This window comes from Micromonospora sp. WMMD882 (genome assembly GCF_027497255.1).
In the GTDB taxonomy this organism is placed as follows: Bacteria; Actinomycetota; Actinomycetes; order Mycobacteriales; family Micromonosporaceae; genus Micromonospora.
The window spans coordinates 4,546,641-4,661,983 of record NZ_CP114903.1; the positions used below are offsets into that span (position 1 = coordinate 4,546,641).

Genomic DNA, 115,343 nt, shown 5'->3' on the forward strand with positions numbered 1-115,343 from the left:
GGGCGGTGGCCCCGGTGGCGAGGCCGTCGTCGACGATGACGGTGGTGCGTCCGGCCAGGTCCAGCGGCGGCCGGCCGGCCCGGTAGAGCCGTTCCCGACGGTCGAGTTCGGCCTGTTCGCGTCGGGTGACCTCGGTGATGTCGGCGGGGTCGAGTCGGTCGGCGACCGGGTCGTTGCGCACCTGGACGCCGCCGGGGCCGAGCGCGCCGAAGGCGACCTCGGGCGCCCAGGGCATGCCGAGTTTGCGGACGACCAGCACGTCGAGGGGGGCGTCGAGGCGTCGGGCGATCACCTCGGCGACCGGCACGCCGCCCCGGACGAGGCCGAGCACCACCACGTCGGTGCGGTCGGTGAGCCCGGTCAGCCGGTCGGCGAGCATCGCGCCGGCCTCGGCGCGGTCACGGTAGGTGGTGGTCATGCCTCAGGTCTACGCCTTCCCGGCCGGTTCCGCCGGGTACTTGCGGTGAAGAGGCGAGCCGGAGGGCGGGCGCCCAGACCAGCAGGGCGAGCGGGTAGAGGAGGTACCCGAAGCGGGTGGCGGGCATCAGGGCGATCGCGGCGAGCAGTCCGTACCCGCAGATCACGGCGCTGGTGGCGGCGGTGCGGGGTGGGCGGCGCAGGAGCCGGACGGTGATGGCGAGCCCGGCGACGACCAGCAGGGCGGCGGCGACGGCGCGGCCGGCGGGCAGGCCGGTGGCGATCAGGTGGCCCGGCAGCGGGGACTGTGCCGGGCTGGTGACGAGGCCCTGGCCGAGCGGGAAACGCAGCACGTTCTCGACCAGGGCGTCCCGGTCGACCAGCAGGGCGGGGAGCAGGGCGGCGGCGGGCAGGCCGAACGCGCCGACCGCGTACCGGCCGGTGGCGTGGCGGGCGCCCGCCCAGAAGAGCAGGACCAGGGCGACCGGCCAGGCGAGGAGCTTGAGCGCCCCGGCCAGGCCGACGGCGAGTCCGGCCCGACCGGGTCGGCCGGTGGCGGCGAGGGCGAGGGCGAGCAGGCAGAGCGCGAGTACGGGGAGGTCGTCGCCGCCGGTGGCGAGGGTGAGCGCGCAGACGGGCAGGACGGTGGCGGCCTGGACGGCGCGGACCAGGGCGGCGTCGAGGGGGCGGCGGTGCTCGCCGGCGGGCGTGGACCCGGCCGCGTCGGCGCGACCGGCAACGGCGTCGGCGTGGGCGGGCGTGGCGTGGGCGGGCGTGGCGTGCGCGGGCGTGGCGTGGGCGGGCGTGGCGCGCAGCACGTGTACGGCGAGGGCCAGGGTGATCGCGGTGGCCAGGGCGAAGGCCAGGCGGGCGTCGGTCCACCAGGTGTCGAGGGCGGCCCGGGGCAGGCCGAACACCGCCATGCCCGGCTGGTACGGGGTGTAGCCGAGCAGTTGTTCGCCCGGCGGGAGGGCGGCGATCGCGTCCGGCCCGAGGTATGGGGTGCCGTCGTGGACGAGCCGGTCGCCGGAGCGCTCGACGACGAGCACCTCTTCCTGGGCCCGGTCGGCGTGCCCGGCGGCACGTTGCACGGCCTGCCAGCCGAGCGGGAGCAGGGCGGTGGTGGCCCAGGTCAGGCCGGTGACCGTCGCGCGGGCGGCGGTGCCGGCGAGCGGGGCGGCCGGGCGGCTGCGGCGGGCGAGGAGCTGCCCGGCGGCGAGCAGGGCGGCGACCAGGTAGCCGACGGCGGCGACCGCGCCCCAGGCCCGGTGGGACGGCAGGGTGGAGGTGACGGCGGTGAGCGCGGCGAACGCGGCGGAGGTGGCGTAGAGGCCGAGGTCCAGGGGCAGGCCGCCGCCTCTGGTGTCGACGGCCCGCCAGACGCGCCGGGCCGGACCGGTGACCCGGGGCCGGGTCGGTGCGGCCGGCTCGGCGGGTGTGGGTGTCGGCGGGTGGTCCGGGTCGTCGGCTGCGGTCACGCCGGAAAGTGTGGCAGACGGTCCGTCCGGTTCCGGTGGTGCTGGCGGCGGCCGGGCGCGAGCCGGATGACCGCGCCGGCGTCGTGCAGGGGTGGGGCGAGGTGGCCGGGGCGACCGCCGGTCCCGCGACGCAGGGTGGCGAGGAACAGGTCGGCGGGCATCGGACGGGCGAAGAGGTGCCCCTGCCCGGCGAGGCAGCCGAGCTCCCAGAGGGCACGGCGTTGCGGCTCGCTCTCCACGCCTTCGGCGACCACGTCGAGGTCGAGGCTGCGGCCGAGGTCGAGGGTGGACCGGATCACGGCGGCGGCCTCGGCCGAGGACTCCATGTCGGTGACGAAGGTCCGGTCGATCTTGATTTCGTGCACCGGGATGCGGGAGAGCAGCGACAGCGAGGAGTAGCCGGTGCCGAAGTCGTCCAGCGCCAGCCGTACGCCCGCGTCGCGCAGGCGGCCGAGCACCCGGTCGACGACGTCGAGTTGGCTGAGGGTGAGGTTTTCGGTGAGCTCCAGCATCAGCCGGTCGGGTGGCAGGTCGTGGGCGCGCAGCCGGGCCAGCACCGAGCCGGGGAAGCGGGCGTCGAGCAGGCTGCGCGGGGAGACGTTCACCGCGACGGGCAGGTCGAAGCCGGCCTCCCGCCAGCTCACCAGGGCGACGAGGGCCTGGTCGAGCACGGTGTCGGCGAACGCCGGGAGCAGGCCGGAGCGTTCCACCGTGCTGAGGAAGCGGCCCGGGTCGACGGTGCCGTTGGTGGGGTGGTGCCAGCGGGTAAGGGCCTCCGCGCTGACCACCTCGCCGGTGCCGAGGTCGACGATGGGTTGGAAGTCGACCGCGAACTCGTGGTCGGCGACGGCCCGGGGCAGGTCGCCGCCGAGGGTGAGCCGGCCGAGGTCGGCGGTGTCCCGGCCGGGGGTGTAGGAGGCGAGCCGCTGGGCGTTGCGTTTGGCCTGGTACATGGCGACGTCGGCGCGGCGCAGCAGTTCGGCCATGCCGCCGTGGGTGGGCGCGGTGGCGATGCCCCCGCTGGCTTCGACGCTGATCCGCATGCCGTCCAGGTCGAACGGCTCGTGCAGGACGGCGAGCAGGGACTCCGCGCGGTGCGCGGCCACGGCGGGGGCGGGCAGCCCGCGGAGCAGGACGGCGAACTCGTCACCGCCGAGCCGGGCGACCAGGTCGTCGGCCTGTACGGCGTCGCGCAGCCGGGCGGCGACCTGCACCAGCACCCGGTCTCCGGCGGCGTGCCCGAGGGTGTCGTTGATCTCCTTGAAGTGGTTGAGGTCGATCAGGGCCAGCGCGGTGACGCCGTCGGCGTGTCGTTGTTCGAGCTGGGCGCTGCCCTGGTCGAGCAGGTGCCGGCGGTTGGCCAGGCCGGTCAGGGCGTCGTGGGTGGCGGCGTACGCGTGGTCGGCGGCGACCCGGGCCAGCTCGGCGTACGCCTGCGCGTTGCGGACCGCGGTGCACAGGGCGGAGGCGAAGGTACGCAGGGTGTACTGCTCGCGTTCGGAGAGGCGGACCGGGCCGCGGAACCGCAGGCGCAGCACGCCGACGTCGGGGCCCCGGTCGTGCCCTTCCAGGGGGATGGGGATGACCGAGCCGTCCACGGTGGGGGGGCCGCCGGCCGGGCCGTCGTAGCTGATCGTGCCGCTGCCGCCGCGTACGCTGCGTCCGCCGTCGCGCAGCTCGATCTCGACCTCGTCGGCGGAGAAGAGCTCGGCGGCCTGGGTGACGGCGGTGGTCAGCACCTTGTCCAGGTCGACCGAGTTGAGCGCGTCGGTGGTGCGGGCCAGCCGCTGCCACGCCTGCTGTTCGGTGCGGGTCTGGATGCGGTGCGAGTACGCCAGGTGCAGGCTCACCACGAGTGGTGGCACGGCGAGCAGCAGGCGGGTGTCGGCCTGGATGATGACGAGGGTGGCCAGGGCCACCACGAACCGGACGGCGAAGCCGGTGAGCCGGAGGTCCAGGTTGCTGCGGAACTGCCGGGAGATGCGGGTGCCGGAGGCGAGCGCGATCACCGGGATGGCGAGGAGATCGTCGAGGAGAGCGGCGGCGAGGTAGGCGAGGGCGACGCCGACGACGAGCCCGGTGACCTCGGCGGGGGGCCACGACCAGCCCATGCTGACCAGGACGAGCCCGGCGGCCCCGGCGACCAGGACGTTCTTGCCGACGTTGAACGCCATCTTGATGGCGGGCAGTTTGACCGAGCCCAGGGCGACGCCGAGGCCGGTGCAGACGACCACCCAGGAAGTGGGGGCGATCGCCACTCCGATGATGATTGCCGTTTCGTTCCAACTGATGGAATGCGTGGTCGAGCGGATGCGTACCCGTGCCTTCGTGGACGTGCTGACGAAAGTCGTGAACGTGAGCATCACCAGCATTGCGACATCGTTGAGGGAGGTCGGCAGGCGGGTCGCGACCGCGATGGCGACCGCGGTCGTCTCGACCATGACGGCCAACACGACGACGAGACCGACAAGCAGTCGAAGCTGCCGATCGGTCTCATTGACGCGTCGCCTGAGAAGGGTCACAGTGCTTCCCCGGGGTTCGCTGGCTCGTGCAGCGTACCGCAGGGATTCTTCGCTTCCGCGGTCTAATTCACTCCCACTCGCTGCCACGCATGGCTCCGGCCCCTTCTTCCACCGGCACCGTCTCCGGCGCCCGCTCCGCTCGGTCTACCAGCAGCCTAGGGGACGGAATGGCAGGTTCGGTACGATAAATGTCGCTATATGCAACATTAGTTAAGAGTATGGCCTATTGTAACTATCCGTCCAACCGTCCGATGCGGAGCGGGGCGATCTGCTTTCGCTCCGCATTCGCCGTGTCGCCCGGCGCTGCCGAATGGTCTCCGCGCATCCGGCCGACGGCCCGTCGGCGTGGCGTGTCCGGCGTGGACCGGAGCGTGCTCATTCCGTTCCCCTCCGATCCCGCTCCGCGCCGATCCTCACCGAATTGGTAGACGTACGGACAGTGGCGCGGGAGTTCCCCCTCGCCCCGCCCGGGCGTCTCGTGGTCACCGGTCCGGAATACCTGTCGGGCATCTTAGGGAATCGCAACCGGGCGGGTGGGGCAATCGGCCGCCCGGACACCGGCCGTCGGCCCAGCGGGCGGCGGAGCCCCGCCCGGCGATAGGCTCGCCGGGTGACCGAACCCGCGCAGTTGACGCACCTCGACCAGGCGGGCGCGGCCCACATGGTCGACGTCTCGGCCAAGCCGGTCTCCGGTCGGCGGGCCGTGGCGGCCGGCCGGCTACGGACCACCCCCGAGGTGATCGGGCTGCTCCGCCGGGACGGGCTCCCCAAGGGCGACGCGCTCGCCGTCGGGCGGCTCGCCGGCATCATGGGCGCGAAGCGCACCCCCGAGCTGGTGCCGCTCTGCCACCCCATCGCGCTGCACAGCGTCACCGTCGACTTCGCGTTCACCGCCGACACGGTGGAGATCACCGCGACCACGAGGACCGCCGACCGGACCGGCGTCGAGATGGAGGCGCTCACCGCGGTCGCCACCGCCGGGCTCGCCCTGGTCGACATGGTCAAGGCCGTCGACCCGGCGGCGTCGATCGACGCGGTACGCGTACTCCGCAAGGAGGGCGGCCGTACCGGCGACTGGCAGCGGCCGGCGGACCGGCCGTGATCCGGGCCCGGGTGATCGTGGCGTCCAACCGGGCCGCGGCCGGGGTCTACGCCGACACCAGCGGTCCCCTGCTCGTCGCCGGCCTGCGGGAACTGGGCTGCACGGTCGACGAACCGGTGGTGGTCGCCGACGGCGAGCCGGTCGGTCGGGCGCTGCGGGAGGCCGTCGCCGACCGCGTCGACGTGGTGCTGACCAGCGGCGGCACCGGCGTGACCCCCACCGACCGGACCCCGGACGTCACCCGGGCCGTGCTCGACTACGAGATCCCCGGCATCGCCGAGGCGATCCGCGCGCACAGCCGGGCCACGGTCCCCACCGCGGCGCTGTCCCGGGGGCTGGCCGGGGTGGCGGGCCGGACGCTCGTGGTGAACCTGCCCGGCTCCACCGGCGGCGCCCGCGACGGGCTCGCGGTGCTCGAGCCGATCCTCGGCCACACCGTCGACCAGCTACGCGGCGGCGACCACTGACCCCGCCCGATAGGGTTGGCCGCGTGACTGTGCGGAGCGAGCCGACCGGGACCAGCGCCGCCGGGCAACCGGCCGCCGCGCCACCGCCGGCAGGCTGGGAGGAAGCCCGGGCCCGGGGGTACGCGGTCGGCTCGGCCGCCGCGCTCCCCGTCGTCGACCGGTCGCTGGCCGAAGCGGACGGACACACCCTCGCCGCGCCCCTGACCACCCGCACCGACCTGCCCGCCTTCCCGACCTCCAGCGTCGACGGCTGGGCGGTACGCGGCGCGGGCCCGTGGCGGGTCGTCGGCCGGGTGCTCGCCGGAGGCGCCCCGGACCCGCTGACCGGGGACGGCGTCACGGTCGAGATCGCCACCGGCGCGATGGTGCCCGAGGGGACCACCGCCATCCTGCGGGTCGAGGAGTCCGGCCGGACCGCCGACGGCCGGGTGACCGGCACGCCCCGACCCGCTCCGGAGTGGCGACTGCCCGGCGAGGAGGCCGCGGCCGGTGAGGAGCTGCTCCCGGCCGGCACCCCGGTCGACCCGGCGCTGATCGGGCTGGCCGCCTCCTGCGGTCACGACTCGCTCCCGGTCCGCCGGCCGCCCCGCGCGGCCCTGCTGGTCTTCGGCGACGAGCTGCTGACCACCGGCCCGCCGGGCGGCGGCCGGGTCCGCGACGCCCTCGGCCCGGCCGTGCCGGCCTGGCTGCGCCGGTACGGCTGCCAGGTGCGGCCGTCCGACGTGGTCGGCCCGGTCGCCGACACGCTCTCCGCGCACGTGAGCGCCCTCGGTCAGGCGTTGACCGGGGCCGACCTGGTCTGCACCACCGGCGGGACGATGCACGGGCCGGTCGACCACCTGCACCCGACGCTCCAGGCGCTCGGCGCGGACTACGTGGTCAACACGGTCGCCGTCCGGCCCGGGTTCCCGATGCTGCTGGCCCGACTCGTCGGCGCCGACGGTCGGGCCCGGTTCGTGGCCGGGCTGCCCGGCAACCCGCAGTCGGCGATCGTCGCCCTGGTCTCGCTTGTCGCCCCGCTGCTGGCCGGGCTCCAGGGCCGGCCGATGCCGACGCTGCCGCAGGTCACGCTGGCCGAGCCGATCCGTGGCCGCGGGGACCACACCCACCTCGCCCTGGTCCGGCTCGACGCGACGGACGGCGCCGCCCGACCGGTCCGGCACGTCGGCTCGGCGATGCTGCGCGGTCTGGCCGGCGCCGACGGGTTCGCGGTGATCCGGCCGGGGACGAGCGGAGAGCCCGGGGCCCGGGTGCCGATGGTGCCGCTGCCCCTGCTGCCCGGGGAACGGACATGGTGAACCCGACCGCCGCCGTCCCAGCGGCGGACGTGCCGCCGGGGGCCGCCGCGACCGCCGTGCCGTCGGGCGTCGCCGTGCCGTCGGGCGTCGCCGCGACCGCCGTGCCGCCGGGGGCCGCCGCGACCGCCGTGCGGGTGGCGCGGGCCGAGGTGACCGTCGAGCCGCTCGACCTCGCCGGGCACGAGGCGGCGGTCGCCGACCGGCGGGCCGGGGCGGTGGTCTCCTTCCAGGGCGTGGTGCGCGACCACGACCACGGCCGGTCGGTCACCGCCCTGGAGTACGAGGGCCACCCCAGCGCCACCGAGGTGCTCCGGCAGGTCGCCGCCGAGGTGGCCGCCGACCCGGACGTGTACGCGGTGGCCGTCTCGCACCGGATCGGCCCCCTGGCGATCGGTGACGTCGCCCTGGTCGCGGCGGTCAGCACGGCCCACCGTGCCGCCGCGTTCGCGGCCTGCGCCCGCCTGGTCGACGAGGTGAAGGCCCGGCTGCCGATCTGGAAACGGCAGGTCTTCGCCGACGGCGCCGAGGAGTGGGTCAACTGCCCGTGACCGGGCGGGCCCACGGTCAGCGTCGGCCGACCGCCTCCGGCCGGGCCGGACGCTCGGTGTAGAAGGCCGGCTCGGCGCCGGGCCGCCAGGGCAGCGCCGCCACCAGCACGATCAGCGCCAGGGCCAGCGAGTTCTCCATCAGCGCGCCGAACAGCCCGTCGGCGTAGTGCGACACCTCGGGAAGCTGGTGCTCGTACGGCCAGATGGGCGAGACCAGGAAGAGCAGGTAGAGCGCCACGGCGGCGGCCCCGTGCCGGAACCCGGTCATCGCCGGGTACCAGATGGGCGGCCGGAGCCCGTTGACGCCGGGCGGCCCCCCGTACGACGATGCCGGCCCGGACCGCTGGACCAGGCCCCGGCTCGCCTCGCGCCGCCGGATCGCCGCGTCGGCCAGCACCACGATCGCCGGGATGACCCAGACCAGGTGGTGCGTCCACGAGATCGGGCTGATCACGTTGGTGGTGAGCCCGACGAGGGTGAACGCGGTCAGCTCGTCACCGTCGGCGCGGGCGTTCGCGGCCCGGGAGAGGCCCAGCGCGAGCATCAGCACCGCGAACGAGAACCAGAGCAGCCCGGGCGTCTCGATCGAGTCGTAGAGCCGGGCCAGCAGACCGGCCAGCGACTGGTTCGGCGTCATGTCGGCCGCGCCGACCCGTTCGGTCTGCCAGAGCACCTGGGTGAAGTAGGCGCGGGACTCCTCCCCGGCGACGGCGAACATGCCCAGGGAGACGCCGGCGGCGGTGCCGGTGGCCGTCGCGGCGGCCCGCCACTGCCGGGTGATCAGCAGGTAGACGATGAACAGCGCCGGGGTGAGCTTGATCGAGGTGGCCAGCCCGATCCCCGCGCCGGCCCAGCCGCCGCCGTACACGAACCGGCGCAGCGGCCCGTCGTCGCGGCGGTACCGGGTGCCCCGACGGGACCGCCACCTCAGGCCGATCAGGTCCGCGGCGACCAGCGCGAAGAGCAGCAGGTTCACCTGGCCGTACCCGAGGGTCTCGCGGACCGGCTCGATGGCGACCGCGAGGGGCGCCGCGACCGCGACGACGAACCACAGGGGTTGACCGAGCCGGTCGACGATCGGTCGGAGCAGCGCGGCCAGCACCACGGTCAGCGCGGCCACGCTGCCGAGCGCGTTGAGCCAGCCGGCGGCCGGCACGGGCAGGTGCGCCATCGGCAGCATGACCAGCCCGGCGAACGGGGGGTAGGTGAACCCGAGGGTGGTCCGGGGGGCGACGAACTCGTACAGCTCGTTACCGGTGACCCACCAGACCATCGCCCCGTGGTAGATCTTCATGTCGAAGAAGTTGTACGGACGGCCGAACGCTCCGACGGCGCTCCAGGCGGCGTAGACGGCGGCGGCCACGATGCCGAGGCGGATCGCCGTCCGGCGGTCGATGCCCCGGACCACCCGGCGCACGGGGGCGAAGCGGTCCGCCCGTCTCTCGACGGTCGCCGGCATGGCGTGGCCACCCCCGTACCAACTTCGTCCTATCCGTCCAGGTCCTGCACGGAGCCTAGAACGGTGCCTCACCTTGATGCCTCCCGCGTTACGTGACCGTGTCCGATCCCACACCAGTTTTTGACATTTCCACCGCGTTAACGCTTCGCGGGTGGTTCAGGGGATTAGCGGCCTTAGCGGGGGGTGAGGCCTTGGTTCGAGGAATGTCCGACCAGGTCAGTCGGGTTGTCGGCCGAGCGACCCGGCCGGGGAGCCGACCGGCCCGGCCAGGGCGCCGACCGGATCAGCCGGGAAGTCGACGGGCCGCGGTCGCCGTCCGTACGGCGAGCCGGGTCTCCCGCCGGGCGGTCCGGACGGCACGTCGCACCGAACGTCGGGAGTGGCCGATCCGGTGCCCGGCCCGCCACCGGAGGCTGGGGCGGCCACCCGTGTCGGCGGCGGCCAGCAGCAGGCCGCCGATCAGCCCGAGATTCTTCAGGAAGTGCACCTGGTGGCCGGCCCGGGCCGCCGGGTCGTCCTGCGCCCAGAACGGGTGACCGGCCAGGGTGGTCGGCACCAGCGACCCGGCGAGCAGCAACGACACCGGCCGGGTGGCGTGCCCGGTGGCCAGGAGCAGGCCGCCCACCACCTGCGCCGCCCCGTTGGCCCGGATCAGCGTCTCGGCGTCGCTGGGCAGGGTGGGCGCGGTCTGCTCCAGCAGCGGCGTGATCCGGTCGGTGACCGGCTTGGACTGCTCGACGTACCGACCGGGATCACGGAACTGGCGGAGCCCGCCGGTCACGAAGACGCCGCTCAGCAGGACTCGGGCGAGGGAGCGCAAGGGACTCATGGGTCAGTCATACCCCGTCCCGGCAGGGATTATGGCTGCAACCGTCGATCTGCCCGCCACCTCCGCCCCGGTCCGGGGCGGTCACGGCGGCCGGCGGCGCGCGACTCGCCGACCCGTCGCGCGCGTCCCGGGTGGACCCGGCGGGGCGGGTAACGTCCCGAGGATGACCACGCTGCGGCTGCGACCCGAGGGGCCCGCCGACACCGAGCCGATCCGGCAGGTGCTCGCCGGGGCGTTCGCCCGCCCCGACCTCGCGGTCCCCCCGGAGGTCGGCCTGGTCGAGGAGTTGCGCGGCAGCGCCGCCTGGCTCCCCGAGCTGGCCATGGTCGCCGAGTACGGCGGTGAGCTGGCCGGCTACGCCCTGCTCACCCGGGTCCGGGTGAGCCCCGCGCAGTTTCCCGCGCTGGTGCTCGGGCCGGTCGCCGTGGCCCCGCACCGGCAACGGATCGGTCTGGGGACCTCCGTCGTGCAGGCCGCCCTGGAAGCCGCCACCGAGCTCGGCGAGCGGCTGGTCGTGGTGCTCGGCGACCCGGCTTTCTACCGCCGGTTCGGGTTCGGCCCGGCGGACCGGGCGGGGCTGTCCAGCCCGTGGTCCGGGCTGGGGGAGCCGTGGCAGGCGTTGGTGCTGCCGCTGGCGGTGAGCGGCGCGGCGGAGCCGCCCCCGGGCGAGGTGGTCTTCCCGCCCCCGTGGTCCCGGGTCTGACCCCCGCGACCCGTCTGACCCCCCGGGCTCAGCCGGGCTGGGTGCGCAGGTACCGGCCGAAGTGCGGGACGGTGAAGGCGACCGTGCCCCGCTCACCGGAGTAGATCAGCCCCTTCTTGATCAGCGCGTCCCGGGCCGGCGAGAGGCTCGCCGGTTTCCGGTCCAGGGACCGGGCGATCTCGGCGGTCGGCACCGCGTCCAGGTCGTCCCGCGCCGCCCCGGGGTCGCCGTCGAGGCGGGACAGCGTCGCCATCGCCCGCATGTACTCCCGCTCGGCCGGGGTGGCCCGCTCGAAGCGGGAGCCGAAGAACCCCACCGCCAGCTCCGCCTCGGCCTCCGGGGCGGCCACCCGGACGTCGTCGGCGGTGACCGGCGAGCGGGGCGCGTTGTCCCAGGTGGCCTTCCCGTACGCCTGGACGAAGTACGGGTAGCCGCCGGAGGACTCGTACAGCAGGTCGAGCGCCTTCGACTCGTACTCGACGCCCTCCCGCGCGGCCGGCGCGCAGAGCGCCTGGTCGGCGGCGATCCGGTCCAGCCGGTCGATGCGCTGGTAACGGTAGAGCCGCTCGGAGTACGACTTGGCCGCGCTGAGCACCGCCGGCAGGTGGGGCAGCCCGGCGCCCACCACGATCAACGGCGCGCCGAGCTGCGACAGCTCGTGGCAGGCGGCACAGAGCGCGGAGACGTCCTCCGGGCCGAGATCCTGCATCTCGTCGATGAACACGGCGATGCCGGTGCCCACGTCGGCGGCCACGCTCGCCGCGTCGGTGAGCAGCTCGACCAGGTCGATCTCGATGTCCCCGGAGTCGGCCCGGCCGCTGCTCGCCGGCACGTCGATGCCCGGCTGCCAGCGGTCCCGCAGGCGCGGGGCGGTCGTGCCCCGCCGCCCGTCGGCGCTCGCCGGGCCGCGCTGGGCGAACGCCCTGAGCACGCCGAGGAACGCGTCGATCCGGTCGGGCGCCCGGTGCCGGGAGGCCAGCTCGCGTACCGCCATGTGCAGGGCCGCCGCCACCGGCCGCCGCAACGACTGGTCCGGCCGGGCCTCGATCTTGCCGGTGCCCCACAGCCGGCCGATCGCCGCGGAACGCAGCGTGTTGAGCAGGACGGTCTTGCCCACCCCGCGCAGCCCGGTGAGCATCAGACTGCGCTCCGGTCGCCCCCGGGCGATCCGCTCCAGCACCACGTCGAACACGTCGAGCTCCCGCCCCCGACCGGCCAGCTCGGGTGGGCGTTGCCCCGCGCCCGGGGCGTACGGGTTGCGGACGGGATCCACGTCTCGCACCGTATCGGGCCGTCTAACGTGCCAGCTAGAAGTGGGTAGAGGAGGCTACCGGCGTGTCGTGTCGAGGCCCGTCTACGGCTTTCTAGCGTCCACCGTAGAGAGCTGTAGAAGCGGCTACCGCGTACGCCGCTCCGGCCCCGGCGGCCCGGCTCGGCGACCCGACGGCCCGGCCGGTCCGGTCGGCCCGGTCAGCGGAGCTTGAGGCAGAGCACGAAGTCGAGGGTGTCCAGCTCGCTGTTGTAGAAGTACCAGTCGGTGTACCCGTCGACCCGGGCGCACTTCGTCTCGGCGTCCTTCTCGCCGCTGGTCGCCCCGTCGAACCGCCGCAGCACCTCGTACGTCTTCGGCGCGCACCCGGTGATCAGCAGCTTCGGCCGCGCCCCGGCCGACGCCTCGTTGCGTACGCACTGCCCCACCTCGGCGAACCGGGGGTCGGCCGACGACTCGGGAGCGAGCGCGCTCGGCGAGACGTCCGCCGGCTCGTCGGGCGGCGCGGACGGCGGCGCGTCGGTCGGCGCGGGCGTCACCGACGGCAGGGCGGCGACCTCGTCCGGGGCCGTCTCGTCCGAGTTGGCCAGCCAGAACAGGCCCGCGCCACCGCCGAGCACCAGCACCACCAGCACGGCGAGCACCGCGACCGTCCGGCCCCGGCCGCGCCGACGCGGCGGGGGCGCGGCGGCCGGCTCGGGCCCGCCGAGGAACGCCGGAAGCTGACCGCCGGAAACCGGCGGACCGTATCCGTCCCGCCGCTCCGCCGGATACGGCCCACCCCGCCGGTACGGCTCCGCCGCCGGGTACGGCTCTCCGCCCCGGTACGGCTCTCCGCCCCGGTACGGGTCACCAGCCTGGTAAGGGTCGCGTTCCTGGTACGGGTGGCCGCTGCCGGCCGGCTCCGTCCAGCCACCCCGGTCGCGGGGCTGGTACGGCTGGTCCGGGCGTCGCCCGGACCACGGGTCCGGTCGGCCGGCCCCCGGCGGTCCGTGGTTCGCCATGCTCGCCTCCTGGCACGGGTCGTGAGGGCCGGGCGACCGGGGCGGACGCCGACGTGGGGTCACCGTAGCGTGAACGACTGATCAGCTCACGGCTCGTGGCCGCGCGGGTCGCGACGGCCCTCACATCAGCCGTAGCTGCCGGTTCCTCGGGCGGGCCGGCTCCGCCGCGCCGAACCGTTCGAACAGTCCCGGATCGATCGCGTCCAGGAACGGCGACGGGCGGACCTCCCGTTCCGGCCCGTGCCGGGCGCGGCGGGCGGCGTGGCTGACGTAGAGCCGGTCCTGGGCGCGGGTCAGCCCGACGAAGAACAGCCGCCGCTCCTCGGCGACGTCGTCGTCGCTGGGCGTCGAGCCCGGCCAGCGCAACGGCAGCAGCCCGTCCTCGCAGCCGACCAGGAAGACCACCGGGAACTCCAACCCCTTCGCGGCGTGCAGGGTGAGCAGGGTGACCGCCTCGGCACGCGGGTCGAGCGCGTCCACCTCCGCGCCGGTGGCGAGCTGCGACAGGAACAGCGGCAGGTCGTCGCCGCAGCGTCGGGCCAGCGGGGTGAGCAGGTCGACCGCGGCCCGGACGTCCTCCGGGCGCACCGAGCCGGTGGCATCCAGGGTGGGCGCGGCGTACCGGTCGGCGAGGAGCTGCCCGACCAGCCGTACCCGGGCCGGCAGCCCGCCGTCGAGGCCGTCGGCGTGCCGCAGCTCGCGGGCGATCGCCGCCACGCCGGGCCGGTCCCGCAGCCGGTCGTGCGACCGCTTCTGCACCGGCACGTTCGCCCGGCTCAGCGCGTCCAGGATCGGGGCGGCCTGGGCGTCGGTGCGGTACAGCACGGCGATGTCCGAGAAGGAGAGGGTGGTGCTGCGCCCGTCGATCCGTCCGGAGTCCAGCGACCGGTGGGAGAGGCCGCCGACCAGCTCGTCGACGGTGCGTACCACGAAGTCGGCCTCGTCGGCGACGGACGCCGCCGGGTACCGGCCGACCAGCGGGGCCTCCGGGTCGAGCCGGGCCGGATCCAACCGGCGGCCCCGGACCAGCGACGACGGCGCGATGGCCTGCGCCGCCGCGGCCAGGATCGGCGCCGACGAGCGGTAGTTGCGGTTCAGCCGGACGGGCCGCGCGTCGGTGAAGTCCTCGGCGAAACGCAGGAAGTACCCGACGTCCGCGCCCCGGAACGAGTAGATCGCCTGGTCCGGGTCGCCGATCGCGCAGAGGTTGCCGTCGGCCGGGCTGAGCAGCCGCAACAGCTCGTACTGGACCGCGTCGACGTCCTGGTACTCGTCCACGAAGATCCACCGCCAGCGGTCCCGGTACCGCTGGGTCAGCTTGCGGTCGGCGCGCAGCAGCCCCACCGGCAGGCTGAGCAGCTCGTCCAGGTCGACGAGCTGCTGCTTGCGCAGCAGCGCGGTGTAGGTGGCGATGTCGTCGCCGGCCTCCGCGCGGGCGGCGGCGCGCTCGACGTCGTCGGCGATCCGGAAGTCCGGCGGCAGGCCGGCCGCCTCGGCGTTCTCCCGCAGGATCGCCAACCCGAGGGAGTGGAACGTGCCGACGGTGACGTCCTCGGCGACCGGCCCGAGCAGCCCGTCGAGGCGGTGCCGCAGCTCCTCGGCGGCCCGCCGGGTGAAGGTGATCGCCAGGCAGGTCTCCGGGAAGACGTTCAGCTCGGCGCAGAGGTACGCGATCCGGTGGGTCAGCGTCCGGGTCTTGCCGGTGCCCGGCCCGGCCACGATCAGCAGCGGACCGCCCGGCGCGGAGGCGGCCACCCGCTGCATCGCGTCCAGCCGGTCCAGCAGGCCGGTGCCGACCTCCTCCATGCCGGCGAGCATCGGCTCGAACGGCTCGTGCGGCGACGGCGCGGCCGCGATCGGCGGGACGGGCGGCGGGGTCTCCCGGGTCGGCCGTCGCCTCGGCTCCGCCGCCGCCGGCTTCGTCCGGGCCGCCGGCTCCTTCCGGGTCACCCGCTGCTTCGGTACGGGCACCTCGAACAACGCGTCGGCCTGCGGTTTCCCGGACGTACGCAGCTCGTCCGGGTCGAAGAGCGTGATCACGCCGTACTCGCCGTCGAAGCCCGGCACCCGGCGCACCTCGCCCCGGCGCAGCCGGCCGATGCCCTCGGCGAGCAGCTCCCCGCCGACCCGCGCGATCTCCGGCAGCGGGGTGCTGGTCAGGATCTCCAGCTCCGGGCCGAGCCCGGCGACCAGGTCGTTCAGTTTCCCCTCGACCCGCTTCGACCGGGGGCCGACCTGGTTCAGCTCACCGAGGATCTCGGCCAGCGGCACCAGGTGGGTGACGTCGCGGGCCTGCGGCGGCCGGTGCCCCTCGGGCCGGTCGGCCAGCTCCTCGACCCGGCTGAGCACGCCCACGGTGAGCGGTTTCCCGCACTCCGGGCAGCGCCCGCCGGCTGCCCGGGTCCGCTCCGGGGACCAGCTCACCCCGCACAGCCGGTGTCCGTCGGCGTGGTACTTCCCCTCCTCCGGGAAGAACTCGATGGTGCCGGCCAGCCCGTCCCCGGTGCGCAGCGCCTCCCGGATGGCGAAGTAGTCCCGCCCGGTCGCGAAGACCGTGGCCTCCCGGGCCAGCGCCGGCGGCGAGTGGGCGTCCGAGTTGGACACGAGCTGGTACCCGTCCAGGCTGCCCACCCGCCAGTTCATCGCCGGGTCCGAGGAGAGCCCGGTCTCCACGGCGAAGATGTGCCCGGCCAGGTCGGCGTAACAGTCGGCGATCGCGTCGAAACCGGACTTCGAGCCCAGCGCCGAGAACCACGGCGTCCAGATGTGCGCCGGGACGAGGTAGCCGTCCGGGCTGGCCTCCAGGGTGATCTCCAACAGGTCCCGGGAGTCCAGGCCGAGGATCGGCCGACCGTCCGAGGCGATGTTGCCGATCCGGGCGAGCGTGGCGTTGAACCGCTCGACCGCGTCCAGATCCGGCAGGTACACCAGATGGTGCACCTTACGGGTGCGGTCGTCCCGCTTGTAGATCGTGGAGATCTCCACGCTGAGCAGGTACCGGACCGGGTCGGCCTCGGCCGCGTCGGCCAGCCGGGACGGCAGCCGCCGGGCGATGTCCCGTTCCGCCTCCGGGCTGAGCCGGTACAGGCCCGGCTCGGCCGGACGCAGCGTCTCCCGCAGGTGGTCGTACCAGGCGGGGTGGGTGAAGTCGCCGGTGCCGAGCACGCCGATGCCCTTACGCCGGGCCCACCAGCCGAGGTTCGGCAGGGTCAGGTCCCGGCTGCACGCCCGCGAGTACTTCGAGTGGATGTGCAGGTCCGCGACGAACGGCGAGGGACCGCCGGAGGAGGGTACGGCGCTGAACAGGGGCACGCCGCATCCTGTCACGCCCGCCCGGACCGCCTCCGCCCGCCACGCGCGAGCGTGACCTGCGCTATGTGGACCGGGCCGGGACGCGTCACGTCGAGCGGAGCTCGACGAGGGTGATCTGAGGCTCCGCGCCGACCCGCACCGGCGGGCCCCAGAAGCCGGCGCCGTTGGTCACGTAGACCTTCGTGCCGTCCACCTCGCCGAGCCCGGAGACCACCGGCTGCTGGAGCCGGACCGCCCAGTTGAACGGCACGATCTGCCCGCCGTGGGTGTGCCCGGACAGTTGCAGGTCCACCCCGAACTTCGCCGCCTCGACCGCGGCCACCGGCTGGTGGGCCAGCAGCACCACCGGCCGGGACGGGTCCCGGTCGGCGAGCGCCGCCGCGTAGTCCGGGCCGGCGGCCAGCCCGACGCCGCCCTCCCCGGACGGGTCGTTCACCCCGGCCAGGTCCAGCGCGCCGCCCCTCGCGGCGATCTCCAGCCGCTCGTTCTGGAGCACCCGCAGGCCGAGCCGGTCCACCTCCTGCACCCACTCCTCCACGCCGGAGTAGTACTCGTGGTTACCGGTGACGAAGAAGCTGCCGTACCGGGAACGCAGGTCCCGCAGCGGCGCGGCGGCCCCGCCCAACTCGGCGACCGTGCCGTCGACCAGGTCGCCCACCACCGCCACCAGGTCGGCGTCGAGCCGGTTGATGGCGGCCACGATCCGCTCGGTGTGCGCCCGGCCGCGCAGCGGACCCAGGTGGATGTCGGAGACGGTGGCGATGCGCAGGCCGTCCATGCCGCGGGGAAGCTTGGCGAGCGGGATCCGTACCCGGTCGAGCTGCGGCGGGCCGAGGGCGGTGCGGACGCCGTACCCGGTGAGGCCGGTGGCGGTGAGCCCGGCGAAGATGGCCGCGCCGCGGGCCAGCAGCAGCCGGCGGGCCGGGTCGTGGTCGGGCTGCCCGACCGCCTCGGCAGCCGGCGGGTCGGCGGCGCCGGCGCCCCCGACCAGGGCCGGCTCCGGCGCGGCGGCGGTCGGCTCGGCCGCGGCGACCCGGCGGCGCAGCGCCAGCCGGGCGGTCAGCATCGGCAGCTCCAGGGCGACCAGCACGACCAGCAGGTAGAACATCACCGCCAGCCAGAGGTAACCGGGCCAGGCCACCCAGTAGAGGCCGTTCTGGGTGGCCACCATGGTCGACGGAACGAGCACGGCGAGCACCCCGGCGCCGACCGCGCCGATCCGCCGCCAGCGGCCCGGCCGGGTGGTGTCCCGGACGAGCCGCTTCCACAGGTAGAAGTGGATCAGTCCGGTGATCAGCGCCAGGGTGCCCACGAAACCCAGGACCGCCAACACGTGATGTGCCTCCTTCAGCCCCCGGCGAACGGAGGCAGGACGTCGACCGTGACCCCGGCCGGCAGCAGCGCCCGACGATCATGGCAGGTCACCCCGTCGACCAGGAAACTCGCCGCCCGCAGCACCCGGGCCAGCGGGTCGCCGTGCCGCGCGGCCAGCTCGTCGAGCAGTTCGTCGAGCGTACGCCCGGCGGCGGCGCTCTCCTCGGCACGTCCGGCCGCGGCGCGGGCCCCCGCGAAGTAGCGGACGGTGAGCTCCATCTCAGCCCCCGATCGCGGACATCGGCCGGGCCGGCCGCAGGAACGTCGGATCGTCGATGCCGTGCCCGGCCCGCTTGCCCCGGGTGGCCTGCTGCCAGCGCCGGGCCAGCTCGGCGTCGTCGGCCCCGCCGCGCAACGCCCCCCGCAGGTCCGACTCCTCGGTGGCGAAGAGGCAGTTGCGGATCTGCCCGTCGGCGGTGAGCCGGGTCCGGTCGCAGTCGCCGCAGAACGGCCGGGTGACGCTGGCGATCACGCCGACCCGGGCCGGACCGCCGTCGACCAGCCAGGTCTCGGCGGGCGCGGCCCCCCGGTGGGCCGGATCGGGTACGAGCGCGAACGCGTCGCCGAGCGCGGTCAGGATCTCGTCGGCGGTGACCATGGCGGCGCGGTCCCAGCCGTGCTGGGCGTCCAGCGGCATCTGCTCGATGAACCGCAGCTCGTAGCCGTGCGCCAGGGCGAAGCGGAGCAGCGCGGGGGCCTCGTCGTCGTTGATCCCGCGCATCAGCACCGAGTTGACCTTGACGGGAGCGAGGCCGGCGGCCAGCGCCCCGGCCAGGCCGGCCAGCACGTCGGGCAGGCGCGGCCGGCGGGTCAACCGGGCGAACCGGTCGGGGTCCAGGGTGTCCAGGGACACGTTCACCCGGTCCAGACCGGCGGCGGCCAGGGCGGGGGCGACCCGGTCCAACCCGATGCCGTTGGTGGTCAGCGAGATGCGTGGCCGGGGCTCCAGCGCCGCCACGGCGGCCACGATCCGGGTCAGGCCGGGACGGATCAGCGGCTCGCCGCCGGTGAAGCGCACCTCGGTCACCCCGAGCCGCCGGACCGCCACCCCGACCAGCCGGACGATCTCGTCGTCGGTGAGCAGGTCGGGGCCGGCCAGCCAGGGCAGCCCCTCGGCCGGCATGCAGTAGGAGCAGCGCAGGTTGCACTTGTCGGTCAACGAGACACGCAGGTCCCGGGCGACGCGCCCGTACCGGTCGTCGAGGACCCCGGGGTGCGGTGGCGCTGCGCTCATCGCTCGACGTTAGCGCGACCGGACGCCGCCTCCAGCGCCTGCCGGGCCGTCCGGCCGACCGCCTCCCGCCAGCCCGCGCCGAACAGGGCGGTGTGCACCAGCATCAGATGGAGCTGGTGCACCGGGACCCGCGCCGCCCAGCCGTCGGCCAGCGGCCACGCCTCCCGGTAGGCGGCCAGCACCCGGTCCAGGTGCGGCACGCCGCCGAACAGCGCCAGTTGCGCCAGGTCGGTCTCCCGGTGGCCGCCGTGCGCCGCCGGGTCCACCAGCCAGGCCCGGCCGTCGATCCCCCACACCACGTTGCCGGGCCAGAGGTCACCGTGGACGCGGGCGGGCGGCTCGTCACCGCCGTACCCGCCGATGCCCGCGATCACCTGCTCGACCAGCGCGGTCTCCGTGGCGGTGAGCGCGCCGCCGTCGACCGAGCGGCGCAGGTACGGCGTCAGCCGACGCCGAACGAACCAGGTCGACCACGGCCCGGAGTCGGGGGTGTTGTCCTGCGGCAGCGCGCCGATGAACCCCGGCCAGTCGGCGCCGAACGCGGGCGCGCCGGCCCGGTGCAGGGCGGCCAGCTCGCGACCGAACCGCTCGGCGGCGGCGGGCGTCGGCTCGCCGGGCTCGATCCAGTCGAGCGCCAGCAGCTCCGGCAGCGCCACCAGCACCTCGGGTACGCCCACCGCGTCCGCCGCCCGCAGCCAGCGCAAGCCGGCCGCCTCGCTGGCGAAGAACCCTTCCGGCGCCGGCCGGTCCGACCCCTCCGGCCAGCTCTTGGCGAAGACCGAGTGACCGTCGTCCAGGGTCAGCCGGGCGGCGGCGCAGATGCTCCCCCCGGTGACCGGCGTCTCCCGGATCCGCTGGTGGGTCAGGAACGTCGGCAGGTGCGCCGGGTGCGCCCGCAGGTAGGCCAGATCCATGAGCGAAACGTAGCCGGTCGGCGGGGCGCGGTGGGCCCCGGCGCAGGTCCGGCGCGGGGTCCGGCGCGGTCCTGGCGCGGGCCTGGCGCGGCGGTGCGGGCCTGGCGCGGCGTTCGGGGCGGCGGTGCGGGCCTGGCGCGACGCCCGGTGTGGGCCCGATGCGGGCTGGTGTCCGCGGGTGTCTGCGGGCGCGGAGGAAAAAGGGCCGTACAGTGCGCACGGCACGCTGTCGAGCTGCCCCACCTGTGCGCCCATCCCCCTCGTGCGGCGCGCTAGATGTTTTTGCACACGGTGCAGGTTCGCGTTGACCTGCGCACGTCGTCCCGCCCCCTGTGGATGACAAGCATGTCCTCCACAGGGGCAGAAACCCGCCCCGGCCGCCGCGCACGCTGCCGACATGAACTCGACCGAACAGCCCCGGATCTCCGTCCGCTCACCGGCCGACCTCATCGCCGCCGTCCCGTACCTGCTCGGCTTCCACCCCGCCGACAGCCTGGTGGTGCTGGCCCTCCGGGGCCGACGGATCGTCTTCGCCGCCCGCGCCGACCTGCCGCCGTCGGGCGCCGACGCCGGGCCCGTCGCCCGCCACCTCACCGCCGTCATCCGCCGGCAGAGCGCCGAGGCGGCCACGATCATCGGGTACGGTCCGGCGGCCCGGGTGACGGCCGCGGTGGACGCCCTCCGGCATGCGGTGGGCGAGACCAGCATCACCGTGGTGGACGCGCTGCGGGTCGGCGACGGCCGTTACTGGTCGTACGTGTGCGCCGATCCCGGGTGCTGCCCGCCCGAGGGCACCCCGTACGACGCAGCGGCCAGCCAGGTCACCGCCACCGCTGTCTTCGCCGGGCAGGTCGCCCTGCCCGATCGCGCGGCGCTCACCGCGCGGGTGGCCCCGGTGACCGGCCCGGCCCGGGAGGCGATGCGGGCGGCGACCGCCCAGGCCCGGGCCCGCCTCGGTGAGCTGCTGCGGTCCGTCCCGCCCGAGGAGCTGAGCTCGGCGCGGGCGGTCACCCGCCCGGCCGGCGCGGCGCACCGGGCGGCGCTGGAGCAGACCCGGCGCGGGGAGCGGCTGAGCGACCAGGCCGTCGCCTGGCTGGGCGTGCTGCTGACCTTCCTGCCCGCCCGGGACGACGTGTGGGAACGCACCGAGGGCGACGACGCGCACGTCGACCTCTGGACGGACGTGTTCCGCCGCAGCGAGCCGGAGCTCGTCGCCGCGCCCGGCAGCCTGCTCGCCTTCGCCGCCTTCCGGGCGGGGCAGGGGGCGCTGGCAGCGGTGGCCCTCGAGCGCGTGCTCGCCCGGCAGCCCGACTACTCGATGGCCCTGCTCCTGGACGACCTGCTCCGTCAGGCGGTGCCGCCGTCCCGCTTCACCGACTGGCCCACCCTGAACGACAAGCGCGCCACCCTGCCCCGCCGGGCCCGCCGCCACCGCCCCCGCTGACCCGGACGGCTCAGCTCCGGGTGGGGACGTCGGCGACGAAGGAGCGCCAGGCGGCCGGAGAGAAGGCCAGCGCCGGCCCACCCGGGTCCTTGGAATCCCGTACGCCGACGACGCCGGCAAGCTTGTCGGCAACCTCGACACAGTTCCCGCCGCTGGTGCCGCTACGAGTGGCTTTCCGCCAGTGCGCGCCGCTCAGGTCCATTGATTCACCACTTCCTTGATCAGCTCCAGCGACTGCCGCCGTGACAGTGCCTCGTTACGAATGCTTTCCCACCGCTCGAAAAGCGTATCCAGGTCGGCCGTCCGGCACACGACATCGCCGCCGAGCTGGTTCTCGAGGTGGCCGACCCAACTTCCGTCCGCCAGGTGCGCCAGCGACAGCGGACCTGACAGTCCAGCGTGTACACCGACGTCGGCTGGGACGACGTGAATGCTGATGTTCGGCCGCTCTGCGCATGTTACGAGGTGAAAGAGTTGATCCACCATCAGTTTCTCGGCACCGTGACCCACTCGGCGGATGGCCCCTTCGTCGAGCACGACGATCAGTTGCGGAGGCGCTTCACGAGCCAGGATGGTCTGCCGTTCTAGTCGTCCCGTGGCCCGACGGCCCACCTCGTCCTCGGTGCGGCGGGGGTCGAGCCGGAGCACGGCACGGGCGTAGTTCTCGGTTTGCAGGATGCCGGGGACGAGGTTGGGTTCGAAATAGCGGAGCTGGGTCGCGGCGCGTTCGGCGTCCAGCCAGGGAAGGAACCACGACGGAGCGCCGAGTTTCGTCACCATGCGTTCGAAGAGGCCGCCGTTGCCGAACGCGCGGTCCGCGCCCTTGATGAAGTCCATGGTCAACGCCCGGGCGCCGCTCTCCACCGCGCTCACGTGCGACGCGCTGAACCCGGCTCCACGGCCGAACGTCTCCTGCGTCATGCCGCCCGCGCCCCTGGCCCGGCGGATCTCGCCAACGATGAAGTCGGCGAGCGGACTCGGTACGTCGCCCATGCGCGCCTCCCCGAAGTGAACATCAACTACTCACCGCGCCACAGGCCGGAGAGCTGGTCAGCCAGGCCTGCCCGGACACGTCCGGACCCTCCTCAACGTAGCCGACTCCACAGCAGAGTGTCACCATGCCTCGACATGCCAAGCCTGTTCCGTTCGCTCCCAGACACCGGCCGGTGTTGCGGCGCTGGCGGTTGGCCTGCTCCTGCGGGCTGATCTCCTGGTGGCGTTGCCCCGACCGCCGTCACCCGACCCCGCTCGGCCCACTCGCCACAACTCCGACCGACCTCCCAAGCCGTGAACCCGGGCGTCCATGGCGTCGATGGCCTCAGAGATCCGCGTCCCGGCGGACGCCCGATCACCGTGCCGACGGGTGGTCCGATCGCCGTTCCGGCGGGTGGCCCGACCACCTTGCTGGCGGGCGGCCAGGTCACCGTTCCGGGTGGCGGCCTGATCACCAGGCGGGGCGGCAGCCAGATCACCGTGTCGGATGGCGGCTCGACCGCCGTTCCGGGTGGCGGCCCGCGCATCGTGTCGGGTGGCGGCCCGAGCGTCGGGAGGCCGGGCCCGAGCAGCAGCCACCCGATCGGGAACCACGCCACCCCGACGAGACCGGACCGGAACCGTCGGGCATGCCGTACCCGACGAGCCCGATCGGGCCGTTCTCCCTGCCGTACCGTGGGGTGGCGCGCGGCCCGACGACCGACGCGACGCGGATCCTGTGGATCAACGCCGCCTGCCTGACCACCCCCGCCCAGCAACGCCGGGGCAACGGAGGCCGTTGGTGACCCGCGCCGCCGATCCAGGGCGGGAACCCGCCGGCCGGGGCCACGTGGGCAGGGAGCACGTGGGCAGGGAGCACGCCGGCCCGGAAGACGTGGGCCCGGAAGTCGTGGTCAGGGAGCCCGCAGGCCGGAGCTACCCGGGTCGGAGCTACCCGGGCCGGGAGCACGCGGCGGCCCGGCCGTCGTGGCGGTGCTCCGGTTGCGGCGCGCCCTGGCCGTGCCAGCCGGCGAAGCTGGCGCTGCTCTCCGAGTACGGCACCGACCGCCTCGGCCTGCTGCTCTACCTCGCCACCCGCATGATCGACGCTGCCGGCGAGCTGCCCACCAGCGTCAACGTGGTCGAACGGTTCCTGGCCTGGGCCCGCCGGAAGTGACAAGCAGTACAAGCAGTACCAGCCCGAACCGGACCCTGGACGCCGACCCCGAACTCCGACGCCGACCCCGGGCTCCGACCGCCGCCCCGACCCCGGCCCCGGCCCCCGACCCCGACCTCGGCCCCGACCTCGGCCCCCGGCCCCGACCGCCGCCCCCCGGCCCCGGCCCCGACCTCGGCCCCCGACCCCCGACCCCCGACCCCGCTGCCCCATATCTGGGGCAGCTCCAAAGGGAACAGGTAGGCGTACCTACACCCCCGGCGGAAGCGCCGCCGGGGCAGCGTCGGATACCCGCGCCCATCAGGTGCACGGCGAGAGATGATCAATGAATGAATGTGGCGTCGCTTCTCTCGCTCGGTGGGCTCGCGTTGATCGACAGCACCAGCATCGGCACGTTGTTCATTCCGGTCTGGCTGTTGATGACGCCGGGACGGGTGGCCGCCGGGCGGATCCTCGCGTACCTCGGGGCGATCGCCGGCTTCTACTTCGTCCTCGGGCTGGTGCTGCTCCTCGGCGGGGCTCGGCTCGTCGAGCTGTTCGGCGGGGTGTGGGACAGCCCGCCGCTGTGGTGGGCGCAACTGGTGCTCGGCGTGGGGCTGTTCCTGCTCAGCTTCCGCTACGACGGCAAGCGCAGCGCCGGCAGCGACCGGCCACTCCGCTGGCGGGACCGGGCCACCAGCGGCCAGACGTCCGTTCGCTGGTTGGTGGGGTTGGCGGTGCTGGCGGCGCTCGCCGAGGTGGCGACGATGCTGCCGTACCTCGCGGCGCTCGGTCTGCTGGGCTCGGCTGACGTGGGCGTCGCGCCCTCGGTGCTCCTGCTCGCCGCGTACTGCCTGGTCATGGTGCTGCCGGCGGTGTCGTTGCTGGTGCTACGGATGGCCGGACCCGACTGGGTCGGTGCGCTGCTCGCCCGCCTGGACAACTGGATCACCCGGAAGGCGGGCAGCATCACCGGTTGGGTGCTCGGCATCGTCGGTTTCCTGCTGGCCTGGGACGCCGCCGCCCGGCTCGGGTTCGTCGAGCAACTGCTCAACCGGTGAGCAGCCCCGACCAGCGACCCGTCAGGCCGTGACCTGGTCAGGCCGTGACCCGGTGCTCGCCGGCGTAGACGTTCATCGTGTCGCCCCGCAGGAAACCGACCAGGGTCATCCCCGCCTCGACGGCCAGGTCGACGGCGAGGCTGCTGGGCGCGGACACCGCCGCCAGCAGGGGAATCCCTGCCATCCAGGCCTTCTGGGTCAGCTCGAAACTGGCCCGACCGGAGACCAACAGGACGTGCCCGGCCAGCGGCAGGCGGCGTTCCCGCACGGCCCAGCCGACCACCTTGTCCACCGCGTTGTGCCGGCCCACGTCCTCCCGCAGCACCGCCAGCTCACCGTCGACGGTGAACAGCCCGGCGGCGTGCAGCCCGCCGGTGCGGTCGAAACCACGCTGGGCGGCACGGAGGGTGTCCGGTAGGGCGGCGAGCACGTCGGCCGACGCCACGACCGGGTCGTCGGCGATCCGGTACGCCGACCGGGTACGCACCGAGTCGATGCTCGCCTTGCCGCACACCCCGCACGAGCTGGTGGTGTAGAAGTTGCGGGCCGGGTCGGTGGCCGGCTCCGGCACCCCGGGGGCGAGCACCACGTCCACCACGTTGTACGTGTTGGGGGTCTCCGCTCCGGCGCAGAGCTGGGCGGTTTGCACGTCGTCGGCCGACCGGACCAGCCCCTCGGTCAGCAGGAAACCGATCGCCAGGTCCAGGTCGTCACCGGGAGTCCGCATGGTCACCGCGAGCGGACGCCGCCGCCCCGGCCCGGCCGGGCCGACCCGGATCTCCAGCGGCTCCTCGACGGAGAGGCTGTCCGGCCGGCGGACCGCCCGCCGGGCAGAGCCCAACTCGATACGGAGCACGCTACGTCGGTCAGTCGCCCGTCCCATACCGCCATCCTGCCCCGGCCGCCCGGTCGCCGACCCGGGTAGGGGTCCCGCCCCGCCGGCCGGGCAGGGCCGGGCCCACGCTGCCCGACCCCGGGCGGGTGAAGACATCCGTCGGGTTACCGTGGCCGGGTGACCGGGTTCGCGGCGGTGGTGCTGACCGGCGGCGCGGCCCGCCGGCTGGGCGGGGTGGACAAGACGGGCCTGACCGTCGGAGGTCGCCCGATGCGGGACCGGGTGCTGGCCGCGGTGGCCGACGCGGCCCCCCGGATCGTGGTCGGCCCGGACGTCGTCGGCGTCCCGCCCGACGTCCGGACGACCCGGGAGACGCCCGCCGGTGGCGGCCCGGCCGCAGCGATCGCCGCCGGCCTGGCCCTGCTCCCCACAACCCGGGCCAGCACCGGCCCGGCCGGACCATCCGCTGCCAGCTCCGCCGCCGCCGGCCCGGCCCAACCGTCCGGGCCGGCTGTCGCCGCCGCCGGCCCGGCCCGGCCGTCCGACCCGGCTGCCGACACCGTCGCGCTGCTGGCCGGCGACCTGCCGTTGCTCACCCGGGACGCGGTGGCCGAGCTGCGTCGGGCGCTCGCCGCCGACCCGTCCGTGGACGGGGTCTGCTTTCTCGACGCCGACGGGCGACGGCAGCAGCTCTGCGGGGTGTGGCGGGTGCCGCCGCTGCGGGCGGCCGTCGACCGGCTCGCCGCCGAGCGGGGCGGGACGCTGGCCGGGGCGTCCGTCCGGGCACTGCTGGCCGGACTTGGGGTGGGCGAACTGCGCTGGTCCGGTAGGGGTGCGCCGCCCTGGTTCGACTGTGACACTGACGAGGACGTACGCCGGGCGGAGGAGTGGACGCGATGAGCCGGATGGACGAGTGGGTGGCCGCGGCCTGCGCCGACCTCGATCTCGAGCCCGCCCAGGTGCCGGTGCCGGCCGTGCTGGACCTGGCCCGGGACGTCGCGCACAACGTGCTGCGTCCGGGCGCGCCGGTCACCGCGTACCTGCTGGGGTTGGCGGTCGGCCGGGGCGCGGACCCGGCGGCGACCGCCGCCCGCCTCGGTGAGCTGGCCCGGGGCTGGTCGGTGGAACCGGGTGGGGAGCAGCCCTCCTGAGGGTGCCGGCGGCGGCCGTCCAGCTCAGCACGGTAGGGCGATTTGCGGTCTCCCCGGCGTGGGTAGGGTGGCCCTGACGGACGGAGGCGATCATGACGGCAGACCACCCCCCGGCGCCGGCCGATGACCCGCCCGGCACCCTGCCGGAACAGCACGAGTCGATCCTGCTCGACGAGCCGAGCACCGCCGACCTGCGGGCCAAGGTGACCGAGGCGTGGCGGGAGTTCGCCCGGGCGCTGGCCGACCAGCTCCGTGACCTGCCGGCCGGCGCGCACGTCGAGCTGACCCTCGATCCGACCGCCTCCGGCACCGGCGACGCGGTCTACTCGATAAGCGTGGACGTCGACGGCGAGGGCCGACTCTCCGCGCGGGCGGTCGGCAACGCCACCCTGCCCGAGGGCTACCGGCTGGACCGGGCGGCGGTGGCCGACATGATCGCGCTCGGCTGGTCACCCCCCGGGGTGGTGGAGGGGTCCGGCGAGCACTTCGGTCTGCTCGGCGTCGCCGGTGAGGCCACCCGCCTGGCGGCGGTCCTCTCCCGTACGCTGCGGGACGTCTACGGGGCGCCGCACCCGGCGTTCCTGGTCTACCTGGTGCACGACGCCGCCGGCGAGCCGTTGCCGGTCGCGCCGCTGGGCACCGCGCGCAGCGAGTTCGGGCCGGACCGGGACGTGGAGGCCGACCTCGACGAGGCGTTGGCCGCCGCCGCGACCGCCTCGGACGGCGCGAGCGACGTCACGGCGTTGGCCGAGCAGGTCCGTACCGTCGTGTCCACCATGCTCCGGGCCGACTCCGACCAGCTCCAGGTCGACTCGGACGGGGACATCAACATCCGGGCCGGGTCGGCGATGGTGTTCGTCCGGGTCCGCGACAACCCGCCCCTGGTCGACGTCTTCTCCCCGGTGCTCACCGAGGTCGAGCCCACCGAGCGGCTCTACGTGAAGCTCTCCGAGCTGACCAACCGGATGCCGATCGGCCGGCTCTACTGCGCGGACGACACGGTCTGGGCGTCCATCCCGGTCTTCGGCCGCAACTTCCAGGCCACCCATCTGATGCTGGCCGTGCAGGTGATGACCGGCCTGGCCGACGAGCTGGACGACCGCCTGCACGGCGAGTTCGGCGGTAAGCGCTTCTTCGGTGAGGGTGACAAGCCGAGCCAGCGTGAGCAGGGCGGCGGCCACCGCACCGGGATGTACCTCTGACCAGCCTGCCGGCTGGGGCGGGTGGGGCCCGGTAACCCCGAGAAACCGGGCCCCACCCGCGTGGGGAGGAGGGATCAGGTCGTCGGGAGCCAGGCCCGGTCGGCGAGCGTGCCCGGATCGGTGGCCTTGAGGCCGGCGCCGGAGACGGTCCAGAGGGTGTCGCCGACCATCAGCGAACGTTCGATGCCCGCCCGACGCTCGTCCCCCGGGTGGGTGATCCGGCCGACCTCGGTGAGGGTCGTGCCGTCGGCGCGCAGCACCACCGCGCCCCGGCCGGCCCACTCGTGGGTGACGACCGGCAGCACCAGCAGCCCGGTCGCCGGCCAGTACAGGAGGGCCTTGGGGTCGTGGTCGGCCGTCGACCGGAGCTCCGGCTGGTCGTAGCGGGCGATCCGGGTCGGCTTCGCCGGGTCGGTGACGTCGAAGAGCGAGACCAGCAGGCCCTGCGCCCGGCCCCGCCGGTCGGCCTCCTGGCCCACGCCGAGCAGCCGTCCCCCGGCCAGCGGTTGCAGGTGCCGGGAGAAGCCGGTGATCTTCAGCTCGCCGGTGGTGCGGGGCGCGGTCGGGTCGCTCAGGTCCAGCGCGTAGAGCGGATCGGTCTGCCGGAACGTGACCAGGTACGCCGCCGCGCCGAGGTAACGCACGGCGAAGATCTCCTCGTCGCGGCCCAGCCCGGTGACCGCCCCGACCCGGCGCATCTCCGGCCCGTCGGTACGCAGCACGTACACCCCGGAGCTCGTCTCCCCGCCCGTCCGACGGCTGCCGATGGTGGTGGCGACCCGCAGGTGCCCCTCCCACTCGGAGATCGCGTACTGGCTGACCAGGTACCCGGGGACGGTGCCGGAGGCGACGTACCGGGGGCGACCCGGCGCGGTCAGGTCGAAGCGGTGGATCTCGGTGCTCAGCGGTCGCCCGGCCAGGGACGCCACCGTGGTCCTGTCGACGGCCACGCCGAGGCGGTCGGCGACGTACAGGCTGCGGTCGGTGCCGTAGACGGTGTCGCCTTCCGCCACCACGCCGACCGGCTCGCCGTCGGTCAGCCCTCCGACGCCCAGGTCGAAGCTGAGCAGGCTCAGCACGGCCGAAGCGGAGTGCCCGTCGGGCCGGGAGAGCCGGTCGCAGGGCAACCGGCCGTCGTGTCGCGCGCCGCCGCCGTCGGTCCACTCGTACCGGGGCAGCCACGTCTCCACCGGGGTCTGGTCGATGGCCGCCCGGTTCGCGGTGATCCGCTCCTCGTCGGTGGCGTCCCGGTCGAGCGCGGGGAAGGCGACGTCCGGGTACGAGCGCACCACCACCCGGGCCGTGTCGCCGACCTTCCGCGCCTCGACCAGCTCACCCTCGATCCGGTACGTGCCGGTGACCCGGGGCGTGCCGGTCAGGTCGACCAGGAACAGTTTGGTCCCGCCGGCCAACGGTCCGGGCCGGGCGACGCGGTCGGCCGAGCGGCCGCCGGGCATGCCGTGCAGCCGGAGGAACACCACGGCCCGGTCGCCGTGCAGCAGCAGTCGCGCGCCCGTCCAGTCGCCCTCGGTGGCGTCCCTGCCCGGGCCGCCGGTGGTGTCGAGGGCCAGCGTCCCGGTGACGGCACGGCGGGCCGGGTCGACCACCCGCAGCGTGTCGTCGGTGAGCGTGACGATCCGCGTCCCGTCGGTCTTCACCTGGTCGGGCTCGTCGGCGGCGGCCTCGTGGTTGTTGGTGGTGGAGTGCTCGGGCGGAGCGGACGCGGTGCGGTAGACCTGGCCGGCGGCGCCCTCGGCGGAGACGACGTCCCGCAGTGATCCGGGCAGCCCGAACGGGTTGACCGACTTCTTGGCGGCGGCGCGCAGGTCGGCCAGGGCGTCGGCGCAGGAGTCGAAGGCGACCAGGCGCATGCCGACGGTCGGTTGGTCGGCGCGGTCCGGCTCGGGAGTTCCGGCGGTGCAGCCGGCCACCAGGGCGACGGCCGCGAGCGTGACGATTCCCCGTCTCATGGCCCATCCGACGCGCCCGGCCCTGGTGGTGGTTCCCGGCCCCGGGTCGCTTTGTGCCCGGCGGCACCCCACGGGTCGAACGGCCCGGTCGTCGGTGGCCCGGCGTCTCGGGCCCGGGCGGGGAGAGCCCGGCCCGGCCCGGGAGGGCGTCGGCGGTCGGTCAGCGGGCGGACGGGCCGACGCCGGGCGACTCGACCAGGCGGGAGAGCACGATGGCGCTGCGGGTGGACGTCACGAAGGGTTCCGCGCGCAGCCGCTCCAGCGCCTGTTCGAGGTGGCCCATGTCGGCGGCCCGCAGGTGCACCAGGGCGTCCGCCTCGCCCGACACGGTGTACGCGCCCACCACCTCGGGGTGTCGCCGGGCGACCACGCCGATCTGCGCCGGGGTGGTCCGGCCGGCGCAGAACAGCTCCACGAACGCCTCGGTGGTCCAGCCGACCGCCGCCGGGTCGACGACGGTCGTGAATCCCCTGATCACCCCGGTGGAGCGGAGCCGGTCGACCCGACGCTTGACGGCCGGGGCGGAGAGCGACACCCGGTTTCCGATCTCCGCATACGAGGCGCGGGCGTCGGCCACGAGCAACGCAATGATTCGCTGGTCAACAGCGTCCATCTGCAACGTTTCGCTCCTCGAAAGCAATGGTCGTGGCTGTTATCGAGGTTCCACCGTACCTAATCTTGGTCATCGTGAACCAGTGCCGAGTGCCGCGAAAGCGGACATATCTCATGTGCTCGCCGGAGCGTTTCGCGGTCGAGTACGCGATCAACCCGTGGATGGACGTGACCACGCCGGTTGACGCCGCGCTCGCGGTCAAGCAGTGGGACAAGCTGCGGGAGGCGCTGACCGGCCTCGGGCACACCGTGCACCTGCTGGCCCCGCAGGCCGGCCTGCCGGACATGGTCTACGCCGCCAACGGCGCCTTCGTGGTGGACGGCGCCGTCTACGGGGCGCGGTTCAAACACGAGCAGCGGGCCGCCGAGGCCGCCGCGCACCGCGCGTTCTACGAGGCGCAGGGCTGGCGCTTCGTCGCCCCGAACGAGACGAACGAGGGCGAGGGCGACTTCGCGTACGTGCCGGAGGCGCACGGCGGGCTGATCCTCGCCGGGTACGGCTTCCGGACCGACCCGGCCGCCCACGCCGAGGCGCAGGAGGCGCTCGGCCGCCCGGTGATCTCGCTGCACCTGGTCGACCCGCGCTTCTACCACCTGGACGTCGCCCTGGCGGCGCTCGACGACAGCAACGTCGTCTACTTCCCGGGCGCGTTCTCCCACGCCAGCCAGCAGGTGCTCGCCCAGCTCTTCCCGGAGGCGGTGCTCGCGGACGACGCCGACGCGCTCGCCTTCGGGCTGAACCTGGTCAGCGACGGCGCGAACGTGGTGCTCAACAGCGAGGCGACCCGGCTGGCCGCGAGACTCAAGGCCGCCGGCTACACCCCGCTGCCGGTGGAGCTGACCGAGCTGAAGAAGGGCGGCGGCAGCGTGAAGTGCTGCGTCGCCGAGCTGCGCCCCTGACCGCGCTCAGCCGGGCGGCAGCCCCGCCCGAGCTGCGCCGGGGATGCCGCCCTGACCGTACTCGACCGGGGGCAGCCCCGACCGTGCTCAGCCGAGCGTGGCCAGCTCGCTGACCATGGCGTTGGCGAGCACCTGACCGTCGAGCTGGACCTTGCGCAGGTACCACTTCTGCTGCGGGGTGCGCGGCTGGTTGAACTGCCAGGGGCCACGGGGGCTGTCGATCTGGCCGACCTTGCCCAGCGCCAGGTTGACCTGCTGGGAGTTCGCCCCCGGCCCGGCCAGCCGGACCGCCTTGTCCAGCACCTGCGCGGCGTCGTACGACGCCATCGCGTACGTGGTGGGCGAGGCGCTGTGCTTCTTGCGGTACGCGGCGGCGAACCGGCGGTTCGCCGCGTTGTTCAGGTCGGCGGAGTAGTTCAGCGAGGTCATGATGTTGGCCGCCTCGGCCGGCTTGATCTCGCTCAGCACCGAGCCCTCGGTCAGGAAACCGGGGCCGTAGATCGGGCCCCGGTAGCCGGCCCCGCGCAACTGCTTGATGAACTGCACGGCGGCCGGGCCGGCGTAGAAGCAGAACACCGCGTCCGGGTTGCGGCCCAGCGCCTGCTGGATGCCGGCGGCGAAGAAGGTGTTGTCCGGGTCGGTGGCGAAGCGGGTCCAGACGGGCTCGCCGGCCAGTCGCGGGTCGGACTCGCCGAACTCCTGGGTGAACCCCTTGATCACGTCCAGGCTGCCGACGTTCTCCGGGGCGACGATCACGATCCGGTCGTTGGCGGGCAGCCGCTGCTTGAGGTAGCGGCCCAACGCCCGGCCCGGCTCGTCCAGCACGTACGAGGTCCGCCAGATGTAGACGACGCTCTGCAGGGTGGCCGGTGAGGCGTTCGAACCGACCAGCGGCACCCGGGCCTGCTCGACGGTGTCCCGGATGCCGACCATCACCGAGGAGTTGACCACGCCGGTCAGCGCGAGCACGCCCTGCTGGAGCAGCCCGTCGACGGCGGCCTTTCCGCTGGTCGCGGTCTCCCCCTCGTCGACGGTGAGCAGCGTCACCGGCCGCTCGCCGAGGCGCTGGTCGTTGAGGTCGAGGAAGAGCTGGAAGCCGTTGACGATCTCGTCACCGATCGGCTTGTAGCCACCGGCCTGCGGCGCGATCAACCCGATCTTGATGGGGCTGCCCTGCTCCGGCGTTCCGTCACCGACGTCGGTGCCGCACGCGGCGGTCAGCCCCGTCGTCCCGACTGCCGCGGCCAACAGTTGGAGCGCCCGCCTGCGGTTCATCTGCTACACCAAGTTCCTTCCAAGAAGTCTTGCCTGGTCGATCGCAGTCCCTTCGGCGTTCTACTCCCTCCCCGACGCTGCGTCAATGGTCATTGATCTTGTTGTAATGATCCCAGCGCACGGGCCACGTGCGGCCAGGCCGACGAGAGCGGATCGATTAGCCCGAAATGCTCGCACTCGGGCAGCTCGACCAGCGTCACCGCAGCTCCGGCCGCCCGCGCGGCGGTGACGAACGACCTACTCAGCTCGACCGGCACCTGCCGGTCCCGGCGCCCGTGCACGATCACCGTCGGTGTCCGGACCGGCACCGTCGTCGTCGGGTCGGCCGCCGCGTACCGGTCGGGCAGCTCCGCCGGGCCGCCGCCGAGCAGCGCGGCCACCGCCCCGTCGTCCAGATCCCGTCGGTACGCCTCGACAAGGTCCGCCACCGGGGCCAGCGCCACCACCCCGCCGACCGTCTCCGGAGCGACGGCGGCCACGTGCAGGGCCAGGTGCCCGCCGGCGGAGTGCCCGATCAGCAGCGGCGGCCCGGGCGCGACCAGGTCGGGCAGGGCCCGCGCCGCCAACGCCGGCAGCGCGGCCACCGCGTCCCGTACGTCGGTCAGCGTGCCCGGCCAGCCGCCGCCCGGCTGCCCGGTCCGGCGGTACTCCACCTGTGCCACCGGGTGACCGAGCCCGGTCAGGCCCACCGCCAGCGGCCCGGTGTGCGTGCGGTCGTACCCGATCCGCCAGAAACCACCGTGCACCACCACGACCAGCGGTCGGGGCGGCCCGGTGCGCTCCGGTCGACGCAGGTCGGCGATCTGGTCCGGGTGGTCGCCGTAGGCGACCGTGACGTCCGGGGCGGGCGCTGGGCGGGTCAGCACGTCCCGCGGATCGGCAGCCATACCCGCGACGCTAGCCCGATCCCCGCCCGCCCGCCGTACCCCTTTCGCCACATCCGTGATCCGGGTCCGTCCGGGCCCGCGGACCCAACCGATCTCCTGGAAACGGAGCCGGAGCCGGAGCCGGAGCCGGGGGCGGGGGCGGGAGTGGGGCCGGGGGCGGGAGCGGGAGCGGGGCCGGGGGCGGGGCCGGTGGGGCGGGGGATGCTGGGATCAGGGTGGTCCTGGTCCCGGTGAGCGGTGGACCGGGCGCCTGGGTCAAGATGGGTGCCATGACCGAAGCACGTGCAGAGAACGACGAGCCGGGCCGCGACGGCGCCGGTCACTCCGGCACCGTGGTGGTGGTCGGCCCGGACGGCCGCCCGGTGGGCACGGTGCAGACCGACGAGGCGCAGCAGGACGACCCGGCCCGCCTGGTCGAGCAGCCGGCCAAGGTGATGCGGATCGGCAGCATGATCAAACAGCTCCTGGAGGAGGTGAAGGCCGCTCCGCTGGACGAGGACAGCCGGCACCGGATGCGCGAGATCCACCAGCGGTCGATCGTCGAGCTGAAGGAGGGCCTGGCTCCCGAGCTGCGCGACGAGCTGGAACGCATCTCGCTGCCGTTCACCGAGGAGAAGGCCCCCAGCGAGGGTGAGCTGCGCATCGCCCACGCCCAGCTCGTCGGCTGGCTGGAGGGGCTGTTCCACGGCATCCAGGCGGCCCTGGTCGCCCAGCAGATGGCCGCCCGGGTGCAGCTCGAGCAGATGCGGTCCGGCCGGGCCGCGCTGCCCAGCGGTCCCGGGATGATCCCCGGCATGCCCGGCATGCCGCCCGCCGGTGAGGGCCACAACACCGGCCAGTACCTCTGACCTTTCGCCCGACCGGCCGCCGACCCGGGACGGCGGCCGAGGGGAGAAACAGGTGGCGCGCCCGGTCCCCAGGCAGGAGCCGGGCGCTGCCCCGGTCAGCCGGGCGCTGCCCCGGGTCACCACGACGGCGGGGCGCCGCCTCAGGTCACGGTCACGGGCGGTCGAGGCCGTAGAGCCGGTCCAGGTACGCCGCCACGCCGTCCTCGGTGTGCGCCGAGGTGACCTCGTCGGCGATCGCCCGTACGGCGGGGTGCGCGTTGCCCACCGCGACCGCGCGGCCGGCCCAGGTCAGCATCGGCACGTCGTTCGGCATGTCGCCGAAGGCCAGCACCTCCGGCGCGGCGATCCCGAGCCGGGCGCAGTACCAGGCCAGCCCGGCCGCCTTGGTCACCCCGGAGGCGGACAGCTCCACCAGCCCCGAGCGCGACGAGTGGGTGGCCTCGGCCAGCCCGGCGACCACCTCCGCGACGACCTCGGTGAACAGGTCCGGATCCTGCTCGCCGGCCCGCACCAGCAGCTTCACCGCGGGCACGCCGAGCAGATCCTCCGGCGTGGTGACCGCCCGGATCAGCGCCGGGTCGGCCTCCCAGCGCAGCGGGAAGTGCGCCTCGTGCCGCATCTCGCGGCTGTCCACGACCTCGACGGCCAGACTCACCCCGGGCACCGCGGCACGCAGCCGGCGGGCCACCTCGGCGAGCAGCTCCGGGGCGAGCGGGTCGGCGCGCAGCACCTCGTCGGCCACCGGGTCGTAGACCACCGCCCCGTTCGCGCAGATCGCCGGCAGGGGAGCGTCGAGCTGGTCGTACACCACCTTCAGCCAGCGGATCGGACGGCCGGTGACCAGCACGACAGGTACGTCCGACGCGGTGAGCCGGGCCAGCGTCCGGGCGGTGTACGGGCTGACCGCCCGGTCCGGGCCGAGCAGCGTCCCGTCGAGATCGGTGGCGACCAGCCGGGGCCGCGCCCCGGCGGCGGCGACCGGCCCGGCGGCGACCGGCCCGGCGGCGACCGGCCCGGCGGCGACCGGCCCGGCGGCGACCGGCCCGGCGGCGACCGGCCCGGCGGCGACCGGCCGGGTGGTGACGGTGGCGGTGGGTACGACGGAAGGCGGGGGTGGGGTCAACTCCATCAGCCGGAGAGTAGCCGGTCCAGGTACACCGCGACGCCGTCGTCGTCGTTGCGCAGGGTCACCTCGTCGGCGGCGGCCCGGACGGTCGGGTGGGCGTTGGCGACCGCCACCCGGGCCCAGCCGGCCCACGCGAACATCGGCAGGTCGTTCGGCATGTCCCCGAAGACCAGCACGTCGGCCGGGTCGACGCCGAGCGCCTCCGTCACGACGGTGAGACCGCTGGACTTGTCCACCCCCGGTGGGGTGATCTCCACGAAGCCGAGCCCGGCCTGGGTGAAGGTGGCGACCTCGGCCGGCACGATCCGCTGAGCCAGGTCGAGCAACTCGTCCACGTGGTGGTCCTGGGTCCGGGCGAACGCCTTGATCACGTCCTGCCCCAGGCACTCGGCGCGGGTCCGCGACTCGAACCGGTCCTGGTACGGCCAACTCGGGTGGTAGTCGCCCCAGAGCGGCGCGTCGTGGTCGTCCAGGGCCTCCACCATCACGGTCAGCGGGCCGGCCGCGGCCTCCAGGTCGGCGAGGATACCGGACAGCACGTCCGCGCCCAGCCGCTCGTCGCGGAGCACCACCGGGCCGGTCGGGTCGCTCTGGTCCACCACCCGGCCGCCGCCGGCCATCACCAGGTAGTCGGCGGCCCGGATGTCGTTGCGGGTCAGCTCGGTCAGGCGGGGGCCCCGGCCGGTCGCGCCGACGACCGGGATGCCGGCCGCCCGGACCCGGTCGAGCACCCCGTGGGTGTACGCGGAAACGGTGTCGTCGCTGCGGACGAGGGTGCCGTCGAGGTCGGTGGCGATGAGCTTGGGCAGACCTGGGCGGGGCATCGTTCCTCCTTCACCCCCGCCGTCCGCGCCAGCAGATCTGGTCGTCGGAGCCTCGCCGTGCGTGACGGCGGGCAGCAACCGTACCTCGCGCGTACCCGGGCGACCATGACTTTGCGGCGAATGGCCCGGCAACCCCGGGTGTCAGTCCGGGGGCCGGGGTCAGCGGCCGGGTGGCTGGTCCGGGCGGGCGAACGGGACGGACGGTTGCACGGTGAGCCCTTCCGGCGCGGGCGGCTCGTCCTCCGGTGTCCGGTCGTCCCGCCTCCGGCGGCGCCACCGCCGCTGCTCCGGGGCGACCGCCGCCGCCCCGCCCGACGCCGCGTCCCGGCCGGACGGCTCGCCGTCCTCCTCCGGCCCGTCGCCGTCCGGCGTGCGGGCTTCCTCCGCCGAGTCGGACGACCCGACCGTCGGGCCGGCCAGTCGCAGGGCCGAGCCGAGCAGCGCGACCGCCACGAACGCCATCACCAGGCCCCGCCCGTACTCGATCTCGAAACCGCTGTCGCTGGGGTAGTAGAGCGCGCTGCGACCGGAGTCGTCGAGCGAGAGCGTGGCGGCGACCAGCAGCGCGAGCAGCGCCACCGCGATGCCGGCGCCGGCCACCCGGGCGTTGGGCCGGGCGGCGCGGGTGCCGGCGAGCGCCACCGTGACCACGCCGGTCAGACCGAGCAGCCCGACCAGGTAGCCGACGCCGAACCCGCCCACCTCGCCCACCCCGCCCGGGACCCGGATGCTGCTCCCTTCCGGCCCGCTGTTCGGCACCGTCATGACCACCCACTCGCCCAGCAGCGAGGCGAACGCGGCGGCGGCGCCCAGCCCGGCCAGCGCCCGGGGCAGCCGGGGATGACGGCGGACCCCGTCCAGCAGGCCGCCAACCCGTCGCGGCGCCGGCGACCCGGTCGGGCCCCACTCCAGGACGGCTGTGCCGTCCGACCGGTCGTCCTGACGGGGAACGGGCAGCTCCTGGGACATCGGTCACCCTTCCGCGTTCGCGGGTCTGGTCGCATCATGACACGATCGGCAGCTCGGGGCCGGGAACGCCGGCTCCTCCGGACGTCGTCCACCGTACGACCCGGGCCGGTCGGTCGGCGCGCGGCGCGATGGTCGGATAGCGTGCGGGGCATGCCGATCCGAACCGCATCCGCACGCTGGCAGGGCAATCTGACCGAGGGCGCCGGGACGCTCCGCACCGGCCAGGGCGGGTATCAGGGCAACTACTCCTTCGCGTCCCGCTTCGAGGAGGGCCAGGGCACCAACCCCGAGGAGCTCGTCGGCGCGGCGCACGCCGCCTGCTTCTCGATGGCGCTCTCCAAGGCTCTCGCCGACGCCGGCACGCCCGGCACGTCCGTGGAGACCACGGCCAAGGTCCACCTCGACAAGACCGACGCCGGGATGACCGTGACCCGGATCGACCTGGAGACCGTCGGCCAGGTGCCGGGCGTCGACGAGGCGACCTTCGTCGAGCTGGCCGAGGCCGCCAAGAAGAACTGCCCGATCTCCCGGCTGCTCTCCCCGGGCGCGGACATCAGCCTCACCGCCCGCCTGGCCTCCTGAGCCTCCCGACCGCTACCGCCCGGCGGGGCCGTGCGCCCCGCCGGGCGGTGTGATCCACCCACCCGGTACGGCCGTTCGCCGATCACGGTCGGCGGCGGGTCTGCGGGTCGGGCAGAATGGTGGGCGTGCCGGTCGAGATGAGCCGCGAACGCTTCGAGGAGCTGGTCGCCGACGCCCTCGACGAGGTGCCGGAGGAGCTGCTCCGCCTGATGAGCAACGTGGTCATCCTGGTGGAGGACGATTCGCCCCCCGGTGAGCCCGAGCTCCTCGGCCTCTACGAGGGGCACGCGCTGACCGAGCGCGGTTGGGGCTACGGCGGTGTCCTGCCCGATCGCATCCTGATCTACCGTCGGCCGATCCTGCGGATCTGCGACAGCGACGAGGACGTCGTCGACGAGGTCGCGGTGACCGTGGTGCACGAGATCGCCCACCACTTCGGCATCGACGACCACCGGCTGCACGAGCTGGGCTGGGGCTGACCGGCGGCTGCCACCGGTTTGCGCGGTTCGCCTACCCTCCGAGCAGACAGCCCCTCAATCAGGAGGAACCCGATGCGCAGCGCGCTGTTCTCCGCGGAGAACCTGGAAAAGGAGTCCGCTCAGCCCGGCATGCGGCTGCAGAACTCCAAGATGTTGAAGATCGAGCTGAACGGCGAGGCGATGGCCCGGGTCGGCTCCATGGTGGCGTACCAGGGGCAGGTGCAGTTCCAGGCGCTCGGCTCCGGTGGTCTCGGCAAGTTCCTCAAGCAGAAGCTGACCGGCGAGGGCGTGCCGCTGATGAAGCTCACCGGCCGGGGTGACGTCTTCCTGGCCGACTTCGCCAAGGACGTGCACATCATCGACCTCGAGCCGGGCGACGCGCTCTCCATCAACGGCTCCAGCGTGCTCGCCTTCGACTCCTCCCTCCAGTACGACATCCGGATGGTCGGCGGCACCGGCATGGCCGCGTCCGGGCTGTTCAACTGCGTGTTCAGCGGCCACGGCCGGATCGCGATCACCACCAAGGGCACCCCGGTGGTGCTCAACGTCGACGCGCCCACGTACGTCGACCCGCAGGCCGCGGTGTGCTGGTCGGCCAGCCTCCAGACCGGCTACCACCGGGCCGAGCAGCTCGGCCTGGGCACCCTGCTCGGCCGCAGCACCGGCGAGGCGTTCACCATGAGCTTCGCCGGCCAGGGCTTCGTGGTCGTCCAGCCCTCCGAGGAGCCCCCGCTCCAGGGCAGCGGCGCCCAGCAGCAACAGCAGGGCGGCCTGCTCGGCAACCTGCTGAGCTGACCGACGCCGGTGGGGTGGCATCCCGGCCGCCCCACCCGACGGCGGTCGGCCGGGCCCGCCGCACGCCGGCCGGCCCTGGCCTCAGGTCAGCTCGCCGGAGCGGAGCCGGGCCAGCCAGGCGGCGGCGTCGGAGTAGTCGACGTCGGAGAGCCCCGCCGGGGCGGGCACCGGAGAGTCGCCGGGCGCGCCGCTCCAGCGGTGCCGGGGGTACGACCCGAGGAAGCGCACCTCGGCGCAGACCCGGTGCAGCCCCTGCAACGCCTCGCCGAGCCGGACGTCCGCCACGTGCCCGGCGCAGTCCAGGAAGAAGACGTACCGGCCGAGCGCCTCACCGGTCGGGCGGGACTCGATCCGGGTCAGGTTGACGCCGCGTACCGCCAGCTCCATCAGCACCGACAGCAGCGCGCCGACCCGGTCGTGGGCGATGTAGACGGCCAGCGAGGTGAGATCGTCGCCGGTCGGCGGGGGCGGGGGGCCGGGGCGGGACACCAGCGCGAACCGGGTCACCGCGTCCGCGTGGTCGGCGATCTTGTCGGCGAGGACGGCCAGCCGGTGCCGGGCCGCCCCGATCGGCGCGCAGATCGCCGCGTCGTGCTCGCCGCTGGCCACCCCACCGGCGGCGGCCCCGTTGGACAGCACGTCCACCACCACCGCGTCCGGCAGGTGGGTGCGCAGCCAGTCACGGCACTGGGTGGACGCCTGCGGGTGGGCGGCCACCATCCGGATCTGGTCGAGCCGGGTGCCGGGCCGGGCGCCGAGGACGAACTCCACCGGCAGCACCACCTCTCGGGTGATCACCAGCGGCTCGCCCTCGGCCATCTCGTCGAGGGTCACCCCGACCGCCCCGCCGATGGAGTTCTCCAGGGGCACCAGGGCCGCGTCGGCGTCCCCCGCCCGTACGCTGTCCAGCGCCTCGCCGACGCTGCGCGCGGGCGTACGGGTGCCGTGCTCGGCGGCGGGCACGGTGCGCAGCGCCTGCTCGGCGAAGGTGCCCTCGGGGCCGAGGTACACGAAGCGGGTCGGTGGTGTTCCCGGCATGCCGGTCAGCCTAGGGCACCCGGCAGGATTCCCGTGCCGTCACAGGCCAGCGTCCGGATCCCGGACGGCGCGCCGGTGCGCACCTCGATCGTGCAGACGTCCGTGCCGGCGGTGACCAGCTTCGGCGACGTCGGCCGGCCCCGGGTGACCACGGTCAGGTCCTCGTAGCCGGAGACCGCGAGGACGGTGTAGTGCCAGTCGTCGGCGCAGAGCGGGCCGGTGCGGACGGTGACCCGGCCACTGCCCGGTAGCACCCCCGCCGCGCCCCGGACCAGCCGGACGACGCGTTCCCCGGACGGGCCGTCGCGGCAGGGGACCGCCGTCGCGCCTGGGCTCGGGGCGCTCGGCGGCAGGGTGGGCGGCAGCGCCGGGGGCGTCGGCGTCGGGGACGCCGTGCCGCCCGGTGTGGGGGTGGCCGCCGGCGGGGTGGACGCCCCGGCGGACCGGTGCCGTAGCTCGGGTGGGGCCCCGCAGCCGCCGACGGGCAGCGCGACCAGCACGGTGAGCGCCAGCAGCCGGAGGCGCCTGGCACGGTACGGGGTCACGGGCCGATCCTCGACATAGGTGGGCATCATTTCGACGGTGTCGACCGTGCCCATGGTAGGGCGCGTCACGCCCAGCGTGAAGTCACCCGGTGATCCGGTGCCCAACCTGGCGCAGGGCGGCCCCCGCCTCGACCAGCCGGACCGCCGGCACCAGTAGGTGGTCGGTGTCGTAGCTGGAGAAGGCGACCACGTTGACCCGGGCGTCGGCGAGCGGGCCGACCAGGGAGGCGAGCACCCCGGTCACGGCCAGCCCCAACGGCCCGACGACGCGCAGACACCGCCAGGCCGTCTCGACCGACACGTCACCGGGCACCCGGTCCGCCGGGCAGATCAGCGAGACGCCGTCGCTGGCCCAGCTCACCGAGACGACCTGCTGGGCGCCGAGGTCGCTCCAGACCGCGGCCGGGAGGGCGGCGTCGGCGGCCAGGCGGCACACCGCGTACTCCCCTGGCAGTAGAGCGATGTCGAGCATGAGGGCACCTTACGGTGTCGGGGACGGCCGGCCCAGGCATCCCCGGCGCCCCCACGCCGGGCGGGACCGGGCGCGCCGGAGGTCAGACTTCGGAGAAGAACGTGAGCGAGCCCGTGACGACGCCGTCGGCGGCGAGCACCGGCGTGGAGATGGCGTCCACGGTGGCGTCCGGGGTGTCCGCGGCGGCCTGCACCCGGAGCAGGCCGCGGGCGAGCCGGCCGGAGGAGAGCGCGAGCAGCGGGGGGATCTTGTCGACCTCCTGCTCGGTCAGCTCGCCCCGGTTCGCGGTGAAGTCGAGCAGGCGCAGCCCACCGTCGAGCAACGGCAACCCGACCAGCTCGTCGGGCGCGCCCAGGCAGAGCAGCTCACAGCCGGCCGCGGACACGGCGACGACCTTCGTCTCCAGGTCGATGAGCAGGCACGGCTCCAGGGCCCGGGAAACAGTGGTGGACCACTGCTCGAAGCCGTCGAACTCGGGCGCTGTCGACGACTCCGCCGCCGGCGCGAAGACGTCCGAAAGCGAGAGTTCGACGTGGGCCACCGAGCCTCCTCTGTGCACCGCCGGGCTGTCCACGCTGGCCGGGCCTCTGCTCGTCGACAACCCGCGAGGCCACCGGACCGCAGGTGGCGCGGGGCGCCTGCCAGCGGATGACCGGCGACAACGCGGACCTGGCGGTGAGCTCCGGGCCGCGTGGCGTCGCCGGTGACGTTACCGGTGGTTGGCCCGCTTGTCAGCGGCCATTCGGCTGTCCTCGTACCACCGGTAGTCGGCGGCTGGACGGTACGTGCCGTCCATCCAGGTCGCGGGGTGCTGGGCGACCTGCGCGAGTTTCTCGGCGGTCGCCGGGCTGATCCGCGCGCCGCCGGCGACCAGCAGACGGTCGAGCTCCCGGTGGGTGGCCATGAGGATGTCCTTCGGCAGGCCGTAGACGCTGATGTCACCGGAGCCGACGAAGGCCAGCACCGGGGCCACCGGGATCGTCTTGCCCACCGCCTTGGTGAGGACCTTGCTGGCCCGCTTGGCGTCCCGGCGGGCGTCCGCGACGTACGGCGGGCGCTTGCCGTTGATCTGGACGACGTCCCCGGCGACGAGCACCCGGTTGCGCCCGTGGTCGACGATGCTGATCGCGAAGAGCCCGCTGGGGCCGATGGCGAGGAACCCGGCGCGGTCGTCGTGCCCCGAGCCGAGCAGCGCGTCCGACGGGTCGGCGCGCGGCCACTCGATCACGTGCCAGGCCGGCCCGAGGCTGTCGAGCTGGCCGAGCGCGCGGGCCCCGGCGGCCTCCATCCGGCGGGCGCCGCGTTCCGCCCGGCGTCGACGGGCCCAGCCGAACGGCGACGGCCGGACCGGAGCGAGCGTTCCGGACGGCTCGTCCTGCGGCGGGTTGCCTCCGGTGGGCGGCAGTGCCCGACCGGCGGATACAGCTCGACGTGCGGGAAAGACAGACATCGCGACCTCCGGCAAAAGGTCCCTCGAAGTTATGTCCTCACTACCCTACGTGGCTAGACCGGTGGGTCGGCAAGTCGAAGCACCGGAGTGAGTGCGGATGAATGCCGCATTCATCGAGGCTTCTTTTCCCGGATGACGCCAACACCTGGCCTAGGCTGCGTGGGTGACGCACTACGTGGACAGTGAGGTCGGTCGGCTCCGCACCGTGCTGCTGCACCGGCCCGGGCCCGAACTCGCGCGACTCACCCCCCGCAACAACGACTCCCTGCTGTTCGACGCAATCCCATGGGTGGGCCGGGCTCAGGAGGAGCACGACGCCTTCGCCGCCGCCCTGCGCGAACGCGGGGTGGAGGTGTTGTACCTCGCCACCCTACTGGCCGAGACGCTCGCCGTCGCCGAGGCCCGCGCCGAGTTGACCGACCAGGTGCTCCGGGACCCCCGGCTCGGCGACACCCTCCGCCGCCGGGTCGCCGACCACCTGGCGTACCTCGATCCGGCCGGGCTGGCCGACGTGCTCGTCGCCGGCCTCGCCCACGACGAGGTGCGGACCAGCGGGGACCGGCCCGGCGGGCTGGTCTACGCCCTGATGGACCGGCACGACTTCGTCATCGACCCGCTGCCGAACCTCCTCTTCACCCGGGACTCTTCCCTCTGGATCCGGGACCGGGTCGGAGTGACCAGCCTGGCCATGCCGGCCCGGCGCAGGGAGACCAGCCTCACCCACGCCATCTACCGGCACCACCCGCGGTTCGCCGGCTCCGAGTCGATCTACCACCCCGGGCTCGAACACCTGGAGGGCGGCGACGTCCTCCTGCTCGCCCCCGGGGTGATCGCGGTCGGGGTGGGCGAGCGCACCACCCCGGCCGGCGCGGAACGGCTCGCCCGGCAGACCCTCGCCGCCGGACTGGCGCACACCATGCTGGTGGTGCCGATCGCCCAGGAACGGGCCACCATGCACCTGGACACCGTCTGCACGATGGTCGACGTCGACGCCGTGCTGATGTACCCGAACATCGCCGACACGCTGACGGCGTACACGGTGGTGGCTGGGCCGGACGGCGAGCCGAGGATCGACGGGCCGGCGCCCTTCCTCCGCGCCGCGGCCGACGCGATGGACCTCGACCGGCTCCGGGTGATCGACACCGGCCTGGACCCGGTCACCGCCGAACGCGAGCAGTGGGACGACGGCAACAACACCCTCGCCCTGGCGCCCCGGCTGTGCGTCGGCTACGAACGCAACGTCGGGACCAACGCCCAGCTCGAACGGGCCGGCATCGAGATCGTCCCGATCGCCGGCTCCGAGCTGGGCTCCGGCCGGGGCGGCCCGCGCTGCATGTCCTGCCCCCTGGTCCGCGACCCCCTGCCGGGCTGAGACCACAGCCCCTCCCGACGTCGGGCCCGGTCCCGCACGGCGATGGCGCCCGCACGGCGGAGGGGCCCCTCGCGGACCGGGACCGGCCGGCGGTGCCCGCGTCCCGGTACGGAAGAGGCCCGTCCTCGCGTCCTGGCTCAGCGCAGCGTGAGCTGGCGGCCGAGCAGACCCTGGCGGACCCGGCGACCGGCCGCGTCCAGCGGGGTCGGGTCGGCGAGCGCGTCGGCGTACCGCTTGGTGAGCCCGGCCAACGGCTCCTCCCACTCGGCGGCGGGGATCTGCCCCGGCAGATCCCAGACCGGCACCAGCCGGCCGTGGGCGCGGAACATGCCGGCGAACCGGGTCTGCTCGCCCAACGTCAGCGTGCCGGCCGTGCCGAGCCGGGCCAACGCGTCCAGGGCGGCGTCCTCGCCGTCGGCGAGCACCCACCGGACGTGGGCCTTCGCCGGCACCTGGCACCAGTACGCGGCACGGGCGGCGGCGAGCCGGACGGTGGGGTAGACGGCGGCGTTGGCGCGTTCCAGCGACGCCTGCACGTTCGGGTCGTCCGCGACGCCCGGGTCCAGCCAGAACTCGAACCCGTCGTGCAGGGTCACCTCCAGCGGCCCGTCGACCAGGACGTCCTGGAGCCGGGGGCCGGGACCGGGCAGCGGCGGCACCGCCACCGGCTGGCCCGGCTCGGTGCGCAACGCGCAGAGCAGCGCCTCCGCCAAATCCCGGGAGACGTCACCGGACTGGATGTGCCGCTGGAGGCCGACGAGGATCCGACCGTCCGGCCGGACCATCGCCGGGCTCGCCATCGGCAGCACGGTGGCCAGGGCGACGTCGCGGTCGCCGTACTCCTCGACCAGCGCGGGCGCCAGCCGCAGCGGCGCGGACGCGGCCGGCACCAGCTCGCGCAGGGCGATCCATTCCGGCTCGTCGGTGAGTCCCTCGAACGGTCGGGGGACGAAGACGTCCCGCACCTTCTCCCTTCTGGGGGTGGCTTCGGTGGTCCGCTGGTTCTTTCGACGCTTGCTCACGGCGAGACAGCCTAGGCGTCCGACGACGCCGGCAGGGGACCCGGCGTCGGAGACCCGGCTCAGCCGGCCGGGGACGCGGGGGGCGGCGGGGCCGCGGGTCGCGGTGTCAGCGGGCGGGCGCGGCTCAGCCGGCCGCCGGCACCAGATCCGGCCGGTACGCCCCGGCGGGCGCGAAGTCGGCCCAGACGCTCTGCCCGAGGCCGTCGCGGTCCACGCCCCACCGGGTCGCCAGACCGGCCACGATGTGCAGGCCACGCCCGTCGGCCGCGTGCGGCCCGGCCGAGCGGGGCATCGGCGCGGAGCCGCCCCCGCCATCGGTGACCTGGACCCGGACGTGCTGGCCACCGTCGGCCGTACGCAACCGCCAGGAGACCCGGACCACCCCGCCGGGCAGCGGATCGGCGTGCCGGACGGCGTTGCCGACCAGCTCGGCGAGGACGGCCACCAGATCGGCCAGCAGGGCCGGCGGCACCTCGTCGGCGAGAACCCCGGCGAGGCGGTGCCGGGCCAGGCGGGCGCCCGTCGGGTGGTGGGGCACCACCACACACCACGACCGCTCCGTCGATCTCGTCGACACGCCGTGCCTCCTCGCCGTGTGCCCGCGCCGGCGCGGTCTCATCCGCGCGGCAGCCGCACCTCTGCGACCGTACCCCCACCGGGCCTCGGACGTAGGGATACCCACCCGTTCTGCTGTTCCACGATCCGACGGACGAGATAGAGGCCGAGACCTGCCCCCGGATACCGGCGACGGTCCCCCGACTCGCCCTGCCAGAACCGTTCGAAGGCCCGCTCCACGTGCTCGGGCCGGATGCCGATGCCCCGATCGCTGACCCGGAACGCCACCGTCTGCTCGTCGGCGTCGGCGCTGATCTCGATGGGGGAGCGGGGGGAGGAGTACTTGTCGGCGTTGGTGGTCAGCTCGGTGAGCACGGTGGCCAGGTCGGACCGGCTGCCGAGCGCCCGGGGCAGCCCGGTCGGCAGCCGGAGGACGAGCCGTCGGCGCAGCTCCGCCGGGAGGTCGGCGACCGCGCAGCCGAGCGCCTCCGCGAGGTCGAACGCGGTACGCGGCGCGGCCCCGCCCGGCCCGGTGTCGGTGGCGGACGAGAGCAGCCGGTCGACCAGCCGGGCCAGCTCGTTGGCCCGCTGCGCGATCACCTGGGCCGCCTCGCGCCGGTCGGCGTCGGCGAGCGAGTCCCAGTGGTCGGCGAGGGTGTTCGCGTAGCCCTTGACCACGGTGACCGGGGTACGCAGCTCGTGGCTGGTCACCGCGACGAAAAGGTCCCGATCCTGGTCGCGGCGCTGCTGGTCGGTGATGTCCCGGAAGGTCACCACCCGCAGCGAGGTGGGCCCGGGCAGCTCACCGGCGACGATCCGCAGCCACCGCCCGTCCGGCAGCCGGTGGTCGAGCACCTGGCCGGGCGGGGGCAGCGGGAACGGCAGCGGCTGGTTGAGGGCCTGCGCCGAGCTGCGTCCGGTCACCTGGGCGGCGGCCGGGTTCCACAGTCGTACCAGCCCCTGGGGGTCGACCACGGCCAGCCCGTCGGCCAGCGCGGCGACCACCGGGCCGTCCCCGTGCACCGGCAGCCCGGCCTGGTCGCCGTACATGTGGGCGATGCAGGAGGCGAGGTAGCCGAGGACCGGGTGCTCGCCGGTGAACTCGTCGCAACCGGCCAGGTAGAACGCGTGCAGGCTGCCGACCGGCACCCCGGCGATCTCGGCGCGGGCGGCGAGCAGCCGGCAGAGCCCGCGCCGGGTCAGCTCCCCGGCGAGCCCTCCGGTGACCCGGTCCACCCGGACCCGCTGCATCCGGGGGCCGTGCATCAGGCAGACCGTGGCCGGATCGGACGGGGGCAGCGGCCGTCCGATCGCCCACTCCGCCGCGCCGGTCGCCGCGATCACCCGGCCGCCGTTCGGGGCGAACTCCACGAAGGCCATGCCGACCGCGCCGAGGGTCGGCTGGGCCACCTGGAGCAACTGGGTGAGCACGGGCAGCCCGGCGCCACCCGAATTGATCATTTCGAGGACGACGGTGTGGCCGGCGATGAGAGCGGCATAGTCAGGTCGCTCCGGCATGCCCCAGAGTGTGCCTTCCCGACCGGGATTTGGGCACCCCCGACCCGAGCCCCGGACCACCCAGCGGACGGCCGGCGACCCGGCGCGGCTCGCCATATCGCTCAAGTGGCGGTATCCGGCCAGCCCGACACCGCCATCGCACGGAAATCGCGCTGAGCCCTCAGCGTCGGGCCCGGCCGGGCCCCGGGGTCGGGCGGGGGCGGGACGGCGGCCGGGGCGCCGGGTCGGGGTCCGGCCGGGCCGGGGGCGGCGGGCGGGGGGCCGAACCCGGGGAGCGGTCAGGCGCGGCGGGCGAGGGCCAGGTCGGGGCGGTCGGTGATGATGCCGTCCACCCCGGCGGCGAGGGCCAGGTCGAGGTCGGCCGGCTCGTTGACCGTCCACACGTACACCTGGTGGCCGGCGGCCCGCAGCGCCGGCACGAGCCGTGGCCGGGCCCGGACCAGCGCGATCCCCGGCCCGGCGATGCGGATGCCGATGGGCAGCCGACCGGACCGCAGCCACGGCGGCAGCGTCTCCAGCAGCAGGACCGTCGGCAGGGCCGGGGCGAGCTCCCGGATCCGGCGCACCGCCAGCAACGCGAACGACATCACCACCACCTGGACGCGGGCGTCCGGCCGCGGCTCGGTGAGCCCGTACCGCTGGAGCAGCGCGACCAGCTTGCGTTCGACGGCGCCGCCGTACCGGCTGGGGTGTTTCGTCTCGATCAGCAGGCGGACCGGTCGGTCGGCGGCGTGCGCCGCGTCGAGGAGCCGGGCCAGGGTGAGCAGCCGGGTACGGGACTCGTCGGCCGGCTCGTCCGGGCCGGCCGGCGGGGCGCCGGGGTGCCACGAGCCGAAGTCCAGCGCCTCCAACTGGGCGAGGGTGTGCGCGCTGACCCGGCCCCGCCCGGTGCTGGTCCGGTCCAGCCGCCGGTCGTGTACGCAGACCAGGTGGCCGTCCCGGGTCAGCCGGACGTCGCACTCCAGCCCGTCGGCGCCCTCCTCGATCGCCCGCAGGTACGCCGCGAGGGTGTGCTCGGGCAGGGCGACGGAGGCGCCACGATGGGCGAAGACCAGCGGACCGGTCATCGTCGGCGGATCAGACGACCCGCCCCGGCGTGCCGTCGTCGGTGGTGACCGGCCGGCCGGCGGCCGCCCACTGCCGCATCCCGCCCTCGACGTTGCGGACCTGCTCCCATCCGTTGTTGAGCAGGTATCCGACGACCTGCGCGGAGCGGCCACCGGAGCGGCAGATCACCGCCACGTCGACGTCGGTGGGCACCTCGGCCATCCGGGCGGGCAGTTCCATCATCGGCAGGTGGCGGGCGCCGGGCGCGTGCCCCGCCGTCCACTCGTCGTCCTCCCGCACGTCCAGCAGGTAGGTGTCGTCGCTGATCTCGGTCACGGTCATCGTGGGTACCTGGGGTCCGAACACGGATACCAAGGCTAGTCGCCCGGTGGGTCAGAGCCGGTTCACCCACCGGCGATTCGCGGCGGCCCACTGCGCCGCGCGGGCGGTCCGCACCGACTCGAACAGGCCGTTGCCCCCGTCGACCAGCACCACGTACGACACCTGGTCGATCGTCTGCGGCGCGGAGGGTACCTGGACGCCGACCAGCCCGTCGGTGGGCAGCGCGCGTAGCGACAACACCAGGTCCTCCAGCGGTACGCCGTTGGTGTCCACGGTCAGCGAGCCGCCCACCGCCCGGATGATCTGGTCGGTGCGCAGCGGGTTGCCCCGCAGGTCGGTCTCGCCCGCCCGCTGGAGCATCGCCCGGAGCAGTTGCTGCTGGTGCCGCTGCCGGTCGTAGTCGCCGCCGGGCAGATCGTAGCGCTGCCGGACGTAGTCCAGCGCCCGTGCGCCGTCCATCTGCTGGCAGCCGGGGACGAAGACGGTGCCGGTGTGCACCGAGCGGACTTCGGTGTCGACGCACATCCGGACCCCGCCGAGCAGGTCGATCACCGTACGGAGGCCGGTGAAGTCGATCGAGGCGGCGCCGTCGAACTCCAGCCCGGTCAGCCGGTGCAGGGTGGCCGAGAGGAGTCGGCTGCCCGCCTCGCCCCCGCCGCCGAGGTCGTACGCGGCGTTGATCTTGTCCTGGCCGCCGCGGTAGCCGTTCGGGGCGGGCGGGATCGCCACCAGCAGGTCCCGGGGTACGGAGATGAGGTAGGCCCGGTGCAGGCCGGCGGGCAGGTGCGCGATCAGGATGGTGTCCGAGCGCTCGTCGACGTGCTCTCCCGAGCTGCGGAAGCGGTCGGAGCCGACCAGCAGGTAGGTCAGCGGCCCGTCGGGGTCGGTCCGCTCCCGGCGGGCCCGGTCGTCGAGCAGGTGGCCCCGGGCCACCGAGTTGTCGTACCGGTCGGTGAGGGCCTGGATGCCGATCGTCCCGGCGGTCGCCAGCAGGGCCAACGCGAGCCCGAGGCCGATCAGCAGGCGCGCCCAGCGCGGCGGGCGGGCGCGTCCCGTGCCCGTGCTGAGCCGTGCCGACCTGGCCGTGACGCCTCCCCGTGAGCCCGATCCGTGAGTCCGGATCGTGAGTCCTGCTCACCTCAGGCTAGGGGCGTGATCTGCGGCACGTACGGCATTTCGCCGAATCTGCCGACCGCCGACCGCCGACCGCCGACCGCCGACCGCCGACCGCCGGGCCGACGAGCCGCCACGCCGACGAGCCGCCACGCCGGCTGGCGGGCGGCTGGCGGCCGGCGGGCGCTACTTACGGGTGGAGAGCACGGTCGGGTTGGCGAACACGAACTCGGCGAGCTTGTCCTGCTTGACCGCAGTGAACATGTCCATGGTCAACGGGCTGAGCGACTCCCGGCCGTGCGCGTTGGCGTGGTAGGTGCCGTTGTTCGTCCGGAGCATGGTCAACTCGTTGGCGGTCACCCCGCGCATGGTGAAGACCAGGTCCGCCATCTCGGCCCGGCCGGTGTCCAGCACGAGCGTGTCGCCGGCCGCCTCCATCAGCCGCTTCAGTTTCATCGGGTTGGTCATCACGCCGTCGTCGATCGCCTTCTTCGCCATCGCCTTGATGAGCTGCTGCTGGTTCTGCTGACGGTCGTAGTCGCTGTTCTTCAGGCCGTACCGCTGCCGGGAGTAGTCGAGCGCCTCCCAGCCCTCCATCTCCCGGCAGCCCTTCTTGTGCACCACCGGCTTCATCTCCTTGCCGGTCTTCTTGGCTGCCGCGTTCCACATCGGCTTTCCGTCGACCAGTTTCATGTGGTACGACGTCACTTCCTGGCTGACGCAGATGCGTACGGTGCCCAGCGCGTCGATCACCTTCTTGAAACCGCCGAAGTTGATGATCGCGGCCCCGTCGAAACTGACCCCGGTCATCTTCCGGATCGTCTGCGCCATGAGCTGCGCGCCACCTGACCAACCGCCGCCGTTGCGCATCCCGAACTGGAACGCCGCGTTGATCTTGTCGGTGCCGCCCGGGAAACCGGTCTTCTCGAACGCCGGGATGTGCGCCTCGGTGTCCCGGGGTATCGAGATCAGGTACGCCTGGTCGTGGCTGGCCGGAATGTGCAGCATGATGATGCTGTCGGCGCGTACGTCGTCACCGGAGTCGGCCCGCGCGTCCACCCCGAGCAGCAGCATGTCGATCGGGCCGTCCAGGGTGTCGCCGCCCTCGGCGTCGCTCTTGCCCGCGTCCCCGAGCAGGTTCTGCTGGGAGATGCTGCCGGTGGCCTGGCCGATGATCGCCTTGGTGCCCACGATGGCGGCGCCACTGGTCACCATCAGCACCGCGCCGACGATCACGGCGAGCCGGGCCCAGAGCGGATCCTTGCGGCGCTTCCGCTTGCCGGGTTTGCCGGGGCCACGGCCCGCGCCGGAGTGGGGCGCCGGAACGGCGCCGGTGGGAGGGGCAGGCGTGGAGCGTCGGCCAGCCGGGGAGGATTCCCGCGACGAGGGGCGACGACGGGCCTGAACCGGCATGCGTACTCCAGCTCGCGGGGATCGGGGGCGGGATCACTTTACGGATCCGATTCCGATCTGGCGAGTTCATCGAGGCGTCATCTTCTGATCCTTGACCGTCGATGCCCGTCAGTGTGACCGAAAGGTCGGCCCGACCCGGCCGATCGGTGATCAGCGCCCCCGCCCGGCCACTCCGACCGCCGCCCGGGCGGAACCGGTGAGCGTGGCCGGGCGGGCGCGGGCAAGCCGGTCAGCGTAAGTGGCCGGGCAGGGCCGGTCAGCGGGCGTGGCCGGGTGGGAGCGGGCGGGGCCGGTCAGCGGCCGGAGCCGGCGCCCGGCGGGTTCGCCTTGACCCAGGCCGTCATCTCGTCCTTCGCCATCGCCCGGTACATCGCCAGCGCCTTCTCCCGGTCCGAGACCACCACCGACTCGCCGTTGATCGTGTCGCTGCCGTTGTGCGGGCTGGTCACGAAGGTCAGGTTCTCACCCCGCAGCTTCCGGAACTGCACCGCCATGTCGACGAGCGAGAACCCCTCGTCCACGGTGACCGCGTCGGTGACCGAGGTGAGGAAGGCGTTCAGCTTCCGGGGGCTGGCGAGCGTGCCGCTGCTGGCCGCCTTGTCCATCAACGCGCGGAGGAACTCCTGCTGGTGCCGCATCCGGGCGAAGTCGCCCTGGGGGAACTGCTTGCGCTGGCGGATCCAGTCCAGCGCCTCCTCGCCGTTCATGTGGTTGACGCCCTTGGTGAACGTCCGGTACGGCTTGTGGATCGAGGTGATGGTCCGCTCCACCGGCAGGTCGACCCCGCCCAGCGCGTCGGTGACCTGCTTGAAACCGGCGAAGTCGATCGCCATCACGTGATCCAGGTGCACGTCGGTGAAGCACTCCACGGTCCGTACCGCCAACGGCAGGCCGCCGAAGGCGAAGGCCGCGTTGATCTTCCCGCGCTCACCCGAGCCGCAGTCGGCGTTCGCGTCGGAGGGAATCGGCACGTACAGGTCCCGGGGGATGGAGACGAGGTACGCCTCGGCGTGGCTCGACGGGATGTGCATGACGATGATCGTGTCGGCCCGCCACTCGCCCTTCTGGTCGACCGGGGCGTCCGGATCCCGCGAGTCGCTGCCGACCAGCAGGATGTTCAGCGCGCCGTCCACCGCCTTGGCCGGCCGGTCCTCGGTGATCTGCGAGAACGGGTCCGTCCGGGCCAGGTCGTCGTCGAGGTTGCGGGCGTAGAGCCACCCGCCCACCCCGCCGAGCAGCGCGAGCACCAGCACGACCACGCCGGCCACCAGCGCGATCCGCCCCCAGCGCGGGCGGGGACCGGGGCGTCCGGGTCCGCCCGGTCGCCCGGGGCCGCCCGGGCCCGCCGGGCCACCGCCGACCCGTGCGGGCCGGTCGTCGTCGAGACGCCGCTCGGTGGACGGACCGGCGGGGCGGGTCGCCCGCCCGGAGCCCGGTACCGGGGCGCGCCCGGCGGAGCTCCGGTGCAGGTGCGGGAGCGGGACGCCGGCAGGCATGGTCGCTGACATGTAACTCAGGGTACGTACCCGAAGCCAGTCCCGCCTTCAGGTGAAGCGGCCCGGTTCGCCTCCTATTACCGGACGGTCACCCCATTCGCCGCCGGAAGTGGGCGATCGTGCGCCGCAGCCCCTCCTCGGGGGCCACCCGCGGCTCGTACCCGAGCCGTTCCCGGGCCAGGGTCAGGTCGGGGCGACGCATCTCCGGATCGTCGGCGGCCCGGGTGACGTAGGCCACCTCGGAGCCGCTGCCGGCGAGCGACACGATCAGCTCGGCCAGTTGGCGCATGGACATCTCGTGCTCGGTGCCGCAGTTGATCGGCCCGGTCTCGGTGGAGTCGAGCAGCAGCAGGATGCCCCGCACCAGGTCGTCGACGTAGCAGATCGAGCGGGTCTGCGCCCCGGTGCCGTGCACCGTGATCGGCTCACCGCGCAACGCCTGGGCGACGAAGGTGGGGATGGCCCGGCCGTCGTCCGGCCGCATCCGGGGACCGTACGTGTTGAAGATCCGTACGATCGCCACGTCCACGCCGTGGAAGCGGTGGTACGCCATGGTGGCCGCCTCGGAGAACCGCTTCGCCTCGTCGTAGACGCTGCGTACGCCGATCGGGTTCACGTTGCCCCAGTACGTCTCGCGCTGGGGGTGCTCCTTCGGGTCGCCGTACGCCTCGGAGGTGGAGGCCAGCAGGAAGCGGGCGTTGTCGGCGCGGGCCCGGTCCAGCAGGTGCAGGGTGGCGACCGAACCGACCCGGAGGATCTCCACCGGCAGGGTGGCGAAGTCGGTGGGGCTGGCCGGCGAGGCCATGTGCAGGATCGCGTCGAACCGTTCGGCGAGCGCCGGGTGGTGGGTCGGCAGCCCGTCGGAGACGTCCGCCTCGACGAGCGTGAAGGTGTCGCGGTCGGCGAGGTGGGCCACGTTCTCCTTGGCGCCGGTGACGAAGTTGTCCACCGCGACCACCGCGCACCCGCGGTCGAGCAGCGCCTCCACCAGGTGTGACGGAACGAAACCGGCGCCGCCGGTGACCAGGACGCGGTGGCCTGCGCCGAAGCGGGGAGCGACGTTCATGCCGGCCAGCCTACTCAGCGGGCCCCGGTCATGCCGGGCGACCAGCCGGGGACGTCGACAGGGCTCCTGCCAGGATAGAGGCAAACACCTGGACAGGAGCCCTGCGACTGGTCCGGGACGTGCCCCGCGTCGGGCATTCGCCGGACCGGTCCGTGACGACGCCTCAGTGGGCGCCGATGCCGGTGAGGGAACGCACCTCCAACTCGGCGTACTTGTCGTCGTCGGTCTCCTTGGAGATCAGCGTGCCGATCCAGCCGCAGAGGAAACCGAACGGGATGGACAGGATGCCCGGGTTGGACAGCGGGAACCACTGCCAGTCGTGGTCGGGGAACATCGCGGTCGGCGCCCCGGAGACCACCGGCGAGAAGAACACCAGGCCGACGGCGGAGAGCAGGCCGCCGTAGATCGCCCAGACCGCGCCGGAGGTGTTGAACCGCCGCCAGAAGAGGCTGTAGAGGATCGCCGGCAGGTTGCCCGACGCGGCCACCGCGAAGGCCAACGCGACCAGGAACGCCACGTTCAGGTTCTGCGCGAAGATCGACAACAGGATCGACACCGCGCCGATGGCCAGGGCGGAGATCCGGGCTACCCGCACCTCCTGCCGTTCCGAGGTCTGGCCCTTCTTGATGACGTTGGCGTAGAAGTCGTGCGCCAGGCTGGACGAGGAGGCCAGGGTCAGGCCGGCCACCACCGCCAGGATGGTGGCGAACGCGACCGCCGCGATGATCGCCAACAGCGCCGCGCCGCCCAGGTCGCCGCCGAGGAAGTCGGCGCCCAGCACCTCGGCCAACTGTGGCGCGGCCGTGTTGCCCGCCTTGTCCTGGGCGGTGATCGCCTCACCGCCGACCAGCGCCGCCGCCCCGAAGCCGAGGGCCAGGGTGAGCAGGTAGAAGGTGCCGATGATGCCGATCGCCCAGAGCACGCTCTTGCGGGCCGCCCTGGCGGTGGGCACCGTGTAGAACCGGATCAGGATGTGCGGCAGACCGGCCGTGCCCAGCACCAGCGCGATGCCGAGCGAGAGCAGGTCGACCTTGTTGTAGAAGGTCTGGGTGGCGTTCCCGGCGACCTCGACGCCGTATCTCAGCCCCGGTTCCAGGAAGGCGCTCCCCTTGCCGGAGGAGGCCGCCGCGTCACCGAGTAGCGAGGACAGGTTGAACTTGTACTTCGCCAGCACCAGCAGCGTCATGATCAGCGCGCCGCCCATCAGCAGGAACGCCTTGGCGATCTGGACGTACGTGGTGCCCTTCATCCCGCCGACCGTGACGTAGATGATCATGAGGGCGCCGACCATGATGATGGTGGCGACCTTCGCGGTGGACGCGTCCATGCCGAGGAAGGTGGTGCCCGGGCGGATGCCCAGCAGCAGCGCCACCAGCGCGCCCGCGCCGACCATCTGGGCCAGCAGGTAGAAGATCGACACGGTGATGGTGGAGGCCGCCGCCGCCGTCCGCACCGGCCGCTGCCGCATCCGGAACGCCAGCACGTCGGCCATCGTGTACCGGCCGGAGTTACGCAGCAGCTCGGCGACCAGCAGCAGGGCCACCAGCCAGGCGACCAGGAAGCCGATCGAGTAGAGGAAGCCGTCGTAGCCGTACAGGGCGATGATGCCGGCGATGCCCAGGAACGACGCCGCCGACATGTAGTCGCCGCCGATCGCCATGCCGTTCTGGAAGCCGGAGAACGACCGGCCCCCGGCGTAGAAGTCGGTGGCCGTCTTGGTCTGCCGGCTCGCCCAGATGGTGATCGCGAGCGTGGCCGCCACGAAGACCAGGAACAGGACGATGGTCAGGTTACGGGCGGTGGTGCTGCCCGCCTCAGCCGCGAGAATCGTCTGCACGGCTCACCTCCCCCATCTCGGCGCGGATCCGGTCGGCCACCGGGTCGATCTTCCGGTCGGCGTACCGGGCGTACAGCCAGGCGATCAGGAACGTCGAGACGAACTGGAGGAGCCCGAAGACCAGCGCGACGTTGATGTTGCTGCCGAAGAGTTTCGTGCCCATGAAACCCCGCGCGTACGCGGAGAGGATCACGTAGAGCGCGTACCACAGGAAGAAGGCCACGGTCATCGGGAAGACGAAGCCGCGTAGCGCGCGGCGCAGACCGGCGAACTCGTCCGAACGCTGTACGGCGACGTAGCGCTCACCGCTCACCGTGTCGGCCGGGGGTGTGTCCGTCGACATCTGTGGATCACCACCTTTCGCGGGCGTGGGGTTGCGCGCACGGTAGGGACGACGCGCGCCGATGGGGAAGGGGAAGATCGGCAACGGTCGCTCGGTGCGCCGAACGGCAGATTGGCTGCGCCGAGTGACCTGGATCACTCCGCTCAACGGTCGGCCGGCCAGCTCGTCGGTCGGCCGGTACTGCTGGTCGGGCCGGCTCGCCGGCGCGCGTTTATCGGGTGACCGGCAAGGGCGACCGGCACTACCGTCCCGGTCGTGAACGCCCTACCGCCCCACGGGAGCCAGCTCCCGCCGCCCGGCCTGACAGTGCGGCCCGAGGCGACCCACGACCACGAGGCGGTGCTCGACCTGCACCGGCAGGCGTTCGGCGCGCACGGCCGCGTGGTGGCGGACCTGGTACGCGGCCTGCGCCGGGACGACCCCACGGCCCTCTCGCTGGTCGCCGACGTACGGGGCGATGCCCTCGGGCACGTCATGTTCAGCCGTGCGCTGCTCGACGCGCCCCGACGGCTGGTCGCCGTGCAGGTGCTCAGCCCGCTCGCGGTCGCCCCACGGTGGCAGCGGCGGGGCGTCGGGGCCGCCCTGGTCCGGTACGGCCTGGACCTGCTCGACCAGCGCGACGTACCCCTGGTCTTCCTGGAGGGCGACCCCCGGTACTACGCCCGGTTCGGGTTCGCGCCCGGCGGCCCGGACGGCTTCCGCCGACCGTCGCTGCGGATCCCGGAAGCCGCCTTCCAGGTGCGGCGGCTCGCCGCGTACGAGCCGTGGATGACCGGCACGCTGGTCTACCCGGCGACCTTCTGGGAGCACGACTGCGTCGGCCTGCGCGACCCCCGCGCCTCCCCGTCCGACCCGGACGATGCCTCCCCGTCCGACCCGGACGACGGGTGCTGAGCGGTACGGCTGCCCGGTCGTGACCGGTCGGGCGGCGTGGTGGTCTCGGCTCCGGCCCGCCCGTCAGCCTGCCAGTTCCCGGTACCGCCCCCGGTGGTGCAGTAACGGATCACTCCCGTCGGCCAGGTCGACCGTCTCGACGACCCCCTCGACCAGCAGCCCCCAGCCGCACTCCCGGCTGTCGTCCAGACGGCAGCCGGCCCAGCCCCCGGCGTCGGACGGCACCGGCCCGTACGGGGTGTCGACCCACTCGTCCAGCGCGAAGAGGCCGCCAGGTGAGGGGAACAGGCCGGCGAACCGGTCGGCGAGCTGCCGATGTGTGGGCCCGAGCACGGCGACCGCGAACCGACCGGACTCCTCGACGGCGGCCCAGAGGTCGGCCTCCGGATCCACCAGCCCGAGCAGCCGGTCCGGCTCACCCTCGGCCACCATGGTCGACGAGACGGTCAGCCCGGCCGGACCGGCCGCCGTCCACAGGGTCACCGGGGCGGCCAGCCGCCCGCGTAACCGACGTGCCGGTGAGCGCTGCCCGGCCGGCGTGGCGAACGGGTCGACGTGGTGGATCTCCGCACCTGGATTCACGTGAAACATTGTGACCCCGCGAGGGCCGCCCGGTGCGCTGGTCGACCAGGTCACGCTGGAACTCCTCCCGACCGGTACCTAGGCCGGTCCTTCTCGGCCGGTCCTTCTCGGTTGGGCCGCACGGCTCGGTGGCCCCGGCTGGCATGCCGGCCCGGTGGCCTCCGGCAGTCCCCGAGGTGGCGCCGCTCGTGGCCCAGGCCACCCAGGCCGATCACTTCGGACCGGTTGGCGACGGGCCGATCACTCCCGGCCGATCACGTCGGGCCGGTTGGCGACGGGCCGATCACTCCCGGCCGATCACGTCGGGCCGGTTGGCGGCGAGCCGGGCGGCACGTCCACCGAGGAATAACCCGACCGTGCGGCGGCCAGCACCGTCGGGTCGACGCAGCCGGCGGCGTACCCGGCGATCCGGCGACGGATGTCCCGGCCCAGCAGCCACCGCCCGAGCCGGTCCGCCACCGGACGCAGCCACGCCGGGCGGCAGCGGAAGTTGTACCGCCAGGTGGCGATCGTGGTGTCCGGCTCGGGGCCGGGCGCGAACCGCCAGCCGCCCGCGAACATCTCGAAGAACCACGGGCCCCGGACCATCTTCATCCCCACGTGGCTCGGCGGGGCGTAGGAGACGTACTCGCTGACCATGATCAACCCGTGCCGGGACCGGGTGAAGGTGCGCACCCCCCGGCCGGGACGGGTCGCGCCGTCGACGAAGTGCTGCTCGCGGACGAACGGATCCCACCGGTACCGCACCGGCGCGACGGTCTGGGAGACGGCGAAGGCCAGCTCGGGCGACACCGGAACGGTGACCACGGCTTCCACGACCGGCATCGCTCCAGTGTGCCCGATCGGCACCGTGCCCACCGTCCGCGGGCGGGTCGTGGCGGCGAGACCTATCGTGCGGGCATGGCCCCCGTGACGGCACAGCAGCTCGCCCAGACCCGGCTCGTCCCCGCCGACGCGGTACTCCGGCAGGAGGTCGACTTCCGGAGCTACCCGTACCGGCATGTCGCGGTCGTCGCCCGCGCGAAGTTCGGCAAGAGCAACGCCACCCAACTCCTGGAGGCCGTCGAGTACCTGGGCCAGTACGGCTGGACGCTCGTCAACGTCACCACCGGACCCGGCGGTCACCTCTTCTACGCGCTCCTCCGCCGCGCCTGACCCCGAAACGGCCGCTGTGCCGACCGCGACGCCCGTTGGCTGGCCGTAACGCCCGTTGGCTGGCCGTAACGCCCGTGGGCCGACTCCAGATCCTGGCAACGGCGCCTTCCGCGTCCCTGGACAGCGCGATATCCGGGAAACGGCCACGCGGGCCGGGCCGGGCCGGGCCGGGCGGGCGGGCCGGGCGGGTGGGAGGGTGGGAGGGGGTCAGCGGCGGGGGGTGATGGAGGTCAGCAGTTCGGGCATGCGGCGGTCGAGCACGTCACCGGCCAGGTACGCGCCGAGCAGCGCCGCGCCCACCCCGTACGCCAGACCGACCGGCAGGGCCAGCCAGAGCCAGACCGTCCCGCCCAGCGCCGCCCCCAGCACCAGCGGCACCGAGGCGGCAGCCGCGCCGACCATGCTGAGCAGGCTCAGGAAACTCTTCGCCACCCCGGCGCCGGTGTTGACGGCGAACGGGTTGCTCGTCTCCGGCAGCGCGTACGCGCCGAGCACCGAGACGAACAGGTTCACCGCCAGCCCCACCCCGTACGTGCCGAGCAGGGTGCCCGCCGCCAGGCCGAGCCAGGCTGGCTGGCCCAGCACCAGCGCCACCACCACGCTGATGCCCAGCAGGATCGGCACCACGTAGATCGAGAAGGCTGCCATCCGGGCCTGCAACTCGACCCGGCCGGGCACTCCGGCGACCACGTTCGCCGCGTACGCGCTGCCGTCGAAGCCGAACTGGTTGGCCAGGGTGAGCGAGGCGAGCACCCCGACGAACAGCAGCGAGAAGGTGACCACCAGCGGTGAGACGTCGAACCCGGGCCCGTCGGCCCCGAAGCCGGAGCCGCCCAGGTTCACCATGAGCGGCACGAAGACCCCGACCACGCCGAGGGTGATCAGGTTGGCCCGGCGGCGGGCGTCCCGCCACCAGTAACGGCATTCCCGGGCGACCAGCGCGCCGAACCGGTCCCGCCGCGCCCAGCCCACCGCCTTCGGGAAGAGCTGCTCCACGGCGGCGCCCCGGGCTGCGGCGCTCCGGGCCGGGGCGGGGCCGGCGCCGCTCGCGCCGACCATCGCCGACTCCAGCGACCGGGACCACCAGGCCAGCAGCGCGACGATGGTCGCCACGGCGATCAGTAGTTTGACCGGGACCGCCCAGGCCCGTCCCTCGGCGACGTCGATGCCGACCGTCCAGGGGGCGCCGAACGGGGTCCAGCCGACCACCCGGGCCACCCCGGCCAGCCGTTCCCAGTCGGCCCGTTCGGCGGCGGCGACCACCGCGAGCTGCACCGGCCCGAGCAGCGCGGCGAGCACGGCGAGCAGCACGGCGGCCAGGTCACGGACCCGGCGGGACCGCAGCATGCTGGCGAACGCGCTGGTGAGCGCACGGCTCGCGGCGACGCAGAGCAGCAGGCCGGCGACCACCCCGACCATTTCCACCAGCCCGGCGGCCCAGCCGCCGGTCAGCCACGCGGTGACCACCAGGCCGCTGGTGGCGAGCAGGGTGGCCAGCGCGGGCAGGCTGACCAGGGCGGCGGCGAAGAGCCCGCCGACCAGGGTGCGCCGGGTCAGTGGCAGCAGCGCGAAGCGGGCCGGGTCGAGCGTCTCGTCCACGCCGAAGAAGACCAGCGGCAGCAGCGCCCAGCCGAGCAGCAGCAGGCCACCGCCGAAGCCGGCGGCGAGCACCGCGAACTCCGGCGCGTCGGCCAACCCGGGGCCGGCGAGCAGGAAGAACCCGACCCCGGTGAACCAGAGCGCGAAGACGAGACCGACCACGAAGAGGATCACCCGCCAGCGTTGGCCGCGGGTGCTGTTCGCCGTGACGCGAAGTTTCAGCCGGACGAAGTGCCGGGCCGACACCGACCGGACCGGATCGGCGGGCGTCAGCGCGTCCGGGGTCACGTCGACAGCCACGACAGCTCCTCGCCGGTCGCGGTCCGTCCGCCGACCACCTCGACGAAGACCTCCTCCAGGGAACGGTCCCCGCGTACCTCGGTCAGCGTGCCGACCCGCTTGATCGTCCCGTCCGCGAGGATCGCCACGTGGGTGCAGAGCCGCTCGACGACCTCCATCACGTGGCTGGAGAAGACCACCGTGCCGCCGCCGGTCACGTACCGGTGCAGGATGTCCCGGATCAGCGCCGCCGACACCGGGTCGACCGCCTCGAACGGCTCGTCCAGCACCAGCAGCCGGGGGCCGTGCAGCAGCGCGCAGGCCAGGCCGATCTTCTTCTTCATGCCGGCGGAGTAGTCGACCACCAGGGTCCGCCCGGCGTCGCCGAGGGCGAGCACGTCGAGCAGCTCGGCCGCCCGCCGGTCGACCACCGCCGGGTCCATGCCGCGCAGCAGGCCGTGGTACGCGAGCAGCTCCGCCCCGGTGAGCCGGTCGAAGAGGCGTACGCCGTCCGGCATCACGCCGAGCAGCCGCTTGGCCTGCACCGGGTCGCCCCACACGTCGTACCCGAGGACCCAGGCCCGGCCGGCGTCGGGGCGCAGCAGGCCGACGGACATCGACAGGGTGGTGGTCTTGCCGGCGCCGTTCGGGCCGAGCAGGCCGTAGAACGACCCGGCCGGTACGTCGAGGTCGACGCCGGCCACCGCCACCTTGCTGTCGAACCGTTTGGCCAGCCCACGCAGGGCCAGCGCCGGGTGGGCACCAGTCATGGACCGAACCTATCCGGCCCCGGCAACCCTTCCGCTCCTGCTCAGGGACGATCTCGACCTCCACCTCGGGGTGGTGTCGCGGCGGCGACCGACCGTCCCGCCCGGGACCACCCCGGTGCCCGGCAGCGGGCGGGGGCGACGTCCGGTGGCGTTCCTGGCGTCCGGTAGCGGGCGGGGGCGGCGTCCGGTGGCCTTCGCCAGGCCGGCCCGCGCACGGGCCTGTTCGTCCGCCTCGTTGATCCGGTCGGCGATCTCCTGGGCCACCCGGTGGCTCCGCCGGGCCGCCGCGCGGTGACCGGCGAGCAGGTACGCCTCACCGAGGGTGTTCCACACGTTCGCCTGGAGGTCGGGGCTGAGGCCACGGGCGAGGTCGAGCGCCGCCCGGCCGGACCGGAGCGCCACCCCGGGGCGGCCCAGCCTGATGTGGCTGAGGGCGAGGTTGGCCAGCGCGTTGGCCTGGCCCGGGCGGCTCAGCCAACGCCGTCTCATCAACAGCAGCGCCCGCCGGCTGTGGCGGATCGCCTCGGCGTGCCGCCCCAGCCGGGCGTAGAGCAGACCGAGGTTGATCTCCATGCTCGCCACGCCGGGGCCGCCGGACCGTCGTTGCAGCGCCAGCGCCTGCTGGATGTACGTCAGAGCCTCCCGGTCCCGGCCGAGCAGGTGCAGGTCGATGCCGAGGTTGCTCAGCACGGTGGCCGTCCACTGCCGGCCCAGGTCCGACCTGAGCAGCGCGATCGCCCGGCGGTACTCGTCGACCGCCGCCCGGTGCCGACCGAGCCGGCGGTACACCAGACCGAGCTGGTTGCGGGTGATCCCCTCGCCGTCGAGCTGACCGAGCCGCTGGTGCAGGGCGAGCGCCTCGGCGAGTCGGGCCAGCGCCGGCTCCGTCCGCCCGGCGCTGTCGTACGCCTGGCCGAGCATCGTCAGGGTGTACGCCTCGGCGCCCCGGTCACCCGTCCGACGGGCGACCGCCTCGGCGCGGAGCAGGACGTCGCGCCAGTCGTCCAGGTGCCCCTTGCGGATCAGGTACGGCGGCAGCAGGTGGGCGAGGCGCAGCACGTGCCGGTCCCCGACCCCGTCCGGGGCGGCCCGGATCGCGGCGAGGATGTTCGGGTACTCCGCGTCGAGCCAGGCGAGCGCCTCCGGCTCGTCGGCGAACCGCTCCGGTGGGGTCCGGGGGGTCGGGGGCAGCCCCACCGGCAGCACGGGGTACCTGCGGATCAGCCGGGTCGCCGCGTCGACGGTCGCCACGTACCAGTCGAGCAGGCGCTCCCGGGCGGGCCCGACACCGGCCGGGTCCTCGGCGGCGCACCGCCGCCCGGCGTACTCCCGCAGCAGGTCGTGCAGTTGGTACCGGTGCGGCTCCACCTGTTGCAGGAGGTGCTCGTCGAGCAGCGATTCGAGCGCGTCCCGGGCGGTCTTCCGGTCCGCGCCGACCAGCGCCGCCACCGAGGCCGCGGTCACGTCGTTGCCCGGGTGCACGCCGAGCAGTCGGAACTGCCGTCGCCGTTCGGGCGTCAACGCCCGGTACGACAGGGCCAGGACGCTCTCGACCGCCCGTCCCCCGGCGTGGAGCTCGTCGAGCCGGTGGTTCTCGTCGGTGAGCCGGGTGACGAGGTGGCCGAGCTGCCACGCCGGTCGGGCGCGTAGCCGCCGCGCGGCGATCGCCACGGCCAGCGGCAGGTGGCCGCAGCAGGTCAGTAACGCGTCGGCGGCGGCGGGTTCGGCGGTCACCCGGTCCGGGCCGAGGATCATGGTGAGCAGGTCCCACGACTCCGTCCGGTCCAGCACGTCCAGTCGGATCGGGTGGGCGCCGTCCACGGCCAGACTGCGCCGGCTCGTCACGATCACCAGGCAGCCGGGGCCGGTCGGCAGCAGCGGGAGGAGCTGCGCCTCGTCTGCCGCGTTGTCCAGCACGAGCAGCACCCGCTGGCCGGACAGCCGGTCCCGGAACACCGCCGCGCGGGCCTCCACGGTCGCCGGGACGCTGGACGCGGGGACACCCAGCAGCCTGAGCAGGGACTCCAGCACTTCGGCGGGGTCGGCCGGGGCGGCGTCCGCGGTGAAGCCGCGCAGGTCGACGTAGAGCTGACCGTCGGGGTACGCGCCGGTGAGGCGGTGCGCGGCGTGCACCGCCAGCCGGGTCTTGCCCACCCCGGCCATCCCCTCGATGGTGACGACGGGGACGGCGGTCTCCGACGTGTCGGTGACGCTGATGTCCCGTACCGCCGCCAGCTCGGCCCGTCGGCCGACGAACTCCGTGATGTCGGGTGGCAGGTGCCGGTACGCGCTGGCCAGCGCGCGACCCGCGTCGGGCGGCTGGCCAGCGCCGTCCGCGTGCCCGGTGTCGGGTCCGGGCCGACCGCTCGGCCCGGGATCTCCCGTGACGATCCGCCGGTGCAGCTCCCGGGTCTGCTCCGACGGCTCGGCGCCCAACTCGGTCACCGTCCGTCGGCGCAGCTCCCGGAAGACGGTCAGCGCGTCGGAGCGCCGCCCGACCCGGCTGTGCGCCGTCATGAGCTGCCGGGCGAAGCGCTCGTCCAGCGGATGCTCGGCGACCAGCCGGACCAGCTCGGGGGTCAGGCCGGCGAGCTGGCCGTCGGCGAGGCGCGCGTCGACGTACGCCGCGATCGCGTCGGTCCGGGCCTCGTTCAGGGCCGCCGCGCTGAGTTCGATCACCAGCCCCGACAGGCCGCTGAAGGCGGGACCCCGCCAGAGTCGGAGGGCGGCGCGCAGCAGCCGGATCGCGGCCGCCGTGTCGCCGTGGCCGCGCGCGGTCTCGGCGGCGGCGACCGCGGCCCGGAACTGGTCGAGGTCGCACTGCTCCGGCGCCACCTGGAGCTGGTAGGCCGAGGAGCTGGTGACGATGGGCGCGGCGGCGCGGCTGCCGCCCGGGGACAGCCGTCGGCGCAGGTCCGAGACGAGTCCCTGGAGCTGCACCCGGTGGGACCGGGGTGGGGAGTCCGGCCAGAGCTCGTCGACGATGAGGTCCACCGGGACGGGCTGGTTGGCGTGGGCGAGGAGCAGCGCGAGCACCAGGGTCCGTTGTGGACCGCCGAGGTCCACCGGCGTGCCGCCCGACTCGACGGCCACCGGGCCGAGCGCCCGGAAGTACAGCTCCACACGAGGCTCCACGGTCACGTCGTCACCCAGGCGTTACCGTCACCGGTCCGTCATGTCGTGTCATGTCACCTGTCCGTCAGACTACCCGAAGTGGCGCTTAGCGATTAGTTAGTGACCGTTGCTAACGTCCGGGCTCCCGGGGCGCGGCGGACCGGCCGCCTGTCGTCCGGGAAGGTGACCGAGGTGTCCGACCGGGTCCACGCCGCTCGCGCAGCGGCCTGCCGCCCGGAGGTACGGGGGTGGGCGCCCGGCACGTCCCGGACCACAGTGGACCCGGACGGACCGCGACGTCGTGCGGCCTCCCGGCAGGGGAGCGACCGCACGACGTCGCGGTCCGGACCGCCCCGGCCGCTCAGGCGGGCGTCCTGCCGTGCAGCCGTAGTGACTCCGGGGTGTGCAGGCGGAGCATGGTGGTGGCGATGTCGGCGGGGGCGCGGCGGCGGGACGCCACCGAGACGGCCACCATGACCGTGAAGGCCAGCGGGACCGTCCAGGCGGCCGGTTGGGCGATCAGGGTGGCCGGCCAGCCGGTCAGCGGCGGGCCGAGCACGGTCAGCAGCACCGCGCCGACGGCCGCGCCGCCGCCGGCCAGGATGCCGGCGGCCGCGCCCACGTCGGTCAGGCCGCGCCACCAGATGCCCAGCACCAGCAGCGGGCAGAAGCTGGACGCGGCCACCGCGAAGGCCAACCCGACGACCTGCGACACGTCCAGCCCGGAGACGTTCAGCGCCAGCGCCGCCGGCACCGCCCCGGCGATCAGGGTGGCCAGCCGGAAGCCGCGTACCGAGCCCTGGCCGAGCACGTCGGTGGAGATCACCCCGGCGACGCTGGTGAGTAGCCCGGACGAGGTGGACAGGAACGCGGCGAACGCCCCGGCGGCGACCAGCGCGGCGAGCAGCCGGCCGGTGGTCCCGTCGCCGAGGGCGGCCCCGGGCAGCAGCACCACCACCGCGTCGGTCTGCCCGGTGACCAGCAGGTGCGGGGTGTAGATCCGGCCGAGCACCCCGTACAGGGTGGGCAGCAGGTAGAACGCGCCGACCAGGGCGAGCACCACCAGGGTGGTCCGGCGGGCCGCCGCGCCGTCCGGGTTGGTGTAGAAACGCACCAGCACGTGCGGCAGCCCCATGGTCCCGAGGAACGTCGCCAGGATCAGCGAGTACGTGCCGAACAGCCCCCGGTCGTCGTCCCCGGCGGTGCTGGGCAGCAGCCAGTCGGCGGCGTCGGTGTCGACTCCGGTGACCTCCGGCACCGGGTCACCGGCGGCGAAGGTCAGCTCGTCGCCGGGACGTACCTCGCGGACCGTCCCGTCGGGGAAGGTGAGCGCCGCCGGGTGCTCGACCACGACGGTGGTCGCGGTCCGAAACGCCGGCCCGTCGGGCGGGGTCACCGCCGGGCGGCCGTCGGCCTGCCACTGCAACACCAGGAAGATCACCGGTACGGCCAGCGCGGTCAGCTTCAGCCAGTACTGGAACGCCTGCACGAAGGTGATCGCCCGCATCCCGCCGAACGCCACGTTCGCGGTGACCACCGCCGCGACCAGCAGCGCCCCGACCGGGTACGGCGAGCCGGTCAGCGTGGTCAGGATCAGCCCCGCCCCCTGGAGCTGCGGCACCAGGTACAACCACCCGATGAAGATCACGAAGACGGTGGCCAGCGCCCGCAGCTTGCGGGAGCCCAGCCGCAGCTCGCAGAAGTCCGGCAGGGTGAACGCGCCGGAGCGGCGCAGCGGGGCGGCCACGAACAGCAGCAACGCCAGGTAGCCGGCGGCGAACCCGACCGGGTACCAGAGCACGTCCACGCCGTGCTTGAGGATCAGGCCGGCGATGCCGAGGAAGGACGCCGCCGACAGGTACTCCCCGCCGATCGCGGCGGCGTTCCAGGTCGGGCTGACCGTGCGGGAGGCGACCAGGAAGTCGGAGGTGGTCCGGGCCACCCGCAGGCCGTAGAAGCCGATCGCCACGGTGGCCAGGGTGACCGCCACGATCGCCGGCACCACGTACCCGTTGCCCACCTCAGCGCTCCGGCCGCTGGACCAGGTCGGTGAAGTCCTGTTCGTTGCGTTCGGCCAGCCACACGTACGTCCAGCCGACGGCGACCAGGAACGGGAAGGCGGCCACCCCGAGCAGCAGCCAGGGCAGGTTCACCCCGGCCACGGTGACCCGGCTGACGGTGGGCGCGATGGCGAACAGCCAGGGCAGCCCGCCCAGCCCGATCAGCACCACCGCGGCGAGCCGCAGCGCCAGCGCGAGCTGGGCCCGGACCAGCCCCCGGACGAGCGCCTCGCCGACCCGGGTCTGCTCGGTCAGCTCGCTGCGGGTCCGTTCGACGCCCCGCCGGGACACCTCGGCCAGCACGATCCGCGTCCGCCGGGGTGGGGTCGGCGTGCGGGGGGACGGCACCGGCTCGGTGGGGGCGGCCACTGACGCAGTCTCACCGTCCCGGGCCGTTTGTCAAGTGCCGGAGAACGCCGGGCCGGTTGTGCACAACCTGTGGACAACCGGCCCGGCGTCTGTGGATAACTCGCTCAGCTTGTGGAAATCGTCAGGTTCGCGGTGAGCGTCCCGCTGGCCGGCACGGTGAACCTGGCTACCCGGAGCACACCCTCCGCGTCCAGCTCCTTGTACGTGCCGGAGTGGTACGTGTCGTCGATCCGGGCGTTGTAGGTGAAGTAGATCCGCTGCTTCCCGACCACCTGCGTCCGGTACCGCCCGTTCTCCACCGGCGAGTACCCGGCGATGTCGCCGGTGTCCGCGCTGCGGGCGATGACGTACCCGTCGACGAACGGCCGACCGTCGGCGTCGGTGACGTCGCCGGCCACCGTGCTGCCGGCGCGCACCGTCATGTCGTACGTGCTGACGCCGCCGGTGGTGACGGTGACCGGGGTGGCGGTGAACCGGCTGACCGCGTTCCCCGACCACTGCTGCGGGTACGGGTGACCGGCGAACACCACCGGCCAGGCGTACGGCCCGAGCCGCTCCAGCGTGTACCGGCCGTCGTCGTCGGTGATCGCGTCGTCCACGCCCAGGCCCGGGTGCCCGGTGAGCACCGAGACGTCGACCTGGCGTACCGGTTGCCCGGAGGTCGCGTCGGTGACCACGCCGCTGATCCTTCCGGCCCGGTCCAGCTTCACCTGCGGGCCGGTCACCACCGTGCCGACCGTCGTGGCGACCGGGACGGCCTGCCGCTCGTCACCGGTGCCGCCGTCCGCCCCGACCCACTGCCGCCCGTACGGCGAGTCGCGCGGGTCGGCGAACAGCTTGTACGTGCCGGTGGACAGCGGGCCGATGTTGATCCGGCCGGCGCTGTCGCTGCACCGCCCGTACCCGTCCGGCAGGGCGGCCTGCTTGGGCAGGAAAGCCGCGACGCAGACCCCGGAGACCGGCGCGCCGGTCTGCCGGTCCACGATCGTGGTGGTGATCACCGCGCCGGGACGCATCTTCGGCGTGAGCCTGGTGGTGCGGTCGGCCACCACCCGGACGTCGCTCAGCTCCCGATGGTGGTACTGACCGGTGCGGGTGTAGAGGGAGATCAGGTGGCGACCCTCGGGCAGGCCGGTCAGGAGCACCTTGCCGGTGCCCTGGCTGCACTTGTCCACCGCGCAGAAGTCGGCGATCGACGCCCCGGTGACCGAGTCGACGGCGGAGATCTCCACCGAGCCCTCGCCCAGCAGACTCTCGTCGACCGTGGTGGCCTGGCCACCGGTCACCGTCACCGGGTCGGCCTGCTGGTGGTCGAGCTTGCCCCGGTAGAACTGCTGCCGCTCACCGGCGTAGAAGGCCAGCTTGTAGGTGCCGGCGAGCAGCGCCGGCACGCTGAACCGGCCGTTGGCGTCGGTGTTGGCGTCCACCGCGCCGTACATGTTCGCGGTGTTGATCGCCACGTACGCGTCGGCCACCGGAGCGCCGGCCGCGGTGGTCAGCGTGCCGGACATGCTGCCGGTCGGCAGCACCGTCTCGTCCACGACGAGCTCCGCCCCGGCGGTGACGGTGTACCGGCCGGCGGCCTCGGTGTCGAGCTTGCCCGGGACGTACTGGGTCTGCCAGAGCCCCTCGATCGGCCGGAACGAGATCAGGTACGTGCCGCCGAACGCGCCGATCCGGTACCGGCCGTCGGGCTCGGTCCGCGCCCACGCCCGGACCTGGGTGTCCACCTCGACCGCCTCGACCAGCAGGTCGGAGACGGGCGCGCCGGCCGCGTCGCGGATCTGCCCGGTGATCGTCCCGGTGGCGAAGAGCTGGTCGTCGGCGGTGACCGTGTCCCCGGCGGTGACGGTCACCGTGTCGGCGTCCCACGGGGTCGTCTTCTGCCGGTAGTACTGCTCGGCGGCTTCGGCCGGCTCGAAGGCGACGGCGTAGCGGCCCGGGGCCAGGCCGGGCACGCTCCAGTTGCCGTCACTGTCGGTGCTGGTCCAGTCGACGCCGAAGAAGTCCGGGGTGTAGATCCGCACCCCGACGTCGGCGGCCGGGGCGCCGGCGCTGGTGGTCAGCCGCCCGCTGACCGTGCCGGTTGTCGCCGCCTGCGCCGGGAGCGCCCCGGGCGCGAGAAGGGACGCGACGACGACGCCCACCAGGGCGACGCGACGCGGTAGGGAAAGTCGCATACCTGTCCAAACGTGAGGGTGGTGGGGCGTCGGAGGCAGCACGACGCCGCACCGACCCCGCGCCCCGTACCGGATCGGCACCGGGAGCATAGGCGACCGGCGATCTTCCTCGACTCCACTTTTCGGCCGTGGTCCGGGCGGACTCCGGTCCGCCGCGCGTCGGCTCCGGTCAGCGGTTCCAGTCCTGTTTGGCGGCGCGGACCAGTTTGTCCTTCAGCTCCCGGGTGTGCCGGCGGCTCACCGGCAGCTCGGCGGCGTCCACCACCACCACGTAGCCGGAGTTGACCAGCCGCAGCTCGGCGATCAGCCGCAACTGCACCAGGTACGACCGGTGGATCCGGACGAAACCGGCGTCCGCCCAGCGTTCGGCGAGCGTCGCCAGCGACACCCGGACCAGGTGCGACCCGTCGGCGGTGTGCAGCCGGGCGTAGTCGCCCTGCGCCTCCACCCAGCGCACCGCCGAGCGGGGCAGCATCCGGGTCGTCCCGGCCAACTCGACCGGGATGGTCGGATCGTCCTCGGCGCGGGCCGCCGCGGCCGGATGACTCGCCACCACCCGGGCGCCGGTGACCCGGCGCAACGACTCGGCGAGCCGTTCGGCGCGGACCGGTTTGCGCACGTAGTCGGTGGCGCCCAGGTCGAACGCGTCGGCCGCCCCGTCGTCGTACGCGGTGACGAAGACGATCGCCGGCGGCCGGGCGAACCGGCGCAGCACCCGGGCCAGCTCCATGCCGTCCAGGCCGGGCATCCGGATGTCCAGGAAGACCACGTCCACGTCGTCGTCGCGGAGCACCCGCAGCGCCTCGGTGGCGTCCGAGGCGGTGTGCAGCCGGGCCACCCGGGGGTCGGCGCGCAGGTGGTACGCCAGCTCGTCCAGCGCCGGCGGCTCGTCGTCGACCGCCAGTACCCGGAGGAAACCGCTGGTCACGAGCCTGCCCGCACGCCGGGGTGGAATTTCGGGATGCGCATGCTCACCTTGGTGCCCGCTCCCGGGCCGGTCTCCACGACCAGGCCGAACCGGTCCCCGAAGGCCGACCGGAGCCGCTCGTCGACGTTGGAGAGCCCGACGTGCTGGCCCGGATCGTCCCGGACCCCGCTGGAAGCTCCCGACCTGCCCGGTTCGGCCAGCTCCGCGACGCCGCCGGCCGGCGTCTCCCGGCCGGCGGTCAGCTCCGCGATGCCGGCGGTCAACGTCGCCGGGTCCATTCCCACGCCGTCGTCCTCCACGGTGAGGTGACACTCCGCGCCCGCGTCCCGGGCCTCGATGCTCACCATGCCCGTCCCGGGCTTGCGGGACAACCCGTGCCGGACGGCGTTCTCCACCAGCGGTTGCAGGCACAGGAACGGCAGCGTCACCGGCAGCACCTCCGGGGCGATCTGGAGGCGCACCTGGAGCCGGTCACCGAAGCGGGCCCGCTCGATGGTCAGGTAGCGGTCGATCGAGCGCAGCTCCTCGGCGAGCGTGGTGAACTCGCCGTGCGCCCGGAACGAGTACCTGGTGAACTCGGCGAACTCCAGGATCAGCTCCCGGGCGCGTTCCGGGTCGGTCCGGACGAACGAGGCGATCGCGGTCAACGCGTTGTAGATGAAGTGCGGGCTGATCTGGGCGCGCAGCGCGCGCACCTCGGCCCGGGCCAGCCGCTCCCGGGACGAGTCCAGCTCGGCCAGGGCGATCTGGTTGCCGGCCCAGTCGGCGGTCTCCAGGGCGGCCTGCACCAGCCCCGGCGCGGGGGCGCTGTCGGCGACCGCGACCAGCGCGCCGACCACCCGGCCGTCCGGGCCGCTGAGCGGGGCGACGACCGCTCCGCGTACCGGGCAGTCCACCCGGTCGCAGCGCAGCTCCGACTCGCCGAGCACGGTCGACCGGCCGGCCGCCGCCGCCCGCCGCGCCGCCGCCCGCAACTGGGCCGTGTGGTGACCGCCCTGCCCGTCGAGGGCGAGCAGGTCGTCCCGGTCCGCCAGGGCCAGCCCGGCCGACCCCACCAGGGCCCGCAGATGGCGTACGGCCTTGCCGGCGCTGCCCGCGTCCAGGCCGGCGCGCAGCGGCTCGGCGGCCAGCCCGGCGGTGTGCAGCACCTCGTAGGTGGCCCGCTGCCCGGCGGTGGCGATGCCCCGTCGGGCGCGCAGCCGGCCCACCCCGAGCACGGCGACGACGAGCGCGGTGACCAGGGCGACGACCGCGAGCGCCGCGGAGAGGTTGCCGCTCACGCTCAGATCATGGCCGGTTCCGCCGGGTACGCCAAGAGGTCAGTACGCGCCCTTGCGGGCCAGCACCACGCCGACCGTACGCCACAGGATGCTCAGGTCGTACGCCAGCGACCAGTTGTCGACGTAGTAGAGGTCCAGCCGGACCGCCTCGTCCCAGGAGAGGTCGGAGCGGCCGGAGACCTGCCACAACCCGGTCATCCCGGGCCGGACCAGCAGCCGACGTCGGACGTCGCCCAGGAAGTCGCCGTCGTCGGCGGGGAGCGGACGCGGCCCCACCAGCGACATCTCCCCCCACAACACGTTGATCAACTGGGGCAGCTCGTCCATCGAGGAGGCGCGCAGGAACCGGCCGACCGGGAACACCCGGGGGTCCCGCTTCATCTTGAACAGCATGCCGTCGGTCTCGTTCTGGTCGACCAGGCTGGCCAGCCGTTCCTCGGCGTCCACGTACATGGTGCGGAACTTCCACACCCGGAACGTGCGTCCCTCGTGCCCCACCCGGGGCTGGCGGAAGAACACCGGGCCGGGGTCGGAGATCCGGATCGCCACCGCGATGGCCAGGAACACCGGGACCAGCGCCAGCAGGCCCAGCCCGGCGGCCACCCGGTCCATCAGGTTCTTCACCAGCAGCGCCGGCCCGGACAGGGTCGGCTCCTCCACGTGCAGCAGCGGCAGGCCCTGGATCGGCCGGATGTGCACCCGGGGACCGGCGATGTCGGTGAGCTGCGGGGCGACCACCAGGTCGACGCCGGAGCCCTCCAACTGCCAGGCCAGCCGACGCAGCTCACCCGGCTCGGAGCTGGCCGAGCCGCAGACCGCGATGGTGTCCCCGCCGACCTCCCGCACCAGGGCGAGCACGTCCCGGCCGGCGTACACCGGCACCGGGGTGTCGATGCCCCGGGCGGCGGCGTACCCGTCGGTGAGGTGGATCGCCACCGGCATCAGCCCGGCGGCCGGGCTGCGGGTGACCGCCGCGTACACCTCCAGGCACTCCGGCAGGGTGCCCATCAGCACCATCCGGTGCGCGGCGTGCCCCGTCCGGTGCCGCACCCAGTGCAGGACGGACCGGCCCACCATCCGGCCGAACAGGATGAGCGCGGCCGCGCCGAGCAGCGCGGTGCCGACGGTGTAGCGGGAGAGGTCCGTCTTGGTGGCGAAGGCCAGGAACGACACGCTGGCCGCCACCGTCACCGAGGCGCGGATCACCCGTTTGAACTCGTCCGGCCCGAGACCCAGGTAGCGACGGTCGTACGCGCGGTTGCTCCACAGGGTGATCACCCAGCCCAGCGGGAGCAGCACGCACGACACGGTGTAGAACCAGGTCGGATCGCTCTCGGCCTCGGTGAACCCGGAGGCCGCCTGGTCGAAGAGCTGGATGGCGACCCAACTGGCCAGCGCCGCCAGCCCGAAATCCAGCAGCAGCAGCAACAGGGTGTAGGGGCGGTGCCACCGGGAGACCCGGCGGCTGACCCGCGCCCACGCCGACCGGGGTACGCCGTTGGGTGGCGGGGTCGGCGGCTGGATCTCGAAGCTGTCGACGTGCCGCACGAGTTTGCTCCGGCCTTCGCTCTTCACCGGGCGCTGGAGGCTTGTCGTCACCTCAACCTAGGTCCTCCCGCATGACACGCGCCGCTCACGTTGTGAGGGGCGCGGTCGCCCACCGTTACCAGTCTCCCACGCATGCCCCGACACCGACGTCGACCCAGACGAGATGACACCGGTGTGGCGGCTGGGATCCGGCCGACTCCGATCAGCGGAAGCCGGGGACCGGGCCACTATACCGATGGATCGGGACGGGGGTGGAGTCGCGCAGCCGGTGGTATCGACCCGGCTGGGCGATTCAGCCAGTGGTCATCGGGCGGTCACCCGGAGTGCTCACCGGACGATCCTCGACAGCCGCCGATCGGCCAGTGGCCGACCACCGGTCTGGCAGCCGGGGCAGTACTGGAGGCTGGAGTCGGCGAACGACACCTCCCGTACCGTGTCGCCGCATACCGGACAGGGCAGCCCGGTCCGGGCGTGCACCGCCAGTCCCGACCGCTTCTCCGCCTTCAGCTCCGCCGCCCGCTGGCCCACCGACCGGGCCACCGCGTCACCCAGCACCCGCCCGGTCGCCTCGTGCAGGGCCGCGAGCTGCGCGTCGGTCAGCTTGTCGGTGAGCGCGAACGGCGACAGCCTCGCCGCGTGCAGGATCTCGTCCGAGTACGCGTTGCCGACGCCGGCCAGGATCTGCTGGTCGGTCAGCACCCCCTTGACCTGGCCCCGCCGGCTGCGCAGCCGCTCGGCGAAGGTCGCCAGGTCGGCGGTGAGCGCGTCCGGGCCGAGCCGGGCCACCCCGGGCACCTGCCCCACGTCGGTCACCAGGTACGCGGCCAGGCTCTTCTGGGTGCCCGCCTCGGTCAGGTCGAAGCCGGAGCCGTCGTCGAGGCGGACCCGTACCGCGATCGGCCCCTTGCCGGGGCGCAGCGGGGTCGCCGACGGGAACGACTCCCGGTAGTGCAGCCAGCCGGCCCGGGCCAGGTGCGTCACCAGCCGCAGCTCGTCGTCGAACGTCACGTCCAGGAACTTGCCGTGCCGGCCGGCGCCGGTCACCGTCCGCCCGGCCACCGCGCCCGCCGGCGGGTCGTACGTCTTCAGGGCGCTGATCGCGGCGATCTCCAGCCGCTCGACCCGCCGCCCGACGGCACGTCGGCGCAGGTGATCGGCGAGCGCTTCCACCTCGGGCAGCTCAGGCACCTCCTAACGGTAGCCTTCGTACCCGTGAGCGTGAGGAACGAGCTTGCGAGTCCCGCAATCGCGAACGAAGGGCAAGCTCAGTGAGAATCGTGGTGGCGCACAACAGGTACCGCCAGGCCCAGCCGTCCGGCGAGAACACCATCGTCGACGCGGAGATCGCCCAGCTCACGGCGGCCGGCGTCGAGGTGCTGCCGTTCCTGCGCAGCTCCGACGAGATCCCCGCGATGTCCGGCGCGGCCAAGGCGCTGCTGCCGATCTCGCCGATCTACGCGCCGCGGGCGCAACAGGACCTCGGCCGGCTGCTCACCGAACACCGACCGGACGTGCTGCACCTGCACAACCCGTACCCGCTGCTCTCACCGTGGGTGGTGCGGACCGCGCACCGGCACGGCGTGCCGGTGGTGCAGACGGTGCACAACTACCGGCAGGTCTGTTCCTCCGGGGTGTACTTCCGGGACGGCGCGATCTGCCAGGACTGCAAGGGCCGGACGCTGGGCGTGCCGGCGATCCGCAACCGCTGCTACCGGGGCTCGACGGTGCAGAGCGCCCTGATGGCGACCACCCTGGCCGTGCACCGCCCCACCTGGCGGTCGGTGGACCGGTTCGTCGCGCTCACCTCGCAGATCGCCGCCCACCTGCGCGAGTACGGCATCCCGGCGGACCGGATCGTGGTCAAGCCGAACGGCATCCCCGACCCCGGCCGGCCCGCCCCGCTCGGCGAGGGCTTCTGCTATCTGGGTCGGCTCTCTCCGGAGAAGGGCCTCGGTCTGCTGCTCGACGCCTGGCGGCGGCACCCGGACGGCGCGCTCGGCCCACTGCGCATCGCCGGGGACGGCGAACTGCGGCACCTCGCCGAGGCGGCTACCGCCGAACGCGCCGACGTCACGTACCTCGGCTCGGTGGACCGGGACGGGGTGCGGGCGGTGATGGCGGCCAGCGCGGTGGTGATCGCCGCCTCGATGTGGCACGACGTGCTGCCGACCGTGGTGATCGAGGCGATGGCGAACGGGCGGCCGGTGCTCGGCACCGACCTGGGCGGCATCCCGTACCTGGTCGGCGCGGACGACCCGGCCGGCGCGGTGGGCTGGGTGGTGCCCGCCGACCCGGCCGCGATGGCCGCCGCCCTGCCGGTCGCGGCGGCCGGCGCGGCCGGGCTCTCCGCTGCGGCCCGGTTGCGCTACGAGGGCGCCTTCCACCCCGACGTGGTCACCAAACGCCTGATCGACGTGTACGCGGGCCTGCGGGGCGGGGCCCGCCCCAGGTAGCGGCAGCCCGTCGTCCCGACCGGCCGCGGCTCGACGGCGGCCGGGTCGGTGCGGCGGGGTGCTGCGCCCTCCCGCCTCAAGGTCAACTCGTCATCCCGGACATGGCGGTATCCGCTGTGCGGGACACCGCCTTTTCAGGGATCTCTCTCCGGGCGGAGCGCGCTGTCAGACGCGAATCGATCACCGGGACCGGTCGGGTGGGCGGCGGTTCAGCCGGGCAGGCTGTTGCGGGCCCGGTTGCGGGCCACCAGGGTCACCGGTACGGCGTGCCCGAGCACGCCGACGCCCCAGCCGAGGATCGGCCAGATCGGCCACGGGTACCAGGCGTCGGCGCTGACCGCGATGATCAGCCAGAGGGCGACCATGAACAGCGAGGCGGCCAGGTAGACGCCGACGTGGACGCGGACCCCCAGCAGGGCGGCCCGGGTCAGTCGGGCCCGGCGCTCGTCCCGGCCGATCCGGTGCAGCAGGTCCGGCGGCAGGTCGTGGGTGAGGGCGTCGAGGTCGGCGCGGTCCCGGGCCAGGGCGGCCCGCGCGCTGCGCTCCTCGAACTCGGCGAAGGTCAGGTAGTCGGCGCTGACCGCCTCGCTGAGCAGGGCGATGACGCGGTCGCGTTCGGGTCGGCCGACGCGGCGGCGGTCGGGACCGGCCGTCGACCGGGGCGCCCCGCCGGGCACGGCCGGGGTCTCCCGGGTGCCGGGGTCGATGGTCATCTTGCGGACACCTCCAGGAGGGCGGGTGGGACCGCGCGGCCCGGGGCCGGTCGGCGGAGCTTGATGTGAACGGCCTCTTACATCAATCAGTCTAGCCCCCGCCCGACACCCCCGCCAGCCAACTCGTGCCGTCCCGGTCGAGCGCCCGATCCCGCTGTCGGCGGAGTGTTAGTGTGCGTCAACATGACCGAGCGGGGACCGGAGGCGGCGGTGACCGGCGCGACCCGCGCCCGCTACCACCACGGAAACCTCCGGCAGGCGCTGATGGACGCCGCGGTCGACCTCATCGCCCGTCACGGCGTGCCGGGCTTCAGCCTCAACGCGGCGGCGCGGGCCGCGGGGGTGAGCACCGCCGCCCCGTACCGGCACTTCGCCACCAAGGAAGCGCTGCTGGCGGCCGTGGTGGAGCGCGGCTGGGACCAGTTCGGGGCGGCGCTGCGGGATGCCGCCGGGCGGCATCCCGACGATCCGCTGGAGCGGCTGGCCGCCCTCGGCCGGACGTACCTCGAATTCGCGGTCGACCGGCCGGCGGTGTTCCGGCTGCTCTTCGGCGAACGTGAGCGCGAGCCGCAGCGTTCCGCCGCCGGACCGGCCACCTTCGCCACCCTGCTGACCTGCGTACGGCAGGCGCGGGAGCAGGGCCAGACCCGGCCCGGCCTCGACGACCGGGGGGTCGCCCGGTCCGCGTGGGGGCTGGTGCACGGCCTGGCCACCCTGCACATCGACGACGTGCTGGGGGTCGTCGAGCCGGACGCCTCGCCGTACCGGCTGGGCGGCGCCGCCATCGACCTGTTCATCGACGGCCTGCGCGACCGTGCGCCGGGGCCCCCGGGGTCGCCAGGGTCGTCGGCCCGCCCGGGGCCGGGGGGCGTCGGCGGGGGCTGACCCGCCGTTACCGCTCGGGCGTCGGCCGTTCGTCACCGACCGGGTCGGTCTCCGGTGGCGCGGTACGCGCGCCGAGCACGCGGTCGACCAGCCGCCCGGGCACCGTGTCCGGCATGTCGCCGATCGACTTCCGCAACGACTCCATCGTCTCGTGAAGCTCTTCTTCTCTGATGTGGTCCATCGTTCGTGACCCTTCGGATCGATCTCCCCTCACACCTACGGAAAGTGACACCAAGACTACGGGGGATCAGCGTCGCTGCTCAAGTGCTGGTCAGGGTAGCGCGTGGTGGGAAGCTGCTCTCCAGTTCGGCTCCCGCCGGCCACCCGGGCCCCTGGGCGTCAGGCCGGTGACGGCGGCCAGCCCGAGCGGTGGGACGTCCAGGTAGAAGCTGGAGATCCCGTCCCGGGGCACCCGGTAGATCTCGTGCCACAACCCGACGCCACCGGCCGACGAGCGGACCATCCGCTCGAACTCCCGCCAGGCCGCCCGGTGCCGGTGCCCGGGGTCGGTGGCGAAGGCCAGCAGTTGCTCCCGACTGGCCCAGTACTGCAGGACCGTCATCTCCCGGGGGGTCGGACCGAAGAGGATCCGGTGCCCCCGGTAACCGGAGTCGTGGTCGTCGTGCAGATCGTCCAGCAGGCGCAGCATCGAGGTCACGACGCGCAGCCCGCCCCGCAGCGAACGCAGCCGGTTGATCCGCAGGCCGATCAGGAACAACGCGATGTCGGAGTCCGGGTCCGCGGCGTGGCGGCCGGGCGCCGGGGCGTCCGACGCCCGCGTCCCCGGCGGACCGCTGACCGTGCGTCGGAACGCGTCCACCCTCCGCCGGGCACGCACCGGACGTACCTCCCTCTCGAATCGCCGGGTCTGCGGCGGTGGCGTCGGGCCGGATCCGCCGACCCGACGCCACCGCCGCCGTCACACCCGGGCCCAGTCGGTCTCCCGTGGGCCGGAGTCGGCCAGCGGGCCGCTCCCGCCGCTCGACGGCGAACCGGTCGTCCCGGTGACCGCCGGCGAGACCGGGGCGTCGGCCGGGGTCGCGGTCGGCCCGGACGCCGGCTTCTGCCGGCGGATCAGCGCGCCGGCCAGGGCGCCCACGGCCACCACCGCGGCGCCGACGTAGAGCGCCGGGACAAGACCGTCGAAGAACGCCTGCGGACCGGCCGTCGGGTCCGGGCCGACCACGCCGCCGGACTGCTGGAAGACCGTGGCCAGGACGGCGATGCCGAGCGCGCCACCGATCTCCCGGACCGTGCTGTTCGCGCCGGAGGCCTTGCCGTGCTCGTGCTCGCGGACCGCGGCCAGCACCGTCGCCGAGTTGGGGGCGAAGGTGAGCCCCATGCCGGTACCGGCGACGATCATGGCCGGGATCAGCGCGGTGTACTCGCGGCCCGGCTCGGCCAGCGCGCCGATCCAGAAGAGCGCGCCGGCCTGCAGGGCGAGCCCGAGGGCCATCAGCGGGCCGCCGCCGATCCGGCTGGTCAGGATGCCCGCCACCGGGGCGAGGAACATCGGCATCAGGGTCCACGGCAGGGTCCGTACGCCCGCCTCCAGGGGCGAGTAGCCGAGCGGGCCCTGGAGGTACTGCACCAGCAGGAAGATCGAGCCGAAGACGCCGAAGTACATCGCCAGCGACACCAGGTTGCTCAGCACGAACGGCCGGCTGCGGTAGAAGGTCAACGGCAGCAGCGGGTCCCGGGTACGCCGCTCCCAGACCACGAAGAGGACGGCCAGCAGCGCGGCGCCGCCGAACGCGCCCAGGATCTCCGGGCTGCCCCAGCCCCGCCCCTCGGCCTCGACGATCGCCCAGACCGCGACGGTCACCGCGCCGCCACCGAGCAGCATGCCGAGCACGTCCAGGCCCTTGCCGTTGCCCCGGCCCTCGGCGAGCGCCCAGTAGACCAGACCGATCGCGGCCAGCCCGATCGGCACGTTCACCCAGAAGATCCACTGCCAGTTGAGCCCCTCGGTGACCGCGCCGCCGACCAGCGGGCCGACCGCCACGGCGGTGCCGGAGACCGCGCCCCAGAGCCCGACCGCCAGGTTGCGTCGGCGCTGCGGCACCCCGGCGGCGAGCAGGGTCAACGACAGCGGGAAGACCGCCGCCGCGCCGATGCCCTGTACCACCCGGGCGGCGATCAGCAGCTCGGTCGTCCCGGCCAGGGCGCAGGCGGCCGACGCCGCCACGAAGACCACGATGCCCCCGACGAAGACCCGGCGTCGGCCGAGCCGGTCGCCGAGCGCCGCCGCGGTCAACTGCAGGCCGGCGAAGGCCAGCACGTACGCGTTGACCACCCACTGGAGCTCGTTCAGGCTCGCGCCGAGGTCCTTGCCGATCTCGGGCAGCGCGTTGGTGACCACCAGGTTGTTCAGCGCCACCAGGAACATCGGGACGGAACTGGCCACGATGGTGGCCGCGAGACCACGGCGTGGACTCATCGGACGACTCCTTCCGGGAGCTGTCGGACGGACAGCGGGTACGGGGCCGGCGCGGGCCGGCGGACGGCGACGGCCAGGGTGTGGCCGGTGTTCAGGTGTCCAAGGTGGAACTGCCAGCGACGGTTCCGGGTCACGGGCAGCCGTGGGTCGTGCACCGCGACCGGGCCGTCCGGCACGCCGTGCACCTCGATGCGGTGGAAGCCGTACTGGAGGCCGGCGCCGAGCGCCTTGGTGTAGGCCTCCTTCGTCGCCCAGACGTCCACGACGGCCGCCGCCCGGCGACCCGGCTCGACGGCGTCCAGTCGGGCCAGTTCCCGGTCGGTCAGGGCCCTGCGGAAGTACGGCAGCGCCTCCGGGCGCAGCGGACCCTGCACGTCGACGCCGCAGGGCGCCCCCCGGGTGACCAGGCAGGCGATCAGCCCCTCGGTGTGCGAGAGGTTGAAGCGCAGCCCCCACGGGTTCGGCGACAGCTCCGGTCGGCCGTACCGGCCGGTGGTGAAGGAGAGCGCGGCCGGCCGAGTCCCGGCGTACCGGGCCAGCAGCAGCCGGCTCATCAGCCGGGCGCCCAGGCAGCGGCGACGCGCGCCCGACGTGGCCAGCCGGCCGATCCGGTCCAGCTCGCCGGTGGTGAGCACCTCGGCCGGGGGCAGGTCCGCGGCGAGCCGGGGCACCGCCGACTCGGCCAGCAGCCACACCGTCGCCCCGACCAGGTCGGCCACCCCGTCGTCGGGCGTCCGTCGTGGCCGGACCCCGACCGGGGCGGGGTGCCGGCGCGCCGGCGCGAGGACGCTCACCGTCGCTCCCCGGAGGCGCTGAGCTGGAACTGCCAGACCGAGAAGAGCCGGCGCTCGTCGTGCAGCCCACGCAGGATCTCCACCACCCGGTCGACCACGCCGACGTCGGTGACCGGCCGGGCCGGGTCGAACTGCCGCCACGAGCGTTCCAGGCTCATCAGCAGCAGCGCGCCGTCCGGGAACGGCTCGGCCAGCGCCCGGGCCGAGCGGGTGAACAGGTGCACCGTCGCGGCGGCGGCGTGGATCGCGCAGTACTGCTCGGCCAGCCGGAACAGCTCGGCGGTGCCGGCGAAGCCCCGGCCGTGCCCGGCGCGCAGCGCCTGCGTCTCCGCGTCGATGCGCTCCAGTTGGCCGTACAGCGTCTCGGCCACGTCGGCGGCCCGCAGCAGCCACTCCCGCTGCCGCTGGTCGGAGTGCGCCCCGGCCTGCTCCCGCAGCAGCCGGACCGAGTCCGGCAGCAGCAGCACGGTGTCGTCGCCGCCCCGGCTGAACAACTGCTGGTCCTCGGGCCGCCACTCCGGCAGGGTGGCGTCCAGGTCGTACTGCGCCTCGATCCGGGCCGCCGCCTCCGCGGAGACCGGGCCGCGCGCCGTCCTGAGCAGCCCCTCCAGTTGCAGGGCGATGTTCTTCAGGTTCACCACCGTGTTGCCGTCGGCGAAGATCGCCACCAGCACGTCCCGCAGCATCTTCTGGTAGATGCCGTAGTGCGGGTGCGAGCGCAGGTAGAGCCGCGCGCCGAGGACCACCGAGAGCTGGGACATCGTCCGCTCCAGCAGGGTCGGCACGAAGTACTTGACGGCCGACGAGAAGACGCTGGTCTGCCCCGGGTTGGCCTGCAACCCCCGCACCGCCCCGGTGCTGACGCACTCCGCCACGATCAGGTCCGCGAAACACTCGGCGAGCTGACGCCGGGTGTACGGCACGTCGACGACCTTCTGCCCGAAGATCACCCGCTCGGTGACGAAGTCCAGCGTCACCCGCAGGGCGGTGTCCACCGCGCCCAGCGCCATGCCGCTGATCGTCGTCCGGGCCACCTGCGCGCTCTTGAGCGCGATCTCCAGGCCCTGCCCCTCGGCGCCGAGGCGGGCCGAGTCCGGGACGAACAGCCGCTCCAGCCGGATGCCGCTCATGTCCAGGGCCCGCAGCCCGTGCAGCCGCTCGTTGGGCAGCTCCACCACCGCGCCGGCCGGGGCCTTGCGCTTCTCCACCGAGAAGATGGACCAGCCACCCGGGCCGCCCCGCTCGTCGGTACGCGCCTGCACGCTCACCGCGTCGGCGATGGTGGCGTTGCCGATCAGCCACTTCTCGCCGGTGAGCAGGTAGCCGCCCTCGACGCGTTCGGCGCGCATCTCGTTGCTGAGCACGTCGCTGCCGTGCTCCCGCTCGGAGAGCCCCCACGCCATCCGGGTGCCGTGGTTGATGGCGTCGACGAAGTACCGCTTCTGCTCGTCGGTGCCGGCGATCCAGGCCGGCATGAACGCCAGGTCGGTGAGCATCAGCGCGGTCGCCGACGTGGGGTCCCGGCGGGCCACCAGCCGCAGCAGGTTGAAGCCGACCTCCACGTCGCCGGCCCGCCCGCCGAAGGCCGCCGGCAGGCAGTACTCGTGCAGTCGCCAGCGTTGCAGCAGGCCCACCAGCTCGTGCGGGAACTCCTCGCGCTCGTCGTAGCCCAGCACCGTCGCGAAGGACATCGGGCTCGACGGGTCGTGCGGGTCACCCAGGTAGCGCTCCAGCTCCTCGGCCAGCGCGATCTGGTGCTTGACGGTCACGGGAGGTCCCCCTTCCTCTTGTCGGCGCGGTCGTGTTCGGCCAGCGGCAGCGCGGTCACGGAGAGCAGCCGGCCGTCGGCGTGCAGCCGGGCCAGCGACCGGTACGTCGGTTCCACCAGGTCGGCCGGGAGCCGCCAGACGCCGCCCTGGGCCCGGGCCAGCAGGACGCCGACCGTGGCGGCCAGCCAGGCCGGGTCGCCGGCACGGCCGCCCAGCAGCGGCTGCTCCCGGTTGGCCCACCACAGGTGCACGCAGCTCGCGGCGGCGTGCAGGAAGCAGAACCGTTCCGCCTCCTCCAGCAGGTCCGGCGCGGTCCGGCCCCGGTGGCTCTCCAGCAGCCCGGCCACCCGGGCGAGCTCACCGGCCAGCGCGGTACGCAACCGGGCGACCGCCTGCGCGGCGGCGTCGGCGAGCGGACCGCCGACGGCGGCGAGCTCGGCCCGTACCCGGTCGGCGACCAGCGGCAGGCCACCGGTGACCGGGTCGTCCCGGCCGGCCACCGCCAGCGCGTCCAGCCGGACCGGCGGCGGTGGCGTGGACAGGTCGAACAGCGCGGCGGTGTCCAGCGTGGAGCCGGGCTGGCCGGTCAGCGCCCACTGGGTCAGCACGGTGCCGACCAGGCGCAGGTTCGCCACCGGCCCGGTGTCGATGTGCCGGACCACCGCGTTGTCCCGGCGGAACGTGTCGAAGGCGGCGGCGAAGCCCTCCCGCAGCAGGGCGTGGGTGCCGAGCAGGTCGCCGCAGCGCTGGAAGACGTCCGCCGAGGCGTCCGTGCAGACCTGCTTCACCACGCTCGACCAGAGCCCCTGCGCCTTCGGCGCGAGGTGCAGCGCGCGGGCCGCGCCGAGCGCGCCGGCCTCCATCGCCAGCAGCGTGGCGGCGGCCGTGGCGAGCTGCCGCCGGGTCGGCGTCAGGTCGGCCAGCGGCCGGTCGGCGACCCGGTGGGTGGCGGCGAAGTCCGACGCCCAGCGCAGCGCCGAGTCGGCGGCGGCCAGGTTCGCCCCGGTGCTCATCACCCGGACGTACTGCATCGCCCGCATCGCCACGTCCAGACCCCGCCCGACCGGCCCCACCAGGGCCTCCGCCGGGACCGGGACGCCGGCGAAGTCGAAGCCGGTCAGACCGATCCCGCGCATCCCGCTGCTGCGGCGCACCCCGGTACGGCAGGCCGCGACCACCGGCCCCTCCAGCAGCACCAGCGTGAACGCGCCCGGACCCCGTCGCCCGGTACGGGCACAGACCAGCAGCGCCTCCGCCCGGTCCCCGAGCCCGACCAGCCACTTGTCGCCCCACAGCCGGTAGCCGCCGGAACCGTCCGGCTCCAGCCGGCAGCCGTTGGCGAGCAGGTCGCTGCCGTGCTCCACCTCGGTCAGCGCGAAGCCGACCGCGCCGCCCCGGCCGAGCAGCTCCACCACCCGGGCCCGCTGGCCGGCGTCCCCGGCCAGCAGGACGCAGGTGGCGGCGGTGATGCTGAACATGGTCGCCGGCATCACCGTCAGGTCCCGCCGGGCGGCGACCCGTACCGTCATCAGGGTCTCGTCGGCGCCGCCCAGCGTGCCCCCGTCGGTCTGCGGCACGTAGGAGCGGCGCAGCGCCGGGCCGACGGCGGCGGCCAGCGCCTCCGGGAAGGCCGCCGCCTCGTCCCGGGCCACCGCCGCGTCGAAGCCGTACGGGTTGCGCCAGTCGGTGGGGTCGCCGAGCGACCGGTCCAGGTCGGCGGCGACGGCGAACCGGGTCAGCGGCCCGGCCTCCAGGGTGCCGGTCATGCCGACGCACCCCCCGGCCGGTACGACCGCGCCGACACCGGCAGCCGGATCCCGCTCAGGGTGAGCTGCTGCACCCGGCTGGCGTACGCCGCGCCGCGCATCAGCTCCGCCGCCACCCGGGCCACCCGGCGGTTGCCCGGCTCGGCCAGGTCGGTGCCGGCCACCCACTCGTTGAACGCGCCCATCGCCGGGCCGCACCACACCTGGTAGTCCGGGGCCCGGTCGCCCTCGCCGACGCTGGCCCAGCGGGAGGCCATGCCGAGGTACCAGCGGAAGATCAGCGCCATCTTGCGGCGCGGCTCCCGACCGGCCCGTGCCAACTGCTCCGGGTCGCGGCGGGTGAAGTACTCCCGCACGTCGGTCCAGATGTCGTCGAGCGGCCGGCGGAAGATCTGGGTCTCCAGCCGGGCGCGTTCGTCGGCCGGCAGCGCCTCGATGCCGTCGTAGAGCTTGTACAGCTCGTACAGCCGGCGGGCCCGCATCGGGAAGAGGGTGCCCTTGCGGAGCACCTGGAGGTCCACGCCGAGCTCGAACATGTCGGCCGCCGGGGCCATGTCGCAGTCGGCCACCCCGGCCGCGGCGAGCATCCGACGGACCTGGTCGGAGGTGCCCGACTCGACGCACGCCTGGTGCACCGAGCCGACCACCACGTAGTCGGCGCCCAGGCCGTACGCGGCGGCGACCGAGGTCGGGGTGCCCAGCCCGCCGGCGGCCCCGATCCGCACCGGGTACCCGAGGCGGCGCTGGGCCTCCTCGCGCAGCGCGGCGATCACCGGGAACAGGGCGACCAGCGGACGCCGGTCGGTGTGCCCGCCGGAGTCACCCTCGACGGTGATGTCGTCGGCCATCGGCACCAGCCGGGCCAGCTCCGCCTGCTCGGCGGTGACCAGCCCCCGGGCCAGCAGGTCGGCGACCATCGACGCGGGCGGCGGGGCGAGGAACTTCGCGGCGACCTCGGGGCGGGACACCTTGGCGACGACCCGGTTGCCGACCGCGACCCGGCCCTGCGGGTCCCGGCCGAGGCCGGCGACCCGGTAGCGGACGATGTGCGGGGTGAGGTCCATGAAGGCCGACGCCTCCACGCAGCGCACCCCGTGCCGCAGGAACAGCTCCACCCCGGCGCGCTCCAGTTGCTCCTCGCTCGGGGCGTGGATCAGGTTCACCGCGTACGGCAGGCCCCCGAGCTCGCCGCGGAAGCGCAGCAGGGCCCGCTCGATGCGCTCCGGCAGCAGCCCGGCCGCGCCGAAGGAGCCGAGGTACCCGGCCCGGGCCAGCTCGACGGTCAGGTCCTCGGAGGCGATCCCGCCGGCCATCGCGCCACCCATGTAGGCGTAGCGCACGCCGTGGCGGGCTCGGAAACCGGCGTCACCGAGGCGTTCCGGGGTGAGCGGGCCGACGGCGGCGAGCACCGTGGTCGTCGCGGCGGGCTGCTGGTTGGTCACGCCGATCCCGTTGCCGGCGCGGACCACGTACACCGGCTCCTCCAGCCGGGCCAGGGCGGCCCGGATCCCGGCGGGATCGACGTGCGCCGGGCTCTGCCCGACGGGTACGGCACGTCCGGCGGTGGCGACGGCCGGTTGGACGGTGACGGTCATGACGGCTCACTCTCCCCGGCCGGCGGCGCCGCCGGACCGAACCTCGACAGCGACATCGGTCAACTCGTAGATGCGCAGGCCCGGCTTCCAGACGCTGGCGTCCGCGACGACCAGCAGCCGGTCGGCCTCCCGGCGGATCTCCTTCACGTGCAGGTCGAAGGTCATCTCCCGGTCGGTGCGCAGGATCTGGCCCCGGTACTTCCAGCCCATCGCCACGTCCACCGGGGAGGCGAAGCGGGCGTCCGGGACGTCGTCGGCGAGCCCGGCCTCGATCACGTACGCCTGGAGGCCCTGGATCACCGACTCCACGCCGAGCGAGCCGGGCATCACCGGGTCGCGGTGGAAGTGGCAGGTGAAGTACCAGTCGGCCGGGTCGATCACCCGGGTGCCGAGCAGGTAGCCCCGGCCGTACCGGCCGCCGTCGGTGACCACGGTGACCTCGTCGACCAGCTCCAGGTGCCCGTCGCCGAGACGCAGCCCGCTGCGCGGGTCCGGGGTACGCCAGCGCTGGTCGGCGCGGACCGGCAGCCGGCGGACCCGGTCGTCGGTCAGGTCGGTCTGCTCCTCGAGCCACGGCGCGACGTACTGGCCGGAGTCCAGCCCCACCTGGTTGGCCAGCGCCGCCTCGACGAAGTAGCCGAACATCGACTCACCGACGTAGAAGACCTCGCCGTCGGCGGAGAGCTCGTACCGGAAGCTCTGCAGGGTCGCGCCGGTGACCGCCTGGCTGGAGAGCATCGTGGTGTGCTGCCGGATCGTCCTGCCGGCCAGGTCGATGTCCTTGACCAGGGTGGCCTTGCCGTCCAGGTTGCGGATGGCGAACTCGTCGTCGGGGTGGGCGAGGGTCGCGCCGAGGTAGTAGCCGCAGAGGATCGCCGCCTGGAGCGAGGTCTCCATCAGCACGCAGTTCGGCATGTTGCCGGTCGGGCTGTCGGCGTAGTACCAGGCCTCCGGCGGGGAGTCGTACTCGGTGACCATCTCGGCGCCCGGCTTCAGCACGCCCCGCTCGCCCTTGAGCGACATGATCCGGTCGACGAACTGGAAGTCGCCGTTGGGGATGTGCGGCGCCCGCCGGTCGCGGTAGATGTCGAACTCGGGGCCCATCGCGGTGCCCAGGTCGCCCTTGGCGGCGTGCGCCAGGTGCAGCTCGTTGATGAACGCGGTCTCGCCGAGGGCGTTGCGCCGGCCGAGGAACTCCGGGATCCCGCCCGCGCCCGGCCGGTACGGGGCGCCCGGCTTCTCCCGGATCTGCACGCCGAAGTTGCGCATCGCCACCATCGGCTTGTCGCCGACGTAGACGGTCAGGTCGGCGATCACCGTCGGGCGGGGCAGCATGGTCAGCTCGATGATCTCCGCGTGGTACCGGATCTCGGTGGTCTCCGGGGTGATCTGGCCACGCACCTTGACCTCGGTGCGCAGCCCCGGCACCGACTGGAACTCGGCGTCCGGCAGGACCAGGTGCATGCCCAGGTACATCGCGTACGTCTGGAGCAGTTGCACGCCGCCCTCGGCGACCAGCGAGCCGGCGAGCACCGGGTCGCCGGGGAAGTGGCAGGTGAAGTACCAGCCGTCCGGCGTCAGCCGCTTGACCGCGGTCAGCTCGCCGAGCCCGCACGGCCCGCCGAGCCGGTCGATCTGCGGGATCTCGTCGATCATGCGCAGCATCCCGGCGGGCAGCCGCAGCGAACGGTTCGCGTCGCCCTGCTCCCAGGCCGGGCCGAAGACCTCGGCGCGGCGGCCCTCGGACAGCAGCTCCAGGTCCGCGGCGTCCAGGGCGGCGCGGTCGGTCCGAGCCAGCGGCTTGAACCAGGTCCGCTTGAGCTCCGCGCGCCGCCGACGGTCGGCGTCGCTGAGGATCACCCCGAGGGAGTTGTCCAGCTCGTTGCGGTTGAAGTACCCGGCGCAGGCGTCGAGCAGCTCCAGGATCAGCTCCCCGTCGGCGTAGCACTTGTAGCTGAAGAAGAACAGCAGCGCGTCGTTGTTCCAGACGAACCGGTTGATCGAGATGTCGTAGCGCAGCGTCTGGCCCTCGCGGGGCAGCGGGCCGTGGAAGACCAGGGTGCTGTCCAGCAGCCGGTAGACCCGCTCACCCTTGTTGCGCAGGTCGATGCCGAGGTAGCTGATCAGCAGCAGGTCGCACTGCCCGGCCTCGATGGTGACCGCGCAGGGCACCAGACCGTCCACGCTGTACCAGGCGCCGACCGGCACGTCGTACTCGGTGGTGATGGTGGACGGCTCGAAGACCCCGCGTCGCCCGGTCAGCTCGGTGACCCGGGTGACGAACAGGTACGGCGGCTCGGGCAGCCGGGTCCGCACCGGGTAGCTGTCGACCTCCGCGTAGTCCGGCCCGAAGACCTTCGCCACCTGGCCGGAGGCGAACTCCAGCAGGTCCGCCTCGTCCCAGATCGGACGCGCGCCGGTCGGCTCGGGCGTGCCGCCGCCGGTGCCGTTGCCGCCGCCGCCGGCGGTGCCGTTGCCGCCGCCGCCGGCGGTGCCGTTGCCGCCGCCGCCGGCGGTGCCGTTGCCGCCGCCGCCGGCGGTGCCGTTGTCGCCGCCGCCGCCCGGCCGTCCCGGGCCGGTCGTGCCGTCGACGGAGAGCTCCAGCCGGGTGACCGCGTTGTCGATGATCACGTGGTGGGCGCGCAGCGCCGCCCGGTGCGCCTCGGCGACCCGGCCGGCCAGGGCCTCCACCGCCGCCACCGGGTTCGGCGCGGGACGCTGGAGCTGCCCGGCCGACCAGCGCGTACGCAGCCGCTGCGGGCCGGTGCGCGGCGCGTGCACCCGACGCGTCGGCAGCGTGCCGTCCCCGTCGACGAGCGCGGTCAGCTCGGCGACCGAGATGTGCCGATCCGGGGGCTCGACCGACCGGCCGGTGGGGGCCGACGTCGCCGTGGCGGGCGTGGGCGTCGCGGTCGGGGACGTCGCGGTCGGGGCGGACGCCGCGGACGCGGCGGGGGGCAGAAAGACGAACGGCTCACCGTCGACGGTGATGATCTCTTCGGGCCAGTGGACGGTGGGATCGGTCATGGCGGGGGGCACCACCTCGGGGGCCTGCGGGACGACGGTCGGCGTCTCGCGTTCGGTCTGGTTGAGGACTTCGGCGGCCCGGTCGGCGACCCGCCGGACGATCGACTCACCGCCACAGGGGACGGTCCGCACCAGGCGGCGGCCAGCGGCGGCCTCCACCACGGGCTCGTCGCCGCCGAGCAGCCGACCCAGGTCGACGGGGAGGCCGTGACTGGCCAGCCGGGCCAGCGCCTGGGCGAGAGCGGTGGCCACCGGCACGCCCCGGCGGTCCACCGAGACCGCCACGTGCGGCTGGCCGGCGAGGGTCTCGCCGATCCAGCGGGCGCAGGTCGCGCCGGGACCCACCTCGACGAAGAAGCGGAAACCCCGGTCGTACGCGGTGCGGGTGAGCTGGGCGAAGTCGATGGTGCTGCGCAGCGTCCAGGCGATCCGCTCGGCGATGGTGTCCAGGTCGGTCGGGTCGACCCGGTCGTTGTCGAAGGCGGAGAGCAGCTCCAGCGCGGGCTCGGCGACGCCCGCCGGGTACCGGTTCAGCTCGGCCAGCTCGGCCAGCCCCGGGTCGACCACCGGGCAGTGCATCACGTGGTTGGCCGGCGCCTTGGCGGCCTGGCAACCGACCCGCCTGATCAGCTCCTTGACCTGGGCCGGGTCACCGCCCACCACCACCTCTCGGGGGGTGTTGACGTGGGTGAGGAAGACCCGGTCCAGGCCGGCCATCCCGGCCCGTACCGGCTCCTCGCCGGCGAGCAGGACGTAGCTGGCCCAGACCGCGCTGTCCGGGGTGTCCGCCGGCAGCGACCAGGTCTCGCGGACCAGGTGCTTGGGGCCGCGCAGCCGGTCCCGGAACAGCGGCGTGGCCGCCAGCTTCGCGTCGTCACGGGCGGCGGCGGCCCAGACGTCCATCGCGAAGAGCATGCTGCTCTCGCCGAGGCTGTAGCCGAAGCCGCCCTGCGGGACGATGCCGAGCACGTCCCGCAGCAACTGGGTACGGAGCACCGCGGTGTTGGTGCCGGTGGCGAGCAGGACCGGGATCTCCTCGATCAGCCGTTCCTCGTGCCGCATCAGGTCCCGGCGCTGCGTCGGCCGCGCGCCACGCGGATACAGCCAGCGGTGCTTGAACCGGTCCCGGGGCCGGTCCGCCTCGGCCTCGAAACGCTCCAGCAGACCGGGGAAGAGCCGGAACAGGTCCCGGTCCACGCCCGGGTAGCTGGTGAACGCGCCGGGGTAGACGAACGCGACCCGACCCTCGCCGACCGGACGGCCGGTGCAGAAGCTTCCGGCCGGGGTGGCCCACTCGCCGCCCTCGTCGAGCACTGCCGGCAGGTCCCGCTCGGCGGCGTCGAGCTCCCGGCGCAGCCGCTCGCCGTCCGCGGCGACCAGCACGGCGGTGAAGCGTCGGCTGCCGCTGTGCGGGGCCGCCTCGCGGCACAGCTCCCACGGGTCGCGGCCCTGCTCCAGCGCGGACCGGTGCCGCCGGACCAGGTCGGTCATGCCGGTCGCGTCGTCGGCGCTGACCGCCAGCATCAGGTGCCCGGTGGTGGACCGCCAGTCGACCTCGACCCGCGTGCCGACGGTGTCCGCGCCCGCCACGACCAGGTGCGCGGCCGTGTCCGCGCCGGCCAGCGGCCGGGTGTCCCAGGCCGCCACGGCGGCGACCCGGGGGGCGTCCCGGCGGCGACGCAGCCACGGCATCGCCTCGGTCGACACCTCCAGCCGGGAGGCCGGCAGCCCGGTCAGCGCCTCGCGCAGCGGCACGGGCGTGGCGGGCAGCTCGGCCCGGTGCAGCCAGCACGCCGCGTTGACCAGCGCGGTCAGCACCGAGGCCTGCTGGGTCTCGCCCACCAGCGCGGCGGCCCCACCGATCACGCAGCCACCCCCGGCCCCGCCGACCGGGCTGTCATCGCCGTCGTCGGAAGCGCCGACCAGACCGCCACCCTCGGGGGCGCCGCCCGGCCAGGCCCCGGCCAGGTCGGCCAGCACGTCGGCGGCGGATGACGAGGCCAGCTCCAGGTAGTCCACCTCGGTGACGTCCCGGCCGGCGGCGGCGAGTCCGGCGCGGCTCGCCGCGGCCAGCGCCGCCCCCGCGCCGGCCGGGTCGCTGGTCACCGCCACCGACTCCACGGTGGCGTAGACCCGCCGCCCGGCGGTGGCGTCGGGCCGGGTCACCACGACCACGGCCGCGCTGTCCCCGACCACCGGCGGCACGGTCGCGCCGGCGGCGGCCACCGCGGCCCGGGTGATCACGTTCTCGACGCCGCCGGCCAGGTCCACCCCGCCGACCACGACCGCCTCCACGGTCGGGTCGAGCAGCAGCAGTTGGGCCACCTCCAGGGCGCGGGCCCCGGAGGTCGCATCGGCGGCGACCGTGAACGACGGGCCGACCAGGTTCCGCGAGGAGGAGATCCGGCTGGCCATGATGCTGCCGATGTAGCTGAGCACCTCGTTCGCGCCGATCGGGTCGTGCACCCCGCCGCGTACCGCGCTCTCCAGCCGGGCCAGCGTCTCCTCGTCGAGGCTCAGCCCGGCCCGCGCGCACTCCGCGCGCACGTGCGCGCCGATGTCGAAGCGGGCCCGGTGGGTGTGGGTACGCGGCTCCATCTCCATCGCGACGACCACCGCCACCCGCCGCTTCGGCAACTGATCGGCGCGTACCCCGGCCGGCGGCGGGTCGTAGCCGGCGTCGGCCAGCGCCTGCTCGGCCGCCTCGAAGAGGAGCAGGTGCTGCGGGTTGGCGAAGTCCAGCTCACCCGGGGGGATCCGGTAGGTCCGGGCGTCCACGTCGACGGTCTCGGCGTACCCGGCCCGCCCGGCGTTCTCCGGGGCGGCCCCGTCGAGCCCGTACCAGCGGTGTTCCGGGCGGTCGACCAGCGCCGGCGTGCCGGTGCGGGCGACGGCCTGCCAGGCCGCCACGTCCTGCACCGGCCCGGCCCGCAGCCCCAGCCCGACCAGGGCGAGCCGCCCGCCGCCGGCCGCGTTCTCCCCGGCGGCGGCGACCTCGGTGGTCCCGCCGGCCGGGGTGACCTCCGAGGCCGTTGCGGCCGGGTCGGTCTTCGGGGTCAGCACCGCGTCGGCGGCGGCGTCGGTGGTCAGGACGGCGTGCGCGTTGATGCCGCCGAAGCCGAACGCCGAGACCGCCGCGACCCGGTGCGTCGCGTCCCGGTCGGTGCGCGGCGCCGGCCAGGACGCCTCGGCCCGAACCACCCGGTCGGCGGCCGGCAGCGCGTCGGCGGGACGCAGCGGCTGCTCCACCCCGGGCGTCGCCGGGAGGGTGCCGTGCCGCAGCGCCAGGATCGCCTTGAGCATGCTGGTGAAGCCGGCGACGGTGAGCAGGTGCCCCACGTTGCCCTTGACCGAGCCCAGCAGCGGCACGCCGCCCCGCCCGGTGAAGAACTCGGCCACCCCGCGCAGCTCGGTGCCGTCGCCGAGCGGGGTGCCGGTGGCGTGGCACTCGATGTAGTCGACCTGCGCCGGGTCCAGGCCGTTGTCCAGGTAGGCGCGCTGGTACGCCTCCATCTGGCCGTCCTTGCGCGGGGTGAGCAGGTGCCCGCCGGCCCCGTCGTTGCTCAGCCCGATCGGACCGAGCACCGCGTGGATGGTGTCGCCGTCGCGCCGCGCGTCGGCGAGCCGCTTCAGGACGAAGATGCCGGTGCCCTGACCGGTGACGATGCCCGCCGACCGGGCGTCGAAGGGCTGGCTGGTCCCGTTGGCGGGGAACGCCTGTAGATCGGAGAAGGACAGGTGGATCAGGAGCGGGTCCGGGGCGCAGACCGCCCCGGCCAGCATCACGTCGGCCTGGCCCGTGACCAGGTAGCCCCGGGCCAGGTACAACGCGTACAACGCGGAGGAGCAGGCCGCGTCCAGGGTCAGCCGGGCGCCGCCGAGGCCCAGGGCGTCGGCGAGCACCGTGGCCGGCAGACCGAAGGGCCACAGCTCCGCCGGGTCGGCGTCGGACGCGTCCGTCCGCGCCGACTCCGGCAGGTCCAGCCCCGCCTGCCGCAGGCCGGCGGTCACCGCGTCCCGGACCAGCGGCAGGCAGGCCCGCACCGACGACTCGGTGGGGAAGGCGTAGTTGCCCAGGACCACGCCGGTCCGGGCCAGCGCCGGCGAGTCCTCGCCGATGCCGGCGTCGGCCAGCGCCCGGCGGGCGGTGTGCAACGGCCACCGGACCACCTTGTCCAGCCGACCCAGCGTCTCCGCCGGGATCCGCAGACCGGTCAGGTCGATGGTGGGCTCGGTGACGAACCCGCCCCGGGTGGCGGTGACCCGGTGCTCCGGGTCACCCCACCCGCCGGGGACGGTCTCGTCCGTGCCGAACACCTCGCGGCCCCCGGGGCGACGCAGGTCCGCCCCGGACCGTAGGTTGGCCCAGAACTGCTCGGGTGAATCCGCGCCGGGCAGCAGGCAGGAGACCCCGACGATAGCCACGGGCTCCTGACCGGTGCTGGTCCCCGCGACATGCTCTGGCGTGGACATGACTACTCCATCCGCAGGGTGTGTCAGCGTGCGTTGGACGTGGACTGCGTGACGCCGTTGTCCCGGACGATCGCCTGGACCCCGGTGAACCGGGCCAGGACGGCGCCGTCGGTGGCGCAGGCGCTGACCGTGCAGCGCACGGTCGGGGCGCTGACCGTGACCTCGTCGACCACGACCAGGAAGGGCGCCCCGGTGGGGATCGGCGCGTACAGCTCGACCCGGTCGACGCCGGTCGGCAGACTCGCCTGGCCGGTGTGCCGGCCCACCCAGACCAGCACCGCCTGCAACAGCAGGTCGGCCAGGGCCGGGTCGTACCGGTCGACGCCCCAGGCGCCGTCCGCGAGCGGGGTCTCGGGCAGCTCGGCCAGCAGGACCATCCGCCGGCCCGGGTCGAGGACCCGGCGCAGGCCGCGCAGCGTCTCCCCGTGGAACAGGGTGCCGTCGGCGTACGCCGTGGTCTCCTCCCCGGCGTCGACGGCGGGCAGCCCGGTCAGCCGGGGCGCCGTGCCGGGCTGCGCCGCCTCGACGACCGCCCGGTACCGGGGCCGGTCGGCCTCGTCCCGTACGTCGACCCGGGCGTCCGCGCCGTCCGGCGTGACCCGGAAGCGCAGCCGCCGCGGCGCGTCGTCGTCGAGGACGACGCCCTTGAGGACGGTGAAGTCCCGCGCCGCGGTCACCGGCGCGCCGGTCACCGCGGCGGCGGCGGCCAGCATCCCGCCCAGCGCCACCGTCGCCGGCAGCACCGGGTGTTCGCCGATGCGGTGGTCGGTCAGGACCGGCTCGTCGCCCAGCCCGGCCAGCTCCCGGACCACCGGGACCCCGTCGGCCGGCAGCGGCCGGGGCCCGGCCTCCGACAGCGGCTTGTCCGGCCCGATCACGGTGACCAGGTCGGCCGAGCGCGCCCCGTCGAACTGCTCGGTGAACATCCGGACCCCGGTCTCCAGCGGGATCAGGTCGACCCCCCGCTCGGTGAAGAGCCGGGCCAGCTCCGGGGTCACCATCCCGCCGGCCCAGGCGCCCCAGTTGATCGAGGTGATCCGGGCGTCCGGCCGGGCCCCGCGCAGCCGGGCGGCGATCCGGTTGAGCGCCTCGTTGGCCATCGCGTAGTCCGACTGCCCCCGGTTGCCGAAGAAGCCGGCGACCGAGGAGAAGAGGACCACGTGCCGCAGCCGGTCGGTGTCCAACGCGGCCAGCAGGCCGGCCAGGCCGGTCAGCTTGGTGCCCAGCACCCGGTCGATGTCCTCCGGGCGCTTGTCCACGATGAGCTGGTCGGCGAGGACACCCGCGCCGTGCACCACACCGGTGATCCGGTCCCGGTGCCCGGCCAGCGCCGCGCGCAGCGCGTCCGGGTCGGTCACGTCGGCCGGCAGGTAGCTGACCCGCGCCCCGCCGGCGGAGGCTTCCGCCAGCGTCTGGCGGATCTCCCGCTGGGCCTTCAGCTCCTGGAAGCGCCGCTCGACGTCCTTCGGGCTCACCTTCGCCCCGTCGGCCCGCAGCGCCCGGGCGATCACCCCCTTCAACTGGTCCAGGGGCACCCCCTGCGCCCACGCCGGCTCGTCGGCCAGCGGGGTACGGCCCAGCAGCAGCAGGCCGACGCCGTACCGACGGGCCAGGTCGCTCACGCAGGCCGCGGTGACGCCGCGACCGCCGCCGGTGACCACGAGCAGGTCCGCCGGTCCGGGCGGGGCGACCTCGGGGCCGTCCGCGTCCGCCGGTCCGGCCGTCAGCCGGGTGGTCCACCGGGCCCCGTCCGCGTCGTGGCCCACCTCGCGTACCGCGACGGCGGCGTCGTGCAGCTCGGCCAGGAGCAGCTCGACCACCCGTGCCACCGGCAGCCCGGCCGCCACGTCGACCGCCCGGCAGTAGACCGACGGGGCCTCGACGGCCAGCGTCTTCACCAGACCGGAGAGACCGCCCAGGGCGACCGTGGCCAGCTCCGCCGACCCGGCCGGGCCCGCCGACGGGACCACGCCGAGCCGGCCGTCGAGCCGGGCCACCGTGACGAACGCCGCCCGGGAGCCGGCCGCCGTCCGCTCCAGGGGACGCTGCGTGTCGCGGGCCAGCAGGGCCGCCGCACGCAGCGCCGCGGTGGCGGCGGTGGTGTCGTCGGCCTGCTCCGGGGCCAGGTAGAGCACCAGGTCCAGGCCGTCGTCGTACGTCCCGCCGGCCTGACCGATCCGCCAGCCGGCGGCGGTCAGGGCGTCGGCGAGCGCGTCGGCGAGCGGGCCGCCGGCTCCGGCCAGCAGGGCCACCGGGGCGTCCCGGTACGCCTTCTCCTGCCGGTCGGGAGCGGGAAGCCGGGTCAGGCTGGCCTGCCACCGGTCGATCCGGGGCAGGCGCTCAGCTTTTGGGCCGCTCACCACCTCCGCCCCGGTCGAGCCGGCGGCGGCGCCGGCCACGAACTGGACGATGTCGTCGAGGGTGTGCAGCTCGGCCAGGCGCTCGGGGCTGGCCGACGGCGAGCCGGGGAACGACTCCCGCAGCGCGCCCATGATCTCCACCCGCTTGATGGAGTCGATGCCCAGGTCGGCCTCGACGTCCATCGAGGGGTCCAGCATGTCGGTCGGGTAGCCGGTCTTGTCGGCCACGATGTTCAGCAGCGCGGCGCGGACCGTGTCCGCGTCCGCGCCGGCGGCGGCCGGGGCCACGGCCGGGGAGACCGGCGCGGCGGCCGGGGAGACCGGCGCGGCGGCCGGGGTCGCGGCCGGCGCGGCGGCCGGGGTCGCCACCGGGGTCACGGCGGCGGAGACCGGCGCGGCGGCCGGGGTCGCCACCGGGCCGACGGCGGGGGAGATCGGGGCCACGGCCGGGGAGATCGGCGCGGCCTGCTCGACGGTGTCCGGCGCGTACGTCGGCGCGGTCGCCTGCGGCGCGTAGCCGACGCCGGTGAAGCCGTACGGCCGGGGCGCCCCGCCGATCGCCGGCTGCTGGTACGACGGCACGGTCGCCTGGTGGGTGACCGGGGCGTAGTCGATCGCCGCGCCCGGGGCGATCATGGTGGTCTCCAGTTGCGCGAAGCTGCGCAGCACCTCGCTGGCCACGGCGTGGCTCTGCCCGATGGCCAGGCTGTGCTCGGCGACGGCGGTGATGCCGGCGAGCACCCGGTCGGCCGGCCCGTCCTGCTGCCGGCTGCCCTCCTCGACCAGGTTGGTCAGCCGCTCCGACAACCGGAGCTGGTTGTGCAGGTAGTCGCCGTGCATGGCGAGGTGGTTCGCGGCGATCGCGCCGACGCTCGGCACGAGCTGACCGGGCGCGACGTGCCCGGTCCCGTTGTGCCCGTGGCCGTTGTGGCCGTTGCCGTTGTGGCCGTGGCCGTTGCTCGGCCCGGTCGGGGCGGTGGGGGCCGACGGGGCGGCCGGGACGCCCTCGACCCGGTAACCGTCGCGCAGCGCCTCCTGGTATTCGCGCCGGCGTCCCTCCGACACGTGGTTGACACCGTTCAACTCGATCATCATCCCCTCGGTGCGCGGCGGCAGGGTGACCTCCGCCTGGTAGCGGTTGAATCCGTCGATCGGCAGGCCCAGGACGGCCAACCGGGCGGCGAGCTGCTTCAGGGCCCGGTCGCTGTCACGACCGGGTCCGGCGTCGGCGGAGAGCACGACGACGTCGGGGCGGTCGGCCAGCACCCGCCGTACCAGGCCGGCCAGGACCTTCTTCGGTCCGAACTCGACGAAGACCCGGAAGCCGTCGTCGTACATCTGGGCGACCCGGGGCGCGAAGCCGACCGGGTTGGCAAGCTGCCGCACCAGGACCCGGGCGTTCTCGCCGGGGTCGGCGCCGTAGCCGGCGTCCTCGGTGTTGGCGTAGACCGGGATCCGCGGCTGGCCGACGGTGACCCGTTCGACCGCCGCGCCGAAGCGGTCCACGGCGTGGCTGACGTACCGGGTGTGGAAGGCCGCCGCCACCGGCAGCGGCTTCGCGTCGACCCCGGCCGCCCGGCAGGCCGCGACGAACGCCCCGACGGCCTCGGTGCCGCCCCCGACCACCAACTGGTCCGGCGCGTTGATGTTGCAGATGACGACGTCCGGGTGGCCGTCGAGCAGGCGCTCCACGGTCGGCCGGTCGGCCGGGACGGCCGCCATGGTGCCCGGGTCGTCGCTGTCGGCGTCGCCGCGTTCGGCCATCGCCACGCCACGGGCCCGGGCCAGCGCGTGGAAGTCCTCGTCGCCGAGGCTGCCGGCGGCCCAGAGCGCGGTCAGCTCACCGAAGCTGTGCCCGAGCGCGCCCTCCGCGGTGAAGCCGAGTTCCCGCAGGTAGGCGTACTGGCCGGCGGAGACCGCGCCGATCGCCGGCTGGGCGTAGTCGGTGCGCCGCAGCGCCTCCTCCTGCCGCTTGCGGGTGGCGTCGTCGAAGGCCGGCGGCGGGAAGACCACCCGGCCCAGCGGCTCGGCCCCGGCGAAGTGCGCCGCCGCCGCGTCCAGGGCCGCCCGCACCGGCGGCACCGAGATCGCCGCCTCGGTCGCCATCGAGACGTACTGGCTGCCCTGCCCGGCGAAGAGCGCGGCCACCCTGCCGGTCTCCGCCGCCGACCGCCGGTAGTACGCCCCGCCGGGCAGCTCGAACGACTCGATCTCCGGGTTGTCGGCGATCCGCTGGCAGGCCTGCTCCCGCAGCTCGTCGCGCTCGGCGTCGGTCCGGGCGACCACGGCGAGGCGGGCGTGCCCGGCCGGCGGCGGGGCGTCCCCGGCCGGCCCGTCCGGGTGCTCGCGGGCCTGGGTCAGCAGCGCCTGCGGGTCCGCGCCGTGCCAGAGGTGCACCTTCGCGGTACGGTGCAGCACGGTCAGCCCGGCGCCGGTCGGGTCGTGCTCCTCCAGGACACAGTGGAAGTTCGTGCCACCGAAGCCGAACGACGAGACCGCCGCCCGCCGGCGGGGACGCTCCGGTTCGAGGATCCACGGCCGGGTGACGGTGTTGACGTAGAACGGGGAGTCGGCGAAGCCCATCGCCTCGCGGGGCTGGTCGACGTTGATCGTCGGCGGCAGGAGCTTGTGGTACAACGCCAGCGTCGACTTGATCATGCCGGCCGCGCCGGCCGCGGCCTTGGTGTGCCCGATCTGGCTCTTGACGCTGCCCACCGCGGCGAAGTTGCGCTCGTCGGTGACCGCCGCGAAGACCTCCTTGAGGGCGCTCACCTCGGTCAGGTCACCGACGGCGGTGCCGGTGCCGTGGCACTCGACCAGACCGACCTGCTCGGGGCCGAAGCCCGCGTCCTCGTACGCCCGGCGCAGCGCGACGACCTGGCCCTCCTTGCGGGGGGCGTAGATGCTCTTGAACCGGCCGTCGCTGGAGGTGCCGATGCCGCGCAGCACCGCGTAGATCCGGTCCCCGTCGCGTTCGGCGTCGGCCAGCCGCTTGAGCGCCAGCATGCCGATGCCCTCACCGATCAGGGTGCCGTCGGCGTTCTCGTCGAACGGCCGGATCTCGCCGGCCTTCGAGAACGCCGGGGTCTTGGAGAAGCACAGGTACATCAGGATGGTGTTCTCGGCGTCGCAGCCGCCGGTGATCATCAGGTCGGCCCGGCCGGAGATCAGCTCCGCCGCCGCCGCGTGCACCGCCGTCAGCGAGCTGGCGCAGGCCGCGTCCACCGTGAAGTTGCTGCCACCGAAGTCGAACCGGTTGGCGATCCGGCCGGCCACGACGTTGCCGAGCATGCCCGGGAAGGAGTGCTCCTCCCACGGCGCGAACGCCTTGACGAACTTCGCCGAGATCTCCTCGGCGTCGCGCTCGCTGAGCCCGCAGCTACGGACGACCTCCTTGAGCACCGGCGTCTGCAACCGGGTCGCCAGCGGCTGGGTCAGCGAGTTCGCCCCGGTGATGCCGAGCACCACGCCGGTCCGCTCCTTGCGGTACCACTCGGCGTCCGGCGCGCCGGCGTCGGCCAGGGTCTGCTTCGCCACCACCAGGCTGAGCAGTTGCAGCACGTCGGTGACCTCAAGGGTGTTCGGCGGCAGGCCGAACTCCAGCGGGTTGAACGGCACCGTGGGCACGAAGCCGCCGCGCTTGGCGTACGTCTTGTCCGGCGCCTTGGGGTCGGGGTCGTAGTGGTCGGAGATCCGCCAGTGCGTCTCGGGCACGTCCTCGATGCAGTCGGCGGCGTCGACCACGTTGCTCCAGAACTCCCCCAGGTCACCGGAGCGCGGGTAGAGCGCGCCGAGCCCGACGATCGCGATGGGGGTGTCCGCCGTCCGGCGGGGAGAGGTGTTGTCGCGGTCCATGACACGGTCCGTTCCGGTCGATGACGCCTCATGGTCGGTGCCGGGCGACCGGTCGGCGGCGTGGGCGCCGCCCCCGGTGGACGCCGGTTCGGCGCCCTCGCCCAGCAGGTCACGGGCCGTACCGGCGATCCGGTCCACGGCCGTGGGCTCCTGCAACATCGTGTAGTGGTCGCCGGGGCAGCCCAGCACCGTCAGGTCCCCGGTCAACGACCGCCAACCCAACGGGTCCGGACCGTCCAGCAGGCCCCGCTCGGGCCGGACCAGCGTCACCGGCACCGGCGCGCGACGCGGCTCGTACGCCTGCGCCAGCCGGTTGTTGCGGACCAGCCCCTGCAGGTACGTGTCGAGCACCTTGCGCAGCCCCGGCAGGGTGGTGTCGGCGCGGACCGCCTTGTGCTCGCGGGCCACCTCCAGCACCGTGCGCAGGCCGGCCTCCCGGTCCCCGGCGGGCAGCGCGGCCACCGGCAGCTCGACGCCCTTGCGGGCGCCCAGGTACATGGCGAACCAGCGCAGCACCTCGGCGTCGTCGAGGTCGCCGTCGAGCGCGGTGTACTCCGGCACCGGCGCGATGCTGTCCAGGGTGAGCAGCGCGACCGGGCGCTCGGCCGGCGCGAGCAGCGCGGCCAGCTCCAGCGCCACCACGCCGCCGAACGACCAGCCGGCCAGGCACCACCGGCCGGTGGTCAGGTCACGCCGGCGCAGCTCGTCGGCGACCCGCTGGGCCAGGGCCGGGATGGAGGTGCCGGGGTCCCCGCCGCGCAGCGCCGCCTCGAAGTACTCCGGGACGTGTTCCAGGTTGACCACGTGCAGCGCGGCGGCGGGCGCCAGCGCGGCGGCGAGTCCGGTGTAGACGGTGGCCGGCAGCGCCCCCGGGTGCACCAGGACCACCGCGTCGGCGCCGCGGCCGGCCTTCCCGACGCGGGTCACCACCTCACGGGGTCGCCGTTCACCTCGTCGCATCGCGCTGCTTCTCCACGATGTAGCCGGCGAGCTCGTTGATGGTCGGGTGGTACCAGAGGGCGGTGGTCTCCAGCTCGAACCCGAGCCAGTTCTCCAGCTCCCCGGAGAGCACCAGCGCCTCGGTGGAGTCCAGGTCGAACTCGTCGAAGTACTGGTCGACGTTCACCTGGTCGGCGGGCACGCCCAACCGGTGGGCGATCTTCCCGACCAGCCAGTCGCGGACCTCGTCCGCGGTCAGTGCGGCGGCCGGGCGGGTGGTGGTCACCTGATTCGTCATCGCATTCCTCGCTTCGGACCGTTTCCGGGCATGGCGAACCCATGCTCCGTTCAGGGCGGAACAGTGCGGCCGTTTCCGGCGGAACAGTGCGGCCGTTTCCGGCGGATGCGTCGCCGGATATTTCACTCCGGCGTTGGCGGCGATTTACCGGGGGGCCGCCCCGGCGGCACGACGGACGGCTTCGGCGGCGGCCAGACCGGAGTCGAAAGCCGACTCGTGACTGCCGATGATGTCGATCCCCATCTTCCGGGAATGGAAGTAGGAGCCGGCGAACTTGATGCGGGAATCGTCGGCGTTGATCGAGTGGATGTCGCGCTGGAGGGCACGGACCTCGGTGGTGAGAATGGGGTGCCGGTAGGACATCTCGTGGATGACGAGCTCGTCGCGGACGTCGAGCGGGCAGTCGAGGGTGACGAAGTAGTCCCGTTCGGCGTCGAGGTGCTGCAACTTGTTCAGGTAGTAGACGACCCAGGACTGCTGCCCCGCGCCGTCGCCGACGCGTCCGTAGTTCCAGCTCCGCCACCGCTGCCGGTCGGCGGGCATGACCGAGGCGTCGCCGTGCAGCAGCGCCCGGGTGCCGTGGTAGCGGATCGGGTCGAGTCGCTGCTGGCTGGGGGTCGGCTCGGCGAGCATTCCGAGCGCGTCGTCGGCGTGCGTGGCGAGCACCACGTAGTCGAAGCGCTCCGGTCCGGTCGGGCCGTGCACGAGAACCTGGTCGTCTTCGGCGCGGACCTGCCCGACCGGCGCGTCGAGCCGGACGTCCACCCCGGACGCCGCGAACTGCTCGGCGACCTTGCGGACGTAGTTGACGCTGCCGCCGGTGACGGTGCGCCAGGGGGCGCTCTGCCCGCCCAGGCCCTCGTGGCCGTGCGCGAAGAAGAAGGCGATGATCGTGCTGGCCGGCATCTCCCAGATCCGCTCCGCCGGCACCGACCAGGCGGCGGTGGCGATGAGCACCACGAAGCCGTACCGGAAGGCGGCGCTGTAGCCGTTGCGGTCGAGGTACTCGCCGAGCGGGATGTCGGCCCTGCGGCGGACGAAGTCGCGCGGCGCCTCGGTCTGGAAGCGTCGCGCCTCCCGCCACAGGTGGGCGAAGTCGGCGTCGTACCGCTGCCCGATCTGCTCCTCGGTCAGCTCGAAGTCCTCCGACACGTAGCTGCGCCGGCGGTCGAGGTCGAAGAAGCAGAACTGTCCCGGGTGGTCCTGGGTCTGCACCCCCAGTTCACCGAAGAACTTGGCGATCAGCGGGTAGTGGGCCTCGTTGTAGACGATGAAGGCGGTGTCGAGACCGAGCGCCCGGCCGCCTTCCTGGACCTCGATGGTGTTCGCGTGCCCACCCAGTCTCGAATCGGCTTCGAACAGCGTCACTTGAGCGTCGTCTCGCAGATGGTACGCGGCGGACATACCCGCGATCCCCGCGCCGACCACTGCAACTCGAGGAGTCACCCGTGTCCTCCCATCTCCGGCTTCTTCCTCATCGTGGAGAGCCGCCTTCGGCTTCCCCATCCATACAGAGAGGACGGTCGACGCGCCGGATACATCTTCGGGGAAGTTTTCTCGACGAATCTCAACGGTCAATGCAAACGGCCGGTCCGCAGGGTCGGACCGGCCGTTCGGGCAGGAAGGATCGCGTATGGCGAGAAGCGGTTGCCACGATTGTCGACAACCGCGAACGGGCCTCATTACCCACTCGGTGGAGGATCAAACCTCGGCGTTTCGGGTTTCTTCGCGTGGATCTCGTGCGGCGGTCCGGGCCGCCGCTCAACCGGCCAGGGCGAGCTGCGGCTGGACGCTTTCGCGCAGCCGGCGCAACAGGCGGTTGCGGGTGGGGCCGATCGAGCCGCGCGGGATGCCCAGGGCGGCGCTGATCTCGTCGTAGCTCATCGCGGGCTCGCGCAGGAGCATGGCCAGCAACGCCTGGTGCTGCTTCTCCAGACCCCGGAAGGCGGCCATCAGCCGGACGTCCGGGGACCGGTCGAGGATGGTCTCCTCCACCACCGCGGCGGCGTCGGGCCAGGCGTCGAAGGGCGAGTTGTCGCCGATCGGCACCTGCCGGCGATCCCGTTCCAGTTGCTTCATCGCCTCGCGCCGGGCGATGGTCACCAGCCAGGAGGCCAGTTTCTCCGGCTCGCGCAGCCGGTGGATGTTCTCCACCACCCGCAGCCAGGTGACCTGACAGACGTCCTCGCAGTCGGCGGTGCGCAACCGGAACGACCGGGCGACCGACCAGGGCACGGAAGAGTAGGCGCCGATCAGCTCGGCCCAGGCCGCCTGGTCCCCCGCCTGGCACGCGGCGACGAGCAGCGCCAAGGGGCTGAACAGGGCTGTCTCCGGTGTCGCCGTGTCGTCCGCCTCCGCGGTCCTGATACCTGCAAGGGTCTGCGTGCCGGGGCCCCGATCTGCCACATCCACCTTGCCTGCCTCCTCCCCCTGGCAGTTTCAGCGATCGACAGTAACGTTAGCGTACCCTATGTACATCCGCTAGCACGGGACGCTAAAGTTAACACCCGACAACGCAAACTCCATGAACCGGACACGCGTCACCTGTCGGGTTCACGCTGGAAGGAGGGCTCGAAGCCGTGGACAGAGCCGTGAACCCTCCCCTGACCCGACGTCAGCGGGTCCGGGACGCCACGCTTCGGGAGCTCATCTCGGTCAGCCGGGACATCCTGACCAGTGAGGGGATCGAAGCCCTGACGATCCGCGCGATCGCCCGCAAGATGGGCATGACCGCGCCGGGGATCTACCGCTACTTCGGCAGCCACCGCGACCTCATCGACGCCGTCATCGTGGCCACCCTCGACGAGCTGACCGAACACATCTCCACCGAGGTCGAGCAGGTCGACCGGGGCGACACCGCCGCCCGGCTCATCGTGGCCAGCCGGGCGTTGCGCCGCTGGGCGGTCGAGCACAGCCGGGAGTTCCAGCTCTCCCTGATCGTCGCCGGTCCGCCGGGAGAGGAGGACGCGCAGGTCAGCCAGGCCCGCCGACAGGTGGGGGGGCTCTTCGGCATCATCTTCGCCGAGCTGTGGAACGAGTACGAGGTGCCCGCTGCCGAACCGGAGGGCCACTCCGCCGCCACCCGGGCGCTCGCCGGGCGGCTCCTGCACCGGCTGGAGGTGCCCCTGCCGAACGGTCTCGCCGCCATCACCTTCACCCGCTGCTGGCTACGCCTGTACGGGGTGGTCTGCCTGGAGTCGATGGGGCTGACCCGGTCCATCGGCGACGAGGCCGGCGTGCTCTTCGAGGCCGAGCTGGCCGACCTGGCCCGACTGCTGGGGCTGCCCGAGTCCGCGTTGGACGCCGGACGCTGACCTGACCCTCCGCCACCCTCCGACCTTCCGCCACCCTCCGACCTTCCGCCACCCTCCGACCTTCCGCCACCAGCCGGCGCCGCGCGGTCCGCGCCGGCGCCGCTGCGGAACCCCGCCCCCACCGACCCCCGAAAACAGCGCCCGACCGAGACAGGAGAACCATGAACACCCTCGCCCTCAGCACGGAGAGCCGGATCATCGCCGGCGCCGTCCTGCTGACCGTCGTCACCATCGCCTTCGGCGGCTGGTTCCTCAGCCGTGTCGTGCGGGGGCAGGTCGAGATGACCCCCTTCCAGGTGGCGTTCGCCCGCGCCGGCCACGCGCACGCCGGCGTCCTGGTGACGCTGGGCCTGGTGGGCCTGCTCTACGTCGACTCCACCGGCCTGTCCGGCGTCGCCCTCTGGATCGCCCGGCTCGGCGTGCCGGTCGCGGCGGCCCTGATGTCCGCCGGGTTCTTCCTCTCCTCCATCGGCAGGGGGGTGACCCGGCCGAACAAGCTCATCGTCCTGCTCTGGGTCGGGGCGCTCAGCCTCTGCGCCGGGGTGATCGCCCTCGGTATCGGGCTGATCACCGCCTGAGCCGGGCCGGTGGCCGTCCGTCGGGCCGTGACCCGGCCCGACGGACGCCCGCGCCGGCCGGGGCAGCAGGTGGCGAGCTTCAGTCAGTCCATCAGGTACGCCACCGACCGGCGCGGACCCGCGATCGCGGTGGTCGGCGGCGGTCGCCCGGGCGGGCGGACGTGGTCGGCCGGCTCCGGGTGGTCGGCGTACCAGCGACACTTCTTCTCCTGACGGCGGCGGGGCGCTCCACAACGGAGCTCGACGTGATCGGGAGTCTTTCGCGGCAGCGCTGTTACCCCCGGGCTCCCGCCGCGAAACCGGGGCCGGCACGCGCCCGGGCGCGGCCGACCTACCAGACGGTTTCCCGGTGACGGCGGTGTCAGGCGGCCCCGACACCCCGATTTCCCGGAAGTCGCGCCGCCCGCGGCGCCGCCCGCGCCGCTGCCTGAGGCGGCGGCGCGAGCGGCGGCAGTCGGCGCCGGTGGCGGTCAGGCCGGCAGGGTCACCTGCGCCGGGGTGGACCGGTGGGTGGTGGTGCCGTCGCCGAGCTGCCCGAAGCTGTTGTCGCCCCAGCACCACAGGCTGCCGTCGGTACGCGCCGCGCAGGCGTGGTAGGCCACGGCCAGGCTGCCCGTCCAGGTGGTGGCGGCGCCCACCCGGGTCGGGGTCGACCGGTGGGTGGTGGTGCCGTCGCCGAGCTGCCCGGAGCCGTTGTTGCCCCAGCACCACAGGCTGCCGTCGGTGCGCGTCGCGCACGACGAGTCGATGCTCGCCGCGACCTTCGTCCAGGTGGTGGCGGTGCCGACCTGGAGCGGGCTGGTCCGGTAGTTGCCGGCGCCCCCGCCCACCTGGCCGTACCCGTTCTCGCCCCAGCACCACAGGGTGCCGTCGGCCCGGACCGCGCAGGTGTGCGCGTACCCGGCCGTCACGCCGGTCCAGGTGGTCGCGGTGCCCACCTGGGCCGGGGTCGACCGGAAGTCCAGGCCGCCCAGCCCGAGCTGCCCGTCCGAGCTGCTGCCCCAACACCACAGGGTCCGGTCGGTGCGGACCGCGCAGGTGTGCGCGTAACCGGTGGTGACGCTCGCCCAGGTGGTGGCCGTGCCGACCTGCGTCGGGGTGGTCGCCTGGTAGGGGGTCGTGCCGATGCCGAGCTGCGCGTGCCGGTTCAGGCCCCAGCACCACAGCGTGCCGTTGGTCTGGACGGCGCAGGTGTGGTTGGTGCCGGCGCTGACGCTGGCCCAGGTGGTGGCGGCGCCGACCTGTACGGGGCTGTTCCGCCTCGTGGTCGTGCCGTCGCCGAGCTGTCCGCTGGAGTTGTTGCCCCAGCACCACAGCGTGCCGTCCGTGCGTACCCCGCAGACGTCGGCGCTGCCGGCGTCGATCCGCGACCAGGTGGTGGCGGCGCCGATCTGCACCGGACCGGGCCGGCTCGTGTTGGTCCCGTCGCCGAGCTGGCCGTAGAAGTTGTTGCCCCAGCACCAGAGTGTGCCGTCGGTGCGGGTCACGCAGGTGTGCAGATCGCCCGTGGCGACCTGGGACACCGGCGCGGCGGCGAGCGCGGCGGACGCCGCGCCCCGGTCGACGGTGACGCCTGCCGTGGCCGTACCCGCCGTGGATCCGATGGCGAGCACGGTGACCGCGACAGAGGCTGCCGCGACGGCGGCGGTTCGGGCTGCCCGCCGCCATCGCGTCCGCAGCCGACCCTCCTGATGTTCGTTCATGTCCTGTTCTCCCAGACATCGTCGGTTATGCCTAGTGGAGGCGGCGTTGCCCCGGCGGGTCACCAGTGACCCACCACTGCATAGTGATGAGACTCTACATTGATACACGTAAGTAACACGTGTTCGGGACGTCGCTGGTAGGGGCCGACCGACCCCGGAGGCGGGAGTTCAGGAGCCGAGAGCGGTGAGGACCACCGCGATGCCGAGGGGCGCGTCCAGCGCCAGGCACGCCTCGGCGAGGGAACGGGGCACCACCCTCGCGCGGACGAGATGGACGACGTCCCAGCCGGCGTGGGCGGCCAGGGTCAGCCCGACCAGGACGAGACCGGCCCGTGGATGCAGGGCGAGCCCGGCCGGCGCGACACCGCCGTAGACCACGAACACGCAGCGGACCGGCCGGCCGGTGACACCAGCTCGATCCGGTAGAGCGGGCGGCCGGCGATCCGGCCGGCGAGGTCGAGTGTGGAGGTGACGCTGGCGACGTCGAGCAGCTCGACCCCCCGTCGTAGCCGACGACCGCGACCCGCCGCTCGTCCGCACCGGATGCCCGACCCTTCATGGCCGCTGATCCTGCCCGATCGTCCGGGCGGACCCGGATTGGGACGAGAATCTTCGATGCCTTGACACTCCGGTTGCGATCGCTAACACTTGTCTGCAACGCCCGCTTAACAACTGGAAAACATGTCCGCCACACCGGTCTGAGCTGCTCTCCGGCCTGGCGGGACGGTGAGCGCCCCGATGCGGCGAAACCCGTACCACTGTTAACGCTAACAACAACCCGGATCCCGGAAAGGGAGGTCGACCACGGCCCCCGGGAGCAGCACCGGCTCCGGCGTCGGGCCGGTCGGTGGCCGGTCCGGCGTCCGCACCCAGAGAGGCTGGATCACGTGACCGACCACGACCCGATCCGGAGCACGTCGCCCGACGGTCACCTACGGGGGCCGGCGCGGAGCACCCGGGCGGCACGCCGGTTGCTGGTCGCGCTGGTGGCCGCGGTGACGGCGGTGGTCGGCGGCGTCGTCGTCACGTCGTCGCCGGCCACCGCCGCCACCGACCAGTTCCGCGGCATGAACTGGGCCGTGCTCGGTGACAACTTCAGCAGGGGCCCCCTCGTCGTGCAGGGCCTGAGCTCGTCCGACAGCAACGCGACGGTGCGGGCCAAGGCCAACGCCCTCTACGACGACATGGCCGCCACCATGGGCGTCAACACCGTCCGGCTGCCCGTCAACACCCACACCGTGGGGACGACGTGGTGGGAGGCCTACCGGGGCGCCATCGACGCCGCCACCGCCCGCGGATTCAAGGTCATCCTCGCCTACTGGGAGGACGGCGCCGCCTCCGGCGGCCGGATCACGAACCTCGCCGCGTGGAACGCGATGTGGTCCACGGTGACCAACACGTACGGCGCGAACCCGAACGTCTACTTCGAGCCGATGAACGAGCCGCACGGCTACAGCTCGGCGGAGTGGCGCAACGTCGCGGCCGAGTGGCTGCGCTACCACTACTCGGCGACGCCCGGTCGGGTGCTCGTCGGCGGCACCGGCTTCAGCCAGGACCTGCGGGACGTCTGCAACGACAGCCGCTTCAACTCGACGCTGCTCTCGTTCCACCACTACGCGTTCTTCTACGGCGAGATGAGCTACGACGCCTTCCGGAGCCACATCCAGACCCGGCTGGGCAACTGCGCCTCCCGGGCCGTCGCCACCGAGTTCGGCGCGCCGATGAACGACGGCCGCAACTACGCCGACCCGAACAGCGCCGACAACTTCGTCCGTCACATCCGCGCCATGGCCCAGGTCATGCGGGACAACCGGATGGGCGGCACGTACTGGCCCGCCCTCGGCGGCAAACCCGGCAGCATCGGATACGACTGGTACTCGATGTTCTCGCTCAGCGGCAGCGGCGTCGACCTGAACCTGACCGTCCGGAACTCCTCCGGCGCGGACCGGATCCGCTACGGGTGGGGCGACACCGTCGGCGGCGGTCCCACGACGCCGCCGCCCACCACGCCGCCCCCGGCGACCGGCACGTTCTACCGGGTCGACGTGCGCCACAGCGGCAAGACCATGGACGTCCAGTCGCCGAACACCGAGAACGGCTCGCGCGTCGGCCAGTACACGTACGGCGGCAACCCCTGGCAGCAGTGGCAGTTCCAGGACGCCGGCAGCGGCTACTGGCGCGTCGTCAGCCGGCACAGCGGGAAGTGCCTCGACGTGGTGAGCGCCGCCACCGCCGACGGCGCCGAGCTGATCCAGTACACCTGCGGCAACGGCACGAACCAGCAGTTCCAGATGGTCGCCAGCGGCAGCTACTTCCAGCTCCGGGCCCGGCACAGCGGCAAGTGCGTGGACGTGCCGGCCGCCTCCACCGCGGACGGCGTGGTCCTCAAGCAGTACCCGTGCAACACCGGCGGCAACCAGCAGTGGTCCCGTACGGCCGTCTGACCACCGGTGAGCAGGTACGGCGACATTGTCCGCGGCCAGCGCGTGCCGCTAGCATGGGGAGCCGTCCCGGCGGCGGGCGTCGCCGCGGTCCACTGTGACCCGCGCCGGTCCGGTCGACCGGGGCGAATCGTGACTTCCTGAGCGCGAGCGCAGGGCGAGGAGATCAGGGCATGCGCATTCCTGCCGGGTGGTCGGTGACATCGGCGGAACGCCCGTGGTGAGGTTCCTGCGTCGCTACGTGCCGCGGGAGCCACAGATCCGTACGCTGGCCGTCGCCGCCTTCGTGGACTCGATCGGCAGCGGGCTCTTCCTCGCTCTCCTTCCGGTCTTCGTGGTGAAGGAGCTGCACGTCCCGGCCACCCAGGTCGGCCTGGTGGTGGGGGCGGCCAGCGTGTTCGGGCTGGTGTCCCCGGTCCCCGCCGGCCACCTCGCCGACCGGTTCGGCGCGGCCCGTGTCTGGAGCGGGCTGCTGCTCACCCGGGCGGCCTGCTACACCGGGTTCCTGTTCGTCGACTCGCTGGCGCAGTACGCGGTCATCGCGTGCCTGTGCACGATGCTCGACCGGGCCAGCGGCACGGTGCAACAGGCGTACGTCGTGTCCCTGGCCGCCGGCAGCAACCGCTCCGAGTCGATGGCCGCCCTGCGCACGGTGAAGAACATCGGGCTGAGCGTCGGGCTGGTGGGCGCCGGCGTGCTCATCGCGATCGGCGGCCGGGGGGCGTTCCTGGCCGGCTTCGCGGTCAACGCCGCCTCGTACCTGGTGCTGCTGAGCACGGTACGCACGATCGAACGGCGTCGACGCGCCGCCGCGGCGGCGACCACCGCCGTGCCTGCCCCGCCGCTGGGGACGGCGGCGGAGACGCCCGCGGCCCCCAGCGCCGCCGACGGGCCCGGCCCACCGCCCGTGCCCGGCCCACCGTCGAAGCCGGGCGGCGGCCCCGCGTCACCGCTGCGCAACCGCGCGTACGTGCTCCTGTCGGCCGGCAACGCGATCCTCCTGCTGCACGACTCGGTGCTGTTCACCCTGCTCCCGCTCTGGGTGATCACCCGTACGTCGCTGCCGCACGGCCTCGTCGGTCCCCTGTTGGCGCTCAACACCGTGCTCACCGTCGCCGCGCAGGTGCCGTTGACCCGCTGGTCCGACGGCGTCCCGGCGGCCCGGCGGATGCTGCTGGTGGCGACGGCGCCGCTGTTGGGGGCGTGCGCGTTGTTCGCCGCCGCCGAGCCGTCGGCGCAGGTGCTGGCCGTCCTGCTGGTCGCGGCGGCGGTGGTGCTGCTCACCGCCGGGGAGAACCTGCACACCGTGGGCGCGTTCGAGTTGGCGCACCAGTTGGCCCCGGACCGTCACGCCGGGAGGTACCTCGGCCTGTTCAACGTCGGCGTGTCGGCGCAGTTGGTCTTCGGGCCGCCGGTGATGACCGGGCTGGTGCTGCGTGGCCCGCTGGGGTGGCTGGGCCTGGCCGCCGCGTTCGCGGCCGGCGCGGGCGCGGTGCTGGCCGGGGCCCGCGACCCGGACCGCCGCCGGACCAGCCCGTGGCGTCCGGGTGGGCCGCGCCGGCTCGCGCCGCCGCCCACCGTGGCGGCGACCCCTCCCGACGGCCGGGCCGGCCTCGGCGTTCCAGCCCCGACCGCGGCCACCGGTGCGGGCGCGTCGACGGTCGGGTCCACGACAGAGCAGAGCTGAAGGAGAGACGATGCCGGGCACCGAACACGTGCTGATCGTCGGTGGCGGCCGGGAGATCCCCCAGTTGCTGCGGCGGCACCGGGCGGGCAGCCGTACGTCGGTGCTGTGCCAGCTCTCCCTGCTGCCGAAGCTGCGTGACATCGACGAGCATGAACGCGTTGTCGGGCTGCGCGCGGACGCCTCCGACGAGGAGTGGATCGCGGCGGCGCGGCAGGTCCACCGGGCCGACCCGGTCACCCGGATCGCCTCCTTCGGCGAGCGTGACCAGCGACGGCTGGCTGTCGTCGGCAGCGCCCTGGGGCTGTCCACGCACTCCGTCCGGACGGTGGCGGCGGTGCACGACAAGCACCTGATGCGGCAGCTCCTGGCCGACGCGGGGGTGGAGAAGGTCGCCGCCGTCCGGCTCGACGACGAGGCGGCCGTCACCGGCTGGGTGGACGCCAACCCGGGAGCCTGGGTGCTCAAACCGGTCGACGGCACGGCGAGCGCCGGGGTGGCGCTGGTCCGTACCCCCGGGGAGGCGGCGGCGGCCTACCGGCGCTGCGTGGCCACCGAGCACACCGGCCGACGGCACTCACCCGAGGTGCTCCTGGAGGAGTACCTGACCGGGCCGCAGGTGAGCGTCGAGTCGCTGTCCGAGGACGGCGAACACGTGGTGGTGGCGGTCACCGGGAAGTACTCCGACCCGGCGACGTTCGTCGAGCTGGGGCACGTGGTGCCGGCGGTGGTCGACGATGCCGCCCGCGCCGGACTCGTGGCGCACACCGGCGCGGTGCTCGACGCGCTCGGGGTGCGGGACGGCACCTGTCACACCGAGTTCGTGCTAACGCCCGACGGACCCCGCACCATCGAGACCCACCTGCGGGTGGCCGGTGACGAGATCCCCTACCTGGTACGGGACGCGACCGGGGTGGACCTGGTCGGGTGCGTGGTGCGGCAGACCTTCGGCGAGCGGGTGCTGCCCGAGGTGCGCCGTACGCTGGCGGCGACCCCGGCGCGTCCGCAGGCGATCTGGTTCGGCGTCGCGCCCTGTGCCGGCGAGGTGGACCGGTGGGAGGGGCTCGACGAGGCCCGCGCGGCCGACCCGTCGGTGACGCTGACGCTGGAGGCCGGGCCCGGTGACCGGGTCGCGCCGCTGGGCGACTCGCACTCCCGGGTGGTGTGGGCCCGCGCCGAGGGCGGGACCGCCGACGAGGCGCTGCGTCGCGCGTACGCGGCCGTCGCCGCGTGCCGGCTGGTGGTGACCGTGCCGACCGTCGCCGGCGGTGGTGTGCGCGGCGCCCTGTGACCGGTGACGGGATCCGTCCGGCGCGGCCGTCGACGCCCCGGGCGCGGCGCCCGGGGCGTCGACGGCCGCGCCGGTCAGGAGAGGACGTCGCGGGTGTCGAGCACGCCGAAGCGCTCCGGTCGGTACCAGCGGGCCTCGCGGTCGGTGTCGGTGACCTGGTCGGCGACGTCGAGGACGAGCGCGAACAGGGCCATCCGGACCGGGATGCCGTTGTCGGTCTGCCGGAAGATCGCGAGCGCGGAACGGTCGTTGAGGTCGTCGGCGAGCTCGCTCACGCCACCGCGGCTGTCGCGCGGGAGCGGGTGCATCAGCACGGTGCCGGGCCGGCACACCTTGTCGTAGAGGGCGGCGTCGATCCGGAACCGGTCCTTGCTGGCGGCGGCCGAGCTGCCCTGCGGCAACCGCTCCTGCTGCACCCGCGTGGCGTAGACGACGTCCACGTCGCGGATGCCCTCGGCCAGGTCGTCGGTCAGCTCGACCGTGTGTCCCCGCTGCTGGAGCTTGCGTACCAGGTCGTCCGGGATCTGTAGCTCCGGGGGCGCGACGCAGACGAACGTCAGGCCGCTCTCCAGGGCCAGCAGCCTGGTGAGGCTGTGCACCGTCCGCCCGTAGCGGAGGTCACCCACCACCGCGATCCGCATGCCGCCCAACCCGCCGGGACGCAGCCCCCGCTCGCGGCACAGCGTGTACAGGTCGAGCAGCGCCTGGGTGGGGTGTTCGCCCGGCCCGTCGCCACCGTTGATCACCGGGACGTTGGTCGCGGCGGCGAACTCCGCCACCGCGCCCTCCTCCGGGTGCCGTACGACGAGGATGTCCATGTATCCGCTGACCACCCGGCTGGTGTCGTAGACCGACTCGCCCTTGGCCATCGAGGAGAAGGCGAAACCCGTGGTCTCACGGACGTATCCGCCGAGGCGGTTGAACGCCGCCCCGAAGCTCAGCCGCGACCGGGTGCTCGGCTCGAAGAACAGGTTGCCGAGCACCGCTCCTTCGAGCACGCGCGTCGTCCGCTCCCGCCGCGCGTACGGCAGCATCCGGTCCGTCACCTCGAACAGCCGCTGGATGTGGGCCAGCTCGAACTGCTCCACGGAAAGAACGTGCGCACCGGCGAACACCACTCGACCGCCCTTCTGTCACCTGCCCTGCGGCGGAGCCGTCGGGCACTGCCACCGCAGAAGCTTACCGAGGTCAGACGCCCGACCCGACATCGGCCGTCGGCGGCGGCGAGGGCGGGCTCAGGCCGGCGCGACGGTGACGGTGAGCGTGTCGACGGCCCGTCGGGCGGCCTCCTCGGCCGTCGGGCCGTCGTCCGCCACGGCGGTGCAGTAGCCGACCCGGTCGACGGAGTCCCGGATGGGGGCGGTCAGCTCGTCGCCCGGATCCTTGAGGAGCGTGCACCCGGTGACGAGGGGCAACGCCTCGGCCTGCCCGGTGTGCTCCACCGAGACGAGCCGCCCGGACCGGGGCGGCGTCAGGTACCGGATGGCGCCGGCCCGGCGTGGCCGGTCGGGCGCGGCCAGCAACGCGTCGAGGCGCGGCAGCACCCGTTCGCCGAGCACCTGCCGGACGGCCAGCTCCACCAGGTCGATGCCGGCCGCCGCGGCCAGCAGGGCGGGGATCTGGTCTCCGCCGGCCCGGACGTGGGTCTCCACCACCCGGGGCCCGTCGTCGGTGAGGATCAGCTCGGTGTGGGTCGGGCCGTGGGTGATCCCCAGGGCGTCCAGGGCCTGCCGCACGTGGGCGACCACCCGGCCGTCGTCGGGGCCGGGCTCGCGGACCACGTGCCCCAGCTCGACGAAGTTGTCGTCCTTGATCTTGCGGGTGACGCCGACGACCCGGTGCTCACCCTGCTCCGAGATGGCCTCGACGCTCACCTCGACGCCGACCAGGAACGGCTCGACCACGATCGGGGATCCGGGCGGCGCGGACCGGACCGCCCGGCCGAACCCTTCCGCCAGGTCGGCGGGATCGTCGACCCGCACGATGCCGAGGCTGCCGGTGCCGCGACGCGGTTTGAGGATCAGCGGGAGCCCGTGCTGGTCGGCGAAACGGCGCAGCTCCTCGACTGTGGAGACGGTCGTCGAGGGCACCTCCTCGACACCGGCGGCGCTGAGCCGGCGGCGCATCGCCACCTTGTCGTACACCGCCGCGACGACCTCTTCAGGGTGGAACGGCAGTCCCAGCGCGGACGCGATGGCCGCCGCGCGGTCCTGGTCGAACTCGCCGAACGCCCCGACGGCCTCGATCGGCTGCCGCCGGTGCACGCACTGCGCGAGCGCCACCCACTCCGCCGGGTCGGCGGCCTCGTCGAGAGCGATCACCCGCGCGGAACCGGTGGGGTGGCGGACCTTGGCCAGTCGTTGTGTCGCGACGAGAGTGGTGATGCTGGCGGCGGGGTCGAGGCGACGCAGCACCGGCGTGACGTCCCGGGCGCCGGCCACGACGAGCACGTGCTTGAACACCGTCATCAGGGCTCCACATCGAAAGTCGCGAGTCGTTGGTCCGAAACAGACCTGACCACGCGTGCGCCACGGCTGTCCAGCAGGTTGATGCCAGGAAAACGATCAGCGACCTAGTGTATACAAGCGCGCTACGGCGTGGCAGGCTGAGCCGACCGCTGTCGATCTTCATCGGGGCCCGTCGGCGTGCCCGATCCCGGTCGGCCCGTCACGCGCGTGCCCGCCCCGGCGTCATCACGTCACCGCGTCACTGTGGACGCTGACGACCACCACGACAACGTGATCGTGAGGAGAACGGATGAGCAAGGCCAGCAGCCTCGCCGACCTGTTCCAGCGTTCCTCGCTGGACTTCCTGATGGGAGCGCACGACGCCCTGTCCGCGCAGATCGCGCAGGAGTGCGGCTTTCCCGGTGTGTGGGTCTCGGGGCTCGGGCTCTCGGCGTCCAGCGGCCTGCGGGACTCCAACGAGCTCTCCTGGACCCAGGTCATGGAGCGCACCGAGCTGCTGGCGGACCGGGTCTCGGTGCCGGCGCTCGTAGATCTCGACACCGGCTACGGTGACTTCAACAACGTCCGGCTGGTGATGCGCAGGCTGCAACGGGCCGACGTGGGCGGCGGGTGCATCGAGGACAAGCTGTTCCCGAAGACCAACTCGTTCGTCGGCTCCGAACAGGAACTGGCCGACCCGCACGAGTTCTGCGGCCGGATCAAGGCGGCCAAGGACACCGTCGGGGACGACGTCTTCCTGGTGGCCCGGTGCGAGGCGCTGGTCGCCGGCCGCTCGATGACCGAGGCCGTCGACAGGTGCGGCCGGTACGCCGAGGCGGGCGCCGACGCCGTCCTGATCCACTCGAAGATGACCTCACCCGACGAGATCCTCAACTTCATGGCCTCGTGGGACCGACGCGTCCCGGTGGTGATCGTGCCGACCAAGTACTCGAAGGTCCCCGCGGAGGTCTTCGAGCGGGCCGGGATCTCGGTGGCGATCTGGGCGAACCAGACCCTGCGGGCGGCGATCCGCAGCATGGAACAGCTCTGTATGGCCCTGCGCGAGCAGCGCACGATGCTGCACCTGGAAGGCGAGATCGCCGACCTGTCGCGGGTGTTCGACCTGACCAACAACGCCGAGCTGGAGCTGGCCAAGGAGCTGTACGCGAGCCCCCCGGCGGAGAGCCCACTGAACACGCTGGCCGACGACGGCGACGCCGCCGGGGACCAGTTGGTCGGCGCGGGCCCGACATCGGCCTGACCCGGATGGGCAGCAGGACGACACCGGTCCCGGACGCCGGCACGACGCCATGACGACCACCGCCACCTCCGGGTCTACCCTGGATCCGGTACAGGAGACCGGCCGCCTGCACGAGGCCTGGGCGCGCCGGTCGGCGACGATCGACGATCCGCTCGCCGACCTGCTGCGGCACCTGCACGCCGAGGTGCCGTACTACCGGGGCGGTCGGGCCGGGCGGCTCGCCGGGCTGCCGGTCGTCGACCGCGCGCTGCACCGGGCGCGCGGCGACGAGTTCCGGGCGGTCGGGACGACGCCGGCCTACACCATCACCTCCAGCGGCAGCACCGGCGAGCCGTTGGCGGTGGGCCTCGACGAGGCGGCGTGGTACGCGGTCAACTACCACTTCTTCTCCCAGATCGTCGAGCTCGCCGGCGTGCCGACGGAGACCTTCCACCCCGGCGCGGTGGCTGTCGCGTTCGTCAGCAACAAGCCGTCCCGCCGGGCGTTCGTCCGACCGCTGCCCGGGCTGCGGCACGGCCTGTACGCGCGGGTCCAGCTCGACGCGCCGGCCGACCGCCTGGCCGCGCTGTTCGACCGGCTCCGGCCACCCGTCCTGTACGGCAAGCCCACCTACCTGCTCGACCTGCGACAGGCGCTGCTGCGGGCCGGGGTCGACCGCCCGACCTGGACGCCCCGGCTGCTGCTGACCAGCGGTGAGCCGTTGCACCGGGACGACCGGGCGAGGCTCACCGGCTACTTCGGCGCGCCGCTTGTGGACGCGCTCGCCTCCACCGAGGGCGGGTTGATCGCGGCCACCCGTCCCGACGAGCCGGAGTACGACGTGTTCGGCGACAACGTCCGGCTCGAGGTGC

Annotated in this window: 96 protein-coding genes and 1 pseudogene (2 of these 97 cut by a window edge); 30 read left to right on the plus strand and 67 right to left on the minus strand. The window is 73.9% G+C overall.

Annotation, left to right across the window (positions count from 1 at the left end):
- The 3 genes from O7606_RS19265 to O7606_RS19275 form a co-directional block, all read right to left on the minus strand.
- Positions 1 to 418, minus strand: partial view of a phosphoribosyltransferase family protein gene (locus O7606_RS19265; RefSeq protein WP_281595413.1) — the 5' portion only. Its footprint begins 215 nt before the window's first position; only the first 418 of its 633 coding nucleotides appear in the window; it begins with the start codon at positions 416 to 418; its stop codon lies off the left edge, out of view.
- Positions 399 to 1,766 (minus strand): glycosyltransferase 87 family protein, encoded by a 1,368-nt coding sequence (locus tag O7606_RS19270; protein WP_281599760.1) that lies wholly within the window; start codon positions 1,764 to 1,766, stop codon positions 399 to 401. Before O7606_RS19270 ends, O7606_RS19265 begins: the two co-directional genes overlap by 20 nt.
- 125 nt (positions 1,767 to 1,891) lie before the next feature.
- Positions 1,892 to 4,336 carry a bifunctional diguanylate cyclase/phosphodiesterase gene (locus O7606_RS19275; protein WP_281595414.1) on the minus strand — a complete coding sequence of 815 codons (2,445 nt, stop codon included), beginning with the start codon at positions 4,334 to 4,336 and terminating at the stop codon, positions 1,892 to 1,894.
- A gap of 691 nt (positions 4,337 to 5,027) precedes the next feature.
- Between O7606_RS19275 and moaC the strand changes: the two genes are divergently transcribed.
- The 4 genes from moaC (at position 5,028) to O7606_RS19295 (ending at position 7,832) form a co-directional block, all read left to right on the plus strand.
- Complete coding sequence (gene moaC / locus O7606_RS19280; protein ID WP_281595415.1) at positions 5,028 to 5,519, plus strand: cyclic pyranopterin monophosphate synthase MoaC; 492 nt, start codon at positions 5,028 to 5,030, stop codon at positions 5,517 to 5,519.
- Entirely contained in the window at positions 5,516 to 5,986 is a 471-nt protein-coding gene (locus tag O7606_RS19285) for a MogA/MoaB family molybdenum cofactor biosynthesis protein (protein ID WP_281595416.1), read from the plus strand. The genes moaC and O7606_RS19285 overlap by 4 nt, the downstream gene beginning before the upstream one ends.
- Before the next feature lie 29 nt (positions 5,987 to 6,015).
- A complete protein-coding gene (locus O7606_RS19290) occupies positions 6,016 to 7,284 on the plus strand; it encodes a molybdopterin molybdotransferase MoeA (protein ID WP_281599761.1) in 1,269 nt (422 codons plus the stop codon).
- A gap of 134 nt (positions 7,285 to 7,418) precedes the next feature.
- On the plus strand, positions 7,419 to 7,832 hold the full coding sequence (locus O7606_RS19295; RefSeq protein ID WP_348651170.1) for a molybdenum cofactor biosynthesis protein MoaE: 414 nt from the start codon (positions 7,419 to 7,421) through the stop codon (positions 7,830 to 7,832).
- Positions 7,833 to 7,848: 16 nt separating this feature from the next.
- On the opposite strand, the gene O7606_RS19300 is transcribed toward O7606_RS19295, so the two are convergent.
- Both O7606_RS19300 and O7606_RS19305 read right to left on the minus strand, forming a co-directional pair.
- Positions 7,849 to 9,291: a glycosyltransferase 87 family protein gene (locus O7606_RS19300; RefSeq protein ID WP_281595417.1), complete on the minus strand. Its 1,443-nt coding sequence runs from the start codon at positions 9,289 to 9,291 to the stop codon at positions 7,849 to 7,851.
- Positions 9,292 to 9,574: 283 nt separating this feature from the next.
- The gene (locus tag O7606_RS19305) at positions 9,575 to 10,120 is read right to left on the minus strand and encodes a DoxX family protein (RefSeq protein ID WP_281595418.1); all 546 of its coding nucleotides are present in this window, start codon (positions 10,118 to 10,120) and stop codon (positions 9,575 to 9,577) included.
- A 163-nt stretch (positions 10,121 to 10,283) separates the two neighbouring features.
- Between O7606_RS19305 and O7606_RS19310 the strand changes: the two genes are divergently transcribed.
- Positions 10,284 to 10,823 (plus strand): N-acetyltransferase, encoded by a 540-nt coding sequence (locus O7606_RS19310; protein WP_281595419.1) that lies wholly within the window; start codon positions 10,284 to 10,286, stop codon positions 10,821 to 10,823.
- Positions 10,824 to 10,851: 28 nt separating this feature from the next.
- On the opposite strand, the gene O7606_RS19315 is transcribed toward O7606_RS19310, so the two are convergent.
- The 7 genes from O7606_RS19315 to O7606_RS19345 form a co-directional block, all read right to left on the minus strand.
- Positions 10,852 to 12,096, minus strand: a complete 1,245-nt coding sequence (locus O7606_RS19315; protein ID WP_281595420.1) for an ATP-binding protein — start codon at positions 12,094 to 12,096, stop codon at positions 10,852 to 10,854.
- Positions 12,097 to 12,293: 197 nt separating this feature from the next.
- Complete coding sequence (locus O7606_RS19320) at positions 12,294 to 13,097, minus strand: flagellar basal body protein FliL (RefSeq protein WP_281595421.1); 804 nt, start codon at positions 13,095 to 13,097, stop codon at positions 12,294 to 12,296.
- 120 nt (positions 13,098 to 13,217) lie between these two features.
- On the minus strand, positions 13,218 to 16,409 hold the full coding sequence (locus tag O7606_RS19325) for a UvrD-helicase domain-containing protein (RefSeq protein ID WP_281595422.1): 3,192 nt from the start codon (positions 16,407 to 16,409) through the stop codon (positions 13,218 to 13,220).
- Positions 16,410 to 16,494: 85 nt separating this feature from the next.
- Entirely contained in the window at positions 16,495 to 17,742 is a 1,248-nt protein-coding gene (locus tag O7606_RS19330) for a metallophosphoesterase (protein WP_281595423.1), read from the minus strand.
- Between the two features lie 14 nt (positions 17,743 to 17,756).
- Positions 17,757 to 18,002, minus strand: coding sequence for a MoaD/ThiS family protein (locus O7606_RS19335; protein ID WP_281595424.1), 246 nt, complete (start codon positions 18,000 to 18,002; stop codon positions 17,757 to 17,759).
- A 1-nt stretch (position 18,003) separates the two neighbouring features.
- Positions 18,004 to 19,017, minus strand: a complete 1,014-nt coding sequence (gene moaA / locus O7606_RS19340; protein WP_281595425.1) for a GTP 3',8-cyclase MoaA — start codon at positions 19,015 to 19,017, stop codon at positions 18,004 to 18,006.
- Positions 19,014 to 19,931, minus strand: coding sequence for a fructosamine kinase family protein (locus O7606_RS19345; protein WP_281595426.1), 918 nt, complete (start codon positions 19,929 to 19,931; stop codon positions 19,014 to 19,016). Before O7606_RS19345 ends, moaA begins: the two co-directional genes overlap by 4 nt.
- 397 nt (positions 19,932 to 20,328) lie before the next feature.
- On the opposite strand from O7606_RS19345, the gene O7606_RS19350 reads away from it, so the two are divergent.
- Complete coding sequence (locus O7606_RS19350; protein ID WP_281595427.1) at positions 20,329 to 21,375, plus strand: DUF4192 domain-containing protein; 1,047 nt, start codon at positions 20,329 to 20,331, stop codon at positions 21,373 to 21,375.
- 10 nt (positions 21,376 to 21,385) lie between these two features.
- On the opposite strand, the gene O7606_RS19355 is transcribed toward O7606_RS19350, so the two are convergent.
- Both O7606_RS19355 and O7606_RS19360 read right to left on the minus strand, forming a co-directional pair.
- Positions 21,386 to 21,577 (minus strand): DUF397 domain-containing protein, encoded by a 192-nt coding sequence (locus O7606_RS19355; protein WP_281595428.1) that lies wholly within the window; start codon positions 21,575 to 21,577, stop codon positions 21,386 to 21,388.
- Entirely contained in the window at positions 21,568 to 22,368 is an 801-nt protein-coding gene (locus tag O7606_RS19360; protein WP_281595429.1) for a helix-turn-helix transcriptional regulator, read from the minus strand. The genes O7606_RS19355 and O7606_RS19360 overlap by 10 nt, the downstream gene beginning before the upstream one ends.
- Positions 22,369 to 22,997: 629 nt before the next feature.
- Between O7606_RS19360 and O7606_RS19365 the strand changes: the two genes are divergently transcribed.
- The 3 genes from O7606_RS19365 to O7606_RS19375 all read left to right on the plus strand — a co-directional run bounded on the left by O7606_RS19365 (position 22,998) and on the right by O7606_RS19375 (position 24,564).
- On the plus strand, positions 22,998 to 23,153 hold the full coding sequence (locus O7606_RS19365) for a hypothetical protein (RefSeq protein WP_281595430.1): 156 nt from the start codon (positions 22,998 to 23,000) through the stop codon (positions 23,151 to 23,153).
- A gap of 59 nt (positions 23,154 to 23,212) precedes the next feature.
- Entirely contained in the window at positions 23,213 to 23,524 is a 312-nt protein-coding gene (locus tag O7606_RS19370) for a hypothetical protein (RefSeq protein ID WP_281595431.1), read from the plus strand.
- Positions 23,525 to 23,853: 329 nt separating this feature from the next.
- Positions 23,854 to 24,564, plus strand: a complete 711-nt coding sequence (locus tag O7606_RS19375) for a GAP family protein (protein ID WP_281595432.1) — start codon at positions 23,854 to 23,856, stop codon at positions 24,562 to 24,564.
- A 37-nt stretch (positions 24,565 to 24,601) separates the two neighbouring features.
- Here O7606_RS19375 and fdhD read toward each other — a convergent pair whose 3' ends face one another.
- Positions 24,602 to 25,447, minus strand: a complete 846-nt coding sequence (gene fdhD / locus O7606_RS19380; RefSeq protein ID WP_281595433.1) for a formate dehydrogenase accessory sulfurtransferase FdhD — start codon at positions 25,445 to 25,447, stop codon at positions 24,602 to 24,604.
- 129 nt (positions 25,448 to 25,576) lie between these two features.
- Here fdhD and O7606_RS19385 point away from each other — a divergent pair, with 129 nt between their 5' ends.
- From O7606_RS19385 to O7606_RS19395, 3 genes are all read left to right on the plus strand, one after another.
- Positions 25,577 to 26,299, plus strand: a complete 723-nt coding sequence (locus O7606_RS19385) for an NTP transferase domain-containing protein (RefSeq protein ID WP_281595434.1) — start codon at positions 25,577 to 25,579, stop codon at positions 26,297 to 26,299.
- A complete protein-coding gene (locus O7606_RS19390) occupies positions 26,296 to 26,550 on the plus strand; it encodes a DUF6457 domain-containing protein (protein WP_281595435.1) in 255 nt (84 codons plus the stop codon). Before O7606_RS19385 ends, O7606_RS19390 begins: the two co-directional genes overlap by 4 nt.
- Positions 26,551 to 26,642: 92 nt before the next feature.
- A complete protein-coding gene (locus O7606_RS19395; protein ID WP_281595436.1) occupies positions 26,643 to 27,752 on the plus strand; it encodes a hypothetical protein in 1,110 nt (369 codons plus the stop codon).
- Positions 27,753 to 27,826: 74 nt separating this feature from the next.
- Here the strand turns inward: O7606_RS19395 and O7606_RS19400 are convergent, their stop codons facing one another.
- The gene (locus O7606_RS19400) at positions 27,827 to 29,722 is read right to left on the minus strand and encodes a beta-propeller domain-containing protein (protein WP_281595437.1); all 1,896 of its coding nucleotides are present in this window, start codon (positions 29,720 to 29,722) and stop codon (positions 27,827 to 27,829) included.
- Between the two features lie 160 nt (positions 29,723 to 29,882).
- On the minus strand, positions 29,883 to 30,341 hold the full coding sequence (locus O7606_RS19405) for an Lrp/AsnC family transcriptional regulator (RefSeq protein ID WP_281595438.1): 459 nt from the start codon (positions 30,339 to 30,341) through the stop codon (positions 29,883 to 29,885).
- A gap of 59 nt (positions 30,342 to 30,400) precedes the next feature.
- Here O7606_RS19405 and ddaH point away from each other — a divergent pair, with 59 nt between their 5' ends.
- On the plus strand, positions 30,401 to 31,234 hold the full coding sequence (gene ddaH / locus O7606_RS19410) for a dimethylargininase (RefSeq protein ID WP_348651113.1): 834 nt from the start codon (positions 30,401 to 30,403) through the stop codon (positions 31,232 to 31,234).
- Between the two features lie 87 nt (positions 31,235 to 31,321).
- Here the strand turns inward: ddaH and O7606_RS19415 are convergent, their stop codons facing one another.
- Both O7606_RS19415 and O7606_RS19420 read right to left on the minus strand, forming a co-directional pair.
- Entirely contained in the window at positions 31,322 to 32,509 is a 1,188-nt protein-coding gene (locus O7606_RS19415; protein ID WP_281595440.1) for an ABC transporter substrate-binding protein, read from the minus strand.
- 89 nt (positions 32,510 to 32,598) lie between these two features.
- Positions 32,599 to 33,396 carry an alpha/beta hydrolase gene (locus O7606_RS19420; RefSeq protein ID WP_281595441.1) on the minus strand — a complete coding sequence of 266 codons (798 nt, stop codon included), beginning with the start codon at positions 33,394 to 33,396 and terminating at the stop codon, positions 32,599 to 32,601.
- Positions 33,397 to 33,656: 260 nt separating this feature from the next.
- Here O7606_RS19420 and O7606_RS19425 point away from each other — a divergent pair, with 260 nt between their 5' ends.
- Positions 33,657 to 34,244 carry a bacterial proteasome activator family protein gene (locus O7606_RS19425; protein ID WP_281599763.1) on the plus strand — a complete coding sequence of 196 codons (588 nt, stop codon included), beginning with the start codon at positions 33,657 to 33,659 and terminating at the stop codon, positions 34,242 to 34,244.
- A 151-nt stretch (positions 34,245 to 34,395) separates the two neighbouring features.
- On the opposite strand, the gene O7606_RS19430 is transcribed toward O7606_RS19425, so the two are convergent.
- From O7606_RS19430 to O7606_RS19440, 3 genes are all read right to left on the minus strand, one after another.
- The gene (locus O7606_RS19430) at positions 34,396 to 35,373 is read right to left on the minus strand and encodes an HAD family hydrolase (protein ID WP_281595442.1); all 978 of its coding nucleotides are present in this window, start codon (positions 35,371 to 35,373) and stop codon (positions 34,396 to 34,398) included.
- Positions 35,373 to 36,194 carry an HAD family hydrolase gene (locus O7606_RS19435; RefSeq protein WP_281595443.1) on the minus strand — a complete coding sequence of 274 codons (822 nt, stop codon included), beginning with the start codon at positions 36,192 to 36,194 and terminating at the stop codon, positions 35,373 to 35,375. Before O7606_RS19435 ends, O7606_RS19430 begins: the two co-directional genes overlap by 1 nt.
- A gap of 159 nt (positions 36,195 to 36,353) precedes the next feature.
- A complete protein-coding gene (locus O7606_RS19440) occupies positions 36,354 to 37,163 on the minus strand; it encodes a hypothetical protein (protein ID WP_281595444.1) in 810 nt (269 codons plus the stop codon).
- Between the two features lie 150 nt (positions 37,164 to 37,313).
- Between O7606_RS19440 and O7606_RS19445 the strand changes: the two genes are divergently transcribed.
- The 3 genes from O7606_RS19445 (at position 37,314) to O7606_RS19455 (ending at position 39,019) form a co-directional block, all read left to right on the plus strand.
- Positions 37,314 to 37,745, plus strand: a complete 432-nt coding sequence (locus O7606_RS19445) for an OsmC family protein (protein WP_281595445.1) — start codon at positions 37,314 to 37,316, stop codon at positions 37,743 to 37,745.
- A gap of 116 nt (positions 37,746 to 37,861) precedes the next feature.
- Positions 37,862 to 38,224 carry a metallopeptidase family protein gene (locus O7606_RS19450; RefSeq protein WP_281595446.1) on the plus strand — a complete coding sequence of 121 codons (363 nt, stop codon included), beginning with the start codon at positions 37,862 to 37,864 and terminating at the stop codon, positions 38,222 to 38,224.
- Between the two features lie 72 nt (positions 38,225 to 38,296).
- Positions 38,297 to 39,019 (plus strand): AIM24 family protein, encoded by a 723-nt coding sequence (locus tag O7606_RS19455; protein WP_281595447.1) that lies wholly within the window; start codon positions 38,297 to 38,299, stop codon positions 39,017 to 39,019.
- An 81-nt stretch (positions 39,020 to 39,100) separates the two neighbouring features.
- Here O7606_RS19455 and pheA read toward each other — a convergent pair whose 3' ends face one another.
- The 5 genes from pheA to O7606_RS19480 all read right to left on the minus strand — a co-directional run bounded on the left by pheA (position 39,101) and on the right by O7606_RS19480 (position 42,524).
- A complete protein-coding gene (gene pheA / locus O7606_RS19460) occupies positions 39,101 to 40,057 on the minus strand; it encodes a prephenate dehydratase (RefSeq protein ID WP_281595448.1) in 957 nt (318 codons plus the stop codon).
- Between the two features lie 5 nt (positions 40,058 to 40,062).
- Positions 40,063 to 40,629 carry a hypothetical protein gene (locus O7606_RS19465; RefSeq protein WP_281595449.1) on the minus strand — a complete coding sequence of 189 codons (567 nt, stop codon included), beginning with the start codon at positions 40,627 to 40,629 and terminating at the stop codon, positions 40,063 to 40,065.
- 55 nt (positions 40,630 to 40,684) lie between these two features.
- Positions 40,685 to 41,074 carry an ACT domain-containing protein gene (locus O7606_RS19470; RefSeq protein WP_281595450.1) on the minus strand — a complete coding sequence of 130 codons (390 nt, stop codon included), beginning with the start codon at positions 41,072 to 41,074 and terminating at the stop codon, positions 40,685 to 40,687.
- A gap of 82 nt (positions 41,075 to 41,156) precedes the next feature.
- A complete protein-coding gene (locus O7606_RS19475; protein WP_281595451.1) occupies positions 41,157 to 41,615 on the minus strand; it encodes a hypothetical protein in 459 nt (152 codons plus the stop codon).
- Positions 41,616 to 41,783: 168 nt separating this feature from the next.
- Positions 41,784 to 42,524 (minus strand): hypothetical protein, encoded by a 741-nt coding sequence (locus tag O7606_RS19480; protein WP_281595452.1) that lies wholly within the window; start codon positions 42,522 to 42,524, stop codon positions 41,784 to 41,786.
- 163 nt (positions 42,525 to 42,687) lie between these two features.
- Between O7606_RS19480 and O7606_RS19485 the strand changes: the two genes are divergently transcribed.
- Positions 42,688 to 43,896 carry an arginine deiminase gene (locus tag O7606_RS19485; protein WP_281595453.1) on the plus strand — a complete coding sequence of 403 codons (1,209 nt, stop codon included), beginning with the start codon at positions 42,688 to 42,690 and terminating at the stop codon, positions 43,894 to 43,896.
- Between the two features lie 137 nt (positions 43,897 to 44,033).
- On the opposite strand, the gene O7606_RS19490 is transcribed toward O7606_RS19485, so the two are convergent.
- The 11 genes from O7606_RS19490 to O7606_RS19540 form a co-directional block, all read right to left on the minus strand.
- Positions 44,034 to 44,918 (minus strand): DUF5926 family protein, encoded by an 885-nt coding sequence (locus O7606_RS19490; protein ID WP_281595454.1) that lies wholly within the window; start codon positions 44,916 to 44,918, stop codon positions 44,034 to 44,036.
- Between the two features lie 124 nt (positions 44,919 to 45,042).
- Positions 45,043 to 45,462: an ATP-binding protein gene (locus O7606_RS19495; protein WP_281599764.1), complete on the minus strand. Its 420-nt coding sequence runs from the start codon at positions 45,460 to 45,462 to the stop codon at positions 45,043 to 45,045.
- A gap of 71 nt (positions 45,463 to 45,533) precedes the next feature.
- Positions 45,534 to 46,991, minus strand: a complete 1,458-nt coding sequence (locus tag O7606_RS19500) for an ATP-binding protein (RefSeq protein WP_281595455.1) — start codon at positions 46,989 to 46,991, stop codon at positions 45,534 to 45,536.
- 278 nt (positions 46,992 to 47,269) lie between these two features.
- On the minus strand, positions 47,270 to 48,058 hold the full coding sequence (locus tag O7606_RS19505; RefSeq protein ID WP_281595456.1) for a glycerophosphodiester phosphodiesterase family protein: 789 nt from the start codon (positions 48,056 to 48,058) through the stop codon (positions 47,270 to 47,272).
- Positions 48,059 to 48,068: 10 nt separating this feature from the next.
- Positions 48,069 to 48,404, minus strand: coding sequence for a rhodanese-like domain-containing protein (locus tag O7606_RS19510; protein ID WP_281595457.1), 336 nt, complete (start codon positions 48,402 to 48,404; stop codon positions 48,069 to 48,071).
- A gap of 27 nt (positions 48,405 to 48,431) precedes the next feature.
- On the minus strand, positions 48,432 to 49,373 hold the full coding sequence (locus tag O7606_RS19515; RefSeq protein ID WP_281599765.1) for an LCP family protein: 942 nt from the start codon (positions 49,371 to 49,373) through the stop codon (positions 48,432 to 48,434).
- A 306-nt stretch (positions 49,374 to 49,679) separates the two neighbouring features.
- On the minus strand, positions 49,680 to 50,906 hold the full coding sequence (locus O7606_RS19520; protein WP_281595458.1) for an LCP family protein: 1,227 nt from the start codon (positions 50,904 to 50,906) through the stop codon (positions 49,680 to 49,682).
- A gap of 293 nt (positions 50,907 to 51,199) precedes the next feature.
- The gene (locus tag O7606_RS19525) at positions 51,200 to 52,414 is read right to left on the minus strand and encodes an LCP family protein (RefSeq protein ID WP_281595459.1); all 1,215 of its coding nucleotides are present in this window, start codon (positions 52,412 to 52,414) and stop codon (positions 51,200 to 51,202) included.
- Positions 52,415 to 52,490: 76 nt separating this feature from the next.
- A complete protein-coding gene (locus O7606_RS19530; protein WP_281595460.1) occupies positions 52,491 to 53,468 on the minus strand; it encodes a GDP-mannose 4,6-dehydratase in 978 nt (325 codons plus the stop codon).
- Positions 53,469 to 53,631: 163 nt separating this feature from the next.
- Positions 53,632 to 55,305, minus strand: coding sequence for a cation acetate symporter (locus O7606_RS19535; RefSeq protein WP_281595461.1), 1,674 nt, complete (start codon positions 55,303 to 55,305; stop codon positions 53,632 to 53,634).
- Positions 55,283 to 55,648, minus strand: coding sequence for a DUF485 domain-containing protein (locus tag O7606_RS19540; RefSeq protein ID WP_281595462.1), 366 nt, complete (start codon positions 55,646 to 55,648; stop codon positions 55,283 to 55,285). The genes O7606_RS19535 and O7606_RS19540 overlap by 23 nt, the downstream gene beginning before the upstream one ends.
- 255 nt (positions 55,649 to 55,903) lie before the next feature.
- On the opposite strand from O7606_RS19540, the gene O7606_RS19545 reads away from it, so the two are divergent.
- A complete protein-coding gene (locus tag O7606_RS19545; protein WP_281595463.1) occupies positions 55,904 to 56,542 on the plus strand; it encodes an N-acetyltransferase in 639 nt (212 codons plus the stop codon).
- A gap of 63 nt (positions 56,543 to 56,605) precedes the next feature.
- On the opposite strand, the pseudogene O7606_RS19550 reads toward O7606_RS19545, so the two are convergent.
- Positions 56,606 to 57,133: pseudogene (locus O7606_RS19550) on the minus strand (flavin reductase family protein); the annotation flags it as partial.
- A gap of 288 nt (positions 57,134 to 57,421) precedes the next feature.
- Positions 57,422 to 57,949 carry an SRPBCC family protein gene (locus O7606_RS19555; RefSeq protein ID WP_281595465.1) on the minus strand — a complete coding sequence of 176 codons (528 nt, stop codon included), beginning with the start codon at positions 57,947 to 57,949 and terminating at the stop codon, positions 57,422 to 57,424.
- Positions 57,950 to 58,024: 75 nt separating this feature from the next.
- Here O7606_RS19555 and O7606_RS19560 point away from each other — a divergent pair, with 75 nt between their 5' ends.
- Complete coding sequence (locus O7606_RS19560; RefSeq protein ID WP_281595466.1) at positions 58,025 to 58,279, plus strand: hypothetical protein; 255 nt, start codon at positions 58,025 to 58,027, stop codon at positions 58,277 to 58,279.
- A gap of 207 nt (positions 58,280 to 58,486) precedes the next feature.
- Here the strand turns inward: O7606_RS19560 and O7606_RS19565 are convergent, their stop codons facing one another.
- The 10 genes from O7606_RS19565 to O7606_RS19610 form a co-directional block, all read right to left on the minus strand.
- The gene (locus tag O7606_RS19565) at positions 58,487 to 60,178 is read right to left on the minus strand and encodes an ABC transporter permease (protein ID WP_281595467.1); all 1,692 of its coding nucleotides are present in this window, start codon (positions 60,176 to 60,178) and stop codon (positions 58,487 to 58,489) included.
- Positions 60,163 to 60,927 (minus strand): ABC transporter ATP-binding protein, encoded by a 765-nt coding sequence (locus O7606_RS19570; RefSeq protein WP_281595468.1) that lies wholly within the window; start codon positions 60,925 to 60,927, stop codon positions 60,163 to 60,165. Before O7606_RS19570 ends, O7606_RS19565 begins: the two co-directional genes overlap by 16 nt.
- Before the next feature lie 9 nt (positions 60,928 to 60,936).
- A complete protein-coding gene (locus O7606_RS19575; RefSeq protein WP_281595469.1) occupies positions 60,937 to 64,050 on the minus strand; it encodes a BTAD domain-containing putative transcriptional regulator in 3,114 nt (1,037 codons plus the stop codon).
- Positions 64,051 to 64,402: 352 nt separating this feature from the next.
- Entirely contained in the window at positions 64,403 to 66,061 is a 1,659-nt protein-coding gene (locus O7606_RS19580; protein WP_281595470.1) for a cation acetate symporter, read from the minus strand.
- 1 nt (position 66,062) lies between these two features.
- Positions 66,063 to 66,470: a hypothetical protein gene (locus O7606_RS19585; RefSeq protein ID WP_281595471.1), complete on the minus strand. Its 408-nt coding sequence runs from the start codon at positions 66,468 to 66,470 to the stop codon at positions 66,063 to 66,065.
- 104 nt (positions 66,471 to 66,574) lie between these two features.
- A complete protein-coding gene (locus tag O7606_RS19590) occupies positions 66,575 to 68,650 on the minus strand; it encodes a carboxypeptidase regulatory-like domain-containing protein (protein ID WP_281595472.1) in 2,076 nt (691 codons plus the stop codon).
- 169 nt (positions 68,651 to 68,819) lie between these two features.
- Positions 68,820 to 69,578: a LytTR family DNA-binding domain-containing protein gene (locus tag O7606_RS19595; protein ID WP_281595473.1), complete on the minus strand. Its 759-nt coding sequence runs from the start codon at positions 69,576 to 69,578 to the stop codon at positions 68,820 to 68,822.
- The gene (locus O7606_RS19600) at positions 69,575 to 70,858 is read right to left on the minus strand and encodes a histidine kinase (RefSeq protein WP_281595474.1); all 1,284 of its coding nucleotides are present in this window, start codon (positions 70,856 to 70,858) and stop codon (positions 69,575 to 69,577) included. The genes O7606_RS19595 and O7606_RS19600 overlap by 4 nt, the downstream gene beginning before the upstream one ends.
- A gap of 39 nt (positions 70,859 to 70,897) precedes the next feature.
- Positions 70,898 to 72,406, minus strand: a complete 1,509-nt coding sequence (locus tag O7606_RS19605; protein ID WP_281599766.1) for a sugar transferase — start codon at positions 72,404 to 72,406, stop codon at positions 70,898 to 70,900.
- 327 nt (positions 72,407 to 72,733) lie between these two features.
- Positions 72,734 to 73,594: a DNA-formamidopyrimidine glycosylase family protein gene (locus O7606_RS19610; RefSeq protein WP_281595475.1), complete on the minus strand. Its 861-nt coding sequence runs from the start codon at positions 73,592 to 73,594 to the stop codon at positions 72,734 to 72,736.
- Between the two features lie 80 nt (positions 73,595 to 73,674).
- On the opposite strand from O7606_RS19610, the gene O7606_RS19615 reads away from it, so the two are divergent.
- Complete coding sequence (locus tag O7606_RS19615) at positions 73,675 to 74,859, plus strand: glycosyltransferase (RefSeq protein ID WP_281595476.1); 1,185 nt, start codon at positions 73,675 to 73,677, stop codon at positions 74,857 to 74,859.
- A 209-nt stretch (positions 74,860 to 75,068) separates the two neighbouring features.
- Here O7606_RS19615 and O7606_RS19620 read toward each other — a convergent pair whose 3' ends face one another.
- Entirely contained in the window at positions 75,069 to 75,572 is a 504-nt protein-coding gene (locus O7606_RS19620) for a DUF1707 domain-containing protein (RefSeq protein ID WP_281595477.1), read from the minus strand.
- Between the two features lie 183 nt (positions 75,573 to 75,755).
- Here O7606_RS19620 and O7606_RS19625 point away from each other — a divergent pair, with 183 nt between their 5' ends.
- Positions 75,756 to 76,457, plus strand: a complete 702-nt coding sequence (locus O7606_RS19625) for a TetR/AcrR family transcriptional regulator (RefSeq protein ID WP_281595478.1) — start codon at positions 75,756 to 75,758, stop codon at positions 76,455 to 76,457.
- A gap of 7 nt (positions 76,458 to 76,464) precedes the next feature.
- On the opposite strand, the gene O7606_RS19630 is transcribed toward O7606_RS19625, so the two are convergent.
- The 12 genes from O7606_RS19630 to O7606_RS19685 all read right to left on the minus strand — a co-directional run bounded on the left by O7606_RS19630 (position 76,465) and on the right by O7606_RS19685 (position 102,185).
- The gene (locus O7606_RS19630; RefSeq protein ID WP_281595479.1) at positions 76,465 to 76,638 is read right to left on the minus strand and encodes a hypothetical protein; all 174 of its coding nucleotides are present in this window, start codon (positions 76,636 to 76,638) and stop codon (positions 76,465 to 76,467) included.
- A gap of 90 nt (positions 76,639 to 76,728) precedes the next feature.
- Entirely contained in the window at positions 76,729 to 77,295 is a 567-nt protein-coding gene (locus O7606_RS19635; protein WP_281595480.1) for a DUF4188 domain-containing protein, read from the minus strand.
- A gap of 81 nt (positions 77,296 to 77,376) precedes the next feature.
- Positions 77,377 to 78,897: a DHA2 family efflux MFS transporter permease subunit gene (locus O7606_RS19640; protein ID WP_281595481.1), complete on the minus strand. Its 1,521-nt coding sequence runs from the start codon at positions 78,895 to 78,897 to the stop codon at positions 77,377 to 77,379.
- The gene (locus tag O7606_RS19645) at positions 78,894 to 79,691 is read right to left on the minus strand and encodes a 4'-phosphopantetheinyl transferase superfamily protein (RefSeq protein WP_281595482.1); all 798 of its coding nucleotides are present in this window, start codon (positions 79,689 to 79,691) and stop codon (positions 78,894 to 78,896) included. Before O7606_RS19645 ends, O7606_RS19640 begins: the two co-directional genes overlap by 4 nt.
- Entirely contained in the window at positions 79,688 to 81,460 is a 1,773-nt protein-coding gene (locus O7606_RS19650; protein WP_281595483.1) for an acyl-CoA dehydrogenase family protein, read from the minus strand. Before O7606_RS19650 ends, O7606_RS19645 begins: the two co-directional genes overlap by 4 nt.
- Entirely contained in the window at positions 81,457 to 83,226 is a 1,770-nt protein-coding gene (locus O7606_RS19655) for an acyl-CoA dehydrogenase (protein ID WP_281595484.1), read from the minus strand. Before O7606_RS19655 ends, O7606_RS19650 begins: the two co-directional genes overlap by 4 nt.
- On the minus strand, positions 83,223 to 84,821 hold the full coding sequence (locus O7606_RS19660) for a PfaD family polyunsaturated fatty acid/polyketide biosynthesis protein (protein ID WP_281595485.1): 1,599 nt from the start codon (positions 84,819 to 84,821) through the stop codon (positions 83,223 to 83,225). Before O7606_RS19660 ends, O7606_RS19655 begins: the two co-directional genes overlap by 4 nt.
- 6 nt (positions 84,822 to 84,827) lie before the next feature.
- Entirely contained in the window at positions 84,828 to 92,321 is a 7,494-nt protein-coding gene (locus O7606_RS19665; RefSeq protein WP_281595486.1) for a beta-ketoacyl synthase N-terminal-like domain-containing protein, read from the minus strand.
- Between the two features lie 23 nt (positions 92,322 to 92,344).
- The gene (locus O7606_RS19670; RefSeq protein ID WP_281595487.1) at positions 92,345 to 99,496 is read right to left on the minus strand and encodes a type I polyketide synthase; all 7,152 of its coding nucleotides are present in this window, start codon (positions 99,494 to 99,496) and stop codon (positions 92,345 to 92,347) included.
- Positions 99,483 to 99,773, minus strand: coding sequence for an acyl carrier protein (locus O7606_RS19675; protein WP_281595488.1), 291 nt, complete (start codon positions 99,771 to 99,773; stop codon positions 99,483 to 99,485). Before O7606_RS19675 ends, O7606_RS19670 begins: the two co-directional genes overlap by 14 nt.
- Before the next feature lie 144 nt (positions 99,774 to 99,917).
- A complete protein-coding gene (locus O7606_RS19680; protein ID WP_348651114.1) occupies positions 99,918 to 101,456 on the minus strand; it encodes an FAD-dependent oxidoreductase in 1,539 nt (512 codons plus the stop codon).
- 78 nt (positions 101,457 to 101,534) lie between these two features.
- On the minus strand, positions 101,535 to 102,185 hold the full coding sequence (locus O7606_RS19685) for a sigma-70 family RNA polymerase sigma factor (protein ID WP_281595490.1): 651 nt from the start codon (positions 102,183 to 102,185) through the stop codon (positions 101,535 to 101,537).
- A gap of 179 nt (positions 102,186 to 102,364) precedes the next feature.
- Here O7606_RS19685 and O7606_RS19690 point away from each other — a divergent pair, with 179 nt between their 5' ends.
- From O7606_RS19690 to O7606_RS19700, 3 genes are all read left to right on the plus strand, one after another.
- Positions 102,365 to 103,087, plus strand: coding sequence for a TetR/AcrR family transcriptional regulator (locus O7606_RS19690; protein WP_281595491.1), 723 nt, complete (start codon positions 102,365 to 102,367; stop codon positions 103,085 to 103,087).
- 161 nt (positions 103,088 to 103,248) lie between these two features.
- On the plus strand, positions 103,249 to 103,665 hold the full coding sequence (locus tag O7606_RS19695) for a hypothetical protein (protein ID WP_281595492.1): 417 nt from the start codon (positions 103,249 to 103,251) through the stop codon (positions 103,663 to 103,665).
- Positions 103,666 to 103,692: 27 nt separating this feature from the next.
- Positions 103,693 to 103,878: a hypothetical protein gene (locus tag O7606_RS19700; protein WP_281595493.1), complete on the plus strand. Its 186-nt coding sequence runs from the start codon at positions 103,693 to 103,695 to the stop codon at positions 103,876 to 103,878.
- Between the two features lie 257 nt (positions 103,879 to 104,135).
- Here O7606_RS19700 and O7606_RS19705 read toward each other — a convergent pair whose 3' ends face one another.
- Both O7606_RS19705 and O7606_RS19710 read right to left on the minus strand, forming a co-directional pair.
- Complete coding sequence (locus O7606_RS19705) at positions 104,136 to 105,368, minus strand: RCC1 domain-containing protein (RefSeq protein ID WP_281595494.1); 1,233 nt, start codon at positions 105,366 to 105,368, stop codon at positions 104,136 to 104,138.
- Between the two features lie 168 nt (positions 105,369 to 105,536).
- A complete protein-coding gene (locus O7606_RS19710) occupies positions 105,537 to 105,752 on the minus strand; it encodes a hypothetical protein (protein ID WP_281595495.1) in 216 nt (71 codons plus the stop codon).
- Between the two features lie 503 nt (positions 105,753 to 106,255).
- Between O7606_RS19710 and O7606_RS19715 the strand changes: the two genes are divergently transcribed.
- From O7606_RS19715 to O7606_RS19725, 3 genes are all read left to right on the plus strand, one after another.
- Positions 106,256 to 107,812 (plus strand): RICIN domain-containing protein, encoded by a 1,557-nt coding sequence (locus O7606_RS19715; RefSeq protein WP_281595496.1) that lies wholly within the window; start codon positions 106,256 to 106,258, stop codon positions 107,810 to 107,812.
- A gap of 217 nt (positions 107,813 to 108,029) precedes the next feature.
- The gene (locus tag O7606_RS19720; RefSeq protein ID WP_281595498.1) at positions 108,030 to 109,496 is read left to right on the plus strand and encodes an MFS transporter; all 1,467 of its coding nucleotides are present in this window, start codon (positions 108,030 to 108,032) and stop codon (positions 109,494 to 109,496) included.
- A gap of 10 nt (positions 109,497 to 109,506) precedes the next feature.
- On the plus strand, positions 109,507 to 110,784 hold the full coding sequence (locus O7606_RS19725) for an ATP-grasp domain-containing protein (protein ID WP_281595499.1): 1,278 nt from the start codon (positions 109,507 to 109,509) through the stop codon (positions 110,782 to 110,784).
- Between the two features lie 74 nt (positions 110,785 to 110,858).
- Here the strand turns inward: O7606_RS19725 and pyrB are convergent, their stop codons facing one another.
- On the minus strand, positions 110,859 to 111,872 hold the full coding sequence (gene pyrB / locus O7606_RS19730) for an aspartate carbamoyltransferase (RefSeq protein ID WP_281595500.1): 1,014 nt from the start codon (positions 111,870 to 111,872) through the stop codon (positions 110,859 to 110,861).
- 147 nt (positions 111,873 to 112,019) lie between these two features.
- On the minus strand, positions 112,020 to 113,252 hold the full coding sequence (locus O7606_RS19735) for an ATP-grasp domain-containing protein (protein ID WP_281595501.1): 1,233 nt from the start codon (positions 113,250 to 113,252) through the stop codon (positions 112,020 to 112,022).
- Between the two features lie 289 nt (positions 113,253 to 113,541).
- On the opposite strand from O7606_RS19735, the gene O7606_RS19740 reads away from it, so the two are divergent.
- Together O7606_RS19740 and O7606_RS19745 are read left to right on the plus strand one after the other, a co-directional pair.
- The gene (locus O7606_RS19740) at positions 113,542 to 114,492 is read left to right on the plus strand and encodes an isocitrate lyase/phosphoenolpyruvate mutase family protein (protein ID WP_281595502.1); all 951 of its coding nucleotides are present in this window, start codon (positions 113,542 to 113,544) and stop codon (positions 114,490 to 114,492) included.
- Positions 114,493 to 114,541: 49 nt separating this feature from the next.
- A protein-coding gene (locus tag O7606_RS19745) for an AMP-binding protein (protein ID WP_281595503.1) crosses the window boundary here: on the plus strand, positions 114,542 to 115,343 show its 5' portion. It continues 431 nt past the right edge of the window; only the first 802 of its 1,233 coding nucleotides appear in the window; it begins with the start codon at positions 114,542 to 114,544; its stop codon lies off the right edge, out of view.

Coding starts and splice junctions, on each gene's coding strand:
- O7606_RS19275 (WP_281595414.1), bottom strand. CDS start 4,336: ATGGTCGAGACGACCGCGGTCGCCATCGCGGTCGCGACCCGCCTGCCG.
- O7606_RS19300 (WP_281595417.1), bottom strand. CDS start 9,291: ATGCCGGCGACCGTCGAGAGACGGGCGGACCGCTTCGCCCCCGTGCGC.
- O7606_RS19305 (WP_281595418.1), bottom strand. CDS start 10,120: ATGAGTCCCTTGCGCTCCCTCGCCCGAGTCCTGCTGAGCGGCGTCTTC.
- O7606_RS19310 (WP_281595419.1), top strand. CDS start 10,284: ATGACCACGCTGCGGCTGCGACCCGAGGGGCCCGCCGACACCGAGCCG.
- O7606_RS19320 (WP_281595421.1), bottom strand. CDS start 13,097: ATGGCGAACCACGGACCGCCGGGGGCCGGCCGACCGGACCCGTGGTCC.
- O7606_RS19335 (WP_281595424.1), bottom strand. CDS start 18,002: ATGGAGCTCACCGTCCGCTACTTCGCGGGGGCCCGCGCCGCGGCCGGA.
- moaA (WP_281595425.1), bottom strand. CDS start 19,017: ATGAGCGCAGCGCCACCGCACCCCGGGGTCCTCGACGACCGGTACGGG.
- O7606_RS19345 (WP_281595426.1), bottom strand. CDS start 19,931: ATGGATCTGGCCTACCTGCGGGCGCACCCGGCGCACCTGCCGACGTTC.
- O7606_RS19350 (WP_281595427.1), top strand. CDS start 20,329: ATGAACTCGACCGAACAGCCCCGGATCTCCGTCCGCTCACCGGCCGAC.
- O7606_RS19355 (WP_281595428.1), bottom strand. CDS start 21,577: ATGGACCTGAGCGGCGCGCACTGGCGGAAAGCCACTCGTAGCGGCACC.
- O7606_RS19360 (WP_281595429.1), bottom strand. CDS start 22,368: ATGGGCGACGTACCGAGTCCGCTCGCCGACTTCATCGTTGGCGAGATC.
- O7606_RS19365 (WP_281595430.1), top strand. CDS start 22,998: ATGCCGTACCCGACGAGCCCGATCGGGCCGTTCTCCCTGCCGTACCGT.
- O7606_RS19375 (WP_281595432.1), top strand. CDS start 23,854: ATGAATGTGGCGTCGCTTCTCTCGCTCGGTGGGCTCGCGTTGATCGAC.
- fdhD (WP_281595433.1), bottom strand. CDS start 25,447: ATGGGACGGGCGACTGACCGACGTAGCGTGCTCCGTATCGAGTTGGGC.
- O7606_RS19390 (WP_281595435.1), top strand. CDS start 26,296: ATGAGCCGGATGGACGAGTGGGTGGCCGCGGCCTGCGCCGACCTCGAT.
- O7606_RS19395 (WP_281595436.1), top strand. CDS start 26,643: ATGACGGCAGACCACCCCCCGGCGCCGGCCGATGACCCGCCCGGCACC.
- O7606_RS19400 (WP_281595437.1), bottom strand. CDS start 29,722: ATGAGACGGGGAATCGTCACGCTCGCGGCCGTCGCCCTGGTGGCCGGC.
- O7606_RS19415 (WP_281595440.1), bottom strand. CDS start 32,509: ATGAACCGCAGGCGGGCGCTCCAACTGTTGGCCGCGGCAGTCGGGACG.
- O7606_RS19420 (WP_281595441.1), bottom strand. CDS start 33,396: ATGGCTGCCGATCCGCGGGACGTGCTGACCCGCCCAGCGCCCGCCCCG.
- O7606_RS19425 (WP_281599763.1), top strand. CDS start 33,657: ATGGGTGCCATGACCGAAGCACGTGCAGAGAACGACGAGCCGGGCCGC.
- O7606_RS19430 (WP_281595442.1), bottom strand. CDS start 35,373: ATGGAGTTGACCCCACCCCCGCCTTCCGTCGTACCCACCGCCACCGTC.
- O7606_RS19435 (WP_281595443.1), bottom strand. CDS start 36,194: ATGCCCCGCCCAGGTCTGCCCAAGCTCATCGCCACCGACCTCGACGGC.
- O7606_RS19440 (WP_281595444.1), bottom strand. CDS start 37,163: ATGTCCCAGGAGCTGCCCGTTCCCCGTCAGGACGACCGGTCGGACGGC.
- O7606_RS19445 (WP_281595445.1), top strand. CDS start 37,314: ATGCCGATCCGAACCGCATCCGCACGCTGGCAGGGCAATCTGACCGAG.
- O7606_RS19450 (WP_281595446.1), top strand. CDS start 37,862: ATGGTGGGCGTGCCGGTCGAGATGAGCCGCGAACGCTTCGAGGAGCTG.
- O7606_RS19455 (WP_281595447.1), top strand. CDS start 38,297: ATGCGCAGCGCGCTGTTCTCCGCGGAGAACCTGGAAAAGGAGTCCGCT.
- pheA (WP_281595448.1), bottom strand. CDS start 40,057: ATGCCGGGAACACCACCGACCCGCTTCGTGTACCTCGGCCCCGAGGGC.
- O7606_RS19465 (WP_281595449.1), bottom strand. CDS start 40,629: ATGCCCACCTATGTCGAGGATCGGCCCGTGACCCCGTACCGTGCCAGG.
- O7606_RS19470 (WP_281595450.1), bottom strand. CDS start 41,074: ATGCTCGACATCGCTCTACTGCCAGGGGAGTACGCGGTGTGCCGCCTG.
- O7606_RS19480 (WP_281595452.1), bottom strand. CDS start 42,524: ATGTCTGTCTTTCCCGCACGTCGAGCTGTATCCGCCGGTCGGGCACTG.
- O7606_RS19500 (WP_281595455.1), bottom strand. CDS start 46,991: ATGCCGGAGCGACCTGACTATGCCGCTCTCATCGCCGGCCACACCGTC.
- O7606_RS19505 (WP_281595456.1), bottom strand. CDS start 48,058: ATGACCGGTCCGCTGGTCTTCGCCCATCGTGGCGCCTCCGTCGCCCTG.
- O7606_RS19520 (WP_281595458.1), bottom strand. CDS start 50,906: ATGCCGGTTCAGGCCCGTCGTCGCCCCTCGTCGCGGGAATCCTCCCCG.
- O7606_RS19525 (WP_281595459.1), bottom strand. CDS start 52,414: ATGTCAGCGACCATGCCTGCCGGCGTCCCGCTCCCGCACCTGCACCGG.
- O7606_RS19530 (WP_281595460.1), bottom strand. CDS start 53,468: ATGAACGTCGCTCCCCGCTTCGGCGCAGGCCACCGCGTCCTGGTCACC.
- O7606_RS19540 (WP_281595462.1), bottom strand. CDS start 55,648: ATGTCGACGGACACACCCCCGGCCGACACGGTGAGCGGTGAGCGCTAC.
- O7606_RS19555 (WP_281595465.1), bottom strand. CDS start 57,949: ATGCCGGTCGTGGAAGCCGTGGTCACCGTTCCGGTGTCGCCCGAGCTG.
- O7606_RS19560 (WP_281595466.1), top strand. CDS start 58,025: ATGGCCCCCGTGACGGCACAGCAGCTCGCCCAGACCCGGCTCGTCCCC.
- O7606_RS19570 (WP_281595468.1), bottom strand. CDS start 60,927: ATGACTGGTGCCCACCCGGCGCTGGCCCTGCGTGGGCTGGCCAAACGG.
- O7606_RS19590 (WP_281595472.1), bottom strand. CDS start 68,650: ATGCGACTTTCCCTACCGCGTCGCGTCGCCCTGGTGGGCGTCGTCGTC.
- O7606_RS19620 (WP_281595477.1), bottom strand. CDS start 75,572: ATGACCATCGACCCCGGCACCCGGGAGACCCCGGCCGTGCCCGGCGGG.
- O7606_RS19625 (WP_281595478.1), top strand. CDS start 75,756: ATGACCGAGCGGGGACCGGAGGCGGCGGTGACCGGCGCGACCCGCGCC.
- O7606_RS19630 (WP_281595479.1), bottom strand. CDS start 76,638: ATGGACCACATCAGAGAAGAAGAGCTTCACGAGACGATGGAGTCGTTG.
- O7606_RS19640 (WP_281595481.1), bottom strand. CDS start 78,897: ATGAGTCCACGCCGTGGTCTCGCGGCCACCATCGTGGCCAGTTCCGTC.
- O7606_RS19655 (WP_281595484.1), bottom strand. CDS start 83,226: ATGACCGGCACCCTGGAGGCCGGGCCGCTGACCCGGTTCGCCGTCGCC.
- O7606_RS19660 (WP_281595485.1), bottom strand. CDS start 84,821: ATGACCGTCACCGTCCAACCGGCCGTCGCCACCGCCGGACGTGCCGTA.
- O7606_RS19665 (WP_281595486.1), bottom strand. CDS start 92,321: ATGTCCACGCCAGAGCATGTCGCGGGGACCAGCACCGGTCAGGAGCCC.
- O7606_RS19670 (WP_281595487.1), bottom strand. CDS start 99,496: ATGCGACGAGGTGAACGGCGACCCCGTGAGGTGGTGACCCGCGTCGGG.
- O7606_RS19675 (WP_281595488.1), bottom strand. CDS start 99,773: ATGACGAATCAGGTGACCACCACCCGCCCGGCCGCCGCACTGACCGCG.
- O7606_RS19680 (WP_348651114.1), bottom strand. CDS start 101,456: ATGAGGCCCGTTCGCGGTTGTCGACAATCGTGGCAACCGCTTCTCGCC.
- O7606_RS19695 (WP_281595492.1), top strand. CDS start 103,249: ATGAACACCCTCGCCCTCAGCACGGAGAGCCGGATCATCGCCGGCGCC.
- O7606_RS19705 (WP_281595494.1), bottom strand. CDS start 105,368: ATGAACGAACATCAGGAGGGTCGGCTGCGGACGCGATGGCGGCGGGCA.
- O7606_RS19725 (WP_281595499.1), top strand. CDS start 109,507: ATGCCGGGCACCGAACACGTGCTGATCGTCGGTGGCGGCCGGGAGATC.
- O7606_RS19735 (WP_281595501.1), bottom strand. CDS start 113,252: ATGACGGTGTTCAAGCACGTGCTCGTCGTGGCCGGCGCCCGGGACGTC.
- O7606_RS19740 (WP_281595502.1), top strand. CDS start 113,542: ATGAGCAAGGCCAGCAGCCTCGCCGACCTGTTCCAGCGTTCCTCGCTG.